General features: G+C 66.7%; 100 protein-coding genes, 1 tRNA gene and 4 pseudogenes (1 of these 105 running past the window's edge). 47 read left to right on the top strand and 58 right to left on the bottom strand.

The window, feature by feature from the left end:
• On the bottom strand, positions 1 to 521 hold the 5' portion of the coding sequence (locus HQ306_RS20910; protein ID WP_222633343.1) for a DUF998 domain-containing protein. Its footprint begins 91 nt before the window's first position; the window shows 521 of its 612 coding nt (coding positions 1–521); it begins with the start codon at positions 519 to 521; its stop codon lies beyond the left edge, outside the window.
• 113 nt (positions 522 to 634) lie between these two features.
• Between HQ306_RS20910 and HQ306_RS20915 the strand changes: the two genes are divergently transcribed.
• The gene (locus HQ306_RS20915) at positions 635 to 1,972 is read left to right on the top strand and encodes a cytochrome P450 (RefSeq protein ID WP_222633344.1); all 1,338 of its coding nucleotides are present in this window, start codon (positions 635 to 637) and stop codon (positions 1,970 to 1,972) included.
• On the opposite strand, the gene HQ306_RS20920 is transcribed toward HQ306_RS20915, so the two are convergent.
• Complete coding sequence (locus tag HQ306_RS20920; RefSeq protein WP_222633441.1) at positions 1,969 to 4,263, bottom strand: DEAD/DEAH box helicase; 2,295 nt, start codon at positions 4,261 to 4,263, stop codon at positions 1,969 to 1,971. The two genes, HQ306_RS20915 and HQ306_RS20920, sit on opposite strands and share 4 nt — an antisense overlap.
• A 344-nt stretch (positions 4,264 to 4,607) precedes the next feature.
• Between HQ306_RS20920 and HQ306_RS20925 the strand changes: the two genes are divergently transcribed.
• The 4 genes from HQ306_RS20925 (at position 4,608) to HQ306_RS20940 (ending at position 9,254) form a co-directional block, all read left to right on the top strand.
• The gene (locus tag HQ306_RS20925) at positions 4,608 to 4,811 is read left to right on the top strand and encodes a cold-shock protein (RefSeq protein WP_005248460.1); all 204 of its coding nucleotides are present in this window, start codon (positions 4,608 to 4,610) and stop codon (positions 4,809 to 4,811) included.
• A gap of 128 nt (positions 4,812 to 4,939) precedes the next feature.
• Entirely contained in the window at positions 4,940 to 5,527 is a 588-nt protein-coding gene (locus HQ306_RS20930; RefSeq protein ID WP_056443407.1) for a hypothetical protein, read from the top strand.
• 167 nt (positions 5,528 to 5,694) lie between these two features.
• Complete coding sequence (gene topA / locus HQ306_RS20935; protein ID WP_222633345.1) at positions 5,695 to 8,643, top strand: type I DNA topoisomerase; 2,949 nt, start codon at positions 5,695 to 5,697, stop codon at positions 8,641 to 8,643.
• Positions 8,644 to 8,705: 62 nt separating this feature from the next.
• The gene (locus HQ306_RS20940) at positions 8,706 to 9,254 is read left to right on the top strand and encodes a DUF664 domain-containing protein (protein WP_056443410.1); all 549 of its coding nucleotides are present in this window, start codon (positions 8,706 to 8,708) and stop codon (positions 9,252 to 9,254) included.
• Here HQ306_RS20940 and HQ306_RS20945 read toward each other — a convergent pair.
• Entirely contained in the window at positions 9,251 to 10,378 is a 1,128-nt protein-coding gene (locus tag HQ306_RS20945; protein ID WP_222633346.1) for a type IV toxin-antitoxin system AbiEi family antitoxin domain-containing protein, read from the bottom strand. The genes HQ306_RS20940 and HQ306_RS20945 overlap by 4 nt on opposite strands.
• A 32-nt stretch (positions 10,379 to 10,410) precedes the next feature.
• Here HQ306_RS20945 and HQ306_RS20950 point away from each other — a divergent pair, with 32 nt between their 5' ends.
• From HQ306_RS20950 to HQ306_RS20960, 3 genes are all read left to right on the top strand, one after another.
• Positions 10,411 to 11,364: a DUF808 domain-containing protein gene (locus tag HQ306_RS20950; RefSeq protein WP_222633347.1), complete on the top strand. Its 954-nt coding sequence runs from the start codon at positions 10,411 to 10,413 to the stop codon at positions 11,362 to 11,364.
• Positions 11,365 to 11,375: 11 nt separating this feature from the next.
• Entirely contained in the window at positions 11,376 to 12,563 is a 1,188-nt protein-coding gene (locus tag HQ306_RS20955) for a DNA polymerase III subunit delta' (RefSeq protein ID WP_027506716.1), read from the top strand.
• A gap of 62 nt (positions 12,564 to 12,625) precedes the next feature.
• A tRNA-Thr gene (locus HQ306_RS20960) sits at positions 12,626 to 12,701 on the top strand.
• A 177-nt stretch (positions 12,702 to 12,878) separates the two neighbouring features.
• Here HQ306_RS20960 and HQ306_RS20965 read toward each other — a convergent pair.
• Positions 12,879 to 13,895 (bottom strand): site-specific integrase, encoded by a 1,017-nt coding sequence (locus tag HQ306_RS20965; RefSeq protein WP_261770334.1) that lies wholly within the window; start codon positions 13,893 to 13,895, stop codon positions 12,879 to 12,881.
• Between the two features lie 329 nt (positions 13,896 to 14,224).
• Positions 14,225 to 14,857: a helix-turn-helix domain-containing protein gene (locus HQ306_RS20970; RefSeq protein ID WP_222633349.1), complete on the bottom strand. Its 633-nt coding sequence runs from the start codon at positions 14,855 to 14,857 to the stop codon at positions 14,225 to 14,227.
• A 130-nt stretch (positions 14,858 to 14,987) separates the two neighbouring features.
• Between HQ306_RS20970 and HQ306_RS20975 the strand changes: the two genes are divergently transcribed.
• From HQ306_RS20975 to HQ306_RS21000, 6 genes are all read left to right on the top strand, one after another.
• Positions 14,988 to 15,185 carry an excisionase family DNA-binding protein gene (locus tag HQ306_RS20975; RefSeq protein WP_042575140.1) on the top strand — a complete coding sequence of 66 codons (198 nt, stop codon included), beginning with the start codon at positions 14,988 to 14,990 and terminating at the stop codon, positions 15,183 to 15,185.
• A gap of 884 nt (positions 15,186 to 16,069) precedes the next feature.
• A complete protein-coding gene (locus HQ306_RS20980) occupies positions 16,070 to 16,870 on the top strand; it encodes a ParA family protein (protein WP_222633350.1) in 801 nt (266 codons plus the stop codon).
• Between the two features lie 667 nt (positions 16,871 to 17,537).
• Complete coding sequence (locus tag HQ306_RS22705) at positions 17,538 to 18,314, top strand: DUF4839 domain-containing protein (RefSeq protein WP_222633351.1); 777 nt, start codon at positions 17,538 to 17,540, stop codon at positions 18,312 to 18,314.
• 197 nt (positions 18,315 to 18,511) lie between these two features.
• Positions 18,512 to 19,093, top strand: coding sequence for a recombinase family protein (locus HQ306_RS20990; RefSeq protein WP_308115527.1), 582 nt, complete (start codon positions 18,512 to 18,514; stop codon positions 19,091 to 19,093).
• On the top strand, positions 19,083 to 19,895 hold the full coding sequence (locus HQ306_RS20995; RefSeq protein ID WP_222633352.1) for a DUF5677 domain-containing protein: 813 nt from the start codon (positions 19,083 to 19,085) through the stop codon (positions 19,893 to 19,895). Before HQ306_RS20990 ends, HQ306_RS20995 begins: the two co-directional genes overlap by 11 nt.
• Positions 19,896 to 19,973: 78 nt before the next feature.
• Positions 19,974 to 20,681 carry a YfbU family protein gene (locus HQ306_RS21000; RefSeq protein WP_222633353.1) on the top strand — a complete coding sequence of 236 codons (708 nt, stop codon included), beginning with the start codon at positions 19,974 to 19,976 and terminating at the stop codon, positions 20,679 to 20,681.
• A 129-nt stretch (positions 20,682 to 20,810) separates the two neighbouring features.
• Here the strand turns inward: HQ306_RS21000 and HQ306_RS21005 are convergent, their stop codons facing one another.
• The gene (locus tag HQ306_RS21005; RefSeq protein WP_222633354.1) at positions 20,811 to 21,878 is read right to left on the bottom strand and encodes a DNA cytosine methyltransferase; all 1,068 of its coding nucleotides are present in this window, start codon (positions 21,876 to 21,878) and stop codon (positions 20,811 to 20,813) included.
• Positions 21,879 to 22,000: 122 nt separating this feature from the next.
• Between HQ306_RS21005 and HQ306_RS21010 the strand changes: the two genes are divergently transcribed.
• On the top strand, positions 22,001 to 23,188 hold the full coding sequence (locus HQ306_RS21010) for a hypothetical protein (protein WP_222633355.1): 1,188 nt from the start codon (positions 22,001 to 22,003) through the stop codon (positions 23,186 to 23,188).
• Between the two features lie 28 nt (positions 23,189 to 23,216).
• Here HQ306_RS21010 and HQ306_RS21015 read toward each other — a convergent pair whose 3' ends face one another.
• The gene (locus tag HQ306_RS21015) at positions 23,217 to 24,314 is read right to left on the bottom strand and encodes a hypothetical protein (RefSeq protein WP_222633356.1); all 1,098 of its coding nucleotides are present in this window, start codon (positions 24,312 to 24,314) and stop codon (positions 23,217 to 23,219) included.
• A 535-nt stretch (positions 24,315 to 24,849) separates the two neighbouring features.
• Here HQ306_RS21015 and HQ306_RS21020 point away from each other — a divergent pair.
• On the top strand, positions 24,850 to 25,092 hold the full coding sequence (locus HQ306_RS21020) for a hypothetical protein (protein ID WP_222633357.1): 243 nt from the start codon (positions 24,850 to 24,852) through the stop codon (positions 25,090 to 25,092).
• Here HQ306_RS21020 and HQ306_RS21025 read toward each other — a convergent pair.
• The 5 genes from HQ306_RS21025 to HQ306_RS21045 all read right to left on the bottom strand — a co-directional run bounded on the left by HQ306_RS21025 (position 25,068) and on the right by HQ306_RS21045 (position 28,914).
• Positions 25,068 to 26,342 carry a hypothetical protein gene (locus tag HQ306_RS21025; protein WP_222633358.1) on the bottom strand — a complete coding sequence of 425 codons (1,275 nt, stop codon included), beginning with the start codon at positions 26,340 to 26,342 and terminating at the stop codon, positions 25,068 to 25,070. The genes HQ306_RS21020 and HQ306_RS21025 overlap by 25 nt on opposite strands.
• A gap of 125 nt (positions 26,343 to 26,467) precedes the next feature.
• Positions 26,468 to 26,815 carry a helix-turn-helix domain-containing protein gene (locus HQ306_RS21030; RefSeq protein WP_371830215.1) on the bottom strand — a complete coding sequence of 116 codons (348 nt, stop codon included), beginning with the start codon at positions 26,813 to 26,815 and terminating at the stop codon, positions 26,468 to 26,470.
• On the bottom strand, positions 26,815 to 27,945 hold the full coding sequence (locus HQ306_RS21035; RefSeq protein ID WP_261770332.1) for a tyrosine-type recombinase/integrase: 1,131 nt from the start codon (positions 27,943 to 27,945) through the stop codon (positions 26,815 to 26,817). The genes HQ306_RS21030 and HQ306_RS21035 overlap by 1 nt, the downstream gene beginning before the upstream one ends.
• 74 nt (positions 27,946 to 28,019) lie before the next feature.
• On the bottom strand, positions 28,020 to 28,490 hold the full coding sequence (locus HQ306_RS21040; RefSeq protein ID WP_222633359.1) for a VOC family protein: 471 nt from the start codon (positions 28,488 to 28,490) through the stop codon (positions 28,020 to 28,022).
• Positions 28,491 to 28,602: 112 nt separating this feature from the next.
• On the bottom strand, positions 28,603 to 28,914 hold the full coding sequence (locus HQ306_RS21045; RefSeq protein ID WP_222633360.1) for an alkylmercury lyase: 312 nt from the start codon (positions 28,912 to 28,914) through the stop codon (positions 28,603 to 28,605).
• 122 nt (positions 28,915 to 29,036) lie between these two features.
• Here HQ306_RS21045 and HQ306_RS21050 point away from each other — a divergent pair, with 122 nt between their 5' ends.
• Both HQ306_RS21050 and HQ306_RS21055 read left to right on the top strand, forming a co-directional pair.
• Complete coding sequence (locus HQ306_RS21050; RefSeq protein ID WP_222633361.1) at positions 29,037 to 29,465, top strand: hypothetical protein; 429 nt, start codon at positions 29,037 to 29,039, stop codon at positions 29,463 to 29,465.
• Between the two features lie 84 nt (positions 29,466 to 29,549).
• A complete protein-coding gene (locus tag HQ306_RS21055) occupies positions 29,550 to 30,281 on the top strand; it encodes a DUF305 domain-containing protein (RefSeq protein WP_222633362.1) in 732 nt (243 codons plus the stop codon).
• On the opposite strand, the gene HQ306_RS21060 is transcribed toward HQ306_RS21055, so the two are convergent.
• Positions 30,208 to 32,313 (bottom strand): heavy metal translocating P-type ATPase, encoded by a 2,106-nt coding sequence (locus HQ306_RS21060; protein WP_222633363.1) that lies wholly within the window; start codon positions 32,311 to 32,313, stop codon positions 30,208 to 30,210. The two genes, HQ306_RS21055 and HQ306_RS21060, sit on opposite strands and share 74 nt — an antisense overlap.
• A 243-nt stretch (positions 32,314 to 32,556) precedes the next feature.
• Between HQ306_RS21060 and HQ306_RS21065 the strand changes: the two genes are divergently transcribed.
• From HQ306_RS21065 to HQ306_RS21090, 6 genes are all read left to right on the top strand, one after another.
• On the top strand, positions 32,557 to 33,306 hold the full coding sequence (locus HQ306_RS21065) for an ArdC-like ssDNA-binding domain-containing protein (protein ID WP_261770331.1): 750 nt from the start codon (positions 32,557 to 32,559) through the stop codon (positions 33,304 to 33,306).
• 27 nt (positions 33,307 to 33,333) lie between these two features.
• Entirely contained in the window at positions 33,334 to 33,672 is a 339-nt protein-coding gene (locus HQ306_RS21070) for a hypothetical protein (RefSeq protein WP_222633364.1), read from the top strand.
• Complete coding sequence (locus HQ306_RS21075; RefSeq protein WP_222633365.1) at positions 33,669 to 33,842, top strand: hypothetical protein; 174 nt, start codon at positions 33,669 to 33,671, stop codon at positions 33,840 to 33,842. Before HQ306_RS21070 ends, HQ306_RS21075 begins: the two co-directional genes overlap by 4 nt.
• Before the next feature lie 222 nt (positions 33,843 to 34,064).
• Positions 34,065 to 35,579 (top strand): pentapeptide repeat-containing protein, encoded by a 1,515-nt coding sequence (locus tag HQ306_RS21080; RefSeq protein ID WP_222633366.1) that lies wholly within the window; start codon positions 34,065 to 34,067, stop codon positions 35,577 to 35,579.
• Between the two features lie 459 nt (positions 35,580 to 36,038).
• Entirely contained in the window at positions 36,039 to 36,299 is a 261-nt protein-coding gene (locus HQ306_RS21085) for a hypothetical protein (RefSeq protein WP_222633367.1), read from the top strand.
• A 139-nt stretch (positions 36,300 to 36,438) separates the two neighbouring features.
• Entirely contained in the window at positions 36,439 to 38,103 is a 1,665-nt protein-coding gene (locus tag HQ306_RS21090) for a ParB N-terminal domain-containing protein (protein WP_222633368.1), read from the top strand.
• Positions 38,104 to 38,480: 377 nt separating this feature from the next.
• On the opposite strand, the gene HQ306_RS21095 is transcribed toward HQ306_RS21090, so the two are convergent.
• Complete coding sequence (locus HQ306_RS21095; protein ID WP_222633369.1) at positions 38,481 to 38,855, bottom strand: Lsr2 family protein; 375 nt, start codon at positions 38,853 to 38,855, stop codon at positions 38,481 to 38,483.
• Positions 38,856 to 39,008: 153 nt separating this feature from the next.
• Between HQ306_RS21095 and HQ306_RS21100 the strand changes: the two genes are divergently transcribed.
• Together HQ306_RS21100 and HQ306_RS21105 are read left to right on the top strand one after the other, a co-directional pair.
• The gene (locus HQ306_RS21100) at positions 39,009 to 39,212 is read left to right on the top strand and encodes a hypothetical protein (protein WP_222633370.1); all 204 of its coding nucleotides are present in this window, start codon (positions 39,009 to 39,011) and stop codon (positions 39,210 to 39,212) included.
• Between the two features lie 473 nt (positions 39,213 to 39,685).
• Positions 39,686 to 39,865 carry a hypothetical protein gene (locus HQ306_RS21105; protein ID WP_222633371.1) on the top strand — a complete coding sequence of 60 codons (180 nt, stop codon included), beginning with the start codon at positions 39,686 to 39,688 and terminating at the stop codon, positions 39,863 to 39,865.
• Between the two features lie 466 nt (positions 39,866 to 40,331).
• Here the strand turns inward: HQ306_RS21105 and HQ306_RS21110 are convergent, their stop codons facing one another.
• On the bottom strand, positions 40,332 to 41,186 hold the full coding sequence (locus HQ306_RS21110) for a hypothetical protein (protein WP_222633372.1): 855 nt from the start codon (positions 41,184 to 41,186) through the stop codon (positions 40,332 to 40,334).
• 997 nt (positions 41,187 to 42,183) lie between these two features.
• Between HQ306_RS21110 and HQ306_RS21115 the strand changes: the two genes are divergently transcribed.
• Together HQ306_RS21115 and HQ306_RS21120 are read left to right on the top strand one after the other, a co-directional pair.
• The gene (locus HQ306_RS21115; RefSeq protein ID WP_222626631.1) at positions 42,184 to 42,324 is read left to right on the top strand and encodes a hypothetical protein; all 141 of its coding nucleotides are present in this window, start codon (positions 42,184 to 42,186) and stop codon (positions 42,322 to 42,324) included.
• Positions 42,325 to 42,371: 47 nt separating this feature from the next.
• On the top strand, positions 42,372 to 43,355 hold the full coding sequence (locus HQ306_RS21120; protein ID WP_222633373.1) for a DUF4192 family protein: 984 nt from the start codon (positions 42,372 to 42,374) through the stop codon (positions 43,353 to 43,355).
• A gap of 192 nt (positions 43,356 to 43,547) precedes the next feature.
• Here the strand turns inward: HQ306_RS21120 and HQ306_RS21125 are convergent, their stop codons facing one another.
• Together HQ306_RS21125 and HQ306_RS21130 are read right to left on the bottom strand one after the other, a co-directional pair.
• Entirely contained in the window at positions 43,548 to 43,937 is a 390-nt protein-coding gene (locus HQ306_RS21125) for an SdpI family protein (protein ID WP_222633374.1), read from the bottom strand.
• Positions 43,938 to 43,987: 50 nt separating this feature from the next.
• A complete protein-coding gene (locus HQ306_RS21130) occupies positions 43,988 to 44,161 on the bottom strand; it encodes a hypothetical protein (protein WP_222633375.1) in 174 nt (57 codons plus the stop codon).
• A gap of 232 nt (positions 44,162 to 44,393) precedes the next feature.
• Here HQ306_RS21130 and HQ306_RS21135 point away from each other — a divergent pair.
• The 3 genes and pseudogenes from HQ306_RS21135 to HQ306_RS21145 all read left to right on the top strand — a co-directional run.
• Positions 44,394 to 44,519, top strand: a pseudogene (locus HQ306_RS21135) (glutaredoxin family protein); the annotation flags it as partial.
• Positions 44,520 to 44,605: 86 nt separating this feature from the next.
• The gene (locus HQ306_RS21140) at positions 44,606 to 44,755 is read left to right on the top strand and encodes a hypothetical protein (protein ID WP_222633377.1); all 150 of its coding nucleotides are present in this window, start codon (positions 44,606 to 44,608) and stop codon (positions 44,753 to 44,755) included.
• Positions 44,756 to 44,771: 16 nt separating this feature from the next.
• Positions 44,772 to 45,359: a DnaB-like helicase N-terminal domain-containing protein gene (locus tag HQ306_RS21145; protein ID WP_222633378.1), complete on the top strand. Its 588-nt coding sequence runs from the start codon at positions 44,772 to 44,774 to the stop codon at positions 45,357 to 45,359.
• A gap of 349 nt (positions 45,360 to 45,708) precedes the next feature.
• Here the strand turns inward: HQ306_RS21145 and HQ306_RS21150 are convergent, their stop codons facing one another.
• The 7 genes from HQ306_RS21150 to HQ306_RS21180 all read right to left on the bottom strand — a co-directional run bounded on the left by HQ306_RS21150 (position 45,709) and on the right by HQ306_RS21180 (position 52,820).
• Positions 45,709 to 45,978 carry a metal-sensitive transcriptional regulator gene (locus tag HQ306_RS21150; RefSeq protein ID WP_222633379.1) on the bottom strand — a complete coding sequence of 90 codons (270 nt, stop codon included), beginning with the start codon at positions 45,976 to 45,978 and terminating at the stop codon, positions 45,709 to 45,711.
• 97 nt (positions 45,979 to 46,075) lie between these two features.
• Positions 46,076 to 47,452, bottom strand: coding sequence for a rhodanese-like domain-containing protein (locus tag HQ306_RS21155; RefSeq protein WP_222633380.1), 1,377 nt, complete (start codon positions 47,450 to 47,452; stop codon positions 46,076 to 46,078).
• Between the two features lie 25 nt (positions 47,453 to 47,477).
• A complete protein-coding gene (locus HQ306_RS21160) occupies positions 47,478 to 48,257 on the bottom strand; it encodes a sulfite exporter TauE/SafE family protein (protein ID WP_222633381.1) in 780 nt (259 codons plus the stop codon).
• Positions 48,254 to 48,676, bottom strand: coding sequence for a DUF302 domain-containing protein (locus HQ306_RS21165; RefSeq protein WP_222633382.1), 423 nt, complete (start codon positions 48,674 to 48,676; stop codon positions 48,254 to 48,256). Before HQ306_RS21165 ends, HQ306_RS21160 begins: the two co-directional genes overlap by 4 nt.
• A 57-nt stretch (positions 48,677 to 48,733) precedes the next feature.
• The gene (locus HQ306_RS21170; RefSeq protein ID WP_308115577.1) at positions 48,734 to 48,991 is read right to left on the bottom strand and encodes a YgaP-like transmembrane domain; all 258 of its coding nucleotides are present in this window, start codon (positions 48,989 to 48,991) and stop codon (positions 48,734 to 48,736) included.
• A gap of 42 nt (positions 48,992 to 49,033) precedes the next feature.
• Entirely contained in the window at positions 49,034 to 51,097 is a 2,064-nt protein-coding gene (locus tag HQ306_RS21175) for an MMPL family transporter (RefSeq protein ID WP_222633447.1), read from the bottom strand.
• Between the two features lie 523 nt (positions 51,098 to 51,620).
• Positions 51,621 to 52,820: an IS110 family transposase gene (locus HQ306_RS21180; protein ID WP_222633383.1), complete on the bottom strand. Its 1,200-nt coding sequence runs from the start codon at positions 52,818 to 52,820 to the stop codon at positions 51,621 to 51,623.
• A gap of 206 nt (positions 52,821 to 53,026) precedes the next feature.
• Here HQ306_RS21180 and HQ306_RS21185 point away from each other — a divergent pair.
• The 6 genes and pseudogenes from HQ306_RS21185 to HQ306_RS21210 all read left to right on the top strand — a co-directional run.
• A pseudogene (locus HQ306_RS21185) lies at positions 53,027 to 53,149 on the top strand (NrdH-redoxin); the annotation flags it as partial.
• A gap of 39 nt (positions 53,150 to 53,188) precedes the next feature.
• Positions 53,189 to 53,338, top strand: a complete 150-nt coding sequence (locus HQ306_RS21190) for a hypothetical protein (protein ID WP_222633384.1) — start codon at positions 53,189 to 53,191, stop codon at positions 53,336 to 53,338.
• A gap of 12 nt (positions 53,339 to 53,350) precedes the next feature.
• A complete protein-coding gene (locus tag HQ306_RS21195; protein ID WP_222633385.1) occupies positions 53,351 to 53,938 on the top strand; it encodes a DnaB-like helicase N-terminal domain-containing protein in 588 nt (195 codons plus the stop codon).
• Positions 53,935 to 54,177 (top strand): hypothetical protein, encoded by a 243-nt coding sequence (locus HQ306_RS21200; RefSeq protein ID WP_222633386.1) that lies wholly within the window; start codon positions 53,935 to 53,937, stop codon positions 54,175 to 54,177. Before HQ306_RS21195 ends, HQ306_RS21200 begins: the two co-directional genes overlap by 4 nt.
• 38 nt (positions 54,178 to 54,215) lie before the next feature.
• The gene (locus HQ306_RS21205) at positions 54,216 to 54,443 is read left to right on the top strand and encodes a hypothetical protein (protein WP_222633387.1); all 228 of its coding nucleotides are present in this window, start codon (positions 54,216 to 54,218) and stop codon (positions 54,441 to 54,443) included.
• A 493-nt stretch (positions 54,444 to 54,936) separates the two neighbouring features.
• Positions 54,937 to 55,107: a hypothetical protein gene (locus HQ306_RS21210; protein WP_222633388.1), complete on the top strand. Its 171-nt coding sequence runs from the start codon at positions 54,937 to 54,939 to the stop codon at positions 55,105 to 55,107.
• Between the two features lie 100 nt (positions 55,108 to 55,207).
• Here HQ306_RS21210 and HQ306_RS21215 read toward each other — a convergent pair whose 3' ends face one another.
• The 8 genes from HQ306_RS21215 to HQ306_RS21240 all read right to left on the bottom strand — a co-directional run bounded on the left by HQ306_RS21215 (position 55,208) and on the right by HQ306_RS21240 (position 60,617).
• Positions 55,208 to 55,831 carry a hypothetical protein gene (locus HQ306_RS21215; RefSeq protein WP_222633389.1) on the bottom strand — a complete coding sequence of 208 codons (624 nt, stop codon included), beginning with the start codon at positions 55,829 to 55,831 and terminating at the stop codon, positions 55,208 to 55,210.
• A gap of 111 nt (positions 55,832 to 55,942) precedes the next feature.
• The gene (locus tag HQ306_RS22440) at positions 55,943 to 56,485 is read right to left on the bottom strand and encodes a thermonuclease family protein (protein WP_308115578.1); all 543 of its coding nucleotides are present in this window, start codon (positions 56,483 to 56,485) and stop codon (positions 55,943 to 55,945) included.
• Complete coding sequence (locus tag HQ306_RS22445) at positions 56,482 to 57,477, bottom strand: hypothetical protein (protein WP_261770328.1); 996 nt, start codon at positions 57,475 to 57,477, stop codon at positions 56,482 to 56,484. The genes HQ306_RS22440 and HQ306_RS22445 overlap by 4 nt, the downstream gene beginning before the upstream one ends.
• Positions 57,474 to 57,851, bottom strand: a complete 378-nt coding sequence (locus tag HQ306_RS22450) for a hypothetical protein (RefSeq protein ID WP_261770327.1) — start codon at positions 57,849 to 57,851, stop codon at positions 57,474 to 57,476. Before HQ306_RS22450 ends, HQ306_RS22445 begins: the two co-directional genes overlap by 4 nt.
• A gap of 190 nt (positions 57,852 to 58,041) precedes the next feature.
• Complete coding sequence (locus HQ306_RS21225) at positions 58,042 to 58,317, bottom strand: hypothetical protein (RefSeq protein ID WP_222633390.1); 276 nt, start codon at positions 58,315 to 58,317, stop codon at positions 58,042 to 58,044.
• Positions 58,318 to 58,408: 91 nt separating this feature from the next.
• Positions 58,409 to 59,593 carry a pentapeptide repeat-containing protein gene (locus tag HQ306_RS21230; protein WP_222633391.1) on the bottom strand — a complete coding sequence of 395 codons (1,185 nt, stop codon included), beginning with the start codon at positions 59,591 to 59,593 and terminating at the stop codon, positions 58,409 to 58,411.
• Between the two features lie 20 nt (positions 59,594 to 59,613).
• Positions 59,614 to 60,180 (bottom strand): hypothetical protein, encoded by a 567-nt coding sequence (locus tag HQ306_RS21235; RefSeq protein ID WP_222633392.1) that lies wholly within the window; start codon positions 60,178 to 60,180, stop codon positions 59,614 to 59,616.
• A gap of 68 nt (positions 60,181 to 60,248) precedes the next feature.
• Complete coding sequence (locus HQ306_RS21240; RefSeq protein ID WP_222633393.1) at positions 60,249 to 60,617, bottom strand: hypothetical protein; 369 nt, start codon at positions 60,615 to 60,617, stop codon at positions 60,249 to 60,251.
• A 331-nt stretch (positions 60,618 to 60,948) separates the two neighbouring features.
• On the opposite strand from HQ306_RS21240, the gene mobF reads away from it, so the two are divergent.
• Together mobF and HQ306_RS21250 are read left to right on the top strand one after the other, a co-directional pair.
• Positions 60,949 to 65,787 (top strand): MobF family relaxase, encoded by a 4,839-nt coding sequence (gene mobF, locus HQ306_RS21245; RefSeq protein WP_222633394.1) that lies wholly within the window; start codon positions 60,949 to 60,951, stop codon positions 65,785 to 65,787.
• 274 nt (positions 65,788 to 66,061) lie between these two features.
• A complete protein-coding gene (locus HQ306_RS21250; protein ID WP_222633395.1) occupies positions 66,062 to 67,066 on the top strand; it encodes a hypothetical protein in 1,005 nt (334 codons plus the stop codon).
• A gap of 51 nt (positions 67,067 to 67,117) precedes the next feature.
• On the opposite strand, the gene HQ306_RS21255 is transcribed toward HQ306_RS21250, so the two are convergent.
• Genes HQ306_RS21255 through HQ306_RS21265 form a run of 3 tightly spaced genes read right to left on the bottom strand, consistent with a single transcriptional unit; the run spans position 67,118 to position 70,607 of the window.
• On the bottom strand, positions 67,118 to 67,546 hold the full coding sequence (locus HQ306_RS21255; RefSeq protein WP_222633396.1) for a DUF4913 domain-containing protein: 429 nt from the start codon (positions 67,544 to 67,546) through the stop codon (positions 67,118 to 67,120).
• Positions 67,546 to 69,495 (bottom strand): type IV secretory system conjugative DNA transfer family protein, encoded by a 1,950-nt coding sequence (locus HQ306_RS21260; RefSeq protein ID WP_222633397.1) that lies wholly within the window; start codon positions 69,493 to 69,495, stop codon positions 67,546 to 67,548. Before HQ306_RS21260 ends, HQ306_RS21255 begins: the two co-directional genes overlap by 1 nt.
• A complete protein-coding gene (locus tag HQ306_RS21265) occupies positions 69,495 to 70,607 on the bottom strand; it encodes a hypothetical protein (protein ID WP_222633398.1) in 1,113 nt (370 codons plus the stop codon). Before HQ306_RS21265 ends, HQ306_RS21260 begins: the two co-directional genes overlap by 1 nt.
• Positions 70,608 to 71,105: 498 nt before the next feature.
• On the opposite strand from HQ306_RS21265, the gene HQ306_RS21270 reads away from it, so the two are divergent.
• Positions 71,106 to 71,579 (top strand): hypothetical protein, encoded by a 474-nt coding sequence (locus tag HQ306_RS21270; protein WP_222633399.1) that lies wholly within the window; start codon positions 71,106 to 71,108, stop codon positions 71,577 to 71,579.
• A gap of 385 nt (positions 71,580 to 71,964) precedes the next feature.
• Positions 71,965 to 72,147, top strand: a complete 183-nt coding sequence (locus HQ306_RS21275; RefSeq protein WP_222633400.1) for a hypothetical protein — start codon at positions 71,965 to 71,967, stop codon at positions 72,145 to 72,147.
• Positions 72,148 to 72,771: 624 nt separating this feature from the next.
• On the opposite strand, the gene HQ306_RS22710 is transcribed toward HQ306_RS21275, so the two are convergent.
• The 5 genes from HQ306_RS22710 to HQ306_RS21300 all read right to left on the bottom strand — a co-directional run bounded on the left by HQ306_RS22710 (position 72,772) and on the right by HQ306_RS21300 (position 77,941).
• Positions 72,772 to 73,323: a PaaI family thioesterase gene (locus HQ306_RS22710; protein WP_222633401.1), complete on the bottom strand. Its 552-nt coding sequence runs from the start codon at positions 73,321 to 73,323 to the stop codon at positions 72,772 to 72,774.
• Positions 73,324 to 73,628: 305 nt separating this feature from the next.
• The gene (locus tag HQ306_RS21285) at positions 73,629 to 74,690 is read right to left on the bottom strand and encodes a BtrH N-terminal domain-containing protein (protein WP_222633402.1); all 1,062 of its coding nucleotides are present in this window, start codon (positions 74,688 to 74,690) and stop codon (positions 73,629 to 73,631) included.
• A 320-nt stretch (positions 74,691 to 75,010) separates the two neighbouring features.
• The gene (locus tag HQ306_RS21290; RefSeq protein WP_222633403.1) at positions 75,011 to 76,213 is read right to left on the bottom strand and encodes an NAD(P)/FAD-dependent oxidoreductase; all 1,203 of its coding nucleotides are present in this window, start codon (positions 76,211 to 76,213) and stop codon (positions 75,011 to 75,013) included.
• Entirely contained in the window at positions 76,210 to 77,598 is a 1,389-nt protein-coding gene (locus HQ306_RS21295) for a cytochrome P450 (protein ID WP_222633404.1), read from the bottom strand. The genes HQ306_RS21290 and HQ306_RS21295 overlap by 4 nt, the downstream gene beginning before the upstream one ends.
• A 22-nt stretch (positions 77,599 to 77,620) precedes the next feature.
• Entirely contained in the window at positions 77,621 to 77,941 is a 321-nt protein-coding gene (locus HQ306_RS21300; RefSeq protein ID WP_222633405.1) for a 2Fe-2S iron-sulfur cluster-binding protein, read from the bottom strand.
• 438 nt (positions 77,942 to 78,379) lie between these two features.
• Between HQ306_RS21300 and HQ306_RS21305 the strand changes: the two genes are divergently transcribed.
• Positions 78,380 to 79,420 carry an AraC family transcriptional regulator gene (locus HQ306_RS21305; RefSeq protein ID WP_222633406.1) on the top strand — a complete coding sequence of 347 codons (1,041 nt, stop codon included), beginning with the start codon at positions 78,380 to 78,382 and terminating at the stop codon, positions 79,418 to 79,420.
• Positions 79,421 to 79,444: 24 nt separating this feature from the next.
• Here the strand turns inward: HQ306_RS21305 and HQ306_RS21310 are convergent, their stop codons facing one another.
• Positions 79,445 to 79,966, bottom strand: coding sequence for a PaaI family thioesterase (locus HQ306_RS21310; RefSeq protein ID WP_308115579.1), 522 nt, complete (start codon positions 79,964 to 79,966; stop codon positions 79,445 to 79,447).
• Between the two features lie 25 nt (positions 79,967 to 79,991).
• The gene (locus tag HQ306_RS21315) at positions 79,992 to 81,569 is read right to left on the bottom strand and encodes an MFS transporter (protein ID WP_222633450.1); all 1,578 of its coding nucleotides are present in this window, start codon (positions 81,567 to 81,569) and stop codon (positions 79,992 to 79,994) included.
• Positions 81,570 to 81,692: 123 nt separating this feature from the next.
• On the opposite strand from HQ306_RS21315, the gene HQ306_RS21320 reads away from it, so the two are divergent.
• From HQ306_RS21320 to HQ306_RS21330, 4 genes and pseudogenes are all read left to right on the top strand, one after another.
• On the top strand, positions 81,693 to 82,346 hold the full coding sequence (locus tag HQ306_RS21320) for a TetR/AcrR family transcriptional regulator (RefSeq protein ID WP_222633451.1): 654 nt from the start codon (positions 81,693 to 81,695) through the stop codon (positions 82,344 to 82,346).
• A 302-nt stretch (positions 82,347 to 82,648) separates the two neighbouring features.
• Positions 82,649 to 82,756: pseudogene (locus HQ306_RS22465) on the top strand (DUF2510 domain-containing protein); the annotation flags it as partial.
• A 375-nt stretch (positions 82,757 to 83,131) separates the two neighbouring features.
• Positions 83,132 to 83,419, top strand: a complete 288-nt coding sequence (locus HQ306_RS22470) for a hypothetical protein (protein WP_308116152.1) — start codon at positions 83,132 to 83,134, stop codon at positions 83,417 to 83,419.
• A 67-nt stretch (positions 83,420 to 83,486) separates the two neighbouring features.
• Positions 83,487 to 83,858 carry an Lsr2 family protein gene (locus HQ306_RS21330; RefSeq protein WP_222633408.1) on the top strand — a complete coding sequence of 124 codons (372 nt, stop codon included), beginning with the start codon at positions 83,487 to 83,489 and terminating at the stop codon, positions 83,856 to 83,858.
• A 3-nt stretch (positions 83,859 to 83,861) separates the two neighbouring features.
• Here the strand turns inward: HQ306_RS21330 and HQ306_RS21335 are convergent, their stop codons facing one another.
• The 16 genes from HQ306_RS21335 to HQ306_RS21410 form a co-directional block, all read right to left on the bottom strand.
• Positions 83,862 to 84,434 (bottom strand): hypothetical protein, encoded by a 573-nt coding sequence (locus HQ306_RS21335; RefSeq protein ID WP_222633409.1) that lies wholly within the window; start codon positions 84,432 to 84,434, stop codon positions 83,862 to 83,864.
• A 26-nt stretch (positions 84,435 to 84,460) separates the two neighbouring features.
• Positions 84,461 to 86,107, bottom strand: a complete 1,647-nt coding sequence (locus HQ306_RS21340; protein WP_222633410.1) for a peptidoglycan DD-metalloendopeptidase family protein — start codon at positions 86,105 to 86,107, stop codon at positions 84,461 to 84,463.
• A complete protein-coding gene (locus HQ306_RS21345; protein WP_222633411.1) occupies positions 86,104 to 86,430 on the bottom strand; it encodes a transposase in 327 nt (108 codons plus the stop codon). Before HQ306_RS21345 ends, HQ306_RS21340 begins: the two co-directional genes overlap by 4 nt.
• Positions 86,430 to 88,283 carry an ATP/GTP-binding protein gene (locus HQ306_RS21350; RefSeq protein WP_261770323.1) on the bottom strand — a complete coding sequence of 618 codons (1,854 nt, stop codon included), beginning with the start codon at positions 88,281 to 88,283 and terminating at the stop codon, positions 86,430 to 86,432. Before HQ306_RS21350 ends, HQ306_RS21345 begins: the two co-directional genes overlap by 1 nt.
• A 67-nt stretch (positions 88,284 to 88,350) precedes the next feature.
• Positions 88,351 to 89,868 (bottom strand): SCO6880 family protein, encoded by a 1,518-nt coding sequence (locus HQ306_RS21355; protein ID WP_222633412.1) that lies wholly within the window; start codon positions 89,866 to 89,868, stop codon positions 88,351 to 88,353.
• Positions 89,865 to 91,379, bottom strand: coding sequence for a hypothetical protein (locus tag HQ306_RS21360; protein ID WP_222633413.1), 1,515 nt, complete (start codon positions 91,377 to 91,379; stop codon positions 89,865 to 89,867). The genes HQ306_RS21355 and HQ306_RS21360 overlap by 4 nt, the downstream gene beginning before the upstream one ends.
• The gene (locus HQ306_RS21365; protein WP_222633414.1) at positions 91,376 to 92,212 is read right to left on the bottom strand and encodes a hypothetical protein; all 837 of its coding nucleotides are present in this window, start codon (positions 92,210 to 92,212) and stop codon (positions 91,376 to 91,378) included. Before HQ306_RS21365 ends, HQ306_RS21360 begins: the two co-directional genes overlap by 4 nt.
• Positions 92,209 to 92,844 (bottom strand): hypothetical protein, encoded by a 636-nt coding sequence (locus tag HQ306_RS21370; RefSeq protein ID WP_222633415.1) that lies wholly within the window; start codon positions 92,842 to 92,844, stop codon positions 92,209 to 92,211. The genes HQ306_RS21365 and HQ306_RS21370 overlap by 4 nt, the downstream gene beginning before the upstream one ends.
• Before the next feature lie 41 nt (positions 92,845 to 92,885).
• Positions 92,886 to 93,170, bottom strand: a complete 285-nt coding sequence (locus tag HQ306_RS21375; protein WP_222633416.1) for a hypothetical protein — start codon at positions 93,168 to 93,170, stop codon at positions 92,886 to 92,888.
• Positions 93,167 to 93,445 carry a hypothetical protein gene (locus tag HQ306_RS21380; RefSeq protein ID WP_222633417.1) on the bottom strand — a complete coding sequence of 93 codons (279 nt, stop codon included), beginning with the start codon at positions 93,443 to 93,445 and terminating at the stop codon, positions 93,167 to 93,169. Before HQ306_RS21380 ends, HQ306_RS21375 begins: the two co-directional genes overlap by 4 nt.
• 29 nt (positions 93,446 to 93,474) lie before the next feature.
• A complete protein-coding gene (locus HQ306_RS21385) occupies positions 93,475 to 93,768 on the bottom strand; it encodes a hypothetical protein (RefSeq protein WP_222626672.1) in 294 nt (97 codons plus the stop codon).
• Between the two features lie 40 nt (positions 93,769 to 93,808).
• Complete coding sequence (locus HQ306_RS21390; RefSeq protein ID WP_222633418.1) at positions 93,809 to 94,453, bottom strand: DUF6668 family protein; 645 nt, start codon at positions 94,451 to 94,453, stop codon at positions 93,809 to 93,811.
• 29 nt (positions 94,454 to 94,482) lie between these two features.
• Entirely contained in the window at positions 94,483 to 96,129 is a 1,647-nt protein-coding gene (locus HQ306_RS21395; RefSeq protein ID WP_222633419.1) for a cutinase family protein, read from the bottom strand.
• A 26-nt stretch (positions 96,130 to 96,155) separates the two neighbouring features.
• Complete coding sequence (locus tag HQ306_RS21400; protein WP_222633420.1) at positions 96,156 to 96,977, bottom strand: hypothetical protein; 822 nt, start codon at positions 96,975 to 96,977, stop codon at positions 96,156 to 96,158.
• A gap of 72 nt (positions 96,978 to 97,049) precedes the next feature.
• Positions 97,050 to 97,748: a hypothetical protein gene (locus HQ306_RS22475; protein WP_261770322.1), complete on the bottom strand. Its 699-nt coding sequence runs from the start codon at positions 97,746 to 97,748 to the stop codon at positions 97,050 to 97,052.
• Between the two features lie 592 nt (positions 97,749 to 98,340).
• Positions 98,341 to 98,547, bottom strand: coding sequence for a hypothetical protein (locus tag HQ306_RS21410; RefSeq protein WP_222633421.1), 207 nt, complete (start codon positions 98,545 to 98,547; stop codon positions 98,341 to 98,343).
• Between the two features lie 173 nt (positions 98,548 to 98,720).
• Here HQ306_RS21410 and HQ306_RS21415 point away from each other — a divergent pair.
• Positions 98,721 to 99,000: pseudogene (locus HQ306_RS21415) on the top strand (hypothetical protein); the annotation flags it as partial.

Consider the following 99,000-nt stretch of genomic DNA (forward strand, 5'->3'; position numbering starts at 1 on the left):
GCGAGCCGCTCGGTGACACCCGAGCCCAGTCCCCATTTCCCGGGGCTGAGGAAGGCGATGCCGCCCACCACGGCGATCGCACTGCAGGCGTAGGTGAATCGCGAGGCGACTCGACCGACGGATCGTGCGACACACAGCATTCCGGCGAGCTGCAGGCCGAAGTGCACCTGCGCCGCGACGGTGTGGGGGACCGGTGCGACGTCCATCGGGAGGAACCCGACGGCGCACGTCGCGAGACCGGAGAGCGCCACGAGGATCCACCCCGTCCGTGCGATGCCCACCGAGGGACGTACCAGGAGCGCCGCGCCCGCTGCGGTGGCGCCGCCCACGGCCACGAACGTCGCGTTCATGACGACGTGATCGGGCGAGCAGTAGTCGGTGCACGTCGCCGCACCGAGGGCGCTGATGACGTCGTCACGCCAGCTGTACGGGGTGGTCCAGGAACGCGAGACGATCACCTGCATCGGCCAGTAGAGGACTGTGGCGATCCACAAGGAGGCGACGCTCCGACGCAGGGTCATGACACGACGGTAGACACCGGCGTCGTGACCGGCGCATCATGAGGTGAGTCACACGTGTGACGTGCGGTAACGCGCAACCGGGTTATCGCAGGCCGAGCATCGGGGGAATCGGAATGTCGAGAGTGGCGGACGTCAAGGACGAGGCACGATCGCGGCTGCGGTGGTTCGCGGTGCACGGAGTGGTGCGCTTCTTCGCCAAACGCGGCATCAAGATCGGTGACCCGCAGGCCAAGCTCATCGCCGATCCGGTGACTCGCGCGAACCCCGGTGTCATCTACCAGGAGATTCGCGACCGGGGAAAGATCGTCAAGGGCCGCGTCGCCTACCTCACCGTCGACCACGGGCTGATCTTCGACCTCCTGCGCTCGGACGACTACCGCACCGTCGTCGTGGGCGGCAATCTGCCGAAGCCGCTGCGGGCGATCGAACGTCGCACCCGAACCGCCGCTCTGCACCCGCTGGCGCCGCCGTCGCTGCTGTCGGTCGAGCCGCCCTCGCACACCCGCTACCGCAAGCTGGTGTCGTCGGTGTTCACCGCGCGCGCCGTCAACGCGATGCGCGACAACGTGCAGCAGGTGGCCGACACGCTTCTCGACGAACTCGTGGCCGCGGGCGGCGGCACGGTCGACATCGTGTCGTCGTACTGCGCCAAGCTTCCGGTCGCCGTCATCGGCGACATCCTCGGCGTGCCGGAGGCGGACCGCGACAAGGTGCTCGAGTTCGGCGAACTCGCGGCGCCCAGTCTCGACGTCGGTCTGACGTGGTCGCAGTTCCGCGAGGTCGAGCAGGGCCTCGAGGGCTTCGACCGGTGGCTCGCCACCCACATCGCGGGACTGCGCGACAACCCGGGCGACGATCTGATGAGTCAGCTCATCGCGGCGTCCGAGGACGGGGTGTACCTGAACGATCGGGAACTCCGCGCCACCGCGGGTCTGGTGTTGGCGGCAGGGTTCGAGACGACGGTCAACCTGCTCGGCAGCGGCATCAATCTGCTGATGAACAACCCCGACCAGCTCGCGCGACTGCAGGACGATCCGTCGCTGTGGGGAACGGCCGTCGACGAGATGCTGCGGCTCGAGTCGCCGGTGCAGATGACGGCCCGCGTCGCGAAGGGTTCCGTCACCCTCGAAGGCATGGACCTCGAGGCCGGCGATCTGGTGGTGTGCGTCCTCGCGGCCGGTAATCGGGACCCGCAGGTCTTCGACGACGCCGACACCTTCGACGTCGGTCGGTCCAACGCCAACAAGCACCTGTCGTTCTCGGGTGGGCGCCACTACTGCCTCGGCGCCGCACTCGCGCGCGCGGAGAGCGAGGTGGGACTGCGCACGCTGTTCGACCGCTTCCCGCATCTGTCGTCCGCCGGCACCGGCGTCAAGCGGGACACCCGTGTGCTGCACGGGTTCCGCACGCTACCGGTGGCGCTCGGCGAACCGGCCACCGTGTCTGCCTAACCCTCCAGACAGGCGAGGACGGCGTCGAGCACGCGCACGGCGCCGTCCTTGTCCAACGGATCGTTTCCGTTGCCGCACTTGGGTGACTGCACGCAGGACGGGCACCCCGAGACACACTCGCACGACGCGATGGCCTCGCGGGTCGCGGAGAGCCAGGTGCCGATGACGGCGTGGCCGCGGTCGGCGAATCCGGCGCCACCGTCGTACCCGTCGTAGACGAAGACCGTCGGCAGGCCGGTGTCGGCGTGCAGTGCCGTCGACACGCCGCCGATGTCCCATCGGTCGCATGTCGCGACGAGGGGCAGCAGACCGATGGCCGCGTGCTCCGCCGCGTGGAGCGACCCGGGGACACGTTCGGCCGTCACGCCGGCGGACTCGAGCAACTCCGGCGTGATCGTGTACATGACTGCGCGCGTGTGGAGTTCCTGCATCGGCATGTCGAGTTCCACGGAGTCGAGAATCTCTCCGGACGGCAGTCTGCGGAGGTATCCGACCACCTGGTGGCTCACCTGGACCTGCACCAGCGCGACGTCGACCTCCCCGTACGACTGCTGTTCGTGCACGTCCTCGATCACGATGTCGGTGATCTCGCGCGCCGAGGTGGTCCACTCGGGCTCCTCGGGGTGCACCACCGCGAGGCCGTCCTCGAAGTCGAGCGTGTCCACGACGAACGACTCGCCCTGATGGATGTGGACAGCGCCGGGGTGGGTCGTCGAGGGCGCGCGGCCGGCGTCGACGGTGCCGAGCATGCGTCCGGTGGAGCCGTCGACGATCGCGATCTGCGACCCGATACCGCCCCGGATGTCCACCGCCGCATGGGGGGTCGCGTCTGCGGTGATGTACCACCCGTGCGGCCGACGGCGGAGCAGACCTCGGTCCGCGAGGGACTGCGCGACGTCCTGAGCGCCGAGCTCGATCACCTCGTCGTCGGTCAGCGGGACTTCCATGGCCGCGCAGAGCAGCTGTGGCCCCAGCACGTAGGGGTTGGTGGGATCGGTGACCGTCGCCTCGATGGGCTTGTCCAGCAACGCGGCCGGATGGTGCACGAGGTACGTGTCGAGCGGGTCGTCCCGGCCCACCAGGATCACCAGCGATCCCTGGCCGCGGCGACCGGAGCGGCCGGCCTGCTGCCAGAACGACGCGACCGTCCCCGGGAAGCCGGCGACGACGACGGCGTCGAGCCCCGCGATGTCGACGCCGAGCTCGAGTGCGTTGGTGGTGGCCACGCCGAGCAGGGTGCCGTCGGACAGCGACCGCTCTAGTTCGCGGCGGTCGTCGGCGAGGTATCCGGCCCGGTATGCCGCGATGCGCTGCGGCAGATCGGGATCGACGTCCGCGAGCAGCCGCGCGGTACCCAGTGCCGTCAGCTCCGCGCCGCGTCGGGAACGGACGAACGTCAGTGTTCGGGCGCCCTCGACGACGAGGTCGGCCATGATGCGTGCGGCCTCGGAACCGGCGGCGCGCCGGATCGGCGCCCCGTTCTCACCCGTGACGTCCAGAAGCGGTGGCTCCCACAGGGCGACGGTCCGGGGACCGTGGGGAGATCCGTCCTCGGTGATCTCCTCGCACGGTGCACCGACCAGGCGACTGGCCGCAGCCCCGGGATTCGACGCGGTGGCGCTGGCGAGAACGACGACGGGCGCGGCGCCGTAGCGCGCGGCGATGCGCCGGAGTCGTCGCAGGATCAGGGCGACGTTGGAGCCGAACACCCCTCGATACGAATGACATTCGTCAACGACGACGTACGCCAGGTTGCGGAAGAAGTGCGCCCACCGCTGATGGCCCTTGAGCAGCGAGATGTGCAGCATGTCGGGGTTGGTGAAGATCCACCGTGAATTCGCCCGGGCCCACTGGCGCACCTCGAGGGGTGTGTCGCCGTCGTACGCACTCGGTGCGATGTCCGGGAAGCCCCGCGCGGCGAGCGAGTCCGTCATGTCCACTGCAGCCCGAAGCTGGTCTGCCCCCAGCGCCTTGGTGGGCGCGAGGTAGAGCGCGGTGGCACGCGCGTCGGTCGACAGACGGGACAGCACGGGCATCCGGTACGCCAGCGACTTGCCCGACGCCGTGCCCGTCGAGACCACCACGTTGCGGCCCGACCACGCGAGCGACGCGGCCTCTGCCTGGTGGGTCCACGGCTGCGGGATCCCGCAGTCCTGGAAGACCTCGACGACCGCGGGCTCGAGCCACTGCGGCCATGCGGCGTACCGGGACTCACGTCCCGGCAGCTCCGCCGCATGTGTCAGCGGAGACTCTCCCGGCGGCGTTCCCGCCAGCGCTCGTCCGAGCAGCATTCCGCCGAACGAGGAGGCCGGTGCGTCGGTCGTCGTGCTCACTGTCTCTCACTCCCTCGGTGCTCGTGTCGATCGTAGAAGAACGGGCGGACAGAGCCCGCGAGGATATTTACGAAGTTGTTGTCTCGTCGACTGTCGCGCCGCCGTCCGACGTGGTTCACTGTTCTCGGTCGCAGCTTCTGTGTTCGTTTTCACGCTCGCAGGATCTAATGTTGCGAGCGCGGTGCGTGAAGCTCTGCCCACGGGGTGACTCTTGGGGGGGATCATCACAGCGGTCGGAACCGGCCCGATGGACTGTAAGTGCCGTTCATCGCATCCGGTGTTCAAGAAAAGGATAGACAAGCATGGCACAGGGAACTGTGAAGTGGTTCAACGCCGAAAAGGGCTTCGGCTTCATCGCACCCGAGGACGGCTCCGCTGACGTCTTCGTCCACTACTCCGAGATCCAGGGCAGCGGCTTCCGCACCCTCGAGGAGAACCAGCGCGTGGAGTTCGAGGTCGGACAGGGCACCAAGGGCCCCCAGGCCACGGGCGTCCGCGCCGTCTGATCTCGATCGGACAGTCTCTACCGACACGTCCCCCGTCGCCTTCCGAGGTGGCGGGGGACGTCTCGTTTCCGTGACACTGCGTCGCGGACACCACGCCGGCGGGGCGTTCGTGGCTTAGTGTCGCGATCGTGAGCCAGTTGTCCTTCTTCTCCGCCGAGTCGACGCCGCCCGACGCGGCCGACCTCGCCGGGCTGCTGGCTGCGCAGGGTCAGCCCGTGATCGTGTCCGGGCGCACGCGCATCTCCGTCGTCGTCGATGCCACCTGGCGTGCCCACGCGGTGGCCGACCTGATCGAGTCGTGTGGCTTCGACGCCGAGATCACGACGACCGACGAGGGACGGCCACTGGTCCGGACCGAGCCGGTGCCCGAGCTGGCGTCGCTCGCCGCGGAGTGGGTCCGGGGAGCGGTGAAGGCGGTGCCCGGGGGTTGGGTGCCCGGACCGCGCGCCCTGCGGGCCTGGGTGGTCGCGGCGGGACGGCAGGAGGCAGGCGGCGCCCGGTTCGTCCTCGGACTCGATCCGCATGCCCCCGACACGCATCCGGTGCTCGCCCAGTCGTTGATGCGCGCCGGTGTGGCGCCGACTCTGGTGGGAACCCACGGAGGGTCGCCGGCACTCCGGATCACCGGTCGACGTCGGGTGACCAGGCTCATCGAGAACATCGGCGAGCCGCCACCGGGCGCTCTCGCCGCGGGCGGGTGGCCCGTCCTCGTGTAGAGGAAGAGGGGGACTCGGACGGAGGTCACCGATGGTCGATGGGCCGCGGTGTCACATACGAGTTGCACGTGTGTGTCACTCTGTAGTGTGTCGGCTTCGAACGGTTCGGGGTATCGACGCAGGTGAACGGGTTCCCTCTCGCGGGGACCAGGAAGGTTCGGCAGCAGGTGGCAGCAGGAGACAGCACGGGGAACTCGTCGTCCGGCGCGTCCGGGCTTCGGCGTCTCGTGATCGTCGAGTCACCCACCAAGGCCAAGAAGATCGCGCCCTATCTGGGCAAGAACTACGTGGTCGAGGCCTCGGTCGGGCACATCCGAGATCTCCCGCGTGGTGCTGCAGACGTTCCGGCCAAGTACAAGGGCGAGTCCTGGGCTCGTCTCGGTGTCGACGTGGACCACGACTTCGAGGCTCTCTACGTCGTCAGCCCGGAGAAGAAGGGCAAGGTCGCCGAGCTCAAGAGCCTGCTCAAGGACGCCGACGAGCTCTACCTCGCCACCGACCCCGACCGCGAGGGCGAGGCCATCGCGTGGCATCTCCTCGAGACGCTCAAGCCGAAGATTCCGGTTCGACGGATGGTCTTCCACGAGATCACCGAGCCGGCCATCCTCGCCGCCGCCGCCGACACCCGCGAACTGGACACCGACCTCGTCGACGCCCAGGAGACGCGCCGCATCCTCGACCGCCTGTACGGCTACGAGGTCTCGCCGGTGCTGTGGAAGAAGGTCATGCCGAAGCTGTCGGCGGGCCGCGTCCAGTCGGTGGCCACACGTGTCATCGTGCAGCGCGAACGTGAGCGCATGGCGTTCCGATCGGCCGAGTACTGGGACATCTCGGCGCAGCTCGACGCCGGCGCCGAGGCGACGCCGCGGGCGTTCGGTGCGCGCCTGGTCAACGTCGACGGCTCTCGTGTCGCGTCGGGACGCGACTTCGGTGCCGACGGCAAACTCAAGTCCGAGGGCGTCACCGTTCTCGATGAGGCGCGCGCACGCCGGTTGTCCGAGGCTCTGGACGGTGTCGATCTGACCGTCGCGTCGGTCGAGTCCAAGCCGTACACGCGTCGTCCGTACCCGCCGTTCATGACCTCGACCCTGCAGCAGGAGGCCGGGCGCAAGCTCCGCATGTCCTCCGAGCGCACCATGCGTATCGCGCAGCGGTTGTACGAGAACGGCTACATCACCTATATGCGTACCGACTCGACGAACCTGTCGGCGTCGGCGATCGATGCCGCACGTCGTCAGGCCACCGAGCTGTACGGCCCGGAGTACGTGCACGACACCCCGCGGCAGTACACCCGCAAGGTCAAGAACGCCCAGGAGGCGCACGAGGCCATCCGCCCCGCGGGTGATTCCTTCGCGACTCCCGGTCAGTTGCACAGCTCGCTCGACACCGACGAGTTCCGGCTGTACGAGCTGATCTGGCAGCGCACCGTCGCCTCCCAGATGGCGGATGCGCGCGGAACCACTCTGTCGCTGCGTATCTCGGGCACCGCGGGTACCGGTGAGGAGTGCACCTTCGCCGCGTCTGGACGCACCATCACGTTCGCCGGCTTCCTCAAGGCTTACGTCGAGAGTGTCGACGACCAGGCCGGGGGACAGTCCGACGACGCCGAGTCCCGGTTGCCGGTTCTCGAGCAGGGGCAGGCGGTCACGGCCACCGGTCTCGATCCCGACGGTCACACCACCAACCCACCGGCCCGCTTCACCGAGGCGTCGCTCATCAAGACGCTCGAGGAACTCGGCATCGGTCGCCCGTCGACGTACTCGTCGATCATCAAGACCATCCTCGACCGCGGGTACGTCTACAAGCGCGGCAGCGCCCTGGTGCCCTCGTGGGTGGCGTTCTCCGTGATCGCGTTGTTGGAGGCGCACTTCGGCCGGTTGGTCGACTTCGACTTCACCGCAGGCATGGAGGACGACCTCGACGCCATCGCCGGTGGCCGCGAACGACGTGGAGACTGGTTGTCCGCCTTCTACTTCGGCGGTGAGAACGGCACGGAGGGGTCGGTCGCACGGTCCGGCGGACTGAAGAAGATGGTCGGCCAGAACCTCGAGGACATCGACGCCCGCGTCATCAACTCGATCCACCTGTTCGACGACTCCGAAGGTCGCGACGTGCACGTCCGCGTCGGTCGCTACGGCCCGTACCTCGAACGGATGGTGCAGAACCCGGACGATCCCGACGGGGATCCGATCTCGCAGCGCGCCAACCTGCCCGACGACCTTCCGCCGGACGAGCTGACGCTCGAGTTCGCCGAGAAGCTGTTCGCGACTCCGCAGGAGGGTCGCAAGCTCGGTGTCGACCCGCTGTCGGGTCACGAGATCGTCGCCAAGGAAGGACGATTCGGGCCGTACGTCACCGAGGTCATCCCCGAGGAGCCCGAGCCCACCCCGGACATCGTTCCGGTGGAACAGCATTCGTCCGACGGGGGCGGCGGCACCGCCGTGGCCACCAAGGCGGCGAAGAAGGCTCCCGCCAAGAAGGCCGCGAAGAAAGCGACCGCACCGAAGCCGCGAACGGGTTCGTTGCTCAAGTCGATGGATCTCGCGACGGTCACGTTGGACGACGCGCTGAAGCTGCTGTCGTTGCCGCGCGTGGTGGGCGTCGACCCCGAGAGCAAGGAAGAGATCACGGCGCAGAACGGGCGCTACGGTCCCTACCTCAAGAAGGGCACCGATTCCCGCTCGCTGGCCACCGAGGACCAGATCTTCACCGTCTCCCTCGAGGAGGCTCTGAAGATCTACTCCGAGCCCAAGCGTCGCGGGCGTCAGGGTGCCGCCACGCCGCCGCTGCGCGAACTCGGTGTGGACACTGTCAGTGGTCAGCCGATGGTGATCAAGGACGGCCGCTTCGGTCCGTACGTCACCGACGGTGAGGCCAACGCCAGCCTGCGCAAGGGCGACGAGGTGGGCACCATCACCGACGAGCGGGCCATGGAACTCCTCGCGGATCGTCGCGCTCGCGGGCCCGTGAAGAAGAAGGCCACCAAGAAGGCGCCGGCGAAGAAAGCTCCCGCCAAGAAGGCGGCAGCGAAGAAGACGCCGGCCAAGAAGGCTCCCGCGAAGAAGGCGGCCGCCACGAAGACCGCTGCGAAGAAGACGCCGCCCGCCGAGTCCTGAGGACCGCACCTGTCCGCGATTGCCCTTAGCGTTCTCCTCACACACGAGGAGAGGGGCACATCATGGCGGGGACGTACACATCCGTGGGGCCGTCGGTCGACGTCACGGGTGAGAAGCTCGATCTGGTCACCATCCTGGCCGATCAGCGCGGGATGCTCGCGATCACGGCGCGGGGGATCACCGATGAGCAGGCGCGTCGGCGCACGACCGTCAGTGAGTTCACGCTCGCCTCGCTGATCGCGCACGTCGCGTCGGTGATCCGCGGGAACGTGACCATGCTCGAGGAGCGCGACGAGAACTCGACCGTCGACTTCTCGGGATCGGGCGAGCCCGAGGTGCCCGAGTCGATCGAACAGGTGCTGGCCGAACTCGACTCCGCCGGCCGCGCGCTGGAGCAGTGCATCGCCGCGCTCGGCAACCTCGACGACCTGATCCCGCAACCCACCGCACCGTGGGCGCCGGAGCGCATCTGGTGGACGGCGCGGCGCGTACTGCTGCACCTGTTGCGCGAGATCGCCCACCACAGCGGGCACGCCGACATCCTCCGCGAGGCTCTGGACGGGCAGTCGACGATGGGGGTGGTGGCGGGTGACATGGGGTTGGAGTTCTAGGCGCGATTGCCGTCCTGGACGCGCACCTCCCCGCAGTTCGCGACCGTCCCGTGCCTGCGCGTACTGCCGAGGGGTGCGCGTCCTTCTGCTGCTGTGAGCGCTGCGCGGAGACGATCGGCGAGAGCCGACGTCGCCAGGTCGTTCCACGTCCACCGTTCGATCCGCCACTCCAGTGAGCGCAACCGGTCCTCGCGCAGTTTCTCGGCGATCACCACATCCGCTGCATCCCCGTACTCGCGGTACTTCGCGAGCCCGTCGAACTCGCCGATCACTCCGTCGAACAGGAAGTCCGGCCGTCCCACGAAGCGTCCGCTCTCGTCGAGGACGTCGCATTGGAGCGCAGGAGCGGGGAGGCCGTGCCGGTGCAGGTAGACCCGGCTCCGAGACTCACCCACGCTCTCGGCGCCACCGTCCATGAAGGCGATGGCCCGCCGCGCCCTGTCGATCCCGCGACGACCGTGCGCTCGGGCCAGCGTCGCAGCCAGATCGTCCGCCGATGTTCGGCGCAGAGCAGCATCGCCGGAGCAGACCGAGGACTCGAACGGCCGACTACAGGCGAGGTCGACGACTGTTCTGGCGAGCGAGGTGACACGCACCCCGTCGACCGTCGTCACGTCGTCCGGGTGCAGTGGCGATGCGTGCACGACGCGCGACGTGCCGGCCCGACCACCGCCGGATCGATTCGCCGTCAGGTGTGCTCGACGATCGATGTCGGGCCACAGGTCGATGCCGTGGACCAGCGCTGCCGAGCTGTGGCTCACCACCAGATCGCTGTCGGAGGAGAGGACGGCGGCGCGTAGCTCGAGCAGTCGGCGGGTGCGGTCGTCGGACAGGTCGGTCGTCGCCGGATCGACGTAGACGCCGCGGCGCACGGGAACGATCGAACCGGACCGGACAGCAGCGCGTACCTCACCGTCGGACACGCCGCGTCGTCGGAGATCGGCTCGGGGGATCAGACACATGCATCGAAGGGTGCGCGATGCGGGCGTCGAGTCGTCGGCCGTGATCCACAGGCTGGGGATGGAGAATGAACGCGCACCTCTCGGCAGTTCGCGACGGTCCAGGGCCTGCGCGAACTGCTGCGAGATGCGCGGCCGAGCCCACCCCTGGAGCGGTACTCTCACTCTCGAACCACTGACCTACTTCGGGAGTACTGATGGCCGGCGGACTCGTAGCCCTGCTCGACGACGTGGCAGCGCTTGCCAGGCTGGCGGCGGCGTCGATCGACGACGTCGGTGCCGCGACAGGCAAGGCGACGGCCAAGGCCGCCGGTGTGGTCATCGACGACACCGCCGTGACGCCGCAGTACGTGCGCGGCCTCGCCGCCGAACGTGAGCTCCCCATCGTGCGGCGCATCGCCCTCGGGTCGCTCCGTAACAAGCTGCTCATCATCCTGCCGATCGCGCTGCTGCTGAGCCAGTTCCTGCCGTGGCTGCTGACGCCGATCCTCATGGTCGGCGGTGCCTACCTCAGTTACGAAGCGATGCACAAGATCTGGGGCGCCATCTCCGGACACGGCGCTCACGATCACGAGGAGGACGGACCTCGCGACGAGGACGCTGTCGTCGCCGGAGCTGTGCGCACCGACCTCATCCTGTCCGCCGAGATCATGGTCATCGCGCTCGACACCATCGCCGCCGAGGGTTTCTGGAGCCGACTGATCATCCTGGCCGTCGTCGCCGTGGTGATCACCGTCCTCGTCTACGGCGTGGTCGGTCTCATCGTGAAGATGGACGACATCGGTCTGCGGTTGGCCGACACCTCGTCGGGCATCGCGCAGACCGTCGGGCGCGGCCTGGTCAAGGGCATGCCCAAGGTCATGGCGGTGCTGTCCGTGGTGGGCACCGCGGCGATGCTGTGGGTCGGTGGCCACATCCTGCTCAACGGCATCGACGAGCTGGGGTTCCACCCGATCTACGAGTTCGTCCACCACATGGAGGACGCGGTCCGCGACGTCGCCGGTATCGGGGGTGTGCTGGCCTGGATCGTCAACACGCTGGCATCCGCGCTGATCGGTCTCGTCGTCGGCTCCATGGTCGTGGCCGTGATGACCGGGGTGTCCTCGTTGCTGGCCAAGCGTCGCGGTGGGGCTGTCGCACAGGAGCACTAAGCTCTCCTCCCATGGCGGGAGTGTTCGAACGGCTGGTCGGTCAGCACGAGGTGGTCGCCGAGCTGTCCGACGCCGCGGCGGCCGCGCGTGAGGGTGACATCGGTTCCCGCATGACGCACTCGTGGCTGTTCACCGGGCCTCCCGGGTCCGGCCGCTCCATCGCCGCTGTCTGCTTCGCGGCTGCGCTGCAGTGCACGGATCCGGACGTCATCGGGTGTGGCCACTGCCACGCCTGCACCACCACCATGCACGGCACCCACGGCGACGTGCGCCGCATCGTGCCGCAGGGCCTCAGCATCTCGGTCAAGGAGATGCGCGAGGTGGTGCAGATGGCAGCGCGTCGCCCCACCACGGGGACGTGGCAGATCGTGGTCATCGAGGACGCGGACAGGCTGGGTGAGCGCGCCTACAACGCGCTCCTCAAGGCGGTCGAGGAGCCGCCGGCCCGCACCATCTTCCTGCTCTGCGCACCGTCCGTGGATCCGGAGGACATCGCCGTCACCATCCGCTCGCGCTGTCGGCACGTGGCTCTGGTGACGCCCAAGCCCGACGACATCGCGCGCGTGCTGCGGGAGAACGACGGCCTGGACGAGAAGACCGCCGCGTGGGCCGCCTCGGTGGGCGGCGGACACGTGGGCCGTGCGCGCCGCTTGGCGACGGACCCCGAGGCACGCGAGCGACGGCAGCGGGCACTGGGCATCGCCAAGGCGGCGCTCCGCCCCGCCACCCAGTACGCGGTGGTCGAGGAACTGGTGAAGGCCGCCGAGTCCGACGCGGTGCAGATCAACGCCGACCGCGACGAGCGGGAGACCGACGAACTGCGGACGTCCCTCGGCGCCGGCGGCACCGGCAAGGGTGCAGCGGGCGCGCTGCGAGGATCCGCCGGCGTGCTCAAGGAACTGGAACAGCGGCAGAAGTCGAGGCGCACTCGTACCGGTCGAGACTCGCTGGACCGGGCGCTGATCGACCTCGCCGGGCTGTACCGCGACGCTCTCGCACAGTCGTACGGCGCCTCGTCGACGATGACGCACCCCGACATGGAGGACCAGGCCCGCGGCCTCGCCTCGGTATCGACTCCCGAGTCGTTGCTGCAGTGCATCGAGGCGATCCTCCGGTGCCGCGAAGCCCTGGAGATGAACGTCAAGCCCAAGTTCGCGGTCGACGCGATGGTCGCCACACTGGGCGCGGCGGCCCGCTGACCCCCGTTTTGGGTTCGGGCGGGGGGACCGGTTAAACTTGCGATGGCTCCTCCGGGAGCCGCGCCGCCTTAGCTCAGTCGGTAGAGCATTTCACTCGTAATGAAAAGGTCAAGAGTTCGATTCTCTTAGGCGGCTCCATCGTAATATCGTGCCTGACCAGCCTGAATGCTGGTCAGGCACTTTCATGTTGCGGGTCCGTTGGGCGTCTCGATGACACACGATGACACATCTCCCCCGAAACTGGTGGCGGCGCACTGTCCTGGTCCACCCTGTACCGCGGTGGCTGAAGCCGTACCCTGAGCGTGACCCGGGCGCCTAATCAGGGAGTGTGTGCGGATCCAGACCCAGGTTGGCCGGATTTCGTGTTGACATCACGGCTTGGAGCACATCGGCACCATCCAGCATTGCCTCGTCCTGAGCATGGACGTAAGTGCGCATCGTGAAGGCATTGTCGCTGTGTCCCAGCCAGGCTGCGATCACAGCTATGGGGACCCCTTGAAGATGCATCAGCGTCCCGCAAGAGTGTCGGCAATCGTGCAACCGTAGGGGCCTGACCTCCGCGCACAATGTGAACCGCTCCCAGAGGCCGGAAATGCTGTCCGGGTGGTACGCGCGGCCCAACTCGTCGCAGACGACGTAGCTGCCGTCCTGGTAGTCCTGGCCGGCTGATGTCGACTCCTCCGATTGCGATTCTATTGCTTGAAGCAGGCTCTGCCGAAGCGCGTCGGTCAACGGAAGCGTCCGACGCGAACTTCGCGACTTCGGAGCTCCGTCGGCAGCCCGGCCGTTCACGCTGACTCTGTTGTTGGCGATCGTAAGGGTGCCCTTCTCAAAATCCACATCCCGCCACCGAAGTCCGCAGATCTCACCACGTCGGAGCCCGTAAAGCGCCAGCACCCAGGCGTGTCCGACGCGCGAGTTGTACGCGGCATCTAGGATTCGTACTACCTCGTCCTGAGAGTAAGTGTCGGTCTTGTGGTGTTCGCGAGGTAATCGGTCGACCAGAGCCGCTACGTCGCGTACCAATCGCCCCTGCTTGACCTCCTGGGTCAAAACCATGGAGACGACGTTCAACATGTGGTTCACCGAGATGGCCTTCCACGGCTTCCGGCGGCCGGTGCTCTTCGGCATCGAACCCGAGCGGAGGTCGCGAACGAGTGTGTCGAGGTGCTGCTTGGTCAGTTTCTGTATCGGGGTGTGCCCATGGACGAGGCGGATGGGCTTGAGAGCCTGTGCGTAGGAAACGAGTGTCGTCGGCTTCAAGTTGTGTCGACCGGAAAGATAAGCCGAGCAGGCTTCGTCGACCGTTGTGGCAGACGGCGCGACATACATAGGGTCATTTCGGTCGTCGAAGGCTTGTGCGAGCGCAGCGCGCGCTTCCCTCTCCGTTGAGAAACGTCGACGACTTTGCGGACGGCGAGGCAGCGTGACGGTTCCGTCCGAGGACACTGAAACAGATCCGGACGCAGGCGAATCAACGCGAACCTCGTACCGCGTTACATATGTTCCTGTGCGTCTATCGCGCACAGAGATCTTCTTGATCTGCGGTGGCAGTTGCTGCCTAGCCACGAATTTCAACCTGTAGCAGCGCATGAGATTCCGCGCCGGCGCCCGACTGCGAGGACCCCGTTACGCAACTTGAGACCTGAGGGTTTGTCATCTCAGACATGAGGATTACCGTCGCCGACCTCCATGCCGAGCTCCGCCATCTGCTTGCCTAGCGTGTCAGCACGTTCACGTGCATCCTCATACAGATCTTCCAAAGTGCTGATCTGTTCAGTTGTCTCTCTAGATGCGAGAGCTCGCTTGATCTGTGACTGCGCCCCTCTCATCGAGGTGATTGCCCTCAGCCACTGACGTGTAACGGTGACACGGTCGATTTCTGGCGCCAGTTCTTCGCGAGTCCATACACGCACAGGCTCGCCGGTGCTGGTTTGCCAATCGTCTGACGAGGCGAAGAGACCGGACTCGCCGGCGAACCATCGCACTGCGTCGTGTGACTCGTGCGGTCGCTCGGGCAGGACGTCCACTGGGCCGCGAGGGAGATCGGGAAACAGCAATTGCACCGGTGCGATCTGCAACGCCGCTGCCAACACGATGAGATCGGCGACGTCGAGTCCGCGGCGACGACCTGTCTCCAGGTCGGAGATGACAGCGCGTGAGATCGGGTGGCCGAGTTCGGCGGTGCGGTCGGAGAGTGCTTGCGCTGACAGGGGCGGCGAGGCGGCGGTGCGCGCGCGCCGCACCTCTTTCCCCACCCTGTCTACGATCTGTTGGCTCCACTCCTGCGTCATGTACACGCATGTTACGGCATTCTGCTGCGACTATTGCGGTGAATCGACGACGGCGGTACCTTGTGGTGGAACCACTCAGACTCGATCGCAAAAGCGGAGAGCTGGTGGTGATTGACGACAGGGGGATGCAATGAGCAGGCAGCTCTTCTCGGTACAGGAAGGCATGGCCCGGACTGGGCTCGGTCGTTCCAACTTCTTCAACAAGATCGCGTCCGGCGAGATCCGAAGCGTCAAGGTCGGCAAGCGCCGCCTGATACCTGACACCGCCATCGACGAGTACATCGAACGCCTGGAGTCTCAGAGCACCGGCGACGCGGACGTCGCCTGAGTGACACTGACACCAGACCCCTACGAAACGGAAGTGCCCTCGGCTGAACCCGGTGTGTCGAGCGCCGGAGCCGAGGGCACCAGGCCTACCACCCGCGAGGACGGAGGCTTCGACGACTGACTTTAGATCACCGATCGATTCCCATCAAGGGCCTTCTGCCATTCCTGGGATCGACTCCTGACGCGGTGACTCATCCCGCGATCACAACATTCACTGCCGATCGACTAGCTCGCATCATCACATGACCTGATGCGAGCGATGTCGGCATGTGCGTCGTTTTCAGGCAGAGCCCGACGATAACCAGCCTGCCGCCGTTGCCTGTGCACCCTTAGCGATCTCCGGAGACCGGCCCCGGGGCACCATGCCGTCGACTGATCATTGATGACGTGGCGATACCGAAAGCCGCGCGCCCACCCGGGCGCGGGGCCAGAGGGCGTGGAGCGGACAACGTGGGTGCGGACAATGGGGGTCACCCCTGGGGGGTCCGGGTGAAGCAGAACGTAGTCCGATGCAGTAGACGGAACCACCGTCCATGCCAACAGGTTTGAGGTTCAATGCTCGGAGACCGCGTCTGTGGGTCCGGCTCTTTTGCGGGTTCATCGACAACGCTGACAGTTACCAGTGATTGCAGTACCGGCGGGGTTGTCAGCAACAACCGCTACCCCAGTGATGGCGGCATTGCTGGTATTGCGTCCCGTGCTGGTGTCACGTCCCAGTCGGTCATAACCGGTATCGGACTCTTCACCGGGGCGGCATGTATGGAGGTACATGCCGCCACTCGTCCCACACAGCCATCACTTACTTTTCTTCCTTCACCCGTATTGCAGGTATTGCGGGTACGGGATGTCTCTTTCTTCGAACTTCCGACACATGAGAGGACACACATGTCACACAACGTGATCGCCTTCTGCAACCAAAAGGGTGGCGTAGGTAAGACGACGACCACCTTTCACATCGTTGATGCCGCCCGTCGCGCCGGCCACCGAGTTCTGGCACTCGATATGGACCCCCAGGGAAACCTGAGTACCGTCCTCAGTGCCGGTGAGCCGGCACCCGGCGACGCGGGGATGGCGGACGCGTTATCGGACCGGTCGGCCGCCACCCTCGCCGACGTCGTGGCGCCGTCCATCTGGGACGGTGTGGACCTGGTCGCCACCGACCCGAACTCGGAATCCCTCGCCTTCGTGCGGGATGAGTTGATTCTCGGCGGCGCAGGACGCGAGCGGCGACTCCGCGATGCGCTGGAGTCACTCGCTCCGAAGTACGGGCTGGTGGTGATCGACTGCCCGCCGAGTCTGGACCTGTTGACGATCAACGCTCTGGTGGCAGCCCGGCGAGCGCTCGTGGTCAGTCAGTCCGCGCTCTTCTCCGCGAACGGTCTCGCACGGCTACGACGCACCATCGACGTGGTGCGCCGCAGCTACAACCCGACGCTGGAGCTAGTGGGCGCGATCATCAACCTTCACGAACGCAACACCATCGCTGGTCGCGAGCAGCTGGCGGAGATCGCCGAGTGCATCACGATCATCGGCGACCCCATACCTAAGCGAGTCGTGCTGAAGGATTCCTCCGAGGCGCAGACAAGTCTCCTCGAGTGGGGGACGACGGACGCCCGCAATCTGGCCAGCATCTACCGCCGCACATCGGGGTTGCTCATGGAAGGTGTCGGACATGGCGCGTCCTGAACGACTGAAGAGCAGCCTCGGCAACTCGAGCCCCCTCGATCCGATGACCGGGGTCGCATCAAGTGCGTCCGTCTCCGAACCTCCGCCGCCGGCGGGAGGCAAGTCTGCCAAGACCAAGCGCACCTTCTACTTCTACGTTGAGACTAGTGAGCGCCTCCTGAACGCGGCGGAAGCGCTGATGGCCACACCGGGAGCGCCGCGCGGACCGTCCGACCTTGCTGCAGAGGCAGTGGAGCGATACGTCGACTACCTGGAGAACGCGTACAACGATGGACAGCCGTTCCTACAAAGAAGTGGGCCTCTGCAGAGGGGACCACGCATTCGATAGCTCCGCCATGGCGACTCGGGTTCTCGACCGCGTTAATCACCGTCTACCGTCCCATGCTGCGCCATCAAAATCGCACTACATGTTCGGTTTTCCCGTAGTCATCCGCGACATCGTCAACTTTGTCGCGGACGCCAGAACGCCTGCAGGCTCGGAGACGGAGCGAGAACGACATTCGCAGGTTTGCTGCAGGGCACCACTCGACCTTGTGCGTCTAGTCGAGCTGCCACAAACGAACGTTTCTGGCGGCGGGCAGTGGGCAGTTGTCAAAGCCGTGCTTGTTCGGCCGCGCAAGTAAGCTCAGAGCGCCCGGTTGCGTGCCGGCACGAACCTGGGAGCTACGTGAACACCAACGCCGACGGCGACGTCACTTACGAGAGCAAGACAGTCCGCGTTGTACGCGGCACGGAGTCGCGAACCGTCGCGAAATGGAACAGAGACGGTTGGGAAGTTGTCTCTCAGTCACCCGGGACGCTGCGAACCGAGATCACCTTCCGCCGACCCGCACCCAAGTCTCATCGAACCCTTTTGATCATTGGCGGCGGTGTAGCAGCGATCGCAATCGCGATCATCATCGGCATCGGGGTAGTCACGGAGAACCGCGGCAACCAGAACGGATCCGACGGCTCCCAGAGTGCCGCTGCAAGTGAGTCATCGGTAACGAACGAGCAAGCGCCAACCGGGGATGTGGAGACGGTTCCGGTGCCGGTGCCGGTGCCGAAGCCCTCTGACGTTGTGTTGACGGCAGAGAACACTCCGGTGTTTGCGGCGCTGCTCGCAACGACCGACTACTGCTCACCGGACGTCGCCGCGTTCGCCGATGCAAATCGCGGTCGGACAATCTCGTTCCCAGGAAACGTCGGCGCGATCAACCCTTACGAAGGCGCGAGCACCAGATATCTCATCCTCATCAATGCCGGTGACTACAGCGAAACCTCCGCGCCAGGGCCGGCGTTCCAGTTCCGCGACGTCAACACGTCCAATGACCTCCGGTGGGCCGACCCCGCACCAGACACCATCAACGTCGGTACCAATCTGGATGTCACGGCGAAAGTCGACCGTTACGAGGAGAGTAGTTGCCTCTTTCTCCTCGACCCGGTAGCGACCGCTGTCCGCTAGCTTCAGCGCAACAGTTCGTGTTCCACCCATCCGAGGGGACATGTGACCGCGATGTCACAAACGATCGATTGTGGCACCGGGCCACGGGGCTGACTGCCGGTGGAGGACTACCAGCCGCAACAGGGTGCCAGAAACGTATGCCAACCGATTCGTGTCAAAACTTTACATGTCGGTGGGTTGTGGCAGGGTTCGTCGCTGTGGGACACAAATACGGGTACGCCAGGGTCTCGACCACCGAACAGACCCCCGCACTCCAGAGCGACGCACTCACCGCCTACGGCTGCGAACGCATCTTCACGGACACCGCCAGCGGATCAACAACCGCACGCCCGGCGCTGACCGAACTCCTCGCCACACTGCTACCCGGCGACACCTTGTGCGTCTGGAGGCTCGACCGACTCGGCCGCAACCTCCCGCACCTGATCGAACTCGTCACCAGTCTGCGGGCCAGGGGAGTGCTGTTCGCCTCGGTCACGGAGCAGATCGACACCACCACCGCCAACGGTGAGCTGATTTTCCACATATTCGGCGCCCTCGCTTCCTTCGAACGACAACTTCTGCGCGAACGAACCCACGCCGGCCTCGCCGCCGCTCGCGAGCGAGGCAAGGTCGGAGGCCGCCCACCGGCGCTCACGCCCTCCAAGAAGCGGGAGGCCACGCGAATGCGGCACGCAGGCAGCACCGTCGGTGATATCGCAGAAGTCCTCGGCGTCAGCAAACGCACTCTTTATCGACACTTTCAGCGATCATCGGTGCGCGGAATCCAGCATGACCGCTGACGACTACGAACCCCCCGCGTCCGATAGGCTGCTCGAGATCATCGACCAGCTTTGTGCGGGTTGGCAGGACTTTCTGGCCGGATCGGGCCGGGAATTCATCTCACCCCGCGACACAAACAGACTGTTGACTGCACCGCTCGTCATGGCACTCGCTTCTCATGTCACAGAGCTAGGAATCGCTGTCGCTGCACTCGTGCGCGGCGGATCGAGCGGCCTTACCGTGATGCCCCTGGTGAGAGCGATGTACGAGTCGGCCATCACCGGGCAGTGGATTGCTCAACTGCCCGATGCGGCAATGGCATTCATCAACGAGGATGCCAGAAGCCGCGAAGCGTTGGCAAAAGATCTGCCCCATGCGCGAGGTCGGACGTTCCGCGAGTCGGTCGATGTTATCCGTCGGCAGATCGTGCCGAAGCTGACGACAAGTTCTGAGGCCCAGGCCCGTGCCTTCAAGCAGCGATGCCTCGACCTGGAGGTCGGCGGCGTCGACGCCTACATCTACTACCGCGTCGCCAGCAGCTTGACGCATCCCTCGGTCCTCGTCGCAGACCGATATCTAGAGTCCGTGGACGGCATCCTTCGCATCGGTGCACGCGCGAACGACATTGGGGACGCCTGGATTTTTCTCGCGTCGGCATCGGTTGTCTGGGCACAGATGGCAGCCAACTACTGCGATCCTCACCGGACGAGGAGGTCAATCCTCCGTGCCATCGGCCGCGAACTCGGCATCGAACCCGAACTCAAGCCGTCTGCAGCCGCCTGGTCGAGGGCGTCAGCACGGAAGCAGACACGTCAAGCATGACAAGGGAGGTATAGCTACCAGAGTGTTACAGTGTTCGTACTACTGTACGACGCTTACGACACTACGAACGGAAGTGCCATGCCAACGATCACGATCAGGCTCGACGCTCAAACGCGAACGGAACTCGACACCACAGCAGCATCATCCGGTCTCGGTGTAAGCGAACTCGTTCGGCGCCTCATCGATCAAGCACTCGGACGAGCAGCGCACTGGCGTGAAGGAGATGCGCCGACCTCGCTGTCCCCCACGGACCGGCTTCTGCTGTCGCAGAACGCGCTACTTCTAGCGGTGACGGCGACCGATCCCGACGTGATCGAGATGTACCAGCGGAACGCGGACATCCTGCAGAACGGCTGGACAGCCGAGTACCCCACGGTGTTCGGTGACCTCCGAGACGAGATGGATGTTTCACAGAACCGCCTGGTCTGGGACATTCTCGACATGTTCCGCGTCCTGAAAGTCAGCTGTAACGAGTTGGACGAAGACGATATCGATCGACTGGAAGCATTCATCGATCGCACGAGATTCAGTGGGTTCGATCTTGCCGATCCCATCGAGGGTCCGATGCTCGGGTACCTGGAGTTCCTGATCAGAACCGAGCGATGGACCGATGTCGCTGAGCGCATCCAAGAAATCGGAGACCGAGGTAACTCCCACTCCCGCCAGCTCCCGCGGTACACCACCATGCTCGATGTGTTCCGGCCGATATACCAGGCTGCTCTGCGCGCCGGCCGAAGCAAGGGGCTCCTCACCCTCGACGAAATTCGCCGTATTGCAACAGCCTGAACCACCCACAGCGCCTCCGAGCACGGCGCGGACCGACCGGAGTGAACTGCCCCTCGAAAGACCGACCACACCCACCTACAAGACCGACCACACGCCTACCTACGCCACAATCATCGCGACGTGTCGGCGCTATCTGCGCATGTGTGTGCGGACCGACTCGAGGACGCGACGTGCCAGTAGGGGCGGTACCGAGTTGCCGAGCTGTGCCTGCACGCTCGCGCGGCTGCCGACAAGTTCGAACTCGTCCGGATAGGTGAACAACCGCTTGACCTCACTGGTACGAAGTCGACGATTGTCCCAGTGGAACGGCCCGACATTCGGTCCGGGTTGGGCCTGGATGGTGGGAGAGGGCTTATCGGGTGAAAGTTTGAGCAGGAACGACCAGTACCTGCTGCGCCACTCGAACCGAGGGTCCGGATGGCCTTTCTCTGCCGTGTAATGCAGATAATTGCCGCCGGGCGGGATGTCGGCGAGCAGAGCGCCGTACTGGCCTCCGACAGTCTCCTCGGGTTCCGGGTCGCTGATCAGTCCGGCGAGGGCATCGCCGGCGGTGACGTAACCAGTGGCGGCATTCCCGCTCGCGCGGCGCTCCCACCGGCCACCGTGCGTCGGGAGAGGGTGTGGCGGAAGTGGTTTGCCTTTAGGTACGCCGATGATGAACAGGCGTGGCCGCGCCTGCGGTACGCCGTAGTCGGCGGCGTTGAGTACTTCCATGCGGTGGTCGTAGCCGGCTTCGTCGATCTCGCGAAGAAGCCGTTCGAGCGCGGGTCTGCTGGCCTTGTTGTTGTAGGTCAGGGCGTAAACGTTCTCGAGCACGAACGCGCGAGGCTTCGACTCCCGCAACACCCGCGTGTACTCCTGGAGCAGCGTCGCGTCGGGGTCGAGCCCCGAGCGCTTCCACTCCAGCCAGAACCCACTTTTGGAGAACGGGGTGCACGGCGGTCCACCGATCAACACATCCGGCCGCTGTCCGCGTGCGAGTCCCGCCGCCTGCATGATCTCTGTGGTGCTGGTGTCGAGGATGTCCTTCTGGATCACAGGGGAGGCGAGCTTCGGGAAGTTCTTCTCCATGGTGAGCGCGGCGTCACGATCGCGTTCGACTGCCGCACGGACATCGAAGCCGGCCTGTTCGGCGCCCAGGTCGAGACCGCCCGCGCCGGAGAACAGTGAGATCGCGACGCCGTGGGTACTTGCCATACCCGTAAGCTTCCCATGCCGACGAGCAGCAGTGTGAGCAGGTGGTGGCGGTGTGGCGCACTTGTTCGCAAACCGCCGACAGCCGAGTGGAGCATCACGTGACCGGGGTGGGGAGGACAGCGATGACCGAACCGACAGAGGCGGACTTCGCCGGCCGGTCCTACGCCCGGGTGTACTCCGTCTTGGGCAAAAAAGACATCCATCGGTTCCTCGTGGCGGCGGTCGAAGCTGCCGGCGGGCGCGTTCTGTATGCCAGCGCCCCGGCGAGGACACCTGTGTATCTCGGCGTTCAAGACAGTCGAGGGGATCGACTCGGGTTACTGATCTACCCCTTCCGGATGACCAGGAAAGCGACCGTCAACCGGCCAGCTGACGAGGTGCGTGGTCAGATCCGCTACGGGGGTGAAGACACCTGGAAGGTCGACCACCCCCTCGGCACGGATATCGCCGGTGTCGACATCACCCTGGTGGTCGGTGTCGATCTCGGTGCGGGCGTACTTATCGGTCTACAACCGTCCCTATACGACCCGCTTCCGATGGGCATCTCCTTCTACGCGAAGGCAGCGGAGATGAAGGCCGCCGCCGGAAGCGGTTGGCATGTCTGGGAGAAGGAGAACAAGCCCGGCCGCAAACGCGACGTACCCCGCGGCCCCTCCGGTCTCGAAACGATGATCGCCTTCACCCCCGATCGACTGCTCGACTTCGCCCGCTTCGAACGACGCGCCACCGACCTCGGTCTGGATCACGCTTTGAGGTTCAATGCTGCGAAGCTGGCAGCCGCCGCCGCGGGAGACACCACCGTCGAGGGTCTCCACGCGTTGGAGTCGGAGTTCGACCTCACCAGCGCCGAAATACTGCACATCATTGCCACGCGCAACAGGTTGCAGGTGGCCGTGCGCGGGGGAGTTGCCGAGCACCACCTCCAACGCGCGCTCGACGCTAATCCGCAGGTTGTGCAAGCGACCAGGCTCGATCAAGATGCGTTGCACGATTTTGACGTCGCGATGGTCGGCGGCGTCAGCTGGAGAGTGGAGTGCAAAAACGCCAGTCCGACGAAGTACGCCAACGGCGACATGAAGGTCGAAGTGCAGAAAACCAGGGCTTCCCAGAACGACCCGGCAAGCCGCTACTACCGCGCGGATCAGTTCGATGTAGTGGCTGCTTGTGTGTACTCACCGACCGGGCAGTGGCAGTTTCGCTACCACAAGACTGCGACGCTGACGAGGCACAAGGACTTCCCGGACCGTTTATCGCCAATGCAACGCATCACCTCGGAGTGGGCAAAAAGTCTGGGTGAAGCCATCCAGTGACCGGCCGATCTAGCCCGGCGGGACGGTATCAGTGGCGCCTAGACGATGGGTCCTTCGATCCGGAGAAAGCGGACAGAGTCCGAAGATCGCCGTTCAACGACTTCACCAGCTCGTTGATCGCGGCGCTCACCACACGGGTGTGTTCACTGAGCGAATCCAGATGACGTATTGCGAATTCGTTCCCCACCGCGCTCGCGAACAACTCGGCAGTGTCCTCGTCCAACTCCAACGCACGCCTGGCCACGCGAGCATGCCCCAGTTCGATATCGAGCAGCCTGAGATCCTGGTCGTACCGGTGCAGGGCTGTCACGCGCGCGATCACGGTGTCGAGCACACTCTCCAGCGGCGCCACAGCTCTGGTGTAGGCCGATGACGCAATCACTGCCCCCCCGGTCGAGCCGCGTGGATTGTCGCCCAACTTGACGAACGCACGGTGCAGGCCCGCGATGTGATCGAGAATCTCCTGTTCTTCCGCAGCCGGGTCGAACTGGACGTGATGAGCTGCAAGTAGCTGGGGATCGCGCCACGAGTCGGCCGCCTCGATGTCACGTGAGAGTTGATGGGCCTCCGCTGCAAGGCGTTCGAGCAACTCCAACGGGTCGACCCTGCGATGCGGCGGCGCCTCCTTCGTCGCCGCCCTGACAGGTTCGAACTTCTTCCCTAGCCGGCCGATGGTTGGATTCGGGATCGGCACCTCGACAATGGATCCGCGAAGCTCGAAACCCTCCGCAGAGGTGAAGGTCCGGGCTTTCAGCTCCGCCCGTGCGGCTTGTCGCACAGGCATCTCCCCGAGATGCCCCTTGACCGCGCCGACTGTGAAAAGGATCCACAGACCAAGACACACGACAACACCGACGATCACACCCACGGTGGCGGTGCGAGACAAAGACCAGATAAGTGCGCCGGCGAACACCCCGATCGGCATCGGCATGAGGATCATCGCCTCGAGGTCCTTGGAGTTGTCGGTAGGCCACTCGACAGACGGGTCCGCTGCCAACGCCTTTCGCTGTCTGCTCAACTTCGCGGCGACGTTCGGGCTCAACAGGTCCGGGTTTCGGTACCTCAAGGTCCAACCCGTGTCGTACTTCGCCGAGTAGCTCTTTTCGACGACGTTCGCGCCGTACACATTCAATGTTTCGCACTCCGTTGTTGTCAGTTCACCCGTTGGTGAACGGGAGTGAATCGTAGTCGGCGGATCGGCGAGTGCATGTAGGTCCACGCGAGATGGGCTGGAGCTGCCGCGACTTGCTTGAGGTGGTCGATCTCCGTCGCTCCTGCACAGCCGGCCACCGGCGTGTCCGGGTGGGAGGTGGCAGCTCGGGGGAGTGACCGGCGGTTCTCGGTGGCGGGCCGGCCGGGCGCGGCCGGGCGTGGGCCACCCTGCGGGCGTCCGCCTAGTGGAGCTCCGCTGCGCTCCGCACCCTGGAAGAGCGTTCGTTCTTTCGACACATCTGGCTTCTCCGATCGTGCGTCACCCGTGCCCGTCTTACCCACACCCGACCTCCGCTGCGCTCCGGCCCCTGCGGGGTCCGAAAACTTCTCAGAACGCCTCCGGCTGAGAACTTTTCGACTCGGGTGCTGGACACCGTTCCCGTGCACCGCCCTTCTCTCCCCACGCCAGATGACGGCGAAAGAACACGTAGGAAGAGGGACCGATCACCATGACCACACACCGCGCCGCCCGCACCAGCACCACGTCCGCCGAGGACAAGGCCCACGCCCGCCGCGAGTTGGCCGAACGTCTGCACAACTCGATCACCGACCAGGTTGCCGCGCTGGTAGATTCGGCGTCCTGGCGCGCCTACCTCGACCACATGGCCGCGTTCCACTCGTACTCCACTGGCAGGGTTGCCGTATTCGATCATCCGAATAGCGGGACTCAGGAGTGGCGGTCGGCGGCGTAGTTGGTCCATTGGCCGTTGGCTCGGAGGGTGTGTTGCGCGACGGTGTGTGCGTTCAGGCCCAGCATCGTGGCGAGTGTGCTCGGTGGGAGCTCTCGGGTGAGGTGGGCGATGGCGGACAGTCTGAGGGCCTGTGGACTGATACCGATGCGTCGCAGCCGGTTTCCGAGTGCGGTCGCCGTGAGCGGCATGTCAGCACGGTGACCGGGGAACAGCCATGTCTGGGGTATCTGCTCGGCGGTTCCTGCGCGTCGTGGTTGGGGTAGTTGCAGGGCGATCTGGGCGAACGGATCCGGTAGCAGGAGCGTGTCGGCGTTGCCGAGTCGCAGTTCGACCCCGGCGTCGGTTTCGGTGACGTGGGCAGTGGTGAGTCCGGCGATACGGGTGAGTGGTTGGGCGAACAGCGCGATCAAGGCGCCGGCGAGCCGGTCGGCGGGGTCCAGCGACTCGTCGTGGACGAGGCGTCGACAGATCTGCCACCTCTCGTCGTCGTCGGTGGGGACTTCCGCTCGGCCTCGGTAGCTCGAGGGGAGGGTGAGTGTGCGGGGTAGATGCCGGTTGCGTCGTGCCCACGTCAGGAAGGAGCACACGCGCCAGTGGGCGGCTCCGGGCGCGCTGAACCAGGTGTCGATGTCGTGTTGTGTGCACTCGCCGAGCTCGGTCGAGTGCTGCTGCAGCAGGTCGAGGAACAGTGCCGATTGTCGGATCTGCGAGCGAGCGTTCTGGGCGCCGATATGGGCTTCTCGTTTCTCGGTCGCCGCGCGCAGTCTGGGTAGTACAGCCCACTGTGTCCACCTGGTCAGGAGTGCGCGGTGGTTCGGGGTCAGGCTGCTCAGTAGTTGGGGGAGTTGGGCTTCGAGGCGGCGCAGGCTGCGATCGAGGTCGGGACCAAGGATTCCGGTGGCGACGAGGAGTGAGCGCAGGTGCTCGACCGACTTCGGGTGCGGGAGGGTGTCGAACGAGGTGTGTGTGAGGGCTGTGCTGCCGTCCTGGATGGAGAGCAGCAGGGGTGTGGTGCGGATCAGCCACCGGCGGGTGGTGACGGGTTCTGCGTGCAGGAGCGGCTGCCGCAGCGGTGCGAGGGGGCTGTCGGCATGAGGAGGGATGATCGCGTCGAGGCGGCTGGTCAGTGAGCACCGGTGACAGAGGGTGTCGCCTTCGACGCTGGTGAGAGCTGATCCTGTTGCATCGCAACAGGTGCAGGTGCGACGCGCCTTCTGGCGGCACCACCGACAGGTGTCGTCGTCGTCCAACAGTTTGTCCGGCTTTGTGCAGCCGGCGCACGCGCCGCGGTGCTGCGTGGCTCGTTTTCTGCAGCGGTCGCACACCGTCATGCCGCGAACCTCGGCGCTGGTACAGATGCGACATCGTCCTGCGATCACCGTCGCCGGATGTCGGCGCGTCGGGGTGCACGCGTCTTGGCGCGGGTGGTCGCGGCCGCGGTGTCGGGGCGGTGTGTCGACGTTCCGGTCGCGGTCCCGCTGGCGGGTTCGGCGATCGGCTCGATCAGGTCGTTGGGTGTGCAGGTGAGGATGTCGCACAGTGCCATCAGCGTGCGCAGGCTCAGACGTTCGGGTGTCCCGGTGACCAGGCGATACACCTGCGCTTCGGAGAGCGTAATTCCTCGTTCGGCGAGGAGAGGTCCGAGTCCGGTGGTCGCGAAGATGCCCTGGTCGGCCAGGAGGCGGCGCAGGTGCCAGTGGTAGTTCAGCTGCAGTTGCGGCATCAGTTCTCCCCGTCGGTGCTCGCGGTGGTGAACGCCCGACTCAGTGCTCGTCGGAGGGCGTTGTTCTTGTAGTCGGTGCCGACGCTGGTGTAGATCGCGGTGGTCGATCCCCAGGAGTGTCCGAGTTGTTGTTGGACGAAGAGGTGATCGAAGCCGTCCTCGAGCAGATGTGTCGCATACGAGTGGCGCAGACAGTGCGGGCCGAGGTGTTTCTCGAGCCCGACGGCGTCGCGGTACTCGGCGAACCGTTGGGAGATCGACACCGCTCCCACCCGTGCGCTGCGCTCGGTGGGCCAGAGGGCGAGTTGGTCGGAGTCGTAGAGGGGCCGGATCTCGGTGACCCACTCGTCGACGGCCTCGGCGGCCCATTCCATGGTGGTCAGGACCGTGCGGCGCCGCGGCGGCCCGCCGGAGAGGGCTTTGCCGTGGCGCACCGACAGCGCCCCGTAGCGGCCGAACTCGGTGGCCGCCGGGTTGGCGGTCCAGTCGACGGTGTCGAGCATCGAGGCCTCCCGGCGGCGCAGGCCCCAGGCGTAGATCACCTTGAACAGCGTCGCGTCGCGATAGCTTGCCAACCATCCCTTACGGCCGGAGGCGCCGACCCGGCTCACCCGGGTGTCGCAGTAGTCGAAGAACGCCTGCAGCTCGTCGCGGGTGAGCGGCCGATTCCCGGGCCGCCCTTCGTAGTCGCTGCGGTGCACGACCATGTTCCATTCATGGAAGATCTGCACCGGGTGCACCCCGAAGTGCCGCTCACAGACCTCGTGCCACCGGTAGCGGACGTCGGAGATGTAGCTGCAGAACAGTGATGCCGCCATCTGATACAGCCGCACCGTCGAATGCGCGGCCCCCGACTCCACCAGATGCGTCGTCCACTCCTCTACGTCCGCCGACGACCACCGCCACGGGTAGTCGTTGGTGAAGACCACCAACCTGCGCACGATCTGTGTCCGCCGCTCGATGGTCAGATTCGCGAGCATCCGCGAGCGCTGCTGTTGCTCCCAACCTTCGATCATCGCCGCGAGCACGGTCTCCTCGGGCGCGAGCAGCGACAGGCCGTCTCGCATCAGATGATCTGCCGACCCCTCGGCGCGAGGAGCGCCGGACCCGACGGTGTCCTTGGCCGACATCGCATGAACGTATCATGCATCCAATGCAAGGACCGTGACGTCGAGGGGGTCCGTGACGATCGGTGGCTCCCCGGTCAGGAAGTGGTGACAGCGTCACCGTCTCCGTCACCGTCGACGACTGGGATTTCGGTCCGAATAGTGTTCGTGGAGAACGTGATGAGGTTGCCGTCGCCGTCGACGGTCGCGAACTCCGTCGTCCCCCAGTCCGTCGCGATGGGGTGACCGGTGTCTGTCGGGTGCAGAACGCCCGCGCGCGAGAGTTCGTCGTACAGTTCCGTGATCTCGTCGACGGTGATGCGGCAGCTGGCCGTTCCGGCGAGGAAGGTCTCCGCTCCGCTGCACACCGGCCACGGCGCAGGGTCGGTGCGGGTGGTCCAGCTGTCGTCGTCGGCGGCCCAGAGGTGGATCTCGACGTCGTCTCGAGTGAGCTTGGCGAAGGTGGGATCGGAGTACTGCGCCGTGAAGCCGAAGGAGTGGGTGTAGACGGCGATCGCTGTCTCGATGTGTCGTACCGGCAGCGCGGGGACCGCTCTAGACATACCCATGGGCAACCTTAACGCCGACGAGCAGCACGAGGAACGGGTCGAGCCTGGCCGCACGCGCGGCGCCGTCCGACCTTCCGTCCGGCGGTTCAGCAGTGGTGGGTCGGGCCGGTGGTTATGCGACCCTCTTGCGTAGGGACGCGGCCACTTGATCGACGGTCGGTAGGCCGGCTGCGCCGGCTTCGGTCCGGTAGATGCGGCACGCGAGTTCGGTGAGCTGAACCGCGTCGTCGAAGGCGTCGACGCCGTCGACGAGGATGGTGGGGGAGCCGGCGAACGCAGACCCGGCGGCCTCGGCGTCCGAGGTGATCGGCCGGACCTCGATCTTTATGTCCGGGAGCCCGATCGCGGTAGCCGCCTCGCGGACTCGGTCGGCCGCGTCTCGCCAGTTCGGGCAATCGTCGAAATACAGGATCTCCACCTTCATGGAGACGAGTGTGCCCCTCGCGGGTCCGGATGCGCCGCGATCACGTTGTGGCCACGGCCGTCAGGATCTGAATCCGAGCCGTGGTGATACCCGTAGGGGGTATTGGTTGGTATGCTGGGAGCGTGTGTGACGGTGCTCGGCGACGATCGTCGACCTCGTCTGCGCTCTCGGTGCTGCGGACGGTGCTGATCGCGCTCGGCGTGGTGCTGATGCACACGGCCCTGCCCGTCCCCACCGCCGCGGCCCACGACGCGATGTCCGCACCAGGGCCGGTGAGCAGCATGGTCGTCCACCACTCTGCTGACACGCCCACCGTCGACGTCGAGACGGCGGCGGCGCATATGCCGTGCCCGGGCGGCCACGACATGGTCCATCCGTGCATCGGGACGGTCACGTCTTCACCTGCGATGTCGGTGCCCACCGGGACTGCCGAGCTCATGCCAGTACTCGACACCGCGTCCGACCGCGTTGTCGCGATCGTGGCTCGGGCAGGTCGTGCGCCCCCGTGGGCTGTGCGCTCGCTGGACAAGTCGGTATTTCTTCGGGTGTGACGGGGAGTCCGGGGCCATGGCGCTCCGGCGGATCGCACGCAGATCCACCTCGTCTTTCGTTCGACACACCTCAGGAGTACTTCCATGCGTATCAACAGAAAAACGACCACTGTCCTCGCCGCCGCGGCGGTCGGCATCACTCTCCTCGCAGGGTGTAGCGACGACGGATCAGGCACGTCGATGGAGGGCCACTCGATGGGCTCGTCCACCTCGATGGAGTCTTCGTCGCCGCAATCCGCGGATCCCGCCGCGAACTTCACCGACGCCGACGTCATGTTCGCGTCGATGATGTATCCCCACCACGCGCAGGCCGTCGAGATGGCCACCATGGTCGACGGGCGCACGACGAACCCGGAGATCGTCGCCCTGGCAGGGGAGATCGCCGCCGCCCAGAAACCCGAGATGAAGCAGTTGACGTCGTGGTTGGCGCAGTGGGGTCAGCCGGCGCCGTCGTCGGACGCGAGCTCGATGGACGGTATGGATCACGGATCGGGCAGCGGGATGATGACCGCACAGGACATGGACTCGCTGATGGCCGCGGCGGGTGCTGACTTCGACCGGCAGTGGCTGACGATGATGATCGCCCACCACCAGGGCGCGGTCACGATGGCGGAGAAGGAGATCGCTGACGGCTCCAATGCCGACGCGGTCGCGATGGCCCGCACCATCGTCGAGACCCAGAACGCCGAGATCTCACGCATGCAGCAGCTCCTGGGGCTGCATCGTTCCGGAGGGGCGCGGGTCAGTGCTGCGGGGTGCCCGAGCCGGGCCGGAGATCGAGTCGGCGGAGCAGTTGGGCGTTGGCGGCGACGATGATCGTCGACAGGGACATCAGGATCGCTCCGACCGACATCGGGAGCACGAATCCGATCGGAGCGAGCACGCCGGCGGCCAGCGGCACGGAGAGCAGGTTGTATCCGGCGGCCCACCAGAGGTTCTGCGTCATCTTCCGGTACGCAGCGCGGGAGAGGTCGACGACCGACAGCACCGAGCGGGGGTCGTCACTGGCGAGGATCACCCCGGCGGAGGCGATCGCCACATCCGTGCCGGCTCCGATGGCGATGCCGACGTCGGCGCGGGCGAGGGCGGGGGCGTCGTTGACACCGTCACCGACCATCGCGACTTTCCTGCCCTCGTCCTGCAGGTCCGCCACCCGCTGCGCTTTGTCCTCGGGGCGCACCCCGGCGAAGTAGCGGTCGATACCCAGCTCACCGGCGACAGAGGCGGCGACCGCGTCGGCGTCGCCGGTGATCATGACCACCTGCACCCCACGGGCGTGCAGATCGGCCACCGCAGCGCGGGACTCGGGGCGGATCTCGTCGGCCAGTTTCAGTGCACCGATCACGGCGCCGTCCGCGACGACATGCAAGATGATCGCCCCGTCCTGCCGCCACCGATCGGCCGCGTCGAGCTCGGAGCGGTGCTCCTGCTCGAGCATCGCCGGACCACCCACCCGAACGGCGGCGCCGTCGACGACCGCGGACACCCCGACTGCAGGGGAGGACCGGAAGTCCTGCGCAGATCGGATATCGAGTCGGCGGCCCTCGGCAGCGGCGACGATCGCGCGTGCCAACGGGTGCTCGGAGTCCGCTTCCGCGGCCGCAGCCAGCGCCAGAACCTCCTCGACGGTGCGCCCGTCGACCGCTTCGACGTCGGTGACGGCGGGTTCCCCACGGGTAAGGGTGCCGGTCTTGTCGAACAGCACGGTGTCGACGGTGCGCATCGACTCCAACGCGAGGCGGTCCTTGATCAACACGCCGCCGCGGGCGGCACGTTCGGTCGCGATGGACACCACCAGCGGAATCGCCAACCCCAGCGCGTGAGGGCAGGCGATGACCAGGACGGTGATCGTGCGGATCACCGCGTCGTCGGGGGAGCCGAGGAGAGTCCACGCGGCCGCGGTGAGAACGGCGGCGCCGAGGGCGAACCAGAACAGCCACGCCGCAGCGATGTCCGCGATCCGCTGTGCTCGCGACGTCGAGTTCTGCGCGTCGCTGACAAGTCGGCGGATCCCGGCCAGTGTGGTGTCCTCGCCGATAGCGGACACACGCACGCGCAGGCCCGAATCGGTGGCGACGGTGCCGGCGACGACGGTCTCGCTCTCGCTGCGGCGCACGGTCCGGGACTCGCCGGTGATCATCGACTCGTCCATGCTCGCGGACCCGGAGACGACGACACCATCAGCAGGAACCCGACCGCCGGGGCGCACGATCACTACATCGCCGACCGCCAACGATCCGGGATCGACAGTGCTGACCTCACCGTCGGCGTCGACTCGCTCGGCAGTGTCGGGCAGCAGTGCGGCCAGGGAGTCCAAGGCCGACGTCGTCTGTGCAAGCGATCGCATCTCGATCCAGTGCCCCAGCAGCATGATCACGATCAGCAGTGCGAGCTCCCACCAGAAGTCCAGCTGGTGATCGAGCAGTCCTGTGCTCGCTCCCAGCGAGGAGACGAAGGCGACGGTGATGGCCAGCGCGATGAGCAGCATCATCCCCGGAGTGCGGCCGCGGATCTCGCCGAGCGCGCCCGTGAGGAACGGGTAGCCGCCCCACACGAACATGACCGTGCCCAGTACGGGAGACACCCACCCGATCCAGGAGCTGTCCGGCAGTGAGTACCCGAGGATCATCGCGAACATGTCCGACGCCGCGATCACCGGAACAGCCAGAACGGCCATGACCCAGAACAATCTCCGGAACTGGGCCGCATGATCGCCGTGGCCGCCGTGGCCGCCGTGGCCGCCGTGGCCGCCGTGGCCGCCGTGGCCGCCGTGGCCGCCGGCCATGCCGTGATGGTCGTGATCGTGCGAAGTGTCCGTCCGAACGGTGGTCGGTGATGACTCGATCATGTCAACTCCTCGATCTCGAATGTGGTGCTGTGCAATGACTTGGTCGGTCGGCGTGCCCGGAAGTGCTGTGGTCCTACCGCATCTCTGCTGTCGGCTACCCGCCGTGTCCGGCTTCTTACATACCCCTGGGGGGTATGTAGATCAGACCATACGCCCCTCGGTCGACTGCGGAAAGGTGCGCCGTCTCACTTGGACTCGATTCCTGCACGCACCGGATCGTGCAGCTGATGCGATTCCGCACCCTTGTTCAACAACGTCATGCTGATCCTGGCTCAGCGGCCGACGGCGACGCAGGTCGCAGGATTCCGGGCATGGCAGGCCCAGGGGCGGCAGGTCCGCAAGGGTGAGAAAGCGATCCGCATCTACGGCTACAGCAGCCGCACCGTCACCGAAACCGACCAGGCCACCGGCGACGAGACCACCCGCAAGGTCCCCACCTTCCCGATCCTGTCCGTCTTCGCCCACGACCAGACCGACCCCATCGACGGCCACCCCCGGGCCGAGCAGATCGCCCACCGCCTCACCGGCGACGACCCCGCCGCCATCTACGACCGTGTCCACGCCCTCATGACCGCGCGCGGCTGGACCGTCACCCGCGACCTCATCGACGGGGAGACCAACGGGTACACCACCGTCGACGGGAGCCGCCGTATCGTCGTCGACGCCCGCCTCGCACCCGCCCAGTCAGCGAAGACGATGATCCACGAAGCAGCCCACGCCCTCATGCACACCGCCGACACCGTCACCGCCGACGACCGCCGCGACCTGCACCGAGGCCGGATGGAGGTCGAAGCCGAATCCGTCGCCTACGTCCTCGCCGGAATCCTCGGACTCGACACCGCCGCCTACAGCGTCGGCTACGTCGCCGGATGGGCCGACGGCAACCTCGACACCGTCACCGACACCGCCCGCGCCGTCCTCGCCACCGTCCACGAGCTCGCTGACGCTCTCGACCCGCATACCGAAACCGACAGCAGCGACACCGCCGCCTGACCGTCACCACCGGAAGGAACACAGCGAATGCCCGCACAGTCCTGGGTGACCCTGATCGTCGGCGTCCTCGCCGTCGTCGGGGTCATGCTGACCGTCCGTCAACGCACCCGCGCCGACAACCGCGCCCAATCCTGGCAACGCATCACCTGGTGTCTGGAGCGCACCGTCAGCGACGACGCCGAAGAGGCCGCACTCGGATGGCAGATCTACGGCACCGTCGCCGCCACCGCGTTCATCGCCAAGACCGACCGCGACACACTCCAAGCGGTCGCGGACTACACCGCCGTCCCGGACGACACCGACCTGGCGGAAACCGACGACACCAGCCACAATGGACCCCAGACAACCGACGAGGAGCAGCCATGACGAGCACCGAAGCGCGCCGGTCCTGGACACCGGAACAGCGGCGACGAGTACGTGCCGCGGCAGCAGGCGCGTCGATCAAACTGCGTGAATACGACAACAAGCCCGTCCCGCAGTGGCTCCGCGACGTCGCCGCAGGCAAACCGACCGCGGTGCCCCCAGAACAGCCCTAACCCACACATACGACAGAGAGGCCCGTATCCCCACGAGGGGATGCGGGCCTCACGTCATCCCTGTGTTCCGGCCGTGTGACGCCCCTGCGGGCCGCGGAAACGGAGCTCCGCCCACCACCCCATACGCAAGCAACGGCCCGGCCCCGGCGGGCCGGCCCAGACCACAACCCGTCGACACCACTGGTGCCGCCCCTTCCGGCCCGACACCAGTCACAATGAGCCGTGCAACCCGACAATCGCCCCAACGACGCTGACGACGCTGACGACACCGCGACCGGCGCCGAACAAGCCGCGATCGAACCCGCGCCGCTGCCCACCTACATTCGTCGAAACCTGAGGACGATCCGCGCAAGCTCCTTCGCGGCCGCCGCTGGCACCGGGCTCGTGTTCGCGCTTCCCAGCGCATGGACCTGGTTCCTCGACCAAGACCTCCAACCAGGGCAAGGCACCGTCATCGGCGGCACCTTCGTCGCCATCACCGGACTCATCGCGTACACCGGCACCCACCAGAGCCGGAGAAGCACCGAACGCATCGCCGCCGACAAGAACACTCTCGACACCACCAACGCAGACCGCGCCCACGACCTCACCGTCACCCAAGAACTCCGCGCACGATTCGTCACCATCGCCGCCCAATTCGCCGACCCATCACCAGAAATCAGACTCGCCGGCGTCTACGCCCTCGAAGCCCTCACCGACGACTGGCTCGACCGCGGCGCCCACCACGAAGCCCAAACCTGCATCAACTACTACTGCGGATACCTCACCCGCCCGTACACACCCCCCACCGAACACCCCCACCTCCGCCAAACCGTCGTCACGCCCGACGCAGCCACCACCATTCAACGCACCTATACCCACCCCCATGACGACCTCCACATCCGCCAAATAATCACCCGCATTATCGCCGCGCACACTCAACCCGGCCATCACCACCGATGGAGTCGCTACGACTATGACTTTAGTCGAGCCTACTTTAAAGACCTCTCGTTCGACGAGAGCGTTTTTGAAAGGCTCGCGTTGTTCACGCAGGCCCATTTTCATGGAGCACTGACATCGTTTCGTGACACCCGATTCGATGGCGGTCTGACATCATTTCAAGATGCTCAATTTCACGGCAAGACGACATCCTTCACCAGAGCCAGGTTCCGCGGCAAAACGACGACATTCGCACAGTCCCAGTTCTTCAGCGAGACGTCACTGTTCCGGGGCGCACTGTTCGAGAGCGAGCAACAGACGCTGTTCAGTGGCAGCCGCTTCTATGGCGACCTAACGACGTTTAACGACTCCCGGTTCCACAGCGACCAGACTTCGTTCGCCAAAGCCCACTTCCGCAGCAGTCTAAGGACCGAGTTCCGCGGCGCGCGGTTCTACGGCGAGCGAACGTCGTTTGACGACGCCTGGTTTCACAGCAATCAAACTCTTATGGACGGCGCCTGGTTTCACAGTAAGCTGCATACATGCTTCGACAACACCCAGTTCCACGGTGATTCGACTTTGTTCGACGACGCCAATATAAAGGGCAAGGCGACTACGTTCCTCAGCGCCGAGTTTCACAGTAGAGTGACGTTGTTTCGCGGCGTCAAATTTAAGTCGATCACATCGTTCAAACGACCGCGGGTGTGGATAAACGTATATTTCGACTGGGATCCTCAGATCCCGTACGCGGTCAGCGCCCCGAAACCCGTCACCGTCCTTCCGGAAGAATGGCCGCCCACCGTCGTCGGCATGGCCTGATTACACGCTCAGCGCTACCGCGACTTGCGGGACTTGGCCCGGCCCCGTCGCTCCCGCACAATCACCACCCGGCGTGCCCGGCTGAAAGATAGCGGCTCGGGGAGTAGTCGGCGGGTTCCATCGCGGGCCGGCCGTGACTTGTCCGGGCGTGGGCCACCCTGCGGGCGTCCGCCTAGTGGAGCTCCGCTGCGCTCCGCACCCTTGAAAAGCGTCGTTCTTTCGACACATCTGGCTACTCCGATGCTGCGTCACCCGTGCCCGTCTTACCAACACCCGACCTCCGCTGCGCTCCGGCCCCTCGGGGTCCGAAAACTTCTCAGAACGCCTCCGGCTGAGAACTTTTCGTCTCGGGTGCAGGACACCGTTCCCGTGCGCCGCCTCCTCTGCGCCACGCCAGATGACGGCGAAAGAACGTGGCAGGGCGGAAGGTCAGGTCACCGGAGTCGAGGGAGCGCACGGATGAGCGTCACCACCAGTTTTCAGACCGCAACCATGGGGGCAGTGGGGGAGGCGGTGCTGACCATCCGCACCCACGCGCTCACCCAGATCACCGCCTACACCGCCAGGGCGCAGAAGGCAGCGGCGAACCCCGAAGCATCCACCGAGGCAGCGCACCGCGAACGCGCCGCCTACTGGGCGTGCACCGCACGCGAAGCCGGAGCCACAGAGGCTCAGATCGACGCCGCCGAAGCAGCCGGAACGACGCAGGGCACCGCATGACCGCCGACCAGGAGCGAAGCCGGGGACCACCGGGCCGGGGAACCACACCACCCGACCAGCACCACCAGAACAGAAAAACACCGGACAGCGCCTAACTGCCCGGTGTCTCACCGAAACCATATCAAGGAGAGACACCATCATGACCGCAACCATCGACACCACCACCGCGACAACCGAACCCGCCACCGAGCACACCAATCCCGGTGCGCTGGGAACGGTGTTCGCCCAGGTGGACCCCACCACCCTCGACGTCGCCGACAACGTCCGCGACACCGTCGACCTGGACCAGACCCCCGACTTCGTCGCCTCCATCCGCGAGCACGGAGTCCTGCACCCGATCCTCACCGTGCGCCGGGGCGACGGCACCCTCGCCGTCATCGACGGCCAACGGCGCACGCTCGCCGCGATCGCCACCGACACCCCCGTCGTCCCGGTGCTCATCCGCACCCAGGACGGCGACCAGGTCGCCGCCGACGCCACCCGCATCGTGGAGCAGATCGTCTCCAACGACCAGCGCGCCGACCTCACCGACGGCCAGCGCGCCGCAGGCGTCGCCCAGCTGCTCGACCTCGGCGTGTCCGTCAAAGAGGTCGCCCAAGCCCTCTCGGTCACCCAGAAGGCCGCGAAGGTCGCCGGGCGGGTCGGTGGCTCCGACGCCGCGCGGGCGGCGCTCGACACCGGGCAACTCGACCTCGAGCAGGCATCGATCATCGCCGCGTTCGAGAAGATGGGCGACGAGGACGCCGTCGCGCAGCTCCTCGACGCCGCCGAGAACTGCCCGTACAACTTCCCGCACCTGGCGCGCAGGTTGACCGAGGACCGCAAGAACGCGCGCGAGCGGGCGAAAGCACTCACCGCACACGGGGAGGCCGGTCACCCGGTCCTCACCGTCGACCCCGAGACAGGTGACGCGCGCTGGTACTACGCCGCCGAGGTTCGCACCGGCGAGGGGGAGCCGGTCGACCCGACCGAGCACCCCGACCGGTGGTCGGTGTGGGCCGACCGCGTCGAGGCATGGATCGACACCGAGACCGGCGAGCACGTCGACGAGGACACCGTCGATTGGGACGCCGACGGCCCCGACGACGCACCCGCAGACGGCAAGCGCCACCGGGGGACGGTCACCGAAGGGTGGGCATGGGAGACGTCGTACTGGATCAGCGCCGACGACGCGCAGCAGCACGGCTACCAGGTGCCGCAGGCAACCCCCGTGGCCCACGGACGCGCCGTCGCCGGTGCTGCCGGGGTCGACACCGACGACGCGGCGCGCCGCGCCGCCGAGGCAGCCGACGCCGACAAGGCCGAGCGTCGCCGGGTGAAGGCGCTCAACGCCGCAGGTCTCGCCGAGACCACGCTGCGCCGTGAGCACATCAAGGCGCTCCTGACGCGCAAGACCGCGCCGAAGGGCAGCGCCGGTTGGGTTGCCGCGACCCTCGCCGGGTCGCCCGATCTGCTCACCGAAGGCAAGGCCGGAGAGGTGCTGCGCGAGGTGGTGCCCTGTGCCGACCCGATCACCGGAATCGGTGACCTGATCGACAAGGCCACCGACGCCCGCGCCCAGGTGCTCATGCTGGCGCTGGTGCTCGCCGCGCTCGAGGCGCGCATGGCCGGTTCCGACAAGTCGTGGTGGCGGTCCAGCCCGCAGACCCGGTGGACCCGTGACGGACTTCCCAGGGGAGCGGCCCGGTACCTAGCGTTTTTGACCGAGCACGGCTACACCACCGGCCCGGTCGAGAAGGTCGTCCCCGGCGAGAACACCGCCGAGGACGCCTACACCGAAGTTACCGCCACCAGCGGCGAATGACCCGGTGACCGGTGCGGGTGCCCCACAACTCGGGGCACCCGCACCGCCCACAGTGGGTGCGTTCAGGAAGGTCAGCGGCGCATTTCGCGAACGAAGATCCAGATGAGCCAGAGCCCAGCCGTGAGGCAGAAAAGGATGACGTCGACCAGGAAGTTGACGAGGGTGTACGAGCGACGAGTCTTACGTGCCATGGAGTAGCTCCTAGTAATGTGGGTTCGCGGATAAGCAGGTTTCGCAGTGGTGTCCGGTCCTGACGGTCCTCGGCCGGGCGAGGGGGACGCCCCCTCGCGCTCCCCCGAGGAGCGCCGGACCACCGCCGGTACCCCAGTCCGCCACGCGGCCCAGGAGATCAGGTGCCGCGCGGCGAGGGCAGCCAGTCAGTGAACGGCGTCGAACGCCTCTACGACCGCAGCCGGAATCCGGCCCCGGGCACTGACCTCGTACCCGTTGCCGTTGGCCCACTCACGAATCGCCCGCGTCTGCTCCGGATCACGCTTCGAAGACTTCTTCGAGGAGGCCTCAGCGGCGGCGCGGACAGCAGAGGTGTGCCCGCCGCGCTTGCGGCCGCCGACCTTTGCCGCGTGCTCGATGTAGTAGCCGAGCGTCTTCCGGAACTCTTTCGCGTTTTTGTCCTTCAGGTCGAGGGCGTAGTCGACGCCGTCGACCGAGAACTCGATCGACTCCCCGGTCCCGTCGGCGATGACGGTTCCATCGATGTCATCGGTCAGCTCGACGATCAAAGTTTTTGCCACGGTGCGAAATACCCGTCTTTCTCAGTGAAACGGTCGACAAATGCCTGCTCACCGTCCCACAACCCCACGCATCGGCCCCGCGACCGGGCCGGTGTGTCGGCGCGCGGTGTGCCGGCGGGGAACCACCGCCCAGCCCGGTGCGTCCAACCCGTCATGAACCACGACGACGACCGCACCGGACTCGTCCTCGCCGGCAACGGCCATAACCCCGAGGATCCCGATCTCCGGGACGCACACGACCACGTCACCGCCGTCCTACGAGCGCACCGACACCTCACCATCGCCCCAGGACGCCTGCGCGACTGGTACCGAACCGCCGCCCTCACCGCGCTTCCCGAAGCGGCCGACCCGGACTAGAACACACGTTCGATCATTGCTAACCTGACGGATGCGGGGCTGAGTGGCGGCCGAACCGACGGTTCGACCCGGGAAGCACTCGGCCCCGCATAACCACCACAGAACACCGGGGGAGCGCCATGACCCGTGCCGACTGGGCAGTAAGCGCCCGCCGCCTACGAGACCACGCCGCCGCCGACGCCGCCGCCGCGCACCGCCGACACCGGGCGACCCCACCGACCCGACCAGGACGTGCTCCGCGTCGCGAGCTCCTGCGACACCGCCGCCTACAGCCCCTACCGGCCCAACCCGCGCCTGGAAAAACTGGTCGCCGACACCCTCGCCGCCAGGCCCACAGCGCGGCCGCACACCGGAAACTTCGACCTCAGCAGCAGCCCCGGCCACCGACCCCATACTCCACCGGCCTAACCGTGCACCGGGGGCCGGACTCGCGGACGAAGACCTGTCGGTCCCCGGCGATACCATCACCGGCTGTGCAAACAGGCGACCGCGTCAAACTCCACACCCACGGCGTCACCACCTTCGAGATCACCGAACTCGACGACACCCACGCCACCATCACCCCCAGCGAAACCCACGCAAACGCACCCGGCGCCTACCCCTTCCGCATCCTCCGCGCCGGCCTCGTCCCCGCGAACACCGAAGGGCATTGAGCTCGCTTCGCTCGCACCGTTCCTCCCGGCGCTCCGCGCCATACAGAACCACTCGATCGCCGATCGCCTAAGAAGTGGGTGGCCGCAACGGCTTTTACAGCGGGCCGCCATCCAGGAACCAAGAGCGGTGAGGGGGCCGTCTCACATGAGACGACCCCCTCACCGGGACACGTGCCCTACACGATCGCGATCAGGTCCCGCCGGACCCTTCGGTTCGTCGCGCCCGAGCACGTCGAAACACCATCCTGACCAGAGCGACGGCAGCGACCACGACACACGCCACCACCAGCGGCAGCAACCCTACCGACGACCACAAGAAGACAGTGCCCGCCAAACCGAGACCGATCAGCCCACCGCAGATGAAGTAAATCGACGATTCTCGAGCCTCAGGTTCTGGGACTGCATCACCTTGCCGTACAGGCCTCATCGGTGAAAGCGGATCGCTCATGCCGTCAATCCTCGCAGCTCAGGCGCAGTTGGACGCGGGAACGGTGTAGAAACCCTCGGTCGACTTGAAAAGATCCTTCTGGTAGCACGTGTTCGGATCGAAGTTCGGCGCGCTTGTGAGTGCATAGTAAATTGCCGCAACCGCAGTCGCTCCTCCGAATGTGCAGGCCAGTCCGAGTACCGCGTTAGCGACTTTACCTCCAACGCCCAGCGCGGCCTTCACTGCGTCCCGGAACGGCGTCGAGCATCCGACTGCGACACCGGTAAGAGCCGCGGCATTGAAGACAAGAGCGATCGCATTGGCCTCGTATCCGTACAAATTCAAGTACACGCTGGTCCCGTATGTCACTCTGGGATCCGCCGTGACCGGGTAGGCAACGCCGGCACTATGCGAAACATTCTGAGTGATCGTTGTGCCATCGAGCGAGTACTTCGTTGGCACATCCACGCCATTGGCGTCCTTCGCCCACGGCGGGGCGACCCGTCCCGCAATCACATCAGCGCCCTCGGCCGTCGCGAAAATCTCCACGGCCCCATCAGCTGCCAACCGCGTCGACAACCCATCAGGAATCGACAGGTCGAAGGCATACGACGTCGGTGCCTCCGCGTTCGGAATCACGATTGCCTGCCGCACCTCCGAAGGTCCGACAGCCTCGGACACCACTGTCGCAGAACCGATATCCGACACAGCCTGGTCCGAAACGACGCGCGTACCGCTCGAATCGACAGGGCTGATCGTGACCGAAGAACCGGCCGAACTCGACGCCGTCGCAGATGCCACCCCAGCCACAGCTACTGAAGCACCGGGCGCCGTGAGGCCGACACCTAGAGGTTCCCCGGCGGCCGTGGTCGCCTCATCGACAGCCTCGACCACCTGCTGATCTTGTAGCTCCGCCGGGCCGCGCTTGCGCAGTCGACGCCGTCATCACGACGGCAAACACAGTGGACGCGCTGACTAGCGCGAGCGAAGTTCTCTTGAACATCAGGCTCCTCATGGACCAGGGATCGCAAACATCGCACACTTCGTCCCGACCGCCAGGTGAGCAATTTCAGAAACCAAAAATAGTCACCGCGTGCAGTCGCAGAAATATGCGAAGTATCGCATCAGTTCGAATGGCAACAATAAAACCGTACTCCCATCTTGGTTGTTATGTATCGCTATTCGATGAACGAAACGCAAACTCGCAAAACAGGACGAAACGTGAATTAGGTCGCGCGCAAGGCCGATAACCGGCCAATAAACCAATAATAGTGCTCTATGTGATGATTGGACCCAAGGAGTGGCAATGCTTTGATGGGCCGCGCTTTGAGCTCCACCTACTTCGTGGGCCTGGCCGCGACACCAGTCATGGGGTCGAGAGCGTCGTCGACGCCGCAACAGCACTGCGAAGCGAACGTCGAAACACCCCAAATAACGGGCTGCCGCGATCCGCGGGACGTGGCCGGCCTGCGTCGCTCCCGCACAATCGCCACCCAGCCGAACAGGTGGAAGGTGGCAGCCCCGGGGGAGTGGCGGGCAGTCCCCGGTCGCAGGCCGGCCGTGACCGTCCGGGCGTGGGCCACCCTGCGGGCGTCCCCTGATCGGAACTCCGCTGCGCTCCGTCCTGTCGAAAAGCGTTGTTCTTTCGACCATCTGGCTTCTGAAGATCGTGCGTCACCCGTGCCCGTCTTACCAACACCCGACCTCCGCTGCGCTCCGGCCCCTACGGGGTCCGAAAACTTCTCAGAGCGCCTCCGGCTGAGAACTTTTCGCCTCGGGTGCTGGACACCGTTCCCGTGCACCGCCCTTCTCTCCCCACGCCAGATGACGGCGAAAGAACGTGGTGAGGGCAAGGACCGAGCCACACGAGTCCCGGAAGGAAGCACCAGTCATGCGCGCACAGCACCCGTCCACCGCAGACGAGATCGACATCCTCGTCCACAAGCAGGGCGCCCCCAAGATTCGCCGCACCGTCAAACGAGCCAGCGCCCGCTACGACCGCCGTAACGCACGCCGCGCACTCCGATCCTGACCGTCCCCCAGCCGCACCCCACACACCCACCCGAAAGGTTCACCCTCATGACGCAACCCCGCATCACCACCACCGCCCAGCTTCTCTCCGCGATCCCCGCCCTGCTCGGCTACGTCCCCGCCGACAGCGGATCGTTCGTCGTCATCGCCCTCGAGACAGACCCGGCCGGAACGTCGGTGGTCAAACTGGTCACCCGCACCACCAGCGAGGACGCCGCACAGTCCTCGACCACCAGCACCCTGTCCGGGGCACTGGCGAACAACGGCATCACCGCCGTCATCGTGGTCACCATCGCCGCACCGGGGATGCGGTCGCACGCGGTCATCGAGCACATGCTGGCGCTGCGCGAACTCAGCCGCACCACCGAGGTCATCGGCAGTTACTACCTCCCGACCCTGGCCGAGGCCACCACAGGGGAGAACCTGGACACCGGAGACGTTGTGCACGTGGACCCCTACGCGTCCGAGTTGGCCGCAGACCACATCGCCGACGGCAAGCCGATCGAGCGCCGCCGCGACGTCATCGACGCCCGCTACCGGCGCGGTGAGCAGATCCCCGCCGCCGAGCACGCCGACCCCGCGCGGGTGCTCGAGGAACTGGCCGCCGTCATCTACGCCGACGAGCTGCCCGACCGTGACCTCATCGCCCGCACCGCCGCCGTCATCACCACCATCCCCGTGCGGGACGCGATGTTCCGGCTCGCGCTCTACGGCCGCATCTCCGCATGGACCGCCATGGCCACCATCGCCCGCCACAGCCACGGCGACGCCCGTATCCAGGCACTGTGCCTGGCCGGGTGGCTCGCGCACACCATCGGCAACGGCCCCGACGCAGGGAGCGCCTACGAGGCAGCGCACGCCCACGCCGCCGAGACCGGGCAGCACCCACCCCGCCTGCTCGACCTGCTGGACACAGCACTGAACTCCGGACTCGACCCGAAGGTCGCCCGAGACCTCACCACCGGACTGAGCGCCGCCGACGTCCGCACGAGCACCGGAGCGCACCTCCCCGGAGCACCCGACCGGAACTGACCGGAGCGGCCCACCCAGGCCGGGCGACTCCCGCAGCCAGCGGGGAACGCCCGGCCACCGGCGGGGATAGCCGGCAATCGGGCATCGAGCCCTCACGCCGACCGTCGACGTGCGAACGATTGGTGATGATCCTGCGCACTCGATACCAGAGACCACGCGAGCCGAAACGTCACGCCATTGCAGACTTCCGGTTTACAAGGTGTGATCGCCACCGGTCTGCATGTAGCGTTTGGCAGCGGAATTACCGATCAGGCCCGCGTAAATCAACACCGAGTAAGCAACCACGCACACCGTCACGGCGAGCGCTGCCGAGAATATTGAGTCAAACCCGAGCACCAGGCCCAGCGCCAGCTGCATGACCAACCCAATAGCGGCGGCCCACACCGTCCAGCGCAAGGCCGGCCGAGCCACCCGGTGAGCCAGCCGCCACGCCTTATCACTCGAGAGCGTCGCCTTGGTGCGTATTCCGACGACGGGGTTTGCCTGCTCTCCTGCAACTATGGGCATCACCCATGCGACTGCAGCCGCGACAACCGTGGAAACGGTCATCGTGACAGTCAGGCTCAACAGTCCTTCCGTCATTCCCGTTCACCACCGCGAACGACTGGCATCAACGATCCCTCTGGTCGTAGTCAAGGACCCGGCACCTCCGCCGCCGGCCAACCGATGTCCGCGTCCCGCACACCGGCTGGGAACGTCTCCTCGACCGGCACCCCCGAAACCATTGCCTCGACCGCCAGATCCGACGGTGCACTCCGATCCAACGCCATCGCTACCAACGCCGACTCCACACGCGAATACGTCATCCCGCGATACTAGACGAAAGCCGCGAACAAACACCGCCAATGACGAGAACAGCGCACCACACAAACCCGCCGAAACGGGACCGAACGACATTCCGGTCACCTCCATATCGGTTGCAGCGCAACAGATAAAGCCGATTCATCGTTATCGAACAAATACAATCCAGCGGTGGAAATAAACCCGTTCGTGAAATAGAATGGAACCACTCCACCGAATAGTCGAAAGGCTTGAGCCATGTCCGGAATCACCGTCTACACCAAGCCCAACTGCCAGCAGTGCCGGGCCACGTTCCGGGCACTCGACAAGGCCGGCCTCGACTACACCGCCGTCGACATCAGCGCCGACACCGAAGCCCGCGAATCTCAATGTGTCTGTCAACACGAGGAGGTGTCGACCGCAGCCTGACCGTCCCTCGCCGCCCACCACCGACCAGAAGGAGACCCGTCATGGCGCACCTCGCGTTTGACTACCAGCCCGACCACGACTTCATCGCCGCCCAGATCGAAGCCGACCTCGCCGCCGAGACCACCGACGCCGTCGTCATCCCCGGCCCGTGGAGCGTCCACCCGCACACCGACACCGCCGACACCCGGTAAAGGGAGGTCGGACGTCATGAGCGCACTTCGGGCAGTCCCCGAACCCGAGCAGAACCCGACCGATCCCGTCCTCGACCTCGCACCCGACACCGTCGAAGATCCCGCCGTCGACAGCGGTGCCGGCCTGGACCCACGGACCGACCCGGAATCGTTGACCCTCTGCGCGCTCCTGTGGTCCACCGACCGCGCCGCCGACACCCGCGTCACCGACGCCCTGGTGCCGGCCGACTTCGCGACCCCCGCCTACGCGGAACTGTTCACCGTCATCGCCGGCCTCGTTGCCGACAGCCAGCCGCACGATCCCGCATCCGTCGCCGCCGTTCTGTACCGGGCCGGGGGAGGGCAGAAGGACGCACCGCTTCGCCGGGCGTTGGCCGACGTCGTCACCGCCGACGCCCCCGCAGTCTCGGTGGCGCACTACGCCGACATCGTGTTGTCCCAGTCCTACCGGCGGTCCTTCCACATCACCGGGCAACGGCTCATCCAGGCCGCCGAACAAGGCCCCGAAGACGAACTCTTCGACTACATGGTGCAACTCGGCACCATGCAGCGGGCAGCGTGGGAGCGGCTCAACAACTTCCGAGCCAGGGGAGCGCACGCATGATCACCGGCTCCGCAATCGATGACCGTTACTTCACGAGCGCCGGCGCGCTTACTGTCCTAGGGTGCGTGAGCGGTCGATGGCTCGATGCCGAGCGTGCTCGCGGCGTGGATTGGGCCGAGCTCGCGAACGAACTTGAGGTGCACCCCCGAGTCGCCGAACACCTGTATCGCACCTGGTGCGAGAGGGGGGATGATCCACAGACGCAGTGTTCGTTGTTCTGACGTGCAGCCGCTTGTGAGGCCGCGATCGATGTCGGGCGCAGCGGTGCTGCCGAACCGCAACCGAGACGACGGACGACGCCGATATGCGACGTGTTCACCGTCTCGATGTGGGTCCAGCCGCCGACTGATCAGGCGAGCGCTAGGAACAGCTTCTCCAGCTCGGCCTCGGTCATGGGTTCCTTGTCGTCGGCGGTGGCGCCGGTCATGCACTCGCGTAGCCCGGTGGCGACGATCTTGAACCCTGCCTTGTCCAGTGCCCGGGAGACGGCGGCGAGCTGGGTGACGACGTCCTTGCAGTCGCGACCGTTCTCGATCATCGAGATGACCCCGGTGAGTTGACCGTTGGCGCGTCGGAGTCGGTTGAGTACCAGTGCGATGCTGTCGTCGTCGCCGATCATGATGGTGCCCCTGTTCAGTGGTGTCGATGTTGGATCCCATAGTACCCCTGGGGGCATATGAGCTGTCGGTATGCGTGCCGCGCCGTGGTACAGGTGGTCAGCGTTCGGTGTCCAGGCCCAGTTCTGCGGCGTGGTCGTAGTCGTCGTCGATGAGGACGACGGTCCGGTCGGCGCGATCGAGAATCGACGCGGCGATCGATGCCCGGTATCCGGAGGCGCAGTGCACCCAGACCTCACCCGCCGGAACTTCGTGGTGTCGTTCGGCGAGTGCGGGAAGAGGGATGTTGACGGCTCCGTGGACGTGGCCGGCGTCGAATTCCTCGGGTTGGCGGGTGTCGAGGACCACGAGACCATTGTCGGTGTCGCCGAGTGCGTCTCGCAGTCCGGCGAAATCCGATGTTCCGTAGCTGCGGACGGGGTGGTCGCCGGTGAGGTCGGTGATGTCGCCGACCGCGGACCCGGACGGTGAGTCGATGCCGATGCGCGCGAGTTCTCGGGTGGCGCTGAGGATGTCGTCGGCGGTGTCGCCGATGAGGGTGAGGGGCGCGCCCCACTGGTAAAGCCATCCGAGGTAGGTCACGAAGCTGCCCGACAGCTCGAATCCGAGGCTGCCGTCGAGGTGACCGGCGGCGAACGCGGTACGCGAGCGCAGGTCGACGACCCATTCGCGGGCGTCGATGCGGCGCCGCAACTCCGTCGGGTCCACCGGTGCCGGCATGGACAGGTCCACGGGTTCCGGACCGGCGGTGTTGATGACACCCATGTGGGCGTAGTACGCGGGGTAGGCGGCGAGGCCGTCGATGAGGGTGTCGACGTAGGTCTGCTCGTCCTGGGTCAGCGCGGGGTTGGCGTCTCGTTGTTCGCCGATGGTGGAGGACTCGCCGCTGGTCGGGGTGGCGGAGCAGAAGCTGCCGAATCCGTGTGTGGGGTAGACCTCGGTATCGGCGGGGAGCTCGTCGGCCAGTCGGCGCACCGAATGGAACTGAGCGTGGGTGAGGTCGTGGGTGTGCTCGGATCCGAGCAGGTCGGTGCGTCCGGTGGACCCGTAAAGCAAGGAGCCACCCGTGAACACGGCGACCGGTGTGCCGTCCACTCCTCGCAGGACGTAGCTGACGTGATGGTGAGTGTGTCCGGGTGTATGCATCACCTGCATGAACAGGGGGTCCGCGTCGACGACGTCGCCGTCGACGACGGCACGGCGGTCGAAGCCGACGGGGTCCCCGTCCGGCACGACGTACTGCGCACCGGTCGCACGGGCGAGTTCGAGCCCGCCGGTGACGTAGTCGTTGTGGATGTGCGTCTCGAATACGTGGGTGATGCGAGCGTTCTTCTCCCGAGCGAGTTTCTCGATGCGGTCGATGTCTCGCTGGGGGTCGACGACCAGGGCGATGCCGTGATGGCTGATCAGGTAGCTGCGATCGCCAAGGCTCGAGGTCTCGATGATGGCGATGTCGGGGGTGTCTGCGGTGCTCATGGGTTGCTCCTTGTCGTTCGGATGGTCAGCTGACGATGGTGTGTGCGGCGTCGATCAGGACGTACCCGGCGACGGCGAGGACCAGGTACGCGAACCAGTTCTTCAGGCGGTCGGCGTTCACCCGGTCGGCCCAGCGGCCGGCGACGAGTGACCCGACGATCGCCGCCCCGGCGAACGTTGCGGTGAGAGCCCAGTTGCCGCCGAGCCCGTCGGTGTGGGAAGCGAGTCCCGCTGCAGAGTTGGCGACGATCACCACCAGCGACGTCCCGACGGCGACCGTCATCTCGATACCGAGCAGCAGCACCAGCGCCGGAATGATGAGGAAACCGCCACCGACACCGAACAGGCCGGTCAATACACCGACGGCGAAGCCGGTAGGAATCGACCGGGGTGCGCAGCGTCGCCAGTCGATCCCGGAGGTGCCTGTTCGGCACGCGGTCCCGAGGGAGCCGTCGCCGCGGAGCATGCGCACCGCGGCCGCGATCATCACCAGCCCGAACCCGACCAACACCAGCGACTCGGGTAGGTGCCGGCCGGCGGCGCTCCCGATGAACGTGCCCACGATGCCGGTGCCGGCGAAGATCGCCGCGAGTCGCCACTCGATCAGCCGCGCCCGGATCTTCGGGACGGCCCCGGTCAGGGACGCGAGTCCGACGACGAGCAGCGACACGGGGATGGCCTCGGCCAGCGGGAGGTGCAGGGCGTAGACCAGGACGGGGACGGCCAGAATGGACCCGCCGCCCCCGAGCAGCCCCAGCAGGACCCCGATGACGGCGCCGAGGGTCAGCCCCAGTGCCACCGTCATCGGTTCCGGGTGTCCCCGTCGCCGCCGAGCGCGGTGATCGCGGCGCGCAGCTTGATCCCGGCGTCGCGGGCGACGTCGGCGAGCGCGGGTTCACCGGTGGCGTCGACCATGATGTCGGGGTTCATGGCATCGACGACGATCGAACCGTCGTTGTCCACGTCTTCCCGGACGACGACATTGCACGGCAGCAGCAGGCCGATCTGACGCATGACGCCGACCGCGCGGTGCGCCAGCGGCGGGTTGCAGGCACCGAGGATCAGGTAGCGCTCCATGTCCTCGCCGAGCTTGGCCTTCATGGTGGCCTGCATGTCGATCTCGGTGAGCACACCGAAACCCTGCTCGGCGAGGGCGTCTCGGGTGCGCTGAACGGCGGTGTCGAAGTCGGTGCCGGTGAGGGTGGTGCTCAGGGCGATGCTCATGATGGTGGATCCTTCCGTCACGGGTGGTGTCGTCGAACGATGCTGAGTTTCGCAGGGTTACCCGCGGTCGGCGCTGCGAAGACTGCGCGCCCCGAACCGGCGCAGAAGCAGGCTCGCCGGGCACCACCCGACCGCGGCGTAGAGGGCAAGATTCGCCGCGGCGAACGCGCTCAGCAGCCGCCAGTACGGCGATGCGGTCTCCCCGAGGATCAGCCCGGCGGCGACGACGACGCCGGCCAGCGCGGGTACCAGGCGTTCGACGGGCCAGCCGGTGAACCCTATGGGCACGCGGGCGGGGCGATCGGTGGTGGTCACGGTGTGTCTCCTTCGGTCGGGGGTGTCAGGGGTCGTCACGTGTCAGTGGGAGAAGCTGATGGACGGGAGGACCTTGCGGAGCCAGCCCGGTGACCACCAGGCGGCGGAGCCGGTGAGGCGCAGCAGGACCGGCAGCAGGATCAGCCGGATGAGGACGGCGTCGAGAAGGACGGCGACGCCGAGGATGATGCCCATCTCCTTCGGGGGCAGCGGGTCGGCGAGGGCGAAGGTGAAGAACACCGCCACCATCACCGCGGCCGCGGCGAAGATGACACGCCCGGAGTGGGCGATACCGTCGATCATCGCGGTCGTCGCGTCGCCGGTGCGCTCGTAGTGTTCTTTCGCGGTGGCGAGGAGGAACACGGTGTAGTCCATGGCGATGGCGAAGATCATCGCGAAGAAGAACACCGGTCCCCACCCGTTCAAGAAGCCCTGCGGGGTGAAGCCGAGCAGTGAGGCGCCGTGTCCGTCCTGGAAGATCAGCTTCGCGACGCCGAACGCGGCGGCGGTGGAGAGCAGGCTGACCGCGGTGCCGAGGAACGCGATCACAGGCGCTTGCAGTGCGACGAGGAGCAGCACGAACCCGAGGATCAGGATGATCGTGATCACCAGAGGCAGGTAGTCGTTCAGGGCCTGCTGCAGGTCCAAGTTCTCCGCCGGCGCTCCGCCGACCAGTGCCGACTCCGGGAGCCCGTTGCGCAGATCCGAGAGAACGGTCCCCATCGATTCGTCGGACGGGTCGACTGCCGGGATCGCCTGCAGTAGTGCATATCCGGACCCGTCGGTGGCGGGTTGCGGTGGGGTGACCATCGCGATGCCGGGTACGTCCGCAGCGGCCGTGGCGGTGTTCGCATCGGACTCGGGGACGACGATCTGCAGTGCGCCGGGGGCACCGTCACCGAACTGCTGCTGGACGAGGGCATATCCCTGTCGCACGGGTGCGTCTTCGGGGACGACGGAGATCGACGGCATCGCGACCTTCAGACCGAGTACCGGGAGCGCCAGCGCGATGAGGACGCCGATCGAGGCGAGCGCGAACGGCCACGGGTGCCTGTGCAGAAGTGCACCCCACGCGGCGAACACCGGGGACCGGTGCTGCTGACGCTTGGCGTAAGGGAGGGACGCGGCGTTCACCTTCGATCCGAGCGCTCCCAGGGCGGCGGGGAGCAGAGTCATCGTGGCGAGCAGGACGAAAATGACGGCGAGCATGATGCCGACGGCCATGGTCCGCACCGCGGGGGCCGGCACGATGAGCACGGCCGAGAGGCTGACGAGCACGGTGAGTCCGGACAGGACGACAGCCTTGCCGGCGGTGTCCATGGTCTCGGCGACGGCTGCGCGGGGGTCGCGGGAGCGCAGGGCGTCGCGAAAGCGGGAGACGATGAACAGGGCGTAGTCGATGCCCAGTGCGAGGGCGAACATCATGGCGAAGTTCATCGCCCACACCGAGATCGGGGTGACCTCGTTCAGCAGCACCAGTCCGCCGGCGGAGGCGACGAGGCCGGCGATGGTCAGGAGGAGGGGGAGTCCGGCGGCGACGAGAGAGCCGAACGCGAGCACCATGATGGCGAGCGTGACCGGCCAGGAGATGAGTTCGGCCTGGATCATCGCGTCGTGGTTGGCCTTGTTGAAGTCCGACCACAGCGCCGAGGCGCCCGTGGGGTAGACCTCGACACCGTCGCCGGAGAGTGCGGTGAGCTGATCCTTGACGGCGTCGACGGCGGTGACCATCTCGTCGGTGGTGCCGGCGGCGCCGGCGATGAGGATGCCGGTCCGCCCGTCCGGGCTGATCGTCATTCCCGGTTGCGGGGGAACGATGTCACCGAACCTGGAGTCCGCTCGAAGGATTCGGGTGACCTCGGCGAGGGCGTCGGCCGCTTCCGGGTCCGTCAGTGAACCGGATTGGTTGTGCACGACCACCTGCACGGCGGCGGAGGAGTTACCGCCGAAGTGTTCCTCGGCGAGCTCGCGCACCTGCACCGACTCCGACCCGTTCGCCTGCCATCCGGCGCCGGCGAGGGACGAGAACACAGACGGCGCTGCGGATCCCAGTGCGATGAGGGCGATCAGCCAGACGCCGAAGACCCAGCGGCGGCGGGTGACCATGGCCGCGCCCCACCGGCCGAGGCGGCCGGGAGTGCTGTCGTGGTGGTCGCCGGATCGGGACTCGGCGGCGATGTCGGACTGAGACACGATGAACTCCTATACGGGTGGGGGTATCCGACGGGCCTGGACCGGCCACAGTCGACAATTGGGTGGGACGTGCTCAGCGGCGGAACAGCGAGCGCAGGCCGCCGGACGGGGGCGGCGTTGCGTGGCGATCACACGTGCACCGCCGGGACTGCGGGACCGCGCTCATCACGCTGTCGACGTGTCGGCCGCAGCCCGACCACGTGGTCTTGCCGCACTGGGAGCATTTGACGGGACTACACACGGGGAATCCTTCTGGGTTCGATCGGCGGTACGACACCCACCGTGCCATATACGAGGGGGGGTATGCAAGTACCCCAGGGGGTATCAGCCGGGGCATGACGTGTTGGGCAGTCGGAGACACACCTGTGGGCAGGAGGCGCTGTCCGCAGGTGTTTGTGGACCTCCGCCGCGACATCGGCCGGTCGAACCGCGGCAGTCAGGCAGCCCGGAGTCGCCCGGGTGCGGCCGGGGTGAAGACGCGGTCATCGCGGATCAGGGCCCACACGACGTCGACCTGTTTGCGCGCCACGGCGAGCAGGGCTTGGGTGTGCACCTTGTTCTGGTCGCGTTTGTGCTGGTAGTACTCGCGTGAGGGACCGTCGGTGCTCAGGCTGCCCTGTGCTGCGAGGTAGAACATCCGGCGAAGTCCCCGGTTGTACCGCTTGGGTCGTCGAAGGTTGCCAGTGATGCGGCCGGAGTCACGAGGAACGGGGACGAGGCCGGCGTACGAGGCGAGGTGGCCGGCGGTGGCGAACCCGTCCAGCGTCCCACCGGTCTCGACCAGGAAATCCGCTCCCAGCCGTATGCCGATGCCGGGCACGGATTCGAGTGTTCGGGCGTACTTGTGCTGGCGGAACAGATCCTGGATCTGCTCGTCGACTTCTTTGGTCTCGTTGTCGATGGCCAGGAGTCGACCGGCCATCCGCCTGATCAACGCCGCGGTGACCTCCTCACCGGCGACCACGCATGTTTGCCGTTGCGTGGCAGCGAGCGCGGCGGTGACCACCGTTCTGCGCCGGTCGCTGCGCACACCGAGGCCGGCGAGGTGTGCGTCGAGACCGTCGGCGCCGACCTCGCGTATCGCCCCTGGTGTGCAGAACGTGGACAGCAGCAGTAGTGCCGACCGCCCGAGGAATCGGAGCTCGATCTCGAGGGCGGGGAAGATGGTGTTCAGGAGGCCGCGGAGGCGGTTGACGGTGCGGACCCGGTCGGCGACCAGCTCCGCTCGGTAGCCAGTGAGGTGGCGCAGGTTGAGCACCAGCGGCTCCGGAACCACCACGGTGTCGAAATCGGTTCGCGTACGGGCGATGTCGGCGATGAGGCGGGCATCCTTGGCGTCGGTCTTGCCTTCGCCGCGGTATGCGGACGCCATGGCGTGCACCACCCGGCCGGGGATGTAGACGACGTGTTGCTCGGTCGAGGCGAGGAGCGTGAGCAGCAGTGAGGCCACCGCGCTGGTGAGGTCGACGGCCCATCGAACATTCGCGGTGCCCACCGACCGGATGAGGTCGTCGATGGCGGTCTGATCGTTGTCGACGCGCCGTGACCAGACGACAGCACCGGTGCTGTCTACCGCGCACGCGTGATGGGTGCGTTTTCCGACGTCGATCCCGATCCACAGCTCCACTTCTGCCATCGATTCTCCTTCTGTCAGTGTGTCGTGCCCGAGGACAGCTCCACCATCAGGTCCCTAATCAGCGACCGATTCCTCGCAGATCTCAATATGCGGCCAGAGTGTCCAGTCCGGCGGGGCAGCCATTCGCGAGAAGCGACTCGAACTGCACTACGTGATTTGCTACACCCCGCCGTTCCGGGCGTCCGAATCAGTCGGACTCTCAGAACTTTAGGGACTACGTGATGGCTCTCGGCTACCTTGCTGCACCCGTCGTGGTCGCCGGACCCGACACCCACTGGTCAGGACATCGGGTGACCCGCATCGACGAGCTCGTCGCCGCCGCGGCCTGACCGAACCTCACAGTCCACCACCGACCGAAGGAGACTCCCATGGCGCACCTCGCGTTCGACTACCAGCCCGACCACGACTTCATCGCCGCCCAGATCGAAGCGGACCTCGCCGCCGAAACCACCAGTGCCGTCGTCATCCCCGGCCCCTGGAGCACCCACCCGGCCGCCGACTCCACCGACACCCGGTAAGGCCAGGACGTCATGAGCGCATTACGGGCCGTCCCCGAACCCGAGCAGAACACGAGCAACCCGGTCCTCGACCTCGCACCCGACGCCGCCGATCCCGGCGCAGACCCCGGCGCCGGCCTCGACCCGCGGACCGACCCGGAATCGTTGACCCTCTGCGCGCTCATGTGGTCCGTCGACACCGCCGCCGCCGCCCGCGTCACCGACGCCCTGGTGCCGGCCGACTTCGCCGAGCCCGCCTACGCGGAACTGTTCACCGTCATCGCCGACCTCGTCACCAGCGGACGACCGCACGACCCCGCCTCGGTCGCCGCCGTCCTGCACCGAGCCGGGGGAGGGCAGAAGGACGCACCGCTGCGCCGAGCACTGGCCGATGTCGTCACCGCTGACACCACCGGATCCTCCGCCGCCGTGCACTATGCCGACATCGTGCTCTCCCAGTCCTACCGGCGGTCGTTCCACATCACCGGGCAGCGACTCATGCAGGCCGCTGAACAAGGCCCCGAGGACGAGCTGTTCGATTACATGGTCGAACTGGGTACCGCCCAGCGGGCGGCGTGGAAGCGGCTCAACACTTTCCGAGCCGGGGGAGCGCACGCATGAACGGCGACAACACCGCCGACGCTGTGGATCCGGACCGGTACCTCACCGCCGACGGGACGCTCACCGCTGACGGTGACGACGCCGGCCGGTGGCTCGACACCGAACACGTACGCGGCACCGACTGGGACATCCTCGCCGACACCCTCGAGGTGCACCCCCGCGTCGCGCGGCACCTGCATACCCTCTGGTGCACCGCCCGCGACCGGGCCGCCAGCGAGGCCCAACACGCACTGTTCTGACCACAGGCCCCCGAAGCCCTCCGCGGTACGGTCGAGACATGGCCGGCCGCTTCCACAACCTCGACCAGCGGACCCGGTCAGCTCTCGGTGGTCCCGGTCTCGCGGTCTGCGCGGTGGCCGTCGTCGCCGTCCTCATCGCCACCCTCATCGTGCAGAAATCGGAACCGAGCACCTACGTCGTCGTCGCAGTTCTGTTCGTGGTCGCGCTGACAATCAATCTCACGGCGCGATCGCGCCGAGCGCGGAAGGCCCGCTTCGGCGGTTGACGTCGCAGCACTCGACCTTGCTCAGGGGCAAGTTCGTCGGCGAGAACGGTCGTGATCCCTCATCGCATCGAAGGGGCCGGCGCAGCTGCCACGTCTTCGACAACTACGCAGAGTTCATCCCCAGCCACGGTGAGTTCATCCGTTACACCGACAAGGCCGTCATGAAGAAGATCATCTGCGTGTTCACGCACAACGTGCACGTTGTGCGCAAGGAAGAGATCACGCCACCATGTGGTGGACGGACCGCCCTACCTCGTCATATGAGGCCACGGCAGAGGGCTAGTGAACGGCGGATGACTCGCTCAACTTCTTATCGATGTGCATCGCTTTCCGACAAGTCCCTGGACCGGTGCGGCGACCATGGTTCGGGCGGCGGCAAGTGATCCGTATCTGTCACCGTCTCGCCCTACGCTTGGCCTAGCACCAGGTGAACCCAACCGTCCAAGTTCAGATCACCCGGTGCCGACCACTCGAGTCTCACGAAAGGAGACACATGGCTGAGGGTACCGAGTTGCACCGACGCCCGAGAACCCCCGCCGGCCGGTTGGCGATAGTTCTGGCGCTGATCGCGGCCGTGACGCTAGCTGTGCAGGTTCCCGGTATGACTACGGCAATCGTGCTGGCAACGCTGGCGTTGGCGGGGGCGGTGATCGCGAGCCGCTGAACCGTCGCATCTCCCAATGCGCGCAAAGTCCGCACTCCAGACGAGGAGTGCGGACTTTGCGCGGCCTGAACCTCACCATCGTCAGCAAGGTGCCGCCGCTTCACGTGAGGCCGATGATCGCCGTCGTGACCAGTAGAGCGGTGGCGGCGACGAGCAGAGCGATCCCGGTGGCGGCGTAGAGCTTGTTGGTCGGCGATGCGGCGACACCGGATGTCCGCGGGGTCACCGCACGCGCTACAGATGGCGCTGTCCGGGCTGTCGGGGCTGTCCCGGCTGTCCCGGCTGTCGAGCGTGCATGCGTGGTGGACGCGACGATGATCGACGCCACGATGACACCCGCCGATGCGATCGGCGTCAGCCACAATCCCCACCCGACCTCGGCCGTCGACGCCATCACGCCGGATCCCGCTGCAATCCGGCGACTGGTGTCCATGATGTCGACGACCCCGACAACAGCACCGAGCACTCCACACAACGCGGCAAGAACCATCACCGTGCGAGATGCGAACACCGCGCGCACAAACACCAAGAGCAGCGCCGCCGCACCCAGGCCGAGAACGACTTTCCCATCGGGTGTACTCGTTCCCGCCGCAGACGCCGACGGGAACCTGTTCGTCGCCCACGGACCCAGCGCACTGATGACCAGAGCCAACGACGACAGCGCCGCGAGGACGTAGCCGGGCATGTTCATATTCGACATCGCTGTCGGCGTCGTGGTGCTCATCGTCCGCTGCATCCTTTTCGTCCTGATCGGTCTGGAACGCCATCCAACCCTGTCGACGTCCCGCAGACACAGCGACCCGCACACGAGGCGCTAAGCACAACACGTCGACGCTCATGCACCGCCGATGCAGGGCGGCCCCCACAGACCGACATCCCCGGCCCGTGCCCGGTCCTCGGCAGCAGCGATGTCCGCAGCAGCGGACGGCGGGTTGCTCCGGTCGTAGACGTACGCGCGGGCTGCGCCCGCCTCCGCCGCGGCCACGGAGTAGTCCTCCTCCGCGGGACCGATCCGCAGGTAGCGCAACGCCCGCCCGTAGTCGTCGACGTCGTCCTGCCCGGCGTCGGGAACCATCCGGACGCGTTGCCCGTCGAGCATCGCGCGGGCGAAGTCGGTCGCTTCCGGTCCCCAGCACTGCACCGGTGTGTTCGGCCGGTTCGTCTCCGGGGTGTCTATCCCGATGACCCGCACCCGTACCGTGCCCTCGACCGCGGTCTCGACGTCGACGGTGTCACCGTCGATGACACGGGTCACCGTCCCCACCGTGCTCGGCGGACCCGCATCGGCGGTACCGCCGGGCAGGCACCCAGCAGTCGCGGCGACTACCGCGGCCGCACCGGCGACCACCCCGCTGGCGCGGCGCCGATGTCGGGTCACGACGCCACCTGGTCGTCGGCGGTCTCGGTGTGTCCGCGTACACGGTCGCGGTACCCCCGGCGGGCGGCATGTTCTGCGGTGATGAACGCTTCGACGTCGACACCGCCGTCCGGTGAGCGGTGCGGGAACGTATCGGGGATATACCCACACCCTGGCAACGGGGCGAGCGCGAACGCGTGGTCGTAGATCGGTTCGAGATCCCCGTCGTCGAAGGACTCTGTCTCCTCCGTCGACACCACCACCGGCACCGACTCCCGCAGGCCCATCCGCCGCGCCTTCTCCGTCGCCGCCGCGGTCCACGCGGCGAGGTAGGCGTCGGTGTCCGCGGCGTAGAGCCGGTCGACGGCGACAAGCTCCGCACCGAGCTCGGTCACCGCCGAGGACGGTAGGTCGGCCGGCCGCATCGCCGCCCGGATACTCGTCCGGTCCCGGTGCCACAGTTCCTGGACCCCGTAGTCGGAGAGTTGTTGGTCGCGGGTCTCGAGGTAGAGCACCACCGGCGCCGTCCGCTTCGCCAACGGCAACTGTGGATCGGTCCCGAACGCCGCCAGTGCGGCGACGTGCTGCGCCGACTCGGACTGCGGCGACGCCGCCAGCAACGTGTCGGTGCCGCCGACGTTCGCCGCCGCCGACGCGGCCGCGTGCTCCAGCACCGCGGCGACGTCCACGCTGCGTATCTGCGCGATGCGGGTGAGGACGGAGGAGATCGCGTGCGCCGCCTGGTCGGGATGGTCGAGATCCGCGAGTACCGATTCGGTGGACCCGACGATGTTGCGGGTCGGGCGTGCCGGACCGTTGCCGTCGACGGTGACGAGTTGGATCATCACGTCGTCGACCCCACGGTCGGGGAGCGTCTGCACCTGGTGGCGGATGAACTCGTGCGCGCCGACGTCGTCGACGAACACCCCGTGCGCCAACGGTGTGCGGCCGGGTTCCCCCGCCGGAGTGCGCCGCCACACCGTCGCCTCGACCGCCGTGGTCGCGCCGGTCATGCGGTCGCCTGCTCGTCGACGGCCGCACCGTCGCTCGGTGCGGTGTCGACCGGTGTCGGCACTGTCGGGGTCGTTGCCTTGTTACGCCGGGGGGTGCTGCGGCGGCCGGACCGGCGTGGTGCGGCGGGGGTGGGGAGGCCGGCGGCCTTGAGCTCCGCGGCAGTCCATCCGGCGGCGATCGCGTCGCGGTACGCCTTCTCGAACGCGGTATCAGCGGTCGCGGCGGCGTCGCGTGCGTCGGCGACCGCGGAGTGCGCGACGGCGGCCTCGGTGGCGGCGTCGAAGAGCGTCTCGACGAACCTGGTGCGGGTGTCGATCGCCTCGCGAGCGCGAGCGAGGACAGCGGACTTGTCGAGCGTGGTGATGGCAGACATGAGGGCCTTTCGAGATGGTAGCGACGACCGGCACACGCCACCAATCGCGCACGATTGGTGGAGCTGTCGTGCGGGGGTGGTGCCGGTGGTGATGGACGCTCGACCGTGACCCTCATCGACGGTCGAACACGGACGACTCTAGATCATCGCCCCGACATGTGCACGGCCGCGCCGAGCGCATGTTCGGGGGTCAGTAGTAGCGGCGCGGGTAGACCCCTCGGCTGCCGTTGCCGACGGACCCGCCGAGCAATGCCAGCGGGATCATGAACGCGAACACCACAGCGATGAGCGCGAATACCGCGGCGCCCGCGACGAGCGCGGCGATGACGGCACTGACGACGGTGATGGTGCCGAGCCAGATGATCGCGCCGGCGACCCATGCGAGCGGGCCGGTGCGATGTTCGGCGACGTACTTGATCCCGAGGATGAGCAGTCCGCCGCCGGCCAGTGCCAGTGGTGTGAGCATGGTGAGTCCTCCCGGTCGGGAAGTGCACCACCAGGTGCGGCGCACGTGTCGTGACCCGCTGTCTACAGCGGGGGTCCGACAGTCATTGCGCCTAGTCGGTCTGCTCCTCCACACGCGGCGAGCTGAGGGGAGGGGAGAAACCCTTCGGCCAGCGCGTGGCCGGGTCATAGCTGATCTGTTCCAGCGATGCCGAGTCCAGCCCACGCGCGCTACCGAAGTTCGCGCCGCTCATCTCGGCTCCGTCGAATGTCGTGCCGCGGAATGTTGCAAGTACGAAGTACGCATCGGTGAATGTTGCGCCCGTCATATCTGCTTCCGAAAAGAAGGCCAATGGCGCGTGAACCCTGTCCAACGTTGCCTTCCGCAAGGACGACCCGCCGAACCGAGCCCCTCTTAACCTGGCTGACGTCAGATTGGTTCCTACCAGTTGAGCGTTCCTAACGAACGATGACGTCAAGTTGCAGCCGGACAAGTCTGTGTACGAGAGGCGGCACCTGTCCATGGATGCGTGACTGAGATCGTGGCCGCTCAGAGCAGCACCGCGAAGGTCGACCCTTCGAAGGTCCGCCCGAGTGAACGCCACGCTCTCGATCGACCTCCACTCCTTGGAAGCGTCTGTTTCGACTTCCGAGACACGTTTGGCAACCTGCCGCACGATGGTCTCGCGAACGAAAAGATGTGGTTGCGCACCGTCGTCATCAGGCTCTGGATCGACCTGCGGTGCACGTAGGTACGACAGGAGGAGCGCGACACACACCTCCCGCTCGGACGGGTTCCCGTGGGCGAACCAGTCATCCGCGAGCGCGATCAGCGAATAGACCCCGGCCAGCCTGATGGTGGGGGAAGCGTCGGCCAGTTGTGTCGCCGCGGCGGTGAAGCGGCTGCGCAGTTCTCGCGTGGTGGCTGCGCGGTGCGCGGTGTCAGCCCGCTCGGTTTCAGATCGCTGTTGTGCAGCGAAGTGCTCTTGAGTCTGCGCGAGTTCTCTGCCGGCCTGTCGAGTCTTCTCATCCTCGATGCGCTCGTTACTGACCCGGGTGCGGTGGCTGGCGTAGTAGGTGAGTCCCGCTGCCGCGAGCACGCCTAGCCCGCCGAGGACCGTGCCCTGCCCGGGTGCGATCGGGGTGGAGAGAACGAGCGCGCCGACTCCGAGGATTCCGCCTGCCGTGCCGGCACCGATAGAACCCCACGTGAATATGTGTCGCGCCGCCGATCGATCGCTGCGGTGTCCGCCGGTCGCGTCGGCCGTTGTGGGAATCGCGCTGGGTGGCTCGCTCACGGTGTCATTGTGACGCAGTGTCAGAACAGCGTCTGTGCGCCGGACCAAGCGGGGTCGGTTCGGTTGAGTGCCGCGCGTAGCCGGTCGGGGTCGTACCCGTGCGCGAGTGCGCCGCGGATGGCGAGTGCGCGCCCGTAGCGGCCGCGCGGGTCCGCGTAGGCGGGGGTGGGTCCGAGGTGCCGGCCGGTGGCGACGGCGTAGGCGAGGTTGCCCGCTTGCGTGCCGAGCTTGAGGTGCCCGTCTCCGACGCGCACGCACAACGTCTCGTTGCACTCGTGTTCCCCGACGACGTCGGGGCCGAGGTCGCCGTACGCGAGGATCAGCGCGAACCGGTGCGCACCGATTGTTCGCTGGACGCCGCCGTCGACGAAGTTGATGCGCCCGTACCCGTCGGGGTTCGACACCGCCCCGACGAAGAAGTGACACCCCGGAGTGGTGATCACTTTGGAGCGGAACCGTGCGATCGTCGCCGCCGATGGGGGAGCGGCCAACGGGGTACCGCGGTGAGAGCCGCGCGCCGGCGGTGCGGCGACGCCGGCAAAGCCGGGCAGGAGTAGTTGACCCTCGACCGAAGGCAGACCGGGCAAGGCGAGTTGCCCAGGCACCGGGTCGTGCAGGGTCGGATCGTGGGGAGGCATTTGCACCCGCAGTGGTGCTAGACCGCCGACTCGGACGAGTCGGAAGCGTCGGCGGTGTGCGGGACAGGATTCGTGGTCGACGTCGCCGCGGCGTCGTCGTCGGGCGCCGGGTCCGGCGCGGTGAGCACGGCGAGCAGCGTGCGCGCTTCGCCGAGGGTGAGGCCGGCCAGCGCAGCGGCCGCGGTGAGCGTTCCCTCCCGCTGACGGATCGCGGCGAGGGCGCCGGCCTGGCGGCGGCGGGCAGCCTCGATCTCTTCGGCTGCGGTGAAGAACTCGGTGAGCGAGTCCATGTTCGCCTTGTCGCGTTCGGCGCGGGCGGCGAGGACTTTGCGCTGTGCGTCGCGTGCGCGGGTGCGCGCCGCGACGCGGGCCGAGGTGGACGCCATGCCGGTCACCCTAGCCGCATTCGCCACTTGCCCGCCGATTCCTAACACAACCCCCATCCGTGTCGACGTTCCGCTCCGCTGTCGACCCCGAAACCACCATTCCTCCTCCGTCGTCACCCAGCACCTCTTTCCTCGCCCCACCAAGACTCCACACACCATTTGCTCTTGCAGAGCGCCTGCGGCACTATCGGACTGTGCATCCCCGGTCGCTCGACCCCCGCAAGGGGGGTCTGACGCGCCCTGAACGGGTCGCTGCGCGGCCAGTTTGCAACCCGGCTGGACGCCCTGCAGGGGTGCCGATCACGGGTGTCAGGGGCGGCGGTGTGCGGTGATGACGCTGCACCGCCTGCACGCGGGCGACGGATACACCTACCTCACGAAGCAGGTCGCGGCGTGCGATCACACCGTCACCCGTGGTCAGAACATCGCCGACTACTACACCGCCGAGGGCGCACCTCCCGGACTGTGGGCCGGCCGCGTAGCGACCGCACTCGGTGTCGACGGTGTGGTGTCCGAGACGCAGATGAAGGCACTGTTCGGCGAGGGGCTGCACCCGGACGCGGAGGCGAACATCGCCCGCGCCGCAGTGTCGGGAGAGAACGTCGACCGCACCGCCGCCGCGCAGCAGCTCGGTCGCCCGTTCCCCAGCTTCGAGAACAAGGTGCCCTACCTCGCCGCCGTCAAGGACGCGACGAACGCCGCGGCGAAGGACGCCGGTAAGGCGTTGTCGGCGGGGGAGCGTCAGCGTGTCCGCTTGGACGTCGCGCAGTCGTTCTTCCGCGACGCGCACGGACGGGGCGGACTGCCGAAGGATCTCACGGAGTTCATCCGCGCCCAGGAGTCGAAGGTGCGTCACCCCGTCGCCGGATACGACCTGGTGTTCACCCCGCAGAAGTCGATCAGCGCCCTGTGGGGACTCGGCGACGCCGCCGCCAAGGAAGCGGTCGAGCGTGCCCACACCGAAGCAGTGAACGAGACGTTGGAGTGGATTCAGGCCGAGGCCGGGTTCACCCGCCGCGGCAAGGGATCGACCGAGCAGGTCGAGACGGACGGGTTGGTCATCGCCCAGTTCGTGCACTACGACAACCGCACGGGGGATCCGAACCTGCACACGCACTGCGCGGTGTCGAACAAGGTCCGCACCACCGCCGATGGCAAGTGGCGCGCCCTCGATGCGCGTCCACTGCACCGCGCCGCGGTCGCCGCGGCCGCCCGCTACAACTCCCTCGTCGCGGACAAGACCGCCCGCTACGCCGGCGTGCAGTTCGAGGACCGAGCCCGCGCCGACGGCAAGCGTCCGGTGCGCGAGATCGTCGGGTTCGACCAGGAACTGTTGTCGGAGTTCTCCCGGCGCGACGCGATCATGGACCGCGCGCGCGAGCTGACCGAGGAGTACCGCGCCGAGCACGGGCGTACCCCGTCGAAGGCGCAGCAGATCCGACTCGTGCAGCAGGCGACGCTCGACACCCGGTCGGGCAAAGCGCCGCCGGTGTCGCTGTGGGTGATGCGCGGTCAGTGGCGTGAACGCGCCGAGAGCTTCCTCGCCGAGCGCGGCGCCGACGGCGGGTTGGACGCACTCCTCGCGTCGGTGCAATCGCCGACCGCGACGTTCGACGTCGTCACCGAGGTCGACGCGCAGCAGTGGGCGGGTCGCGTCATCGACCGCGTGTCCACCGCCCGGTCGACGTGGACGGAGGCGAACGTGCGCACCGTCGTCGAGGACGAGCTCTCCCGCGTCCGGTTCGCCGACCCGGCCCAAGCCCGCCGCGCCGTCGAGCAGGTCACCCATGCCGCCCTGCACCGCGACTCATTGCTCCTCGACATCACCCTCGACGACCTCCCGTCCGCGCTGACGCGCGCGTCGGGGGAGTCGGTGTTCACCGACCACGGCGCGTCCCGCTACTCGTCGGCTGCGGTCCTCGACGCCGAGCAGCGCCTCATCGACGCCGCCCACACCCAGACGGTGTTCACCGTCTCCGCGGACGCGTTCGACGGTGCCCGCGCACGCCGCGAAGCACTCGAATCCGCCCGTACGGGCGGCGAGTTCGTGTTCAACGACGGACAGCTCGAGATGGCACGCCGCCTGGCCACCGCGGAAACACTGGTCGCCGTCGGTGTCGGTCCCGCCGGCACCGGCAAGACCGCCTCGATGAAACTGCTCGTCGACTCCTGGCACGAACAAGGCCGCACCGTCCTCGCGCTGGGACCGTCCGCCGCCGCCGCGACGGTGCTCGGCGAGGACGTCGGTGTGCCCGGCCGCACCATCGCCTCTGTACTGCACCGGCACAGCATCGGCGCCGAGACCGGTATCGACCGCGGCACCCTGATCCTCGTCGACGAAGCGGGCATGGCCTCGACCCGCGACCTCGACCAGCTCGTGGCCCTGGCCGCCGAACACGGCGCGGTGGTGCGCATGATCGGCGACTCCGCACAGCTGGGCGCCGTCGATGCGGGCGGTGCGCTCGGCATGCTCGCCCGCGAGACGAGTGCGCCGGAGCTCGTCGACGTGGTGCGCTTCCGCGACCCCGCGGAGGCGACCGCGTCGCTGGGACTGCGCACCGGGGACGACACGGCGATCGAGTTCTACCGCACCAACGACCGGATGATCGGCGGCACGGACGACGAGCTGCTGGTGCGTCTGCTCGACGATCACCTCGCCGACACCCGAGACGGGTTGTCGTCGGTGATGCTCGCCCCCACGAACGAGCAGGTCCGCCAACTCAACACTGCCGCCCAGGCGATCCATCACACCGAAGCGGGCACCGGCGACGGGATCTCCGCGCCCTTGTCGGACACCGCCCGTGCACACGTCGGTGACGTCGTGGTCACCAGGCGTAACCGCGCCGAGCTGCGCGCCACCGACGCGGCCGGACGCCGCTTCTCGGTGCAGAACGGTGACCTGTGGACCGTCACCGGTGTCGGGGAGGACGGCAGTATCGCCGTCACCGGCAACCGGCACGGCGCGCACACCGTCCTGCCCGCCTGGTACGCCCAAGGGCACACCGAACTCGGCTACGCCCACACCATCCACCGCGCCCAGGGACTCACCGTCGACGTCGGCCGCGCCCTGCTCTCCACCGCCGTGGACAGACAGGCCGCGTACGTGGCATTGACCCGAGGCAAGACCGGCAACTACGCCTACCTCGTCACCGACCAGCTCCCCGACCCGGACCTCGACCACGCCCCGGGACCGGAAGCGACACCGACGACAGTGTTCGCCGGCATCCTCGCCCGCGACGGCGAAGAACGCGCCGCCGTGGAGCACCTACGCGCCGGGTTGGCCCGCGCATCGGACCCGCACCGGTTCCGCGAGTACTACGACACCGCCGCCGCGAAACTCGGCGACGCCCACGCCCGCCACCTGCTGGACACGGTGCTCCCGACCGCGATCCACACCACCGCGAAGGCGCAGCGCGGGTGGGACGCCGCCGTGGCCGGTGTCCGCGACGCCGTCGCCCGCGGCGCCGACGTCGACTCCGTCATCGACGTCCTCAGCGACCGTGGGTTGCACGGCGCCGGCAACATCCCCGTCGCGATCCTCGCCCGCCTCAAGAACGTGCAGACTCCGGCGGTCGCGTCGACGGTGCCCGTGCTGCCCCCGCAGCACCGCGGAGCGGACACGGAACTGCGCACCTTCGCCACCGCGATGGTCGCGGCGATCATCGACCCTCGCGGCCCCGACGCGGTCTGGGCGACGGACCTCGATTACACCCACCCCCAGCAGCAGGCGTACCGGAACGCGGTGCGGGCGCTGATCGACATCGACACCGACACCGCCCTGCAACGTGCGCTTCCCGCTCGCGTCGCCGCCACACTCACCGACCGCGAATGGACCGAGCTGGCCCGACGCGTCGTCGACGCCGCACTCGGCGCCGACACCGCAGATCTCGATCTACACCTGATCCGGTTCGACGACACTGAAGGCGCCGCGATCAGAGCTGTCGTCGCGGCCGTCGCGGAGACCGTCACCGACCTCGATCCCGATCTCACCGCCTACACCGACGAACTGCGCTCCTACCTCCACATGACCGACAGTGCGACCGAACCTGCGGGCGCAGCCACCGCGAACGAACCAGCGACCACGCAGGACCAGGCACCCGCGCCCGACCGGGCACCGCGGCACACGCTGGACGAACGACCCGACGCGGTGCGCACTCCCGCGCACGCGAGCACGGATGTCGCCGCGGCCGCCGAGCAGATGCGGCGAGCACCTATCCGAGCACTGACCGACGACCAGCTCGACGCTGCCGCCGCACAGGCCCGCACCCGTCTGGCCGCACTCGACCGCGACATCCGCCTCGCCAACGCCGCCAGGACAGCAGCACTGGGCGGACAGTCCGTGGCAGCAGTACGCGCCGAGCAGGCGCAGACAGACACCGCAGCAGCGGCGGTACGCACGGCGATCGCCGCACAGCACCGTGTCGAGCGGGCCGGGGCAGAGCTGGAGCGCGCCACACAGACCGAGCGCGCCGCACGCGAACCCGACACCGGCCGCTTCGGGCGTCGCACCGTCGATCACGACCAGATCGCCGACGCCGCCGCGGACACCGATCTGTGGACCCGCCGCCACCGCGCAGCTATCGACGCTGCCGTCGACGCGACCGCGGCCGCGCCGCCGCGTGAGCAGTGGGACCAGATCCAAGCGAACGCCGAAGCAGCGGAGCACTCGCTGTCCGACACGATCGCCGCCGCGCAGCACGCCGACAACCGGGCAGCATCCACCGCCGACGCAACGCTCCGCGCAGCACGCCCGGAACGCACCGCGACGGCCGCACGCGTCACCGCGCTACAGGCAGAACTCGATCGCCGCGCCGCCCTCGACCCCCGGGAGGTCGCCACCGAGACCGCGGTGCGTTCGGCGCAACCCGCCGCCTCGCCGCGCGCTGCGACGAACCCGTTGGCCGAGATGCCCACGGAGGAGCTGCGCCGGAAGCTGCTGGAGGTCGGGGTGAGCCGGAACCACGCACGCACCGCGACGATCGCAGCGCGCCGGGAGAACACCCTGCGCAGCTACCGCGCCGAACTCGACCGCCGAGCCGACCTCACTCCGGAGCAGGCCGATGCGGAGGAACGGCGACGGCGACCGGCCGCGAAACCGACGCGCGCCGAACCCGCCCGCACCGCAGACACCTCAGTCGACCGGACCCGCGACATCGGCCCGGACTTGTGAGGCTTGTCAGCAACGGGCGGTCGGTTGCTGCCCGCCCGCGCACAACTCACCGTCGGCGTACCCGGCACGCGGGCTTCGGGGCAGTCACCTAAGTTCGAAGAATGGGAAATGCGCGGACCGGTGCGATCGGCCTCTATCTTCTTGCCGTACTGGTGCGTGTCCTGACATGGGGAAGCGCTTCGGCCGCTGACCGCAGCGACGACGTCGTCTTCATTCTGCTGGCGGGATCTGTCATCGCGGCGATTCTGTCCGTTGACCACAATCGGAGGAAGTCATGACCGACTGGACCGACGTCCTGCACGCGCTGACATCGCCGACCGGCATCTCGCTACGAGGAACGATTCGCGAGACACCGGCCGAACCCCAGAGGAACCCGACCACGTTCAAGACAGCAGGGCACCGTCCGATGTTCGTCCGCGCGGTGGACGACTGCACGGTGTGGCTGCGCGGAGCGTCCACCAGAGTCGAATACGACGGGCGTCCGGTGTTCGTCACCGACGGCACCACCGCCTGGGACTTCACACCCGACCCGGAACGCCCACTCATGGGACCGGTGAACCGAGTGCACTACTTCGGTAAAAACCAGTTTCTGATCAGGCGGCGGACTGCGGCCGAGTGGGCCGGCACCGACTTCACCAGCCCGACCGGACCGATCGACGAGGTGCGTTTCCTCGAGCGCGACTGCTGGACAGTCGAACTCGCACCGCCTCCCGGCAAGCCCCACCCGATGCGAATCTGGGTGGACATCGAGACCGGCAGGATTCTCGGTCATCAGATCGACCTGCTGGAGATCGGCGCCCGCTACGTCGACGTGACGGTCGGCGAGCCGCTAGACGACGGGCTGTTCACGTGGACCGGGCCCACCCAGACCCACGAGGAGCGTCAGCGCGATCTACAGCGTCGCGGCGACGAGGCGCGCCGTCAGCAAGCAGAATGGTTCGCAGCTTCCGTGACCGGAACTCCTGTCGTGGCCCGCGTCCCGGTCGACTTCACCCCGACCACGGTGCCGTTTCGCGACGACGAGACCGGTGCTTTCGAGGGACACAACGACCAGACAATGATTGCACGCTCGCCACGATCAGCGGACGGGTCATGGTCACCGCGCTGGGGTCCACTGCACTACGTCTGGTCGACACCCGAGTGGGACTGGGCGGCGGCGATGATGCAGTGCGACATCGACGACGACACTGTTCACACCCTGCAGTCGATCCTGCACCCGGATGCCAGTGTCGACCGGCAGCGGCGCATCGACCCACCACGCCGCGGCCGGGTCGACTGACTCTTCGGCCGCCAACGACGCCGCCCCGGGCACACCGTGAAGGCCGCCGTATCACCGTTCCTGCTTCGGCATCGGGGCACAGGGGAGTGGTCCGTGGCCGTTCCAGCAGCCGTCCGGGTCGACGTGGCTCATGGGGCCGGTCGCGCCGTCCAGAAGCACCTTCAGGTGCGCGTCGGCGTCCGTGATCCACCACCGCGACATCGCCGACGGGTCATCGCTCACCACAGCCCCCTCGTACGCCTGCCACAGCGCGGTCAGGCGCTCGTAGACCTCCCGGTGACGCCACCACCGCGGATCCCAACTCAATCCGCGCCCGGGCGAGTTCGACACCTGCCGGTTGATGACCTGGGAGAAGTAGAGCGTCACGAACTCCTCGACGTCGGCGAACACCGGCTCCGGTGCCACATCCCCCGGATCGCCGGGGTCGGCCTCATGGTCCGGCAAGAGATCGGCCTCGTCGTCCGGACAGGGGTCGGTCATCAGTCCTTCTCCCAGTCGTACTCGTCCGGATCGTCCCCGTCGTCGACGTCGCTCCGATCGAGGTGGCGCTTGTCGCCGACACCGCCGGCGAGCAGTTCCGCGGCCACCTTCTCCGAGCCGGCGTAACGGCCGATGGATTCCCGGATCAGATCGGCGTCGTCGGTCTCCCACCACGGGAGCTTCCTGATCAGTACCGGTTTGTTGCCGGGGACGACGAGCAGCGCACGCGCGCTGGGCATCGCGCGGATGTCGGCCTCGGTGAGGATCGGGCGCTCCTGCCAGCTCTGCGACGTGCTGCCTCCGGATCGCCCGTTGCTCCGGGTGGTGGTCTGCACCTCGTGTGTGCCGACCGTGGAGGACAAGCCGCGCGCGTAGGACTCGACGTTGACGTTGCCGCCGTAGAAGTGCATGGAGCCTGACACCATCGCCTCGAACTCCTCCCTGCCCCAGGCTTTTTCGCCCTGTTGGGGGCTTTGCAGGATGGCGATCGGAATGATGCCGTGGGATCCGAAGTAGGAGAACTGGTTCGGCAGGTCTTCGAGCAGAACGGTGTTGGCGGCCTCGTCGAGGACGGCGACGAGCGGCACCTCGAGACGACCTTCCGGTGCGGAGTGCGTTCGCCGCCACCAGGACTGCGGCCACCACGCGGGCATGTGAGCCGGGTAGTCACGTCGGGGGCTACGCACGGCGACCTTGATCCCGGCGTCGAAGATCTGACCGAGGAGGGCGGTGATCAGCGGCGTCGCGGTCCCCGAGCCCTTGTTCGAGTGGGTGTAGAGGGTGCCGGTGCTGGTGACGAAGTCGTACGGGTCGAACTCCGCTCGATCGTGCGTGGCGTCCTGCCGTCGGTGGCGGATGCTGCGTTCACCGGTCTCCGGATGTGGCAGCACCTCCATCGTCACCCGCGTCGGGGGTGTGACGACATTGGCGTAGTCCTCGTCGATCAGCACGCTCAGGCATTTGCGGGCCATGTCGAACAGGCCGTCGCGCTGGCGTTCGTTGATGTCGAGGGCGGTGCGGATCTTGTCCGCGGCCCGCCGGTGGCCTGCCACCTCGAGGATGTCCGCCGGTGTCTGGTCCTGGTCGCGGCCGAGCCAGGCAAGGGTGTGCAGGATGTCTCCGCCGCCCACGGCCGCGGCGAGCAGGTACAGCGCCAGCAGCTCGGCGGAGCCACCGTCGAAGTAGTTGCTCGTCGTCGCGCCCTTGGTGGAGGACCCGGAGACGAAGAACGACGCCAGGCGGCGAGCGTCCCCCATCTCCCGCACTCGTTTGAGCGGGTTCCACCAGAACGTGACCACCCGAGATCCGCAGATCTCTTGCAGATCGAGCATCCACACCCTGCCGAGGCGTTCACGGGCGAGGCGGGTCGCGGCGTGCAGGTCCGGTTTGGTGGTGTTGGCGATCACCGGCCCGGGGGCACTGATCACGGCTCGGATCGCCAGCGTCACGGTCTTGCCCATCCGCATCCCGGCGATGGCGACCATGACCGTCTCCCACGTCAGGTAGACCGGCACCTTCCCGCGGACGGTGTAGCCGATGAGGAACCCCCAGGACCGGGGGTCCTTGGGGGAGAACTGCGGGACCAGCTTCTGCGACGCCGAGCGCGAGATCCCGGACAGCTTGCCCGGATTCGCCATCGTCTTCGCCTTGGAGTCGATCCAGGTGCGACCGCGTGCCCACCGCCGCACCGCAGCCACTGTCAGAACGAGAACCGCCGACCCCGCGAACGCTGCGAAGACGGTGGACTGCCACGGCCATGGGCGACGGCCACGCACGACGTCGTACAACCCGGTGATCGGATCGGGCGAGGTGTCGAAGCCGCCGAGCAGCGACCCGAGCCACCACGCACCCGCCGCGATCACCACGCCGGCCGCAACGACAGCGATGACGATCAATGCGGCGGTCTCGCCGATCGACGAGCCGTTCGACCGTGTGGTGCGGGCGGCCATCATCGCGCACCCATCGCCGCGCCGACGACGCAGAACGCCCACATGATCCATCCGACGAGCAGCATCGCCGCCGTCTGTGTGGCGTAGGACCAGGCCATACGCGCGTTCACCCGTCGGTTCATGAACCGGTCCCAGCTCACCATCCCCACCGCCACCACGGCGGAGACGGTGACGAGGAAAATCACGCCGGTCCTGCCGGCGGCGAGCACGCCGTCGACCGCGTCGGCGCGATCGGCCGGCACGTCACCGACCCACCAACCGCCGAAGTCGACCCCCAGCGCCGCCGCCACCGACGCGAGCACCACCACGCACGCGGCGGTCAAGGTCCAGTTCAGGCGCCGGAGGACGGGGAGCTTTGTGGCGGGGTCGTGGTCTGACTGGTCGGTCTTGCCGACTCTGGCCTCGCTCGGGTGAGAGAGGACCGAACCGGTACCGCCGCGAGTGTCGGAATCGGCGGGAACCCACGCCTGCGCCAACCGGTCCGGTTCCCCGATCAGCACCGTGCCGCTGGCGTAGGCAGCGTCGACACCGACGGAGTAGGACACCACCAGGACGAACCCGCCCTCGCTGACGATCCGCTCGACGAACGCGGGCGAAGGATCCGTGAGTCGGTACTGCGCGGCGACACCGTCCGCGACGACGATCGTGCCGTCATCGTCGACGCGCCAGGACACCTCGCCGGACAGTACGGGCAGCACCTGTTCGTCGACCGCGGTGAACCCGCGCTCGTGGTACCCGTCGAGCAGCGACCGTGCATCGTCGGCGATCACCCACCCGTCGATCGACGGGTTCACCAGCAGCGCCGACACTTCCCGCACCTCGCCGCCGGACGTCACCGGAACACTCATCGGCGCGATGCGATACGTCGTCGGCATCACCACATGGATCGACGCTTCCGGATCGGCGGGCCCGCAAGTGGCATGGCGGACATCGACATGGGTCGACCCCGGAAACGAGGTGACACCGAACCGCACCGGCCTCTCTCCGAGTGCGGTACCGCAGATCGCGCAATCACCGAGCGGCTGCACAGCGTCCCGTACCTGATCGGCGAGCCCGGGCGGGAGCGAGCGGTCGAGGACAGCGTCGTCGACGAACGACATCTGCGCGGTCACGCCTGTGCTCCGCGCATGGGCGTCACGACACGGGTGGGATCAGAAGACAACGAGGAAAACGAAATTACCTGCATCGAAGTGAGGCCTTTCGGGAGCGTCGAATCAGCACGCACGCGCACAGCGCGACACCCACAGGTGCCGACACCGCATACGCACTGGTGATGGACGCTCGACCGTGACCCTCATCGACGGTCGAACACCGAAATCATACTGCACGCGGTGATCCTCACGCAGCGCTGAGCTTCCCTCGTCAACGAGCTCAGAACACCTCTCGCACCTTCGTCAGGTGGCGTATGAGTATTTCCAGCCTCATCACCTCGGTCTGCAATCTGGAGAACAGGCCGGCCAACGTTTTCGAGTCCTCGTACTTACGAAAGCGAAAAATGGATGCTGTGAGTAGGCCGTCCCCCAACGGGGCGTCCGGATGCGTGAGCAAGGGGCTGCCGGCCTTCCGACGCGCCACCTTCGACTGGGGCCGACACCTGACATACTCGCGCCGTGCGCAGCTTCTTCCCGGACCGAGAGCAAGTGCTGACCGCGACGTGGACGCCAACGCGCGGGGTCGAGATCACGCACGCGGATTTGCCCGACCCGTGGCTGCGCGCAATCGAACGACTCAGCCACGACCTGCATGTGCGCCAGTACGGCGGCGATATCGAGCACATCGGCTGGGTGGCCGAGTACGACCCCGACGGCGGGGCAGTGTGGCTGTGCAGCGCGATCACCATCGTCGGTCAACGCGCCGCCGGTTTTCACGGCAACGGCATGGGTGCGTACGTCGACGCCGATGAAGAAACTGCGCTTTGGTCCATGGCGGATCTCGTCCAGAACGCAATAGCCGAAGTGCGAACTGCGTGGCCGTGGGCCGATGCCGGCGGGTTCATGAGCGCTGTGCTCGACGATGGAATTGCTTCGTGGCGAGACAGGAACGGAAACACCACACGAATTGGAGGTCTCGCGGGGACCGCTTGAGCGACTGTTCGTGTCCGGTCCTCAGCCCCTTCTGAAGGTCTACAAGGCGCGCCGGTAAGCCCGTTCCCGGCGATCTTCGGTGGAGCGAAGTCATGCAGTGGCGTCACGCCCGCAGCTGTCCGGTTTGGGCTATTAGTGCAATTATCGAATGGACCTTGCACGCACGCGAAGCGACCTGTCATACGGGGAGTGGCCGTACGCATGCGTTTACATCAAACGATGGGAGCGACTGGCCGTGATTTGGGTACTAGGGCTCATTCTCTCAGCGTGCGGGGCGGTGTTAACGGCCCGCGCCACTTCCGAACTGGCCCGTATCAATGGTGGACGCACGCTGCCGGTGGCGTGGGGTGAGTTTGCAGTCCGCCCGACACCAGAGGTTCGGCGAATGAGGACCACGGCAGCGGTGGTGTCGGTCGCAGGTGCATGGACTGTTGTCGGCGCGTTGTGGAACGTAGAGAACGCGAAGTGGTTGGTTGCGTTGGCCTTCGGCATTCTCGCCGCGGCGACGTATATACCCAGACTGGTGGTCACGATCAAACACAACCGCACGGTCGAATCGCAGCTTTGAGCAATTATGTTGACCGCTCTCACACACAACATGGGTCGCCCGGCAAGGGATCGACCAACCTATCGCCGCGAGGGGTGGAGCACGTGACGTGCTGAGGTGTTCCGAGCACTTGCACATCGCGGCGTGGCGGCATGCGTCAACGCGGTCGCGGTGAAGAGGAGGCAAAATTCCTGTGAACTGCGTTTATGTCATAATCTGAATTATCGGCACTGATTACCAATGTCAGTACGGCGACCGAGGAGGGCTCACGCCCGGCTCGAGAACGCACGTAGGGATACCCGAACGATCTAGTCTATTCGTTCCCTGCAGTTCGGCGTCCAAATCGTCCCGCGACAACTCTGGACCTCAAGACCGCCCATGACCCCGCCATCGGATAATGGGCACCGGGACGGTTGTCAGGTGGACGCCCGAATGTGATCGTGACGCCATGACCTCCGACAGAAGTGTGTCCGGCAGCGACGCTGGCAGAACTGAGGTTGAAGCCGCCCTACCGGAGTACGGACCTGCGCACGATCCCTGGATTCTGCAGTGCCGGTAAGTACGTCGCGACCATCACCAACACCGGAAAGCTACGCAATCTCGACCCCTCAGGTAGGCACATCACCCCGGGGAGAAAAATCGAGGCTATTCCGGGTCGGATCGAAGCGCTGCGAGAAAGTGCGCCAAATCGACGACGATGAATACACCTGTGGCGGAGGCCACTAAGTCACCGGTGCGTTGCGCTCGAACTTCGGCAACAACGTGAAGCTTGCGACCATCGCGCGCTTTGAGCCTGGCACTTACCTCGTAAGGCACTTGCAGGCGAACCGGCGCGAGGAACTCGATGTCGAGCTTTCGGGTAACAGCCAAATCCCCGATCACGTAAAGAAGCATTCCCACCATGTCATCCAGCACGGTGCATACAGCCCCACCGTGTGCGATGCCCGGAGCACCCCGGTGCCGACTATCGAAGACATGCTCCGCCGCGACGCCGTCGCCGCGACGCCGCGCCTGCAACTGATGACCGTGGGGGTTGTCTGGACCACAGCCGAGACACCATGGGTGGTGAGGCGGGAGAAGGTCACCGTCGGCGAGTGTGCCTCGCCGTTCTGCAAAGCTGCGCCACCAGGCCGTCACGAGTGCGGTCTCAACCTGGCGTTCGGAATATTCTTGAGCGGGTTCCGGCGGTTCTGTCATATCGAACCCACTAAGGCCGGGTTCGATTCCGTTGATAGCGGCGAGACGATCCCGATCATGGAGCGGATCTCCTTCACCGATCTCCGTTTTGTCAAGTGCCGTCTGAGTATCACCACAGAATGAACCGCATCGGCTCAGGCAATTGGAGGTGTTGTGTTTCCATCACTTATTTTAGCCAGCATTCTCTGTGGACGGATATATCGATGTTGCACCGCACTACGATGCATTCTGCATGCAATACCGTTCTCTACAATAATCTCGTCTAGATAATGATCTACCCGATCTACTATACGAGTCGAGCGCAGTTAGCGGTCTGCAGTCTCCAACGAGCTGGACGCGCGTTCCAAAGCTTCGACAAGATCCGTCTCCTCCTTTGGCAGTCGACCGGCGGCTGTGGCCACCGCGTCTAGGCGAACTCGTACATCAGCGCCGCGGCGAATCCCGGCACGCGCGGTCTCGGTCCAGGCCTGCGCGCAGCGGTCGGCGACTCGCGCCAGGTCTGCTGTGGCGAGGTCGCCAGTCAGTCTCGCGATCTCAGCGCACCCCTCGGCAAGTAAGCGTCGGAACAATCCGCCGCCGGTGCCTGCTTTCTCGATGAACGCGCCGAGGCCGAACAGTAGGATCTCGAGTTCGTCATCGGGTAGGTCGGCCCAGGTATGAACGTCGGCGGCCAGCGCTTCGGCGGCTGCCAGGCCCTCGGCACTGCTCGCGGTGGGACTGGCGATACTTGCCCCTGATGGCCGACGCAAATTGTCGACAGACTGCCGGAACGCTGCCGTTGCAATGCCGCTGATGCTGGGGAGCACGCTCGGCCAGGTGATGCGGTACGTACAGTGGCGTGTCGGCTGCGGGAACGACGTTGAAGCCCTGGCCCGAGCAAGCGAGTCGAAGGGAACCTCCTGCACCTCTGCACGGTCGTTGTCTGCGACGAACGCTACGCCCGCGGCCTCGTCGTAGCCGATCACCACGATGTCGTGCCGGCTCATCTGCATCTGGACCCTCAGATACGGTAGCTCGGCGATGTCGCCCCACACCAGGCTTGGTCGGCCGGCGTCGATTTCGTCACGAACCCACGACCATCCCTCCTCTGGATCGTCGGTTGTCAAGACCTGGACCTGACCGCCGAGCCGGCGCGGTAGGTCGACCTCGAAGTCGGCACCTCGTCCCACCAGGTACAGCGGTGGAACGAGGGCATTCGATCGAAGATAAAACAACCCCAAAGCACCCCCGAGGGTGAATGCCAGCCCCTCGCTGGGCGGCCCATCCCACCCGAGACCGTGCCAGTGCAGCAGATCTCGCATCGCGCCTGAACCACAGTGGCCCCCGATCTGATGGGGGTAACCCTCGATGAGGGTCTTGTGCGGCATATGCGGTCCTTTCCGAGTGGCGGGGTGTTGGTGTCGAAGACCGGTCAGTTGCCAGGGATCCGCCCAAAGCGAGCATGCATACCCTATGGGTCGACGTCGTTTACAGATACTGAACAGGTGGCCCACGGTTCGCACCGAACTGTTGCGGGTCTCGATCGGATCAAGTTCGAGTTTCGGACGGAAGGCCGCGTTGCGAGCCGGCTATAGAAGCCGCGATCTTTCATCAAGGGTCGCGCCGAAAGCGGTTGAACCTGTTCGTCCGTCGAATTGCGGATTCGCTCGCCGACGCCAATTTTGATCGCATTCCAGGCGCAGACACCTCACACAGCCCCGGCAGGTGACAGTTCGGCGCGGTCGACGGCGAGTTGCTGCGTGATGACCCGTTTACTGAACATGAAGTCGCGGGGACGATTGATGCAGTCCGCCGCAATCAACTCTGCACTACGCAGATAATAGCAGGTGAAGTTGCGGTCACGCTTCGGGTTTCCGCTGAGGACGACTTCATCGTACCCAGTGTTGAGCCCGGCGATCTGGAGCTTGAGATCGTATTGATCCGACCAGAACCAGGGAAGCGCCTTTATCTCCTTAGGCTTTCCGCAAATGGTCGCGGCAGCGACCTTGGCCTGCTCGGCGGCGCTCGGCACGGACTCCAGGCGAATGCGACGTCCGTAGCGGGCCATGTCGTGGCTGGCGCAATCCCCGGCGGCCACGATGTTGTGATCACTGGTCCGGGCGTGGTCGTCGATGACGACGCCATTGTCAACAGCAAGGTCCGCGGCGGCGGCGAGGTCGACATTGGGCTCCACGCCGATTCCGACAATGAGGAGGTCGGCAGGGATTGATTCGCCGCTGGCCAGGACCACTTCGCGGACGCGGCTATCGCCGGTGAGCGCTTCGACCAGGGCTCCCGTGCGGATATCGACCCCTTCGCTGCGGTGGATTCGGTCGAAAAATGCGGAGACTTCGGGAGCGGTTACCCGCTCGAGGACGCGTTCGGTCGCCTCCAACACGGTGACCTCCAGACCCAGTGCACGCAAGGAGGCGGCCGTCTCCAGACCGATGTAGCCCCCGCCGACGATCACGGCTCGACGTCCGGGGGTCGCGGCCCTTCGAATCAACCCGACGTCCGCGGCGGTGCGTAGGTAACAGACGCCGGCCAGGTCGGCCCCCGGGGTAGGGAGCCGCCGCGGGCGGGCACCGGTGCACAAGGCGAGCTTGTCATAGGTCAGCGTGTCGCCAGTGCTGAGTGAGACGCTTCCTGCTGAGCGGTCGATCGCCTCTACGGTCGCGTCCAGGAGTTGGATCCCGTGCTTGCTGTAGAACTCGGCGCTTCGGATCTCCAGGTCCTTGAGCGTGCTCTTCGAGGCCAGGTAAGCCTTCGACAAAGGAGGGCGTTGGTACGGCAGCGCTGACTCATCGCCGATGAGGACGATCTCTCCGGTCCAACGTTCCTGGCGCAGGCTGGCTGCGAGTTGGGCCCCAGCATGGCTGGCCCCGATGATGACGGCGCGCTGTGCGGTCATGCGTCGGATTTCGGGGTGAGGCGGACCGTCATCTTGCTGATCCCTCTCACGAAGTTGGACTGCACGTACTCGGGTTCGCCGACGACGTCGATGTTCTCGAAACGAGCAAGCAATTCCTCCCAGAGGATCCGCAGCTGAAGTTCGGCCAACCGGTTACCCATACAGCGGTGAACACCGAAGCCGAAAGAGATGTGGTTTCGCGCGTTGGCCCGGTCGATGATGAAGTCGTCGGGCCGGTCGAACACGCGTTCGTCCCGGTTTCCCGACGCGTACCACATCACGACCTTGTCGCCTTTCCGGATGAACTGCCCGTTGAGCACCGTGTCGACCTTGGCGATTCGACGCATGTAGGCCAATGGTGTCTGCCACCGGATGATCTCCGAGTTCATGTTGGAGATCAGGTCGGGATTGGCCTTGAGTTTCTCGAACTGATCGGGGAACCGGTTCAGCGCGAGAACACCGCCGCTCATCGAATTGCGGGTGGTGTCGTTGCCGCCGACGATCAGCAACACGAGGTTACCCAAGAATTCCATCGGTCGGCTGATCAGGTCTTTGGTGTCGGCGTTGCTCTGCAGCATGGTGATCAGATCGAACCCCGGTTCTTCTCCGGCAGCGGTTCGGGCCGCTTTGTCATGCCAATGCGCGCTGAGACCTCGTGCCATCTCGCGCATACCGACAAACGTGTCGTCGAGGTCTGAGGGGCCGCCGTTTGTCTGCTCCATCGAGGTTGCGAGGTCTGACCATTCGACAAGTTTGTGACGCTGCTCGTAAGGGAAATCCAACAAGGTCGCTAACATTCGAGCGGTCAACTCGATCGACACATCCTGCACCCAGTCGAATGGCTCATTCACAGGCAGGTTGTCGAGCACCTCCTGTACGCGCGAACGAATCAGCCCCTCCATCTCACGAAGATTCTTCGGCGCGACCACACCCTGCACGGCAGCCCGCTGCCGGTCGTGGCGGGGCGGATCCATCGCGATGAACATTGTTATGTCCAAGAATCGTGGCGGGACCCCGATGACAATCAACGGTTCAGCGGAGAATGCCTCATGGTTCTTGTCGACTGCCATGATGTCGGCATGCCGCGTAACCGACCAGAACGGACCGAACGGGCTGGCGGGCAAATAGTGGACCGGAGCCTCATTGCGCAGACGCTCGTAGTAGGACTGCCAACGGCCCTGACGATAGAGAAACGGGTTGCTGAGGTCGATATCGGCGAGTTCGACGTCCTCGACCGGCGGGATGGGACTTTCGACGAACAGCTTCTTCCCGTTTGATCCGGTCACCCACCGTCGGGTCTTGTCGTAGAGGTGCGCGCCCTGGATCTGTAGGTCGATTGGGACGACCGACTGGACTCGCTCAGTAATTGCTGCAGAAGCCTTCATCTTTTCTACCGTCTTTCCGTGGTCACATCTGGAATTCTGGCGTCCGGACGATCAGTCCGTCCCATGCCACAGTCACAAGCATCTGGCAGGACAATCGGGAGGTAGTTCGGCGCTCGGGGTTCATTGCGAGCATCTCCTCCTCATCGGTGCCGGAATTCCCGACCGTTTCAGACCACTGCGGATCGACGATCACATGGCAGGTCCCGCATGCGGCTTCGCCTCCACAGTCGCCGTCGATGCCGGGCACTGCATTGTTGGTTGCGATCTGCATCAACGACAGACCGTCCTCGAGAGGCACCTCGTTTTTCTCGCCGTCGTGGGTGACAAAGGTGACAACAGCCATGGCCAACTCCTGGTGCTGTGTTTCGGGTGAGACTCAAATTGTGTTCGAAGATGACCACGTCGGCCATGTTCGCCAGAGTCAAGTGGTTGTGAATTTGGCTCAGAAGCGTGTGAGGGGCCGATGGACTTGGATGACTCCGGGCCTCGCCGGGAAACCCTCGAGATCAGCGGTAACAGGAGCTGTTGAACCGGTCGGTATCAAACCTGTTCACAGAGGTCTTCGGAGCAACGTTGATCAGACGTTCGGTACGTGGCGGCGGGTAGATCAGACTTAGATCCTGGGAGGGGCTGGAGGGTTTGGGCAGCACAACAGTCAGAATCAACTCTAGATGCTGAATTTTCGGTGTGAACTTAAAAAGACTGTGCGCGAACTCGACCACGCCCGCTATGTTCGTCAGAGTCAGACGGTTGTGGATTCGGCTCAGAGGAGTGCTTCCTAGTGGACTTCCGAGACGCGGGCTTGCCGCCGCTCGCGTTCGTCCAACTGCTTCGAAGGCAAGCGTTCGGCGCATCTGCCGCGGCGCGGTTTCACCGCCTCATGGCTCGCGAGGGAACTGATGAGGCATCGTTGGTCCAGCGTGACATCCAGGCTCCGCTGCGGTGGTTTCGCGAGGTTTACCCCGATCTCGATGCCGACCAGGCAACCGTGCTCGGCATCGTGTTCGCTGAACACGCCCAATTGACATCCTTCGGCCCGTTGAGTGTTCCGCTCGTGAGTGCAGGCTCAGTAGCTGAGATTGTGGAGTTGCTTACCTATCTGCCGTTGATCTCGACCGCAGTCAGTTCACAGTTTCATGCCAGTGCAGACCACGGCTTCTCCGTCGGCCTTATCGGGCACACACACGATCCGGTCCTGGACTGCCTTGCAATTGCCTACGCTGGAGGCACGCTACTGCGGTTTCTTGGCCTGCTCTCCTACAGTGCGCCGGCCGTTACGCTTTATCTGAGCTGGCCAAAGCCGGTTGCTCTGATGAGCCATGAGCACGTCGTAGCGGGGCGTCTGCGCTTCGACGCCCCGCTATCCTGCGTCCATGTTCCAGCGGAAACAGTCGACGAGGTCTGTCGGTTTTCCGATCCTCTAGCCTATCGAATTGCCATCGCCGAACTGCAGCGAACCCTCGACCAGCGAAACGGAAATACGTCATTCTCGGAGAAAGTGCGACGGCTGATCGAAGAAGATCCCGGACGAAGTGGCAGTCAGTGGGTGGCGGACAAGCTGGCCATGTCTACCAGCACACTCAAGCGGCGCCTCTCCAGGGAGGGGACTACTTTTCGCGAACAACGAGAGTCATTCCTCCGTGAGCGCGCGACCCTCAGATTACTGGACCGCTCAATGACGGTGAGTGAGATCGCAGAGGAACTCGGATACAGTGACCTCACGAACTTCTCGCATACCTTCAAACGATGGACCGGCTTCTCGCCGAGCGAGTTCCGAACACAAAGAAGAGCTGGTGAGTTCGCGTTCCGCGCCTTGAAGTAGTTCTCAGCGAGGATTTCGGTCGTGTCAGCGGTCCGGCGGATGTGGTGACGATCTGTGAGGCCCGTCGTCCCCGAGCGCGGAGGTGAGGCGGTCGAGTAGATGCTGGACGGCGCCTGGCGCGCCGTGTCGAGCGAAGTGCTCGATCGACACAGTGATGAATACCGCCTGGGCGGTGAACATTTCGGTGCCGTCATCGGCGGTGGCGGTTGCCTCGAGGTGCAGTTTGCGGCCGTCCACTTCCCGGACGTGGGCACGGATGCGCAGGGGCCGGTGCAGCGGGACGGGGGCGAGGTAATCGACGGTGAGGTTCCGGGTCACCGCCGGGGTGCGGGCGATCCAGAGGGTGAAGCCGAACAGGTCGTCGCAGGCGGCGGCCACAGCCCCACCGTGTGCGAGGCCGGGCGCACCGATGTGGCGTTCGTCGAATGCCATATCGGTGTACACCTCGTCGCCGGAGCGGAACACCTCCAGTTGCAGGCCGGCGGGATTGTCCGGCCCGCACCCCATGCAGTGTGGCGAGTGCGGCGGCAGCGGTAGCTGGGTCACGGGCGTCTCCTCTCGATGGTGTCGGCTAGCGGCGGGCGCGGAATCGACTATCGCGCGTCGGTTCGTTCAGGGTCCCCGATGCGCCCGTGTCGGGGGTTCCGGGGGCGCGGCCGGGCGCCCAGAACAGCAGGATCGCGGCACCTGCGGCCGCGATGAGCGCGAGGACGATCGCGGACTGCTCGGTGCCGTGCAGAAACGCGGACTTGGCGAAGTCGGCGAGTTGCCGACCGGCCGGACCCGCCCGGTCGGCGACCTCCAGGGCGCCGGCGAGTGAGTCGGTGACCGGGCCCCGCGCTTCCGGTGGGAGCACCTCCATCGCCGGGGCGATGTTGCGGCTGTACCCGGCGGCCAGGACACTACCGGCGACCGCGATGCCGATCGCCGCACCGATCTCGCGGGTGGCGTCGTTGACCGCCGCGGCAACCCCATGCTTTTCGACCGCGGTATCCGCGACGATGGCCGCGGTCGCTGGCGCCGCAGTAAGGCCCAGACCCGCGCTCATCATCAGGGTCGGCCACAACACGTCGACGTAGGTGGAGTCTAGAGCCAGCCGGCTGATGAAGTAGAACCCCGCGGCGATGGCGAGCAGACCGGTCACCGTCATCAACCGCAACCCCAGCCGGGCCGCCATCCACGGTGCGACCACCGACAGGAGCACCAACGGCACCATCATCGGCGCCAACGCCAACGCCGAACCCAACGGGCTGTATCCGAAGATCAACTGCAGGTATTGGACGAGGACCAGGAAGATGCCGAACGTCACCAGGAACTGGATCGTGACGGAGAACGATCCGCTCCCGAACCCTCGACGGGCGAAGAACCGCACATCGAGCAGCGGTTGATCCACCCGTAACTCCCACAACGCGAATATCGCCGTGGCTACTACACCCAGCCCGAATCCGGCGAGCACCACGGGATCCGACCAGCCACGTGCCGGCACCTCGATAATGGCCAGCACCACCAGTCCGATCGCGAACACCACAGCGACCGATCCGATCACATCTATCGGCGGCGGATACTCCTGGCGGGATTCGGGGAGGGTGAAGGCACACAACAGCAGGAACACTCCCACCCATGTCAGGCCGACGAAAATCGACTGCCACGGCCAGTAAGCGAGTAGCACACCGGACCCCAGGATCCCCAGCAAGCCTCCGGACCCGGCGACCCCCGCCCAAATTCCGACCGCCCGCCCCCGCTGCTGCTCGGAGAAGCCTGCGGTCAGGATCGACAACGTGGACGGCATCACGAACGCCGCGCCCACCCCAGCCGCCGCCCGCGCCGCGATCAACCACCATGGCGTCGATACCAACAACGGCACCGCCGAGGCCAGCGAGAACAGCCCCAGCCCTACGATCAGCACCGCTCGCCGGCCGTAACGGTCACCCAGCGCCCCGGCGGGCAACACCAGACATCCCAACGCCAACGTATATCCATCCACTACCCAGGTGAGCTGAGTCTGCGTCGCCCCGGTAGCGACCGCAATGTCCGGAAGTGCGGTGTACAGAGCAGCCATTGAAGCGACAACCAACGCCACCGACAGGCACGAGACCACCAACGTCCACTTCTGCGCCCGTGACAGCAGCACCCGATCAAGCGAAGCCATCTGCCCACCTTCCACTTACAGATACGATCGGTATCGGTTCGCTACAATCAGTAGCACAGTGTCGGCAAGGTGGATAGTGCTCGCGAGTGGGTCGAGCGGCACAATGACGAGGTGGGCAAGAAGATGATCATCGAAAACCGCGTCGACGACGAGGACCGGCTCGTGGATCCCCGCAAGGAACGCTCACGCGCACGACTACTCGACGCGACGACGTTCCTGCTCTCGACCGGTGGCGTCGATGCCGTCACGATCGATGCGGTCACCAAAGCGTCCAGGGTCGCGCGGACCACCCTCTACCGGCACTTCACCGACAGCACCCAGCTCCTGGCCGCGGCGTTCGAGCGTTTACTGCCCCCGGTCACCGCACCGCCGACATCCGGAACGATCCGTGAACAGTTGATCGAACTACTGCACCGTCAGGCCAAGCTCATCGAGGAAGCCCCCGTCCAACTGACGATGCTGGGGTGGATTGCCCTCGGGTCCGTCCAACCCGAAACAGCCGGGGCGACATCGCATCCCGAAGAAGAGCGGAACCCGGTCAGTTCCCTGCGCGCGCGGGTGGTCAACCAATACCGCGAACCGTTCGACCGGATTCTGGGCGACCCCGAAGCCCAGCAAGAGCTCGGTCAATTCGACACCGATCTCGCCCTGACCCAACTCGTCGGACCCATCGTCTTCACCCGACTCACCGGACTCCCGCCGATCGGCCCGGCTGAACGCCGGCAACTTGTCGACGACTTTCTCGCTGCACGCTCCGCCCGAACAAGCCCTGAGTAACGATATACGGTTAACGCTTTCAAATCCGTGTATCGAAGTGCGGTTTCTCTGCATTTGGTTCACAACTGGATATAGTGATCGACACCGGGCCCGGCGTGAACCGGCAAAGCAAATCACGAGCGCAAGCTCTTGACGCGAAGCATGAGGGCGATGCGACTGCGTTCCTGCAAACCAATCCATCTACAGAGTTGTGGCGCCTGGTGAATTTGCTAGAGACCCCCCTCTGAAGGTGGTTTAGCTGCAGTTATGTCATAATAAGGTATTGGTCGTAGATGCCTGCTGCGCTCTGAGAGACTTCACCAATGACGACACCAACTCCAGGCTGGTATTCGGATCCGGACCCCTCCAACATTGGTGGGCAACGATTCTGGGACGGTGGCCAGTGGACCAATCAATCCGCTCCCGGGAAACCCTCCCCGCCGCCGACTCCGTCCGAGCCGACACCGGACTCGCCGGACGGGCAGAACGGCGGCAATCGCGGACTCAAGATCTTCCTGGCGATCGCCGCTGCGATAGTGCTCGTGGTCGGACTCGGATCGGTATTCGGCTTGGGCGACGAGGAAAAGGATGAGAGCGACCAGGCGTCTGCCACGTCGTCCGAGTCGCCGACAAGTACCACGGCGACGCGAGCTCGGGCTGCAGTCCCGTCTGCGGCCCCGCGCACGACCGCCGCACCGTCCGTAACCACCACTGCGGCATCAGCCCCGTACACCACCTCCGCGGCTGTGCCCCCACCCGCAGCCTTCGTCTCCGATCCCCGCTGCGCCCCGGCGAATCAATCACTGGTGGACCAGGTCGCGTCCGGCTTCTCCGAGTCGGGCCTGACCCTGACGAACGGCACTGTCATCGACGTCGGCGACTACACCTACGTCGGCGGAACCACGATCGACTCCACTGGCCGGGTCGAGAACCGTTCGGACGTCTGGGTCATTTCGGGTGGCGCCGTGTACGCCTCCACGGGAGGGGCGAGGAACACGACGACATGGCCGCGGGCCAGTTCGGAACTGGGTGTCTCCCCCGGTGATCCGGACGTCCAGGCTCTCGATACGTGCGTCGTGAACCTCACCCGATAAATGCGCGGAATGAATCGCGTTCTGCGAATGTCGGAACCCGTGCAGTACGAGCATTAGGCTCCCGGTCGTGGCGAAACGCGAGATCGTGGAATTGACCGACGACATCGACGGCAGCGGCATCGCCGACGGGGCCGGGGAGACGATCGACTTCTCCGTCAACGGGGTCGACTACCGGATCGACCTGAAAGACAAGAACGCGAGAGAGTTTCACCGCAAGCTCGACTACTACATTGGCCACGCCGAACGTGTCGGTGGACGCAAGCGAACCTCGTATTCGGCCGCTGTCCTCGACGCCGCGGCGGCTGCCGGAAAGTCCGCGAAGCGTGACCCGGAGCAGACGCGGGCGATCCGGGAGTGGGCGAACGCGAACGGATACACGGTCAGTGACCGCGGTCGGATTCCCGCGGCTGTCGTCGGAGCGTTCGACGCCGCCCACTAGCCCCTACAGGCTGCTGCTGGTGATCCGGTAGTCGCCGATCTTCCACTCCGCTGCGATGTCTTCCAGGGTCACTGTTGCGGTGTAGGTGGTGTACGGGGTGGCCTGCCCGGACCGGTGCTGCACGGTCTGCGCAATGGTCACCGGCACCGTGGCGGTGTCGCCGTCGACGGTCGTGTCCCCATCGGGCCGTACGACGGCGGTGAGGGTGTCGCCGCTGCGCGCCCACGCCGCCCACTCCGAGAGGGGTTTCGGGGCCGGTGACGGCGCCTGTGCGGCGGCGGTGGCCATCGGGCCGGTGAGGTGCTCAGCCTGGGTGTGCAGGGCGTCCCAGGTCGAATCCTGCACTGCTGGTTGCCAGGTGAACACGCCGGCCATGACGACGGTGGCGACGTCGACCGGGTCGGTTCCGACCGGGTCGATAGCGAATCCGGCGTCGGTGCCGCCCGCTGTGGGTGCATCATCGCCGGTGTTCGTGACCCATAGGGCGACAACGGTTCCGACGATGACGATCAGGACGACACCGACAGTGGCGAGCACCACGGCGATGGACGGGCGGCGGTCGTACGTGTCCAACATGGGTGGGTGTCCTTGTCGTCGGCGGGTCATCGGGCGAGGTCGTAGTCGCCGGCGGTGGCGGTGATGGTGGTGACGTAGTTCTGTGTCTCCGCGTACGGGGGGATGCCGCCGAACTGCTGCACGGCGCCGGGTCCGGCGTTGTACCCGGCGAGCATCAGGTCCACCGGATCGCCGGCGATGGCACCGGATTCCATACCCGGGCGCAGGTCGTCGAGGACGGCGCAGTTGTACCGTCCTTGCGCCATGACGGCGTCACCGACGTCGTCCGGGTCTCCGGCTCCGGCGGGTCCGGTGACCTCTCCGGTCTCGTCGTCGACGGGGAATCCGTGGGACGCCCAGGTGCCGGGCAGGAACTGGGTGTAGCCGCGTGCCCCGGCAGGGCTGGTCCGGCCGGCCTGGAACCCGGACTCCTGCTTGATCTGTGCGGCGAGGACGGCCGGGGAGAGTTCGCGGCACTGCGCGGCGGAGAGCGGCAGCCACTTCTCGAACTCCGGTGGGATCTGACCGGCAGCGAGGTCGGCGTGGTCGCCGATGCCCGCGCCGGGTGCGGTGGTGCAGGTGCCGTTCGCTGTCGGTGCCGATCCCGCTCCACCCGGTACCGCCCCGTATCTCTGGCCGGGTGCGGGCGGGCCGTGGCCGATGGTGGTGACGTGGACGTGGTCGAAGTGATTCTGGGTCGGTGATCCCCTGTCCTCCATGATGTTCGGCTCACCGTCGGCGGGGATGTACTGCAGACGCCAGATCATGTACTCGATCTGCAACACCTCACGGTTGGCCCAGAGATAGTCCTTGACCTGATCGCCGAGGGCTTTGCCTTCCTCGGAAGACCAGTTGTCGATCATGATGTCCGCAGCCCGACCGGAGGGGTGGTCGTCGAAGCCGCCGCCGTCGGCTCGCCACCCTCCGATGGTCGTGATCTGCGGGAACTTGGCGTGGACGGCGCGGGCGACGCGGACGGTGTCGACCTGGAAGTGCTCCTCGGACCCGACCGATGCCGGGAGTGCTGCCATCTCTGCACCGCTCGCCGAGACGGCGACGTCCGGCGCGGCCGGGACCGGCGATGTGGTCGACGGTGAGTTGCCCGGCGCTCCGGAACCGGCTGCCCCGGAACCGGGCTCGGCGGCGGCGGCGTAGAACGGTGCCGGGTCCACGGCGTTGCCGGGTGCCCACCCGCCGGGGTGGTACTCGAAGTGCAGGTGCGCTCCGGTGGTGTCGCCGTTGTTGCCCTCGTTCGCGATGTGCTGTCCGGCGGTGACCCGGTCCCCCACTTTCACGAGAACACCGTCGGGGAACATGTGCCCGTAGACGGTGGAGACGACCTGTCCGCCGATGTTGTGGTCGAGCACGATCCACTGACCGAATCCCTGCGCGTCACCGGCCTTGGAGACGATGCCGTCGGCGTAGGCGTAGATGGGGGTGCCGATCGGTCCGGCGAGGTCGATGCCGTTGTGTTGTGTTCCCCACCGAGGCCCGAAGCCGCTGGTGAGCTGTGCTTCCCCGGTCTTCATGGGTTTGGCGAACGACCCGGCCGGGACTCCCCCGGCCGACGGCACAGAGGTGCCCGAGGGCAGGCAGTCATCGTCGCCCGAGGGGCTCAGGGTGGTGACGAACAGGACCACGAACAGTGCCGCCGCGAGAACCGCGACGAGGGCGACGATCCCGCCCTTCTTCACCGCCGAGCCCCGCTCATGACCGACTCGGCGGCCACCGAGCGCGGTGCGGCCGCGGCGAGCCGGTCGGTGAGTCGGCGGTTGACCGCGAGCAGCCGCTCGATCTCGGCCTCGGCGGCCCGCAGCTTCGCGACGACCTCGTCGGCGGCCGGGGCGCGGGAGGGACCGAACTCGGTCTTGATCCACCGGTTCACGGTGTTGACGTGCGCGCCGATCTGTTCGGCGATGGCGGTGACGCACTGGTCGCGGGAGGCGTAGTTCGGGCGGGACGAGCGGTAGGTGCTGATGGCCCACTCGCGGACGTGCGCCCCGTAGACGGGTCGCATCAGATGTCCTGAGGTGCAGAGTCGACCACGGTGTCCGCCGACACTGCGTGTCGGCCGCGATCGAAATACTCGGCGAAGCGGGCGTTGGTGTCGTGGACTCCGGTGTCGATCTCGACGTCGGTGAACACGGTCCGGATGGGGATGCCGGGCGTGTTGTCCTTGGCGACCTTGATCAGGAACTTTCCCCGCCCGATGGGGGCGCGCACGCTCTTGCGTTCCGCCGAGCGCAGCGCCGCCCCGCGGGACCAGGAGGTCACCATGCCCGCTTCGGCGGGGGTGAACTTGAGCTCACCGGAGAGTCGTTCGACCTCGCCGATGGGCAGCCCCCCGCACACGACCATCCCGGCGCGGTCGATGAACCCTTTCGCGGTCTTGATGTCTGCTTCGGTGGGCAGGGTCTCGAGGTCGCGGCCGGTGTGGGTGATCATCAGCAACCCGGCGCCGTCGGTGCGGTTGAGGCGGGAGATCTCGTTGACGCGGGCGACCATGCCGGGGCCTGCGCCGATGACCTGCCACAGCTCGTCGAGGGCGAGCAGGAACAGTCGTTGCTTCTCGAGGCCGGCGTCGGCGAGCAGGTGCGCCGCTTCCACGGTGCCGTAGGCGTCGGCCCAGCAGGAGAGCATCACGGCCGCCTTGAGGGTGGTGTCACCGCGGTCGAGGGAGGACACATCGATGACGATCATGGGTGCGTCGAGATCGAGCGGTTCAGAGGTGTGGTCGGCGAAGATGTCGCCGAGTGGGCCGGAGATGAGCGCGCCGAGCGCCTGCATCAGCTCGGTGATCTGTGCCCGGTATCCCTCGCGTGTGGTCTGGTAAGTCGCCTGCATCATCGCCGCCGATCCGGCGTCGATGCGCGCGTAGAGGTCCCGCAGCAGCGGCGGGTGCTGGTAGCTGAACTCACTGCCGTCGGAGTAGAGCTCACCGAGGGCGGTGCCGATCAGGGAGTTCTCGAAGGCCTTCACCGAGTGGGTGTCGTAGCGGATCAGCTCCACCAGCGCGCACACCGCGTTGACCTGCCGGGTCCGCACGGTCAGCTCGGCCGTGCCGATCAGCTCGTCGAGCATCGACGCCCTGGCGTGATCCCCCGCGGCTGCGGCGGCGACGCGGGCACGGCGGATGCGGACGACGGATTGCCCGAGGGTGCCGGCGGCGAGCGGATTGAGGTGCCCGCCGCCGTGACCGAGGGTGACGACCTGACCGCCGACGAGACGCGCGAGCTTGACGTACTCCGCCTTGATGTCTCCGGCGACGATGGGCGTCTGCCCCCACGCGATCGCACCGAGCAGGATCTTGCGGATCAAAGAGGACTTCCCGAGTCCGGGAAGAGAAAGCACGAACATCGACGGGTTGGCGATGTGGTTGTCGCGGAAATAGGCGAACGGATCGCACGAGAGCGCTTCCCCGGTGACGTCGTGCTGCCCGACGATGGTGCCCGAGGCCGGTGCAGCGGCGCCGATCGCCCACGGGTTGAACCCGCAGACCTGCACCGACGACGCCTCGTACTCGATGGCAGCGGGGACGGCGAGCATCCGGCCCCCGCCGGCACCGATGTGGCCGCGGGCGGTGCTGCGTGTGGAACTGCGCCACCACGGATCGCCGGTCACCTCCCCGGAAGCTCTGCCGCCGGCGTTACGCCAGCGCGCCAGACCGATCCCCGTGCGCGTCCATGTGGCCGGCTCGTCCTCATCGCCTGCGGCGATGCGCTCCGCCAGCGCTGCATAGTCGACGTCGGCGACCACCCACCGCACCCCGCGAGGAAGCATCCGCACGGCGACTTCGACGCCGACGTCCGGGTCGAGACCGAGATCGGGGTCGAGGTCGGGTTCCAGGCGAGGGCGAAAAGTGGTCGTCATGGGGACCTTCCGGTCGGGATGTCTTCGGTGGGCGGCGAGTCGGGCGTACAGGTCGGGCGGCAGCAGCTCAGCTGTGCCGCACCAACGCAGAGGTGGTGACGTGATCGGGCAGCAGGAACCCGACGCCCAGGCCGGCGGCGAACGCGGCGTCCTGGAAGCCGTGGGCGCGGCGCAGCCCGAGACGAGCGCGAGCGGCGAGCGATTCGATGACCGCGGCGGCGTTCGCGACGTCGGCGGGATCGGCGACGGTGATGGTCACCAGAGCCGAGTAACGCAGCTGCCCGGCCCCGGCCACCATCTCCTTGCGGGTCTGCGAGGTGATCTCGAGGCGCTTCTCCGCTTCGGCGGAGCTGATCTTCGCGCCGCGGGAATTGATGGCGTGCAGCGCGTCTCGGTGCTGCTTCTCGACCTTCTTCGCCGCGTCACCCGCGGAGAACGGCCGGTAGATCAGGGTGAGCCGCTTACGCAGCAGGTCGTCGTGCGGCTGGAGCAGCGGCTTGAGGACGGTGTCGGTGAACACCGATTCCGGCGGCGCGGCCATCTCGTAGACCACGGAGACGACACCGTCATGCCGGTACTGCCCCCACACCGAGGAGGCTCGGCCGGGACCGGCGTCCTCCCACGCCACCCCATGATTAAGGCCGGCGATGTCGAGTTCCTCGAAGTCGTTCTCCGTCGACGGGTTGTACGAGCGGTGCACCGCGGCGGTGATCTCCGCCGCGGTCATCGGCTGCGCGTCGATGCCCGCCCCGGCGAGGTTGCCGTAGAGGTCCGGAAGTCGCCGCGCCAGCTCGGCCGCCATCTCCTCCGGATCGTTCTGCCGTTCCTTGGTGGTGGCGCGGAAGGTGATCGACAACCGGGCCAGTGTGCGGTGCCGGCCCGACGGCATCCGCACCGAGGACTGCCGCACGAACGCGGTGGCCAGGTCCGGTGCGTGCTCGGCGACCTCACGCTCGACCAGACGGGCCAACCTCAGTCCGGTCGCGGGAATGTTCTCCACGACCACCTCGGCGCCGACGATGTCGCCCGGCAGTCCGAGGTCGGCGAGGTAGACGCCCCACTCGGCGGTGTAGAGGTCTTTCTCTCCGCGCGTAACGGCTTCGTCGCCGCCGGGGAGGCAGTCGATGACGACGGTGTACCGCTGCTTCTTGGGGTGGTGGATCATCCCGAACTCGTTGCCGTGCCGGTCCATTCCGACGTAGAGCTTGGTGTGCGCCAACCACCCGGGCAGCCGGTAGCGTCCACCGGGAATCGACGAGTGCGGTCCTGCGTGGTACTCGGCGGAGCGGCTGACGCGTGAGCGGAAGAACTGCATTCTCAGGTGGCCTTTCTCGTAGAGGGAACGTCCGCCTGGCGCGATCGCCAGCGGCGCGAGGAGCACTGCGCCGAGCGCCATGAGGGCGAGGCCGGCGGGGACGTTGCCCCAGATCAGGACGGCGAACGCGAGGGCGAAGAAGCCGCCCGCGTAGGCGATGATCTTGTTGGAGAGCCCGAACGCGAAGGTGCTCTTGGGGCGTGTTCCGGCGGAGTAGATCGCCGGTTCCTCAAGCGGTGCGGCTGCTGTGAACGTGGCGGGTGCGGTCATCGCTGAATCCGTCCGTGGTAGTTGCCGACTGCGCCGTCGGCGGCGGCACCGAGGTTCCCTGCGATCTGGGCGGCGCCCCGGATACCGGTCCCGGCGGTGCGCATCGCCCCCGCCGCTCCCGTCATCCCCGCAGCCGCGATCTGGCGTCCCGCGGTGCCCGCTCTCGACGCAGCGCCGAGCGGACCCGATCGGTTGGATGCGGTCGAGGATGGGGACGAGCCGCCGGTGTAGCGGCCCTGCATCCCGGGGACGGGTTTCGCGCCGGTACCCGCAGAGCCCATCCCGCCGCCTCCTCCGCCGGAGGACGGCGGTGAGACGGTGCGGGCCATGCCGCCCAGTGCGCGCGCGCCGGTCGCGGCGGCCCCGCCCGCCAGCGCGCCACCGGCGGCGGCGAGGCCGGCGGCCTGCGCTCCGCCGGCGGCGATGGTCTCCGCGGCCGGGGCGATGATCCGCACCAGCGTGGGCAGGGCGAATCCGACGATCGCCAGCAGCACCGACCCGATGATCACCGAGGACACCGGGTCACCGGACGTCGCGGACTGCGCCCAGAACGCGAACAGGTACAGCAGCGTCGCAACCGGCTTGAACAGCAACGCACCGATGGTGAAGGCGATCATCGACTTGTAGGACGAGCGCCCGGTGGCCGTCGCCGAGGAGGCTGCGGCGAGCGGGATGACAGCGACGACGACGCAGAGCACCGCCTCGCGGATGAGCAGGGCGATGAGCTGGGCGACGGAGCCCAGGAACGCGAATCCGGCGCACGCGAGGGCGAACACCGGGCCCAGACCGGTCTTGTCGTCGAACGCGGTGATGGCGGTGATCTTCTCGTTCAGGTCCGCACCCACGAACTCCTTCAGCGCGAACGCCGATGCGGCATCCCCGCCCTGGTGGAGCATCAGCACCAGCACCGGCAGCAGCGAGACGGTGAACACGGTGCGCACCAGCATGTTCGCGGTCTCCGTCGCCCCCTCCATCACGGCCTGTTTGCGGGCAATGGCGAGTTTGGTCATGGCGATGACGATGGAGGCGAACAGCGCCGCGATGGTGAACCCGGAGACGATGTTGCGTAGCCCCGACATGGCCGTCTCGGCTCCGAGTCCCGGAATGCCGGTGGTCATCCAGAACGTCATCACGGCGCGGAACGCTTGCGCGTTGCCTTCCATGACGGCTTTGGCGAAGTCGCCGACGGAGTCGCCCCAGAACGCGGAGGCGGCGGACGATGCTGCGGTGGACACGGCCGCGCCGGGGTTGTCCTCGACGGCATTGATGAAGCAAAAGCTCTCCGGAACGATGTTGCCGGTCGCTCCGTTGAGCAGGTCGCCGATCCACGGTGCGTCGGTCTCGGCGAGGCATTCGCGCCGATCCTGTTGGAAGGCATTGCCCTCGTTGGCGATCCCGGCGACCGGAGCCACCGGGGGCGGGGTCGGTTCCTGGGCGGCGGCGGTGCCGGCGCCGAGACCGAGACCGAGCAGAGCCAGGAGCAGGATCACGGCCGCAGCCAGGCGCCTCACGAGAGCGCCCAGGCAGTGAAACCGGTGATGTCGGTGACGTCCTTGGTCGCGGAGACCGACCGGTTGTCGAGTCGCACGCGCCACTCGCCGCTGTCGTGGAACACCGCAGCCCTCATGACCTGCCAGACGGGGGTGGTGCGTCGCTGGCCGTTGTCGTCGAACGGGATGTTGATCGCGTACTCGACGGAGGCGAAGTCGTCGGTGCAACTGACGATTCGAAACGCCTCGGGGGCTGGGAATGATGAGCCGTCGATTCCTGCGCTCTCCCAGTTTTCGCCGGCCGACTTCTGGGCCAGCTCGTCGGTGGCGACGGTCAGCTTCTCGTAGGCGTCCTTCGCCACGGGGCCGGGGCCGTAGACGCGGCCGATCCAGTTCCACCCGGCGAGCGCCGCGCCCTGTGGGGTGCGGGAGTACCCGGTGAGGACGTTGCCGTCGACGCGGGTGGGGCCGTCGCTGGTGGAGACCAGTGTGGGCAGTCCGACGGTCTGCTGGATCTGCACGCCGGACGGGGACGAGACAGGTCCGGCGGTGTCGCATCCGCTGCGTTCGCCTGCCGGTTCCTGCGTGAGCGGTGCTCCGACAGGGTTGTTCGGGACGGTGACCTTGCGGCCGAGGATGTCCACGACGGGGGTTCCGAACCCTGTGCGGCCGTTGTCGACCGAACCGGGAGCCGTCGGGGCCGGTGCCGGTGCGGACGTCGTCGACGGGTCGGCGGTGTCGGTGGCCGCGTCGTCGTCGCCGAGGTTCGGGACGACGAAGACCACGGCGCCGATGACGGCCAGGACGACGAGGACGGTGGCCGCGATCAGCAGGCGGCGGACGAGGGTGCTCATGAGGCAGCTTTCAGTTCGGTGTAGCCGGCGAGGTCGTCGAGCTCGGCGGCGTCGATGTTCTCCTCGGGAGTGGGGAGCACGATCCGCCAGTCGTCGCCGACCCACTGCAGGGCGACGGGGTAGCTGTAGAGCTGGGAGTCCTCGCCGATTGTTTGTGCCACCGACACTGCGGCGGTCGCCGTGTCGGGCTCGTAGGCGGTGACGTCGAAGCCGACGAACCGCGGCGCGGACGCCTCCGGCACCGTCCCGGCGACGGTGACGGCGGCGCGGGCGACCGCGAACGCGTCGCGTCCCGGGCCCGGCGCGGTGACGGTGTTGACCACTTCGGGCCAGGTGCGGTCGTCGGCGACGGCGAGTGCGGTCTGCCCGTTGATCGCGGCCAGAACGGCTCCCTGCGGGCTTTTGTCGTAGCCGTGGCGGGTGACTCCGTTCCCCGTCGACGGTCCGGCCGTGGGCGAGCTGGGCACGCTGACACCCCCGACGGTGCGCCACTCGAGGTCGGCCGGTGCGGAGGCGGTGTCGATCTGTTCCTCGGCAGGTGCGGCGGTGTCGCTCGACTCCGACCCGCAGGCTGCGGCGATCAGGACGACGGCGACGGCGGAGGTCAGGCGGACGGTGCGGGACAGTGCCACGGGCGGTGCACCTTTCAAGGAGTGAACGTGGCGGCGAGGGTTCATGCCAGGACGCTCTGGGCGAGTCCCGATGCGGAACCGATGACGGCGGCGCAGATGAGGATGCGGGCGAGGGTGGCGTCCTCGATGACCTGCGTGCCGGTGGACTTGCGCTGGTTGACGAAGACCGCTCCGCACACGAACAGCGCTGCGATGCAAACGATGATGGCGAACCACAGCAGCCAGGACAGGGCGCTCATCAGCGGATCCCACACCTCTGCGGGGAACGTCACCGGGCCGGTCGGCGGCTGTGCGAGCACCGCTTCGGTGACGGCTTTGCCGATCACGGTGCGGTCCCGCTGCCGGTGGAGGTGGCGACGGCCGTCGTCTGTGCGGTGTCGATCATCCAGTCGATGCCGCCGCTCAGCGCGATGGTGGAGATGGCGACGCCGGCGATACCGCCGAACAGGGTGCCTACGGCGCGGGAGCTTCCGGACACCAGCAGGACCACACCGAACGCGATGGCGATGCCGGACGCGATCAGGGTTCCGCGGGCGAGCGTGTCGAGCAGGCCCAGCGCGGAGTCGAGGACACCGGTGGCGGTGCCTTCGAGTTCGGCCACGCCCGTGCGGACGATAGCGGCGGCGGCGCTCACAGGACGAGGCCGTTGACCAGTCCGGCGGCACCGCCGATGATGACCGCTCCGACGAGACCGCCGACGAGTTTGCCGGTGGAATTGCCGCCGCCGCCGGTGATCTTCTCGTAGCCGAGCATCGCCCCGCAGATCATGATTCCGGCGACGGAGGCGAAGATGCAGCCCCACATCAGCCAGGACATGAGGGTGGTGATCTTCTCTCCGAACTCGCCGTTGGGTGCCTGAGGATCGACGTCTCCGATGTTCTGAGCGAGGAACACGGTGGCATCGGTGCGGAGTGTGGTGAGCATGGTGGGTCCTTTCGAGGCAGGTGGGTCGATCCGAGGTGGATCAGTGCGCAGCGGCGCGGCGGGCGGCGTCGAAGGCGGTGTGACCGGCGGCGACGAGGCCGGGGTGCGGGGCGGCCGCGGAGGTCACCGATCGCATCCGGCCAGGAGGCGGCGGGTCCGGTTCGGCCGGTGACCACACCGCCAGGTCGGAGTGGGTGTGCACGCGCAGGTCCGGCACCCACGGCAGGTGCCACACCGCGGGCGCGGCGGACGCGACGACGTCGGCGCTGCGCCGCAACGTCTTCGGCAACTTCCCCGGTGCGTCCGGGACGAGAGCCAGACCGAGGACGGTGCACCCGCCGGTGAGACCGGCGGCCGATTGGAGCAGTAGGTCGTGGGCGGCGGCGAGTCCGGTGCGGTGGGTGCGTGCGACGACGATGACCGATCGGTACCGGTCGTGGGCCGGCCACCCGCCGTGCGCGTCGGCGGCGGGTGCCCAGACGCGCGCGAGGGTGGACACGCCTGCGCCGCCGTGTGCGCCGAGCAGCCACATCACCGGTGGTCGCCCGACACCGGCGACCGGTTCGGTGTGGACCGGTGCCTGGCGGTCGATCGGTGGGATCCGCAGACCGGCGGGGACGACGGGGGCCGATCCCGAGGTGTCGTCGCTGTAGAGCTCGTGATTGTCGATCGGCTGTGCGGCCATGTCGACGTCTCCTTCTGCGGGTGAGTCGGTCACCTGGCGGCGGTCGGGGTGGACCCGGCCATCGTCGGTGCAGGCGTGGTGGTGCCGTTGGTGGTCGCGGATCGGCTGCTGGTCGGTGCGGCGCCGACGGCGGTCCGCGCACCGGCGGTGATGATCTGGCCTGCGCTGCGGACGGTGTCGGGGGTGGCGAGGAGCTGGGCGCTGCGGCCGAGGACGGCTCCGACCTTGTCGGCGAGGGTGCTGTCACCGGTGAGGTCTGCGGCGAGCGCGACGATCCACCGCACCGTCAACTGCACGGGGGTCTCGCCGCGGTTGCCGACCGGGACGCTGTCGTAGGAGCCGTGTTTGACGGCGGTGTTCCAGTACGAGGTGTCGGTGACGAGCTGCGCGAGGCCGGCGTTGTCGTCGATGGTGCGGGTGACTTCCTCGAACGCGACGTTCACGGCGGAGTCGATCGTTGCCGGGGGCACCAGCTTGACCGCGGCGGTACCGACCTTCGCAGCGAGGATGCCCAGTGCGGCAGGGGGGTTGGTCAGGCCGACGGCGGCGAGCTGGCCGATGGTCTCCGGGGTGATGACGTCCTTGGCGACGGTGATGGCAGCGCCGATCGCCATACCCGCGATCTTGGTGACCGCGCTGACTGCCTCGTCGATGGCTTCGTCGTCGCCGACGGTCGTCGGGTCGGAGTACTTGGCCATCTTCCCGAGCACTGTGTCGGGGGCGCTGGTGACCTCGAACTGACCGCGGGCACTGTCGAAGTCGAGGTTGTCGTTGACGACCGAGGCGCCGGTGAGCAGTGCGGAGCGTCCGACGGCGGCGCTGACGTCGGTGAGGATGCTTACCGGGTCGCGGGTGTCCATCGAGGACTGTCCGGCGATGTTGGCGACCATCTTCGCCGCGGGGGTGTTCGCGGGGGTGTCGCACGCGAGATCGCCTGCGGTGCAGTACGAGGCGACGCGGTCGGCGACTGCGCCGAAGTCGGCCTCGGCCGGGTCGGGGGCGATGCCGCCCCCGGCGGGTGGTGTGGAGGCGACGGCCGGTGCGAGCTGCACGGACTGCACCGCTGCCCCGTCGGTGCCGGGGGCGGGTGCGGGACTGGCGTAGCCGCCGCCGAGGACCGGTTCGCCCTGTCCGCGTGTGGGGTCGGAGAACAGTGCGCCGCCGGCGAACCGGTCGGCGTCGATGGGGCCGGTCCCGACTCCGATCTCGCGGATGACCTCGGAGGCGATCTGACCGCCCTGAGAGTATCCGGAGACGAACACCCTGGTGCCGGGGCACTTCTCGGCGATGTCGCCGATCATGTTGGTGGCGTTGTCGATGCCGGTCTGCACGGACGTTGCGTAGGTGTCGGAGGACCGATCACCGGGTTTGCCGCCGAACGACGCCGGATACGGGACGTAGCTGCGGTCGAGTGCGGGTTCGGCGCCGGAGTTGGCGTCGCGCATGGCCGGGACGGTGAGCCGGGAGAAGAACCCGGAATCGGCGTCGGGTGAGCTGTTCTCGTCGATCTCGGTGGTGCCGGGGACGACGACCAGGTGCAGCGGTGCGCACCCGTCGGCGGCGGGTGCTGTCGTGGTCGGTGCGGCGTGCGAGGTCGCGGCGGCGAGGAGGGTCGCGGCGACGGCGGTGGCCGCGACGGCGGCGCGAGCCGTTCTGCGGTGCGGGGCGGGGGTCATGGGTGGTGCCTCTCGTCGAGCTCGGATCAGCGGCGGGTGATGGCGGTGATGGAGGTGGTGCCGCCGGACTCGGCGGTGGCGAAGCGTTGCGAGGAGGTGCGCGGGTCGATGCCGGGTCCGCGTTCGACCACGGTGACGTCGTAGACGCCGGATGAGACGAGGTCGGCGAGGACGCAGAACTCGACCGCCGGTTCGAGGGCGTCGATGCCGATGCGCAGGCGCTCGGCCGATGCCATGACGGCTTCCGGTGCGCCGACGGCGCGGGCCGCGACCGGGTCACGGTCGTAGTAGAACGCCTTCTCGAAGCGCCAGATCGCGCTCAGGCCGGGATCGATGGTGTCCTCGGTGACCGGCTCACCGGCACCTTGGCCGGCGCACCAGGTGAAGTCCGCAGCGGCAGCGGCGCCCGCTGCTGGCTCCGCCGCGACAAGAGGAGCGGCCTGCGTGGTCGCGAGTAGCGGTGCCGGATCCGCGGCGAGGGTGTCCTCGGTGGCTCCGGTGAGGAACACGGCGGTGGCGCCCACCGCACCCACCAGGACCAGGAGGGACGCGGTTACCGCCACGGCGGACCGGTGACGACGCCACCACAAGGGGCTGGCAGCGGGGCCGGCGGCTCCGCTGCGCAGGGTCTCGGTCGCCGCGTCGAACGTCGATCCCGGAGCGTCCGCGAGCCAACCGTCGTCGTCGTCCGTCTGTGGGTCTCGGTCGGCGAGGACGGTGAGGCGTCGGTTCGGTGGCGTGTCGGTGGACGCGGCGGGACTGGCGGTCGGGACGGGCGAGCGTTCGCCTGTGGCGGGCGGCGCGGCGGCGAACCAGTCGTCGGCCGCGAAGTCTTCGGGATGAGCCACAGCGGGACCTCCTCGGTCGGAACGGGCGAGCGTCGGGTGCGGACGTGCGGTGTCGGCCGCACCCGACATCGGTCAGGCCCCGATGTTCGGAGCGGACAGTGCGCCGGTCAGGGCTGCTGCGCCCTGATCGAGCGCGGGGGCGTTGTCGGCGATCACGGTGTCAACCGCGCCCAGAACGTCCGCGCCACCGGGCACGTCGGTGACCGCGTGGCGGGCCTGCTCGACATAGGCCGGGGCCGTGTCGACGACCTGCTGGACGTCCTGCGGGGGAGTCCACACCGGAGCGGCGGGGGCGGGAGCCGGTGCTTCGGCTGTAGGTACGGGGACAGGGGCGGGCTCCTCGATGATCTGTTGCTCACCACCGGTGACGGTGGCGCCGAGGAGGCCGCCGAGTGCGGCGCCGGTGGCGGTCAGACCCAGGGCGATCGGCGCGGAAAGTGCAGCGCCTGCAACCCCTCCGGCCAGCGCGGCTGCACCGGGGATGAACACCCACCCGACGGGTCCACCCCACACGATCGCCCCGCTACCGGTGGTCGCGGCGGCGCCGAGCGATCCGCCGAGTCCTGCTCCGGTGGCGGTGATGACGGCCGCGGGGATGAGCGAGGTCAGGAACCCTGCGGTGCCGCCCGCGACGATGCCGGTGGCGACTCCCGCGGAGATGCGGTCGGCTCGGGGTGCGTCGGCGAATCCGGCGTCGACGAGGAAGTTTCCGCCGTCTGCCTGCAAGGCCTGACTGGTGTTGTTGAACTGCTCTACCAGATTCGGATCCACGACATTCCGGTCGTACGGCACGATCTGGCCGCCGACGCCGATGTACCCATCGGGAATGTCGATGGGTGCAATAGCTTTGCGTCGCAACGTGGGTGCGGGCGGTGGGGATGGACGAGGAGATGGTGTCACTGCCGCCCGCCCGAGTGCCTGTCGGCCGTAAGACGACTGTTGACTGCCGGATCGGTAGTCGTCGTAGCTACGCCAGTCGCTCTTCTGCACGCGAGGTGACGCCTGGAAGCCCGGTAGGAAATTTCGCTCTGAGGTGGGCTCGGGCGGCTGAAAGAGGGGAGTGGTGTCCGTGATCCCGGGCTGGGCAGTGTCGGGTGCGGTGGCAAAGTCTTGTGGCGCACCTTCGGCTACTCCCTGGCCGAACGCGAGCGCCAGCAGGAGAGGTATCGCAGTGCACGCTCCTACTCGGGGTGACTGAGAATTGTGTTTAGCGGCCTTGTGCACTGCAGAGCTCCTTGGCTAGTTGGTTTGTGGCACAACCACATCGATACGAATGCGTGTCCGCCCGAGTCTGAGGGTCGAACTCGGGATGGCACGGTTGCCTGCCGTTGCGCTTAGCGTTCGGTTGTTCCGATCGCGACTCTCACCTCGCCGCGAGTTCCGACTCGCACAGGGTGAGCGGTCTCGGTGCGATCCACCGCGCGACGACGAGTCCGTCGTCCGACCACGACTCGTGCTCGCGGTCGAGGTGGTCGACCAATGAGCAGCGGAAGCGGGCGCCCGTGACCACGTCGACGACAGTCTCCGCACACCCGGTATGCCTGCTCGCTGTACCGCTCTCTGTTGCCATGTCGTTTACCCCCGGTCGTAGTCGCATGACAAAAGATAGCAATAAAAACGCAAAGAAAGCTAGAAAAAAGATTGCGTCCGACATGGCGAGGATTTGTTGTGAGATTTCCAGGCAGCTGGGTCGGTCTTGCGCTTTTCTTGCCGCTCCAGGTTCGGGCCCCTACTGTTCCGAGCGTGGACGGATATGGACGCTTGGCCGAGTACGCGTGGAAGCGCCGTACGCAGCTCGGTCTGTCGCGTCCGCAGGTTCGCGAGCGGGGTGGGCCATCGGTGCCGACTCTCAAGGACATCGAGGAGGGGACTGGGCGGACCGTGTCGGCCGGGACGCTCGGCAAGTTGGACACCGGTCTTGAGTGGCAGCCGGGGAGCGCCGCCGATGTCCTCCGAGGTGGCGAGCCGCGGAGCAGGTCGTCGACCGAAGCGGACACCGTTCTGGGACCCGACACGGTGGTCA

This window comes from Rhodococcus sp. BP-160 (genome assembly GCF_019836205.1).
Classification (GTDB): Bacteria; Actinomycetota; Actinomycetes; order Mycobacteriales; family Mycobacteriaceae; genus Rhodococcoides.

What these genes read in the sequence shown, in the direction of transcription:
- HQ306_RS21085 (WP_222633367.1), top strand. Translation starts at nt 36,039, where the DNA reads ATGAGCGTCACCACCAGTTTTCAGACCGCAACCATGGGGGCAGTGGGG.
- HQ306_RS21180 (WP_222633383.1), bottom strand. Translation starts at nt 52,820, where the DNA reads ATGGCAGAAGTGGAGCTGTGGATCGGGATCGACGTCGGAAAACGCACC.
- HQ306_RS21055 (WP_222633362.1), top strand. Translation starts at nt 29,550, where the DNA reads ATGCGTATCAACAGAAAAACGACCACTGTCCTCGCCGCCGCGGCGGTC.
- HQ306_RS20925 (WP_005248460.1), top strand. Translation starts at nt 4,608, where the DNA reads ATGGCACAGGGAACTGTGAAGTGGTTCAACGCCGAAAAGGGCTTCGGC.
- HQ306_RS21140 (WP_222633377.1), top strand. Translation starts at nt 44,606, where the DNA reads ATGGCGCACCTCGCGTTTGACTACCAGCCCGACCACGACTTCATCGCC.
- HQ306_RS20950 (WP_222633347.1), top strand. Translation starts at nt 10,411, where the DNA reads ATGGCCGGCGGACTCGTAGCCCTGCTCGACGACGTGGCAGCGCTTGCC.
- HQ306_RS20955 (WP_027506716.1), top strand. Translation starts at nt 11,376, where the DNA reads ATGGCGGGAGTGTTCGAACGGCTGGTCGGTCAGCACGAGGTGGTCGCC.
- HQ306_RS21005 (WP_222633354.1), bottom strand. Translation starts at nt 21,878, where the DNA reads ATGGCAAGTACCCACGGCGTCGCGATCTCACTGTTCTCCGGCGCGGGC.
- HQ306_RS21010 (WP_222633355.1), top strand. Translation starts at nt 22,001, where the DNA reads ATGACCGAACCGACAGAGGCGGACTTCGCCGGCCGGTCCTACGCCCGG.
- HQ306_RS21100 (WP_222633370.1), top strand. Translation starts at nt 39,009, where the DNA reads ATGAACCACGACGACGACCGCACCGGACTCGTCCTCGCCGGCAACGGC.
- HQ306_RS21125 (WP_222633374.1), bottom strand. Translation starts at nt 43,937, where the DNA reads ATGACGGAAGGACTGTTGAGCCTGACTGTCACGATGACCGTTTCCACG.
- HQ306_RS21145 (WP_222633378.1), top strand. Translation starts at nt 44,772, where the DNA reads ATGAGCGCACTTCGGGCAGTCCCCGAACCCGAGCAGAACCCGACCGAT.
- HQ306_RS20965 (WP_261770334.1), bottom strand. Translation starts at nt 13,895, where the DNA reads ATGTATGTCGCGCCGTCTGCCACAACGGTCGACGAAGCCTGCTCGGCT.
- HQ306_RS22710 (WP_222633401.1), bottom strand. Translation starts at nt 73,323, where the DNA reads ATGACAGAACCGCCGGAACCCGCTCAAGAATATTCCGAACGCCAGGTT.
- HQ306_RS21410 (WP_222633421.1), bottom strand. Translation starts at nt 98,547, where the DNA reads ATGGCAACAGAGAGCGGTACAGCGAGCAGGCATACCGGGTGTGCGGAG.
- HQ306_RS21290 (WP_222633403.1), bottom strand. Translation starts at nt 76,213, where the DNA reads ATGACCGCACAGCGCGCCGTCATCATCGGGGCCAGCCATGCTGGGGCC.
- HQ306_RS21090 (WP_222633368.1), top strand. Translation starts at nt 36,439, where the DNA reads ATGACCGCAACCATCGACACCACCACCGCGACAACCGAACCCGCCACC.
- HQ306_RS21275 (WP_222633400.1), top strand. Translation starts at nt 71,965, where the DNA reads ATGAGGACCACGGCAGCGGTGGTGTCGGTCGCAGGTGCATGGACTGTT.
- HQ306_RS21240 (WP_222633393.1), bottom strand. Translation starts at nt 60,617, where the DNA reads ATGGCGTCCACCTCGGCCCGCGTCGCGGCGCGCACCCGCGCACGCGAC.
- HQ306_RS22445 (WP_261770328.1), bottom strand. Translation starts at nt 57,477, where the DNA reads ATGACCGGCGCGACCACGGCGGTCGAGGCGACGGTGTGGCGGCGCACT.
- HQ306_RS21300 (WP_222633405.1), bottom strand. Translation starts at nt 77,941, where the DNA reads ATGGCTGTTGTCACCTTTGTCACCCACGACGGCGAGAAAAACGAGGTG.
- HQ306_RS21060 (WP_222633363.1), bottom strand. Translation starts at nt 32,313, where the DNA reads ATGATCGAGTCATCACCGACCACCGTTCGGACGGACACTTCGCACGAT.
- HQ306_RS21320 (WP_222633451.1), top strand. Translation starts at nt 81,693, where the DNA reads ATGATCATCGAAAACCGCGTCGACGACGAGGACCGGCTCGTGGATCCC.
- HQ306_RS21120 (WP_222633373.1), top strand. Translation starts at nt 42,372, where the DNA reads ATGACGCAACCCCGCATCACCACCACCGCCCAGCTTCTCTCCGCGATC.
- HQ306_RS21000 (WP_222633353.1), top strand. Translation starts at nt 19,974, where the DNA reads ATGCCAACGATCACGATCAGGCTCGACGCTCAAACGCGAACGGAACTC.
- HQ306_RS21345 (WP_222633411.1), bottom strand. Translation starts at nt 86,430, where the DNA reads ATGCGACCCGTCTACGGGGCGCACGTCCGCGAGTGGGCCATCAGCACC.
- HQ306_RS21385 (WP_222626672.1), bottom strand. Translation starts at nt 93,768, where the DNA reads ATGCTCACCACACTCCGCACCGATGCCACCGTGTTCCTCGCTCAGAAC.
- HQ306_RS21250 (WP_222633395.1), top strand. Translation starts at nt 66,062, where the DNA reads ATGACCGACTGGACCGACGTCCTGCACGCGCTGACATCGCCGACCGGC.
- HQ306_RS20940 (WP_056443410.1), top strand. Translation starts at nt 8,706, where the DNA reads ATGGCGGGGACGTACACATCCGTGGGGCCGTCGGTCGACGTCACGGGT.
- HQ306_RS21190 (WP_222633384.1), top strand. Translation starts at nt 53,189, where the DNA reads ATGGCGCACCTCGCGTTCGACTACCAGCCCGACCACGACTTCATCGCC.
- HQ306_RS21070 (WP_222633364.1), top strand. Translation starts at nt 33,334, where the DNA reads ATGCCCGCACAGTCCTGGGTGACCCTGATCGTCGGCGTCCTCGCCGTC.
- HQ306_RS21260 (WP_222633397.1), bottom strand. Translation starts at nt 69,495, where the DNA reads ATGGCCGCCCGCACCACACGGTCGAACGGCTCGTCGATCGGCGAGACC.
- HQ306_RS21115 (WP_222626631.1), top strand. Translation starts at nt 42,184, where the DNA reads ATGCGCGCACAGCACCCGTCCACCGCAGACGAGATCGACATCCTCGTC.
- HQ306_RS20915 (WP_222633344.1), top strand. Translation starts at nt 635, where the DNA reads ATGTCGAGAGTGGCGGACGTCAAGGACGAGGCACGATCGCGGCTGCGG.
- HQ306_RS20970 (WP_222633349.1), bottom strand. Translation starts at nt 14,857, where the DNA reads ATGACGCAGGAGTGGAGCCAACAGATCGTAGACAGGGTGGGGAAAGAG.
- mobF (WP_222633394.1), top strand. Translation starts at nt 60,949, where the DNA reads ATGACGCTGCACCGCCTGCACGCGGGCGACGGATACACCTACCTCACG.
- HQ306_RS21160 (WP_222633381.1), bottom strand. Translation starts at nt 48,257, where the DNA reads ATGACGGTGGCACTGGGGCTGACCCTCGGCGCCGTCATCGGGGTCCTG.
- HQ306_RS20995 (WP_222633352.1), top strand. Translation starts at nt 19,083, where the DNA reads ATGACCGCTGACGACTACGAACCCCCCGCGTCCGATAGGCTGCTCGAG.
- HQ306_RS21175 (WP_222633447.1), bottom strand. Translation starts at nt 51,097, where the DNA reads ATGGTCACCCGCCGCCGCTGGGTCTTCGGCGTCTGGCTGATCGCCCTC.
- HQ306_RS21040 (WP_222633359.1), bottom strand. Translation starts at nt 28,490, where the DNA reads ATGGGTATGTCTAGAGCGGTCCCCGCGCTGCCGGTACGACACATCGAG.
- HQ306_RS21035 (WP_261770332.1), bottom strand. Translation starts at nt 27,945, where the DNA reads ATGTCGGCCAAGGACACCGTCGGGTCCGGCGCTCCTCGCGCCGAGGGG.
- HQ306_RS21195 (WP_222633385.1), top strand. Translation starts at nt 53,351, where the DNA reads ATGAGCGCATTACGGGCCGTCCCCGAACCCGAGCAGAACACGAGCAAC.
- HQ306_RS21020 (WP_222633357.1), top strand. Translation starts at nt 24,850, where the DNA reads ATGACCACACACCGCGCCGCCCGCACCAGCACCACGTCCGCCGAGGAC.
- HQ306_RS21205 (WP_222633387.1), top strand. Translation starts at nt 54,216, where the DNA reads ATGGCCGGCCGCTTCCACAACCTCGACCAGCGGACCCGGTCAGCTCTC.
- HQ306_RS21130 (WP_222633375.1), bottom strand. Translation starts at nt 44,161, where the DNA reads ATGACGTATTCGCGTGTGGAGTCGGCGTTGGTAGCGATGGCGTTGGAT.
- HQ306_RS21075 (WP_222633365.1), top strand. Translation starts at nt 33,669, where the DNA reads ATGACGAGCACCGAAGCGCGCCGGTCCTGGACACCGGAACAGCGGCGA.
- HQ306_RS21210 (WP_222633388.1), top strand. Translation starts at nt 54,937, where the DNA reads ATGGCTGAGGGTACCGAGTTGCACCGACGCCCGAGAACCCCCGCCGGC.
- HQ306_RS21365 (WP_222633414.1), bottom strand. Translation starts at nt 92,212, where the DNA reads ATGAGCACCCTCGTCCGCCGCCTGCTGATCGCGGCCACCGTCCTCGTC.
- HQ306_RS21285 (WP_222633402.1), bottom strand. Translation starts at nt 74,690, where the DNA reads ATGCCGCACAAGACCCTCATCGAGGGTTACCCCCATCAGATCGGGGGC.
- HQ306_RS21045 (WP_222633360.1), bottom strand. Translation starts at nt 28,914, where the DNA reads ATGAAGGTGGAGATCCTGTATTTCGACGATTGCCCGAACTGGCGAGAC.
- HQ306_RS21165 (WP_222633382.1), bottom strand. Translation starts at nt 48,676, where the DNA reads ATGAGCATCGCCCTGAGCACCACCCTCACCGGCACCGACTTCGACACC.
- HQ306_RS21225 (WP_222633390.1), bottom strand. Translation starts at nt 58,317, where the DNA reads ATGCTCACACCACTGGCACTGGCCGGCGGCGGACTGCTCATCCTCGGG.
- HQ306_RS20975 (WP_042575140.1), top strand. Translation starts at nt 14,988, where the DNA reads ATGAGCAGGCAGCTCTTCTCGGTACAGGAAGGCATGGCCCGGACTGGG.
- HQ306_RS21315 (WP_222633450.1), bottom strand. Translation starts at nt 81,569, where the DNA reads ATGGCTTCGCTTGATCGGGTGCTGCTGTCACGGGCGCAGAAGTGGACG.
- HQ306_RS21200 (WP_222633386.1), top strand. Translation starts at nt 53,935, where the DNA reads ATGAACGGCGACAACACCGCCGACGCTGTGGATCCGGACCGGTACCTC.
- HQ306_RS21350 (WP_261770323.1), bottom strand. Translation starts at nt 88,283, where the DNA reads ATGACGACCACTTTTCGCCCTCGCCTGGAACCCGACCTCGACCCCGAT.
- HQ306_RS21215 (WP_222633389.1), bottom strand. Translation starts at nt 55,831, where the DNA reads ATGAGCACCACGACGCCGACAGCGATGTCGAATATGAACATGCCCGGC.
- HQ306_RS20920 (WP_222633441.1), bottom strand. Translation starts at nt 4,263, where the DNA reads ATGCTGCTCGGACGAGCGCTGGCGGGAACGCCGCCGGGAGAGTCTCCG.
- HQ306_RS21155 (WP_222633380.1), bottom strand. Translation starts at nt 47,452, where the DNA reads ATGAGCACCGCAGACACCCCCGACATCGCCATCATCGAGACCTCGAGC.
- HQ306_RS21355 (WP_222633412.1), bottom strand. Translation starts at nt 89,868, where the DNA reads ATGACCGCACCCGCCACGTTCACAGCAGCCGCACCGCTTGAGGAACCG.
- HQ306_RS21335 (WP_222633409.1), bottom strand. Translation starts at nt 84,434, where the DNA reads ATGTTGGACACGTACGACCGCCGCCCGTCCATCGCCGTGGTGCTCGCC.
- HQ306_RS21150 (WP_222633379.1), bottom strand. Translation starts at nt 45,978, where the DNA reads ATGATCGGCGACGACGACAGCATCGCACTGGTACTCAACCGACTCCGA.
- HQ306_RS21295 (WP_222633404.1), bottom strand. Translation starts at nt 77,598, where the DNA reads ATGAAGGCTTCTGCAGCAATTACTGAGCGAGTCCAGTCGGTCGTCCCA.
- HQ306_RS20980 (WP_222633350.1), top strand. Translation starts at nt 16,070, where the DNA reads ATGTCACACAACGTGATCGCCTTCTGCAACCAAAAGGGTGGCGTAGGT.
- HQ306_RS21255 (WP_222633396.1), bottom strand. Translation starts at nt 67,546, where the DNA reads ATGACCGACCCCTGTCCGGACGACGAGGCCGATCTCTTGCCGGACCAT.
- HQ306_RS21390 (WP_222633418.1), bottom strand. Translation starts at nt 94,453, where the DNA reads ATGGCCGCACAGCCGATCGACAATCACGAGCTCTACAGCGACGACACC.
- HQ306_RS22450 (WP_261770327.1), bottom strand. Translation starts at nt 57,851, where the DNA reads ATGTCTGCCATCACCACGCTCGACAAGTCCGCTGTCCTCGCTCGCGCT.
- HQ306_RS21030 (WP_371830215.1), bottom strand. Translation starts at nt 26,815, where the DNA reads ATGCCGCAACTGCAGCTGAACTACCACTGGCACCTGCGCCGCCTCCTG.
- HQ306_RS21395 (WP_222633419.1), bottom strand. Translation starts at nt 96,129, where the DNA reads ATGACCCCCGCCCCGCACCGCAGAACGGCTCGCGCCGCCGTCGCGGCC.